This is a genomic window from Profundibacterium mesophilum KAUST100406-0324 (assembly GCF_009835145.1).
GTDB classification, from domain to species: Bacteria; Pseudomonadota; Alphaproteobacteria; order Rhodobacterales; family Rhodobacteraceae; genus Profundibacterium; species Profundibacterium mesophilum.
This window is the reverse complement of record NZ_APKE01000013.1, coordinates 1-81,695: the sequence shown is the minus strand read 5'-3', so window position 1 is coordinate 81,695 and position 81,695 is coordinate 1. Positions and strand designations below refer to the sequence as shown.

At 67.2% G+C, this 81,695-nt stretch carries 71 protein-coding genes, 3 tRNA genes and 1 riboswitch; of the genes, 35 read left to right on the top strand and 39 right to left on the bottom strand.

Features of this window, described 5'->3' with window-relative positions; genetic code table 11:
* Positions 1-403: 403 nt before the first annotated feature.
* The 5 genes from PMES_RS04990 to pdxH form a co-directional block, all read right to left on the bottom strand.
* Positions 404-4,018 (bottom strand): vitamin B12-dependent ribonucleotide reductase, encoded by a 3,615-nt coding sequence (locus PMES_RS04990; RefSeq protein ID WP_159964420.1) that lies wholly within the window; start codon positions 4,016-4,018, stop codon positions 404-406.
* Positions 4,019-4,609: 591 nt separating this feature from the next.
* Positions 4,610-4,686, bottom strand: a tRNA-Pro gene (locus tag PMES_RS04985).
* 40 nt (positions 4,687-4,726) lie between these two features.
* Positions 4,727-5,287 (bottom strand): DUF192 domain-containing protein, encoded by a 561-nt coding sequence (locus PMES_RS04980; protein WP_159964419.1) that lies wholly within the window; start codon positions 5,285-5,287, stop codon positions 4,727-4,729.
* A complete protein-coding gene (locus PMES_RS04975) occupies positions 5,284-5,835 on the bottom strand; it encodes a cold-shock protein (protein ID WP_159964418.1) in 552 nt (183 codons plus the stop codon). Before PMES_RS04975 ends, PMES_RS04980 begins: the two co-directional genes overlap by 4 nt.
* A gap of 124 nt (positions 5,836-5,959) precedes the next feature.
* Positions 5,960-6,565 carry a pyridoxamine 5'-phosphate oxidase gene (gene pdxH, locus PMES_RS04970; protein WP_159964417.1) on the bottom strand — a complete coding sequence of 202 codons (606 nt, stop codon included), beginning with the start codon at positions 6,563-6,565 and terminating at the stop codon, positions 5,960-5,962.
* Positions 6,566-6,662: 97 nt separating this feature from the next.
* On the opposite strand from pdxH, the gene fabI reads away from it, so the two are divergent.
* The 3 genes from fabI to gpt are packed head-to-tail and all read left to right on the top strand — an operon-like array spanning position 6,663 to position 8,622.
* On the top strand, positions 6,663-7,469 hold the full coding sequence (gene fabI, locus PMES_RS04965; RefSeq protein WP_159964416.1) for an enoyl-ACP reductase FabI: 807 nt from the start codon (positions 6,663-6,665) through the stop codon (positions 7,467-7,469).
* 4 nt (positions 7,470-7,473) lie between these two features.
* Complete coding sequence (locus tag PMES_RS04960; protein ID WP_159964415.1) at positions 7,474-8,088, top strand: LysE family translocator; 615 nt, start codon at positions 7,474-7,476, stop codon at positions 8,086-8,088.
* Between the two features lie 12 nt (positions 8,089-8,100).
* Complete coding sequence (gene gpt, locus PMES_RS04955; protein ID WP_159964414.1) at positions 8,101-8,622, top strand: xanthine phosphoribosyltransferase; 522 nt, start codon at positions 8,101-8,103, stop codon at positions 8,620-8,622.
* Between the two features lie 75 nt (positions 8,623-8,697).
* Here gpt and PMES_RS04950 read toward each other — a convergent pair whose 3' ends face one another.
* The 6 genes from PMES_RS04950 to PMES_RS04925 form a co-directional block, all read right to left on the bottom strand.
* Positions 8,698-9,165: a host attachment family protein gene (locus PMES_RS04950; RefSeq protein WP_159964413.1), complete on the bottom strand. Its 468-nt coding sequence runs from the start codon at positions 9,163-9,165 to the stop codon at positions 8,698-8,700.
* Positions 9,165-9,398, bottom strand: a complete 234-nt coding sequence (locus tag PMES_RS04945; protein WP_159964412.1) for a hypothetical protein — start codon at positions 9,396-9,398, stop codon at positions 9,165-9,167. Before PMES_RS04945 ends, PMES_RS04950 begins: the two co-directional genes overlap by 1 nt.
* Before the next feature lie 149 nt (positions 9,399-9,547).
* Positions 9,548-10,147 (bottom strand): superoxide dismutase, encoded by a 600-nt coding sequence (locus tag PMES_RS04940; protein ID WP_159964411.1) that lies wholly within the window; start codon positions 10,145-10,147, stop codon positions 9,548-9,550.
* Between the two features lie 630 nt (positions 10,148-10,777).
* Positions 10,778-12,424: a BCCT family transporter gene (locus PMES_RS04935; RefSeq protein WP_159964410.1), complete on the bottom strand. Its 1,647-nt coding sequence runs from the start codon at positions 12,422-12,424 to the stop codon at positions 10,778-10,780.
* Positions 12,425-12,560: 136 nt separating this feature from the next.
* Positions 12,561-15,071, bottom strand: coding sequence for a CoA transferase (locus PMES_RS04930; RefSeq protein WP_159964409.1), 2,511 nt, complete (start codon positions 15,069-15,071; stop codon positions 12,561-12,563).
* 26 nt (positions 15,072-15,097) lie between these two features.
* Complete coding sequence (locus tag PMES_RS04925) at positions 15,098-16,762, bottom strand: GMC family oxidoreductase (protein ID WP_159964408.1); 1,665 nt, start codon at positions 16,760-16,762, stop codon at positions 15,098-15,100.
* A 168-nt stretch (positions 16,763-16,930) separates the two neighbouring features.
* Between PMES_RS04925 and PMES_RS04920 the strand changes: the two genes are divergently transcribed.
* The gene (locus PMES_RS04920) at positions 16,931-17,839 is read left to right on the top strand and encodes a LysR family transcriptional regulator (protein WP_159964407.1); all 909 of its coding nucleotides are present in this window, start codon (positions 16,931-16,933) and stop codon (positions 17,837-17,839) included.
* A 124-nt stretch (positions 17,840-17,963) separates the two neighbouring features.
* Here PMES_RS04920 and PMES_RS04915 read toward each other — a convergent pair whose 3' ends face one another.
* From PMES_RS04915 to PMES_RS04895, 5 genes are all read right to left on the bottom strand, one after another.
* On the bottom strand, positions 17,964-18,551 hold the full coding sequence (locus tag PMES_RS04915; RefSeq protein WP_236549704.1) for a sarcosine oxidase subunit gamma: 588 nt from the start codon (positions 18,549-18,551) through the stop codon (positions 17,964-17,966).
* Positions 18,544-21,597, bottom strand: coding sequence for a sarcosine oxidase subunit alpha family protein (locus PMES_RS04910; protein ID WP_159964406.1), 3,054 nt, complete (start codon positions 21,595-21,597; stop codon positions 18,544-18,546). The genes PMES_RS04915 and PMES_RS04910 overlap by 8 nt, the downstream gene beginning before the upstream one ends.
* Positions 21,598-21,637: 40 nt before the next feature.
* Positions 21,638-21,967, bottom strand: coding sequence for a sarcosine oxidase subunit delta (locus PMES_RS04905; protein ID WP_159964405.1), 330 nt, complete (start codon positions 21,965-21,967; stop codon positions 21,638-21,640).
* 129 nt (positions 21,968-22,096) lie between these two features.
* On the bottom strand, positions 22,097-22,441 hold the full coding sequence (locus tag PMES_RS04900) for a hypothetical protein (RefSeq protein WP_159964404.1): 345 nt from the start codon (positions 22,439-22,441) through the stop codon (positions 22,097-22,099).
* A gap of 121 nt (positions 22,442-22,562) precedes the next feature.
* Positions 22,563-23,807, bottom strand: coding sequence for a sarcosine oxidase subunit beta family protein (locus PMES_RS04895; protein ID WP_159964403.1), 1,245 nt, complete (start codon positions 23,805-23,807; stop codon positions 22,563-22,565).
* A 229-nt stretch (positions 23,808-24,036) separates the two neighbouring features.
* Between PMES_RS04895 and ccmI the strand changes: the two genes are divergently transcribed.
* Genes ccmI through PMES_RS04880 form a run of 3 tightly spaced genes read left to right on the top strand, consistent with a single transcriptional unit; the run spans position 24,037 to position 25,963 of the window.
* Positions 24,037-25,278 carry a c-type cytochrome biogenesis protein CcmI gene (gene ccmI, locus PMES_RS04890; protein ID WP_159964402.1) on the top strand — a complete coding sequence of 414 codons (1,242 nt, stop codon included), beginning with the start codon at positions 24,037-24,039 and terminating at the stop codon, positions 25,276-25,278.
* On the top strand, positions 25,275-25,748 hold the full coding sequence (gene ruvX, locus PMES_RS04885) for a Holliday junction resolvase RuvX (RefSeq protein ID WP_159964401.1): 474 nt from the start codon (positions 25,275-25,277) through the stop codon (positions 25,746-25,748). Before ccmI ends, ruvX begins: the two co-directional genes overlap by 4 nt.
* Positions 25,748-25,963, top strand: coding sequence for a DUF1289 domain-containing protein (locus tag PMES_RS04880; protein ID WP_159964400.1), 216 nt, complete (start codon positions 25,748-25,750; stop codon positions 25,961-25,963). Before ruvX ends, PMES_RS04880 begins: the two co-directional genes overlap by 1 nt.
* Positions 25,964-25,967: 4 nt before the next feature.
* On the opposite strand, the gene dusA is transcribed toward PMES_RS04880, so the two are convergent.
* From dusA to PMES_RS04865, 3 genes are all read right to left on the bottom strand, one after another.
* Complete coding sequence (gene dusA, locus PMES_RS04875; protein WP_159964399.1) at positions 25,968-27,008, bottom strand: tRNA dihydrouridine(20/20a) synthase DusA; 1,041 nt, start codon at positions 27,006-27,008, stop codon at positions 25,968-25,970.
* A gap of 337 nt (positions 27,009-27,345) precedes the next feature.
* Entirely contained in the window at positions 27,346-28,488 is a 1,143-nt protein-coding gene (locus PMES_RS04870; protein WP_159964398.1) for a hypothetical protein, read from the bottom strand.
* Between the two features lie 362 nt (positions 28,489-28,850).
* Positions 28,851-30,407 (bottom strand): BCCT family transporter, encoded by a 1,557-nt coding sequence (locus PMES_RS04865; RefSeq protein ID WP_159964397.1) that lies wholly within the window; start codon positions 30,405-30,407, stop codon positions 28,851-28,853.
* A gap of 663 nt (positions 30,408-31,070) precedes the next feature.
* On the opposite strand from PMES_RS04865, the gene aroQ reads away from it, so the two are divergent.
* From aroQ to pobA, 6 genes are all read left to right on the top strand, one after another.
* The gene (gene aroQ, locus PMES_RS04860) at positions 31,071-31,511 is read left to right on the top strand and encodes a type II 3-dehydroquinate dehydratase (RefSeq protein WP_159964396.1); all 441 of its coding nucleotides are present in this window, start codon (positions 31,071-31,073) and stop codon (positions 31,509-31,511) included.
* Between the two features lie 66 nt (positions 31,512-31,577).
* Positions 31,578-31,964: a 4-carboxymuconolactone decarboxylase gene (gene pcaC / locus PMES_RS04855; RefSeq protein ID WP_159964395.1), complete on the top strand. Its 387-nt coding sequence runs from the start codon at positions 31,578-31,580 to the stop codon at positions 31,962-31,964.
* 7 nt (positions 31,965-31,971) lie between these two features.
* Complete coding sequence (pcaH, locus tag PMES_RS04850; protein WP_159964426.1) at positions 31,972-32,694, top strand: protocatechuate 3,4-dioxygenase subunit beta; 723 nt, start codon at positions 31,972-31,974, stop codon at positions 32,692-32,694.
* Positions 32,695-32,696: 2 nt separating this feature from the next.
* On the top strand, positions 32,697-33,278 hold the full coding sequence (pcaG, locus tag PMES_RS04845) for a protocatechuate 3,4-dioxygenase subunit alpha (RefSeq protein WP_159964394.1): 582 nt from the start codon (positions 32,697-32,699) through the stop codon (positions 33,276-33,278).
* 9 nt (positions 33,279-33,287) lie between these two features.
* Positions 33,288-34,121, top strand: a complete 834-nt coding sequence (locus tag PMES_RS04840; RefSeq protein WP_159964393.1) for a 3-oxoadipate:acetyl-CoA acetyltransferase — start codon at positions 33,288-33,290, stop codon at positions 34,119-34,121.
* Between the two features lie 50 nt (positions 34,122-34,171).
* Positions 34,172-35,341, top strand: coding sequence for a 4-hydroxybenzoate 3-monooxygenase (gene pobA, locus PMES_RS04835; RefSeq protein WP_159964392.1), 1,170 nt, complete (start codon positions 34,172-34,174; stop codon positions 35,339-35,341).
* A 24-nt stretch (positions 35,342-35,365) separates the two neighbouring features.
* Here pobA and PMES_RS04830 read toward each other — a convergent pair whose 3' ends face one another.
* The gene (locus PMES_RS04830; RefSeq protein WP_236549702.1) at positions 35,366-36,571 is read right to left on the bottom strand and encodes an acyl-CoA dehydrogenase family protein; all 1,206 of its coding nucleotides are present in this window, start codon (positions 36,569-36,571) and stop codon (positions 35,366-35,368) included.
* A 158-nt stretch (positions 36,572-36,729) separates the two neighbouring features.
* Here PMES_RS04830 and PMES_RS04825 point away from each other — a divergent pair, with 158 nt between their 5' ends.
* Positions 36,730-37,236: a MaoC family dehydratase gene (locus PMES_RS04825; protein WP_236549701.1), complete on the top strand. Its 507-nt coding sequence runs from the start codon at positions 36,730-36,732 to the stop codon at positions 37,234-37,236.
* Entirely contained in the window at positions 37,233-38,285 is a 1,053-nt protein-coding gene (locus tag PMES_RS04820) for a CaiB/BaiF CoA transferase family protein (protein ID WP_159964391.1), read from the top strand. Before PMES_RS04825 ends, PMES_RS04820 begins: the two co-directional genes overlap by 4 nt.
* A 4-nt stretch (positions 38,286-38,289) precedes the next feature.
* On the opposite strand, the gene PMES_RS04815 is transcribed toward PMES_RS04820, so the two are convergent.
* The 8 genes from PMES_RS04815 to PMES_RS04780 form a co-directional block, all read right to left on the bottom strand.
* Positions 38,290-39,447, bottom strand: a complete 1,158-nt coding sequence (locus tag PMES_RS04815) for a sensor histidine kinase (RefSeq protein ID WP_159964390.1) — start codon at positions 39,445-39,447, stop codon at positions 38,290-38,292.
* Positions 39,444-40,493 (bottom strand): ATP-binding protein, encoded by a 1,050-nt coding sequence (locus tag PMES_RS04810; RefSeq protein ID WP_159964389.1) that lies wholly within the window; start codon positions 40,491-40,493, stop codon positions 39,444-39,446. The genes PMES_RS04815 and PMES_RS04810 overlap by 4 nt, the downstream gene beginning before the upstream one ends.
* A complete protein-coding gene (locus tag PMES_RS04805) occupies positions 40,472-40,879 on the bottom strand; it encodes an ATP-binding protein (protein ID WP_159964388.1) in 408 nt (135 codons plus the stop codon). Before PMES_RS04805 ends, PMES_RS04810 begins: the two co-directional genes overlap by 22 nt.
* On the bottom strand, positions 40,876-41,238 hold the full coding sequence (locus tag PMES_RS04800) for an STAS domain-containing protein (RefSeq protein WP_159964387.1): 363 nt from the start codon (positions 41,236-41,238) through the stop codon (positions 40,876-40,878). Before PMES_RS04800 ends, PMES_RS04805 begins: the two co-directional genes overlap by 4 nt.
* Positions 41,231-42,115 (bottom strand): STAS domain-containing protein, encoded by an 885-nt coding sequence (locus tag PMES_RS04795; protein WP_159964386.1) that lies wholly within the window; start codon positions 42,113-42,115, stop codon positions 41,231-41,233. The genes PMES_RS04800 and PMES_RS04795 overlap by 8 nt, the downstream gene beginning before the upstream one ends.
* A 222-nt stretch (positions 42,116-42,337) precedes the next feature.
* Positions 42,338-44,602, bottom strand: coding sequence for a xanthine dehydrogenase family protein molybdopterin-binding subunit (locus tag PMES_RS04790; RefSeq protein WP_201288952.1), 2,265 nt, complete (start codon positions 44,600-44,602; stop codon positions 42,338-42,340).
* Entirely contained in the window at positions 44,602-45,600 is a 999-nt protein-coding gene (locus PMES_RS04785) for an FAD binding domain-containing protein (protein ID WP_159964384.1), read from the bottom strand. The genes PMES_RS04790 and PMES_RS04785 overlap by 1 nt, the downstream gene beginning before the upstream one ends.
* A gap of 4 nt (positions 45,601-45,604) precedes the next feature.
* A complete protein-coding gene (locus PMES_RS04780) occupies positions 45,605-46,213 on the bottom strand; it encodes a (2Fe-2S)-binding protein (protein WP_159964383.1) in 609 nt (202 codons plus the stop codon).
* Positions 46,214-46,559: 346 nt separating this feature from the next.
* Here PMES_RS04780 and PMES_RS04775 point away from each other — a divergent pair, with 346 nt between their 5' ends.
* The gene (locus PMES_RS04775) at positions 46,560-47,741 is read left to right on the top strand and encodes an MFS transporter (protein WP_159964382.1); all 1,182 of its coding nucleotides are present in this window, start codon (positions 46,560-46,562) and stop codon (positions 47,739-47,741) included.
* Positions 47,742-47,802: 61 nt separating this feature from the next.
* Here the strand turns inward: PMES_RS04775 and PMES_RS04770 are convergent.
* Positions 47,803-47,878, bottom strand: a tRNA-Ala gene (locus PMES_RS04770).
* 133 nt (positions 47,879-48,011) lie between these two features.
* On the opposite strand from PMES_RS04770, the gene PMES_RS04765 reads away from it, so the two are divergent.
* Positions 48,012-49,283: a DUF2254 domain-containing protein gene (locus PMES_RS04765; protein WP_159964381.1), complete on the top strand. Its 1,272-nt coding sequence runs from the start codon at positions 48,012-48,014 to the stop codon at positions 49,281-49,283.
* A gap of 38 nt (positions 49,284-49,321) precedes the next feature.
* On the opposite strand, the gene gcvP is transcribed toward PMES_RS04765, so the two are convergent.
* The 3 genes from gcvP to gcvT all read right to left on the bottom strand — a co-directional run bounded on the left by gcvP (position 49,322) and on the right by gcvT (position 53,781).
* Entirely contained in the window at positions 49,322-52,171 is a 2,850-nt protein-coding gene (gene gcvP, locus PMES_RS04760; protein WP_159964380.1) for an aminomethyl-transferring glycine dehydrogenase, read from the bottom strand.
* A 101-nt stretch (positions 52,172-52,272) separates the two neighbouring features.
* On the bottom strand, positions 52,273-52,629 hold the full coding sequence (gene gcvH, locus PMES_RS04755; protein ID WP_159964379.1) for a glycine cleavage system protein GcvH: 357 nt from the start codon (positions 52,627-52,629) through the stop codon (positions 52,273-52,275).
* 21 nt (positions 52,630-52,650) lie between these two features.
* On the bottom strand, positions 52,651-53,781 hold the full coding sequence (gcvT, locus tag PMES_RS04750) for a glycine cleavage system aminomethyltransferase GcvT (protein WP_159964378.1): 1,131 nt from the start codon (positions 53,779-53,781) through the stop codon (positions 52,651-52,653).
* Between the two features lie 117 nt (positions 53,782-53,898).
* Positions 53,899-53,998: riboswitch (glycine riboswitch) on the bottom strand.
* Positions 53,999-54,072: 74 nt separating this feature from the next.
* Here gcvT and PMES_RS04745 point away from each other — a divergent pair.
* Positions 54,073-54,672, top strand: coding sequence for a gamma-glutamylcyclotransferase family protein (locus tag PMES_RS04745; protein WP_159964377.1), 600 nt, complete (start codon positions 54,073-54,075; stop codon positions 54,670-54,672).
* On the opposite strand, the gene gltX is transcribed toward PMES_RS04745, so the two are convergent.
* Complete coding sequence (gltX, locus tag PMES_RS04740) at positions 54,669-55,988, bottom strand: glutamate--tRNA ligase (protein WP_159964376.1); 1,320 nt, start codon at positions 55,986-55,988, stop codon at positions 54,669-54,671. The two genes, PMES_RS04745 and gltX, sit on opposite strands and share 4 nt — an antisense overlap.
* A 111-nt stretch (positions 55,989-56,099) precedes the next feature.
* On the opposite strand from gltX, the gene PMES_RS04735 reads away from it, so the two are divergent.
* Both PMES_RS04735 and PMES_RS04730 read left to right on the top strand, forming a co-directional pair.
* The gene (locus tag PMES_RS04735; RefSeq protein WP_159964375.1) at positions 56,100-56,510 is read left to right on the top strand and encodes a metallopeptidase family protein; all 411 of its coding nucleotides are present in this window, start codon (positions 56,100-56,102) and stop codon (positions 56,508-56,510) included.
* A 134-nt stretch (positions 56,511-56,644) separates the two neighbouring features.
* Positions 56,645-57,778, top strand: coding sequence for a sensor histidine kinase (locus PMES_RS04730; RefSeq protein ID WP_159964374.1), 1,134 nt, complete (start codon positions 56,645-56,647; stop codon positions 57,776-57,778).
* Positions 57,779-57,839: 61 nt separating this feature from the next.
* Here the strand turns inward: PMES_RS04730 and PMES_RS04725 are convergent, their stop codons facing one another.
* A complete protein-coding gene (locus tag PMES_RS04725) occupies positions 57,840-59,495 on the bottom strand; it encodes an NAD+ synthase (RefSeq protein ID WP_159964373.1) in 1,656 nt (551 codons plus the stop codon).
* Positions 59,496-59,663: 168 nt separating this feature from the next.
* Between PMES_RS04725 and PMES_RS04720 the strand changes: the two genes are divergently transcribed.
* Together PMES_RS04720 and PMES_RS04715 are read left to right on the top strand one after the other, a co-directional pair.
* Positions 59,664-61,262, top strand: coding sequence for an MORN repeat-containing protein (locus PMES_RS04720; protein ID WP_236549700.1), 1,599 nt, complete (start codon positions 59,664-59,666; stop codon positions 61,260-61,262).
* A complete protein-coding gene (locus tag PMES_RS04715) occupies positions 61,259-61,606 on the top strand; it encodes an antibiotic biosynthesis monooxygenase family protein (RefSeq protein WP_159964372.1) in 348 nt (115 codons plus the stop codon). Before PMES_RS04720 ends, PMES_RS04715 begins: the two co-directional genes overlap by 4 nt.
* 121 nt (positions 61,607-61,727) lie before the next feature.
* Here PMES_RS04715 and PMES_RS04710 read toward each other — a convergent pair whose 3' ends face one another.
* On the bottom strand, positions 61,728-62,417 hold the full coding sequence (locus tag PMES_RS04710; RefSeq protein WP_159964371.1) for an SDR family NAD(P)-dependent oxidoreductase: 690 nt from the start codon (positions 62,415-62,417) through the stop codon (positions 61,728-61,730).
* A gap of 21 nt (positions 62,418-62,438) precedes the next feature.
* Positions 62,439-63,230: an SDR family oxidoreductase gene (locus PMES_RS04705; RefSeq protein WP_236549699.1), complete on the bottom strand. Its 792-nt coding sequence runs from the start codon at positions 63,228-63,230 to the stop codon at positions 62,439-62,441.
* A gap of 319 nt (positions 63,231-63,549) precedes the next feature.
* On the opposite strand from PMES_RS04705, the gene PMES_RS04700 reads away from it, so the two are divergent.
* The 7 genes from PMES_RS04700 (at position 63,550) to PMES_RS04670 (ending at position 71,970) form a co-directional block, all read left to right on the top strand.
* Positions 63,550-65,139: a 2-isopropylmalate synthase gene (locus PMES_RS04700; RefSeq protein ID WP_159964370.1), complete on the top strand. Its 1,590-nt coding sequence runs from the start codon at positions 63,550-63,552 to the stop codon at positions 65,137-65,139.
* 253 nt (positions 65,140-65,392) lie between these two features.
* Positions 65,393-66,430 carry a rod shape-determining protein gene (locus PMES_RS04695; RefSeq protein WP_159964369.1) on the top strand — a complete coding sequence of 346 codons (1,038 nt, stop codon included), beginning with the start codon at positions 65,393-65,395 and terminating at the stop codon, positions 66,428-66,430.
* Positions 66,431-66,475: 45 nt separating this feature from the next.
* The gene (gene mreC / locus PMES_RS04690; protein WP_159964368.1) at positions 66,476-67,414 is read left to right on the top strand and encodes a rod shape-determining protein MreC; all 939 of its coding nucleotides are present in this window, start codon (positions 66,476-66,478) and stop codon (positions 67,412-67,414) included.
* A complete protein-coding gene (locus PMES_RS04685; protein ID WP_159964367.1) occupies positions 67,407-67,946 on the top strand; it encodes a rod shape-determining protein MreD in 540 nt (179 codons plus the stop codon). Before mreC ends, PMES_RS04685 begins: the two co-directional genes overlap by 8 nt.
* Entirely contained in the window at positions 67,943-69,889 is a 1,947-nt protein-coding gene (mrdA, locus tag PMES_RS04680; protein ID WP_159964366.1) for a penicillin-binding protein 2, read from the top strand. Before PMES_RS04685 ends, mrdA begins: the two co-directional genes overlap by 4 nt.
* A 9-nt stretch (positions 69,890-69,898) precedes the next feature.
* Positions 69,899-71,044, top strand: a complete 1,146-nt coding sequence (gene rodA, locus PMES_RS04675; RefSeq protein ID WP_159964365.1) for a rod shape-determining protein RodA — start codon at positions 69,899-69,901, stop codon at positions 71,042-71,044.
* Positions 71,041-71,970, top strand: a complete 930-nt coding sequence (locus tag PMES_RS04670) for a 2-hydroxyacid dehydrogenase (RefSeq protein ID WP_159964364.1) — start codon at positions 71,041-71,043, stop codon at positions 71,968-71,970. Before rodA ends, PMES_RS04670 begins: the two co-directional genes overlap by 4 nt.
* Before the next feature lie 10 nt (positions 71,971-71,980).
* Here PMES_RS04670 and PMES_RS04665 read toward each other — a convergent pair whose 3' ends face one another.
* Entirely contained in the window at positions 71,981-72,742 is a 762-nt protein-coding gene (locus PMES_RS04665) for an SseB family protein (RefSeq protein ID WP_159964421.1), read from the bottom strand.
* Between the two features lie 320 nt (positions 72,743-73,062).
* Between PMES_RS04665 and PMES_RS04660 the strand changes: the two genes are divergently transcribed.
* From PMES_RS04660 to PMES_RS04635, 6 genes are all read left to right on the top strand, one after another.
* Entirely contained in the window at positions 73,063-73,725 is a 663-nt protein-coding gene (locus PMES_RS04660) for a uracil-DNA glycosylase family protein (protein WP_159964363.1), read from the top strand.
* 105 nt (positions 73,726-73,830) lie between these two features.
* Entirely contained in the window at positions 73,831-76,497 is a 2,667-nt protein-coding gene (mprF, locus tag PMES_RS04655) for a bifunctional lysylphosphatidylglycerol flippase/synthetase MprF (RefSeq protein ID WP_159964362.1), read from the top strand.
* A gap of 186 nt (positions 76,498-76,683) precedes the next feature.
* Positions 76,684-77,343: an ABC transporter ATP-binding protein gene (locus PMES_RS04650; protein WP_159964361.1), complete on the top strand. Its 660-nt coding sequence runs from the start codon at positions 76,684-76,686 to the stop codon at positions 77,341-77,343.
* On the top strand, positions 77,321-79,033 hold the full coding sequence (locus PMES_RS04645) for a capsule biosynthesis protein (RefSeq protein ID WP_159964360.1): 1,713 nt from the start codon (positions 77,321-77,323) through the stop codon (positions 79,031-79,033). Before PMES_RS04650 ends, PMES_RS04645 begins: the two co-directional genes overlap by 23 nt.
* Before the next feature lie 7 nt (positions 79,034-79,040).
* A complete protein-coding gene (gene kdsA / locus PMES_RS04640) occupies positions 79,041-79,895 on the top strand; it encodes a 3-deoxy-8-phosphooctulonate synthase (RefSeq protein ID WP_159964359.1) in 855 nt (284 codons plus the stop codon).
* 100 nt (positions 79,896-79,995) lie between these two features.
* Positions 79,996-80,070 (top strand) — tRNA-Gln (locus PMES_RS04635).
* Between the two features lie 1,009 nt (positions 80,071-81,079).
* Here the strand turns inward: PMES_RS04635 and PMES_RS04630 are convergent.
* Together PMES_RS04630 and PMES_RS04625 are read right to left on the bottom strand one after the other, a co-directional pair.
* The gene (locus tag PMES_RS04630) at positions 81,080-81,301 is read right to left on the bottom strand and encodes a hypothetical protein (protein ID WP_159964358.1); all 222 of its coding nucleotides are present in this window, start codon (positions 81,299-81,301) and stop codon (positions 81,080-81,082) included.
* A gap of 9 nt (positions 81,302-81,310) precedes the next feature.
* Positions 81,311-81,695 (bottom strand): hypothetical protein (locus PMES_RS04625; RefSeq protein ID WP_159964357.1); only part of this gene is annotated, 385 nt, incomplete at its 5' end.

Genomic DNA, 81,695 nt, shown 5'->3' with positions numbered 1-81,695 from the left:
CTCTAAAATCAAACAAACGGCTCAATCCAAACTGGCCTACTTTTACGCCGCCCTAATGGACCAATTTTGCACCGCCCTTGACAGTTCGTACCCAGCGCGCTTGCGATCCTCGAGTATTTCGCGCCCTGAAGCCGCATCAAGCAGACCGTCACGGCCTCGGCTTCCCTGAGCGTGGTATGCTCGACTTCTATCGAGTTCATGGCCACACCGGTCAGGGGATGTTGAATAGTCATTCTGATCTATCCTCGTATAGGCGAAATAGATTGCGATATTCGCCGGAAATCGGCGCTTTGGACCTGATTATCGGACCTGCCTCCCCCTTCGTGGAGGACAGAACTTTCCGCGCGGTCCCGCCCGCGGAAACGCGAAGGGCCGGGCATTCGATGCCCGGCCCCTTGCCTGGTCAGCTACAGCCTGAGGTTCCGCCGCAGGTGTTGCACTTCATGCAGGTGCCGTTGCGCACCAGCGTGTAGTTGCCGCACTCGCCGCAGGGATCGCCCTCGTATCCCTGCATCCGCGCCTTGGCCCGCGGATCGATGGCGGCGGTGGCCATCACCGCGGTTTCCCCCTGCTCCATGCGGGAGGTCTGGACCGTGCCGGACACTGCTGCCGTCCCCTGCAGGCGGGTCAGCTCAAGCGGCACGCGGTTGCGCAGGAACCCGCTGGAGGCAACCTGGCGCAGGACGTCGAGCGGCGAGGATGCGGCCGTCTCGGGCCGGTTCGCCGGATCGCGCTTGCCCTCGTCCTCGCCGCGGCCCAGCTCGTCGAAGCTCTGGCCGTCGGGCTTCACATGGGCCAGGTCGGTGCGGTCGAGATAGCTGACCGCCAGTTCGCGGAAGATGTAGTCGAGGATCGATGTCGCGTTCTTGATCGTCTCGTTGCCCTGCACCATGCCGGCCGGCTCGAACCGGGTGAAGGTGAAGGCGTCGACGAATTCCTCGAGCGGCACGCCATATTGCAGGCCCACCGACACGGCGATGGCGAAGTTGTTCATCATCGCCCGGAAGCCCGCGCCTTCCTTGTGCATGTCGATGAAGATCTCGCCGAGCTTGCCGTCACGGTATTCGCCCGTGCGCAGATAGACCTTGTGCCCGCCGACGATCGCCTTTTGCGTGTAGCCGCGGCGCCGTTCGGGCATCTTGGCCCGTTCGGTGCGCAGCACTTCGCGGATGACGACCTTCTCGACGATCTTCTCGGCCAGCACGCGCGCCTTCTCGTGCTGCGAGCCAGTAGCGAGGGTCTCCTCTGCCTCCTGGTCATCCTCGACGAGGGCGGCCGCGAGCGGCTGGCTGAGCTTCGAGCCGTCACGGTAGAGGGCATTCGCCTTGACCCCGAGGCTCCAGCTGAGCTCATAGGCCTTCTGGCAATCCTCGATGGTCGCGTCGTTGGGCATGTTGATCGTCTTGGAGATCGCGCCCGAGATGAAGCTCTGCGCCGCTGCCATCATGTGGATGTGGCTGTCCACCGAGAGGTAACGCTTGCCGGTCTTGCCGCAGGCATTGGCGCAATCGAAGATGTGGTAATGCTCGGCCTTCAGATGCGGCGCGTTCTCGAGGGTCATGGTGCCGCAGACATGGTCGTTCGCCGCGTCGATCTCGGCCCTGCCAAAGCCCAGGTGGCGCAGCAGGTCGAAGGTCGGATCGACCAGCTTCCCTGCCGGGATGCCCAGCGTATCGCGGCAGAACTGCTCGCCCAGCGTCCACTGGTTGAAGACGAAGCGGATATCGAAGGCCGATGGCAGGGCGGCCTCGATCTTCTCTATCTCCGCGGTGCCGAAGCCGTGGCCGACAAGCGCGGTGTGGTTGATGCCGGGCGCATTGCCGAGGGTGCCGTGACCGACCGCGTGGCCCACGATCTCCTCGATCTGCGACGGGGTGTAGCCCAGATTGGCGAGGGCCGCGGGGACCGAACGGTTGATGATCTTGAAATACCCGCCGCCTGCGAGCTTCTTGAATTTCACCAGGGCGAAATCGGGTTCGATCCCCGTGGTGTCGCAATCCATGACGAGGCCGATCGTGCCGGTGGGCGCGATGACGCTGACCTGCGCGTTGCGAAAGCCATGCGCCTCTCCCAGCTCGAGCGCCCGGTCCCAGGCCCGCATCGCGCGCTGCGCGAGGTCGGCATCGGGGCAATTGGCATGATCGAGGGGCACGGGCTTGACGGCGAGGCGGTCATAGCCGGAGGTCTTGCCCTGCGCCGCCTTGCGGTGATTGCGGATCACGCGGAGCATGTGCTGCGCGTTGCGCTCGTAGCCAGAGAACGCCCCCAGCTCGCCGGCGATCTCGGCGGAGGTCGCGTAGGAGACGCCGGTCATCAACGCCGTCAGCGCCGCGCAGAGCGCCCGCCCCTCTTCGCTGTCATAGCCATGACCCATGGTCATCAGAAGCCCGCCGATATTGGCGTAGCCGAGGCCGAGCGTGCGGAAGTCGTAGCTGAGCTGCGCGATCTCCTTCGAGGGAAACTGCGCCATCATCACCGAGATCTCGAGCGTCAGCGTCCAGAGCCGCGTGGCATGCATGTAGTCATCGGCCTGGAACGCCCCGTCCTTGAGGAAGGTCAGCAGGTTCATCGAGGCGAGATTGCAGGCGGTGTCATCGAGGAACATGTATTCCGAGCACGGGTTCGAGCCGCGGATCGCCCCGTCCTCGGGGCAGGTATGCCACGCGTTGACCGTGTCGTGATACTGGATGCCCGGATCGGCGCAGGCCCAGGCCGCGTGCCCGACCTGCTCCCACAGGGCGCGCGCCTTGATGGTCTTGGCCACCGAGCCGTCGGTGCGGCGGATCAGCTCCCAATCGGCATCGTCGCGCACCGCCTGCAGGAAGGCGTCGGTGACGCGGATCGAGTTGTTCGAGTTCTGGCCCGATACCGAGTTGTAGGCCTCGCTGTCCCAATCGGTGTCGTAGGTCGGGAACTCGATGCTGCCATAGCCCTGACGGGCGTAGTCGAGAACACGCTTGATATAGGTCTCGGGGATCGCGACCTTCTTGGCGTCCTTGACGGCCGCCGTCAGCGCATCGTTGACCTTCGGGTCATAGGCATCCTCCGCCCGTCCGTCCCAGGCCTTGATCGCGGCGAAAAGGGCGTTGAGCTTCTGTTCGTGCATCTTGGAGCCGGCCACCACGGAGGCGACCTTCTGCTCCTCGATCACCTTCCAGTTCACGAACTCCTCGATATCGGGGTGATCGGCGTCGCAGATGACCATCTTGGCCGCGCGGCGGGTGGTGCCGCCGGACTTGATCGCCCCGGCCGCCCGGTCGCCGATCTTCAGAAAGCCCATCAAGCCCGATGAGCGCCCGCCGCCCGAAAGCGTCTCCCCTTCCGCGCGCAGCGACGAGAAGTTTGTGCCGGTGCCGGAGCCGTATTTGAAGAGGCGCGCCTCGCGGACCCACAGATCCATGATCCCGCCCTCGTTCACCAGGTCGTCGGAGACGGACTGGATGAAGCAGGCATGGGGCTGCGGATGCTCGTAGGAGGATTTCGAGGCGGTCAGCTTGCCGGTCCTGTGATCGACATAGTGATGGCCCTGCGCCGGACCGTCGATGCCGTAGGCCCAGTGCAGGCCGGTATTGAACCATTGCGGGCTGTTGGGCGCCGCGCGCTGCGTGGCGAGCATGTAGCGCATCTCGTCGAAATAGGCGCGCGCGTCCTCCTCGGTCGTGAAGTAGCCGCCCTTCCAGCCCCAGTAGGCCCAGGCACCTGCGAGACGATCAAAGACCTGCTTGGAGGAGGTCTCCCCGCCCATCTCGCTGCCCTCCTCGGGCACCGAGCGCCACAGGAATTCGGGCACGTCCTTCTCGCGGACCTTCCTGGAGCGAGCGGGCACCCCGGCCTTGCGGAAATACTTCTGGGCGATGACATCGGAGGCCACCTGGCTCCAGCTCGCGGGCACTTCGACCGATTCGTTGCGGAATACGATGGTGCCGTCGGGATTGCGGATCTCGGATACCGTGGTGGTAAAATCGAGATCGGCATACGCGTCGGCGCCGGCCCTGGTGAAGTTACGTTCGATCTTCATGTCTCGCCCCATAATCAATCCGGACCGCACGACATCGCCCCCATGGCAAGACGCAGGCCGGCGGCAGATCATCACCCCGCCGGCAGGCCGCCGCGCCACAGCGTTGCCCCCGCGCGGCCTTCGCAGACCCCGGCATTGCATCGCAGCTCACATGACCTGCCGGCAGATCTCACCACATCTGGTGTGAAGCTCTGCCAACATCCACAATGTGAGGTAACTGCGCGCAACCGGTCAACGCCATTTTCCGGGCCCCGCAGCGCCCCTCCCCCTTGACCGGCAGTTGCCCCGAACCGTTCGCGATTCCCGAACAGGAAGCGGCCGGGAATTGCGACGTGAAAACAGAGCGGTCGCAACCTTTATGCACAGCTGTGGATAACTCTGGGGATGACGGGCATGTATAAAAAAAGCTGTGGAGCGTTTTTCACTGGTGTATAAAATACCACAAATACGCGAACAGAGCGGCAACACGCGACCCTGAGCACAAGATATAGATAGGGGGGAACCGAATCTCGCCCGGTTGCAAGGAGCCGGTCTGCGCATGCCATGGCCGAACCCGGCCCCGGGGACAAAGCGCATCCGGTTCGTGAGAGATGGTCGGGGCGATAGGATTCGAACCTACGACCTACGGTACCCAAAACCGCCGCGCTACCAGGCTGCGCCACGCCCCGACGCGGCCCTCATAACCGCCCGATCACGGCTTGGGAAGGCCTAACGGTCCGCGCAGGGCCAAACCGCCTGTTCCTGCGGCAGGCCGGGATGGCGCAGCTGGGTCCCGGACACGATGCCGAACTCCCGCGCGAGGCCGCCATTGATCTCCAGAACGGCCAGGACCCCCTCGCCGCCATCGATGACGGTCTCGTCGAGCGGGACCGCGTTCTCATGAATGGATGCAACGACGCCATCGGAGCCGAGGAAGATCATGTCGAGCGGTATCAACGTGTTGCGCATCCAGAAGGTCGCGCGCACCGGCTCTTCGTAGATGAAGAGCATGCCGTCGCCGCGCGCCATCTCCGGGCGGTTCATCAGGCCCTGGTTGCGCTCATCGGGCTCATCGGCGATCTCGACGTGGAACCGCGCCTGCCCCCAAGCACCGCGCAGATCGACACGGTCCCGGTCGCAGGACGACGCTTCTTCGCCTGTGGCAGCCTGCCGGGATGCCTGCGACCCACTCTGCGCGGCATCCTTGAGCGCGGTGGCCCCCGGGGTCTCGGCCCAGAGCGGACCCGCCAGACAAAGGCCTGCCGCGATAGCCCCGCGGATGTGGCTCATTCGGCCCATGCGCGATCCGCTGTTTCCGCTACCGCGCCGCATTCCCATGTCGCCACCTCCGTCGCCAGCCTGCCCCTGTCGCCGTCGCTCACCCGCATCGCGACCGCTTCGCCGGCCTGCAGCTCGGCGAGCCCCGAGCGGCGCAGGACCTCGACATGGACGAAGACATCCTCGCTCCGGCCGAAGACATTGGCAAACCCGAATCCCTTCACCTTGTCGAACCACTTCACCCGGGCGGGGTGGAACGGCCCCTCGGCGCGCATGGGAACCTGCGGCGCGTCCGGCTCTGCGCCGGCGGGGGGCGGTCCGGCGGGCGGGACGATCTCGAGCACTTCGAAGGCCTGTATGCCGCGCGGCGTGGTCTGGGTCCGCACCCGGAGCCGCGCGCCTTCGGCGATCGAGCTCTGACCGAAATTGCGCAGCACATTCGCATGCAGCAGGATGTCCGGCCCGCCGGTCTCCGATACTATGAAGCCGAATCCCTTGGACGGATCGAACCATTTGAGATGGCCCTCCACGGCGATCCGCTCGTCCCTCGTATCATCCATACTGGTGTACCGGCCCGATGCGGACCGGCCCTTTCCTTTGGGCGCCCCATCCCCGAACAGGTCCGGCGAGGCTTCGTGTCAAAAGTCTAAACGTGCGAGACGTCTTAAGACATACTCTTTGCCGTCAGGGATATAATCTTTCTTTTTCCCACACGTTAAAAGTGAATCCCTGCGTCCAACGTTCCCGATCATGCAACCTGAAGGCGCCATCGGCCCAGAATTCAAATTCCGTAGGGCGGATCCGGAAGCCGCCCCAAAAGGGCGGACGTGAGGGATTCGCACCGTGCTCGGCCCGCGCGGCTTCGACATCCGCCATCAATTCCTCGCGGCTGCCGAGGGGCCGGGACTGCCTGGACGCCCATGCGCCCAGGCGGCTGTCGAGCGCGCGGGAGGCGTAGTAGGCGTCGGCTGGCGCACCATCTTCGCGCTCGGCGGTGCCGCGCACCCTGACCTGCCGGCGCAGGCTTTTCCAATGCAGCACGAAGGCGATCTTGCCCGACAGGCCGATCTCGCGTGCCTTACGGCTTTCATAATTGGTGTAGAAAACGAAGGCATCGTCCTCGATGCTCTTGAGAAGGACGATCCGGACATTCGGCATCCCGGTCTCGTCGACGGTCGCGACCGCCATCGCGTTGGGGTCATTGAGTTCGCTCTTTTCCGCCTCGGCCATCCAGGCGCGGGTCAAGGCAAAGGGGTCCTTTGCACCGAAGATGCTCTGTCGTGCCGTCATGCCAGTCCCTTTCCGCGCGCCGCAGCAGCCTTGATGCCCGATGGACAATCTCGTAAAGCCTCAGTGATCTACGATAAACAGGGTGCGAGGCGGGCGAATGTCAACGAATCTCATGCACGGAAAGCGCGGGCTCATCATGGGGCTTGCCAATGACAAGTCCATCGCCTGGGGCATTGCAAAGGCCTGCGCCGATGCGGGTGCCGAGCTTGCCTTCTCCTACCAGGGCGACGCGCTGCTCAAGCGGGTCAAGCCCCTCGCCGAGAGCCTCGGCTCCGATTTCGTGCATCCTTGCGATGTGGGCGACGAGGCCTCCTTGGACGCGCTCTTCGCCGAGATCGAGGCGCGCTGGGGCAAGCTCGATTTCGTCGTTCATGCCATCGGCTTTTCGGACAAGAGCGAACTGCGGGGGCGTTACGTCGATACCAGCCCCGCCAATTTCCGCATGAGCATGGACATCTCGGTCTACAGCTTCACGGCCGTGATGCAGCGCGCCGAGAAGCTGATGAGCGATGGCGGCTCGGCCGTGACGCTGACCTATTACGGCGCCGAGAAGGTCATGCCGCATTACAACGTGATGGGCGTGGCCAAGGCCGCCCTCGAGGCCTCCGTTCGGTATCTGGCCGAGGATCTGGGCAAGGATGGCATCCGCGTGAACGCGATCAGTGCCGGCACCATCAAGACGCTGGCAGCTTCAGGCATCGGCGATTTCCGCTACATCATGAAATGGAACGAGTACAACTCCCCCCTGCGCCGCACCGTGACCCAGGAAGAGGTCGGCAAGTCCGCGCTCTATCTGCTGTCCGATCTGGGCAGCGCGGTCACCGGCGAGGTGCTGCATGTCGATGCCGGCTATCACGTCGTCGGGATGAAGGCGCCCGATGCGCCGGACATCACCAAGGGGTGAGAGGGTGAGCCTCGCCGCCTTCTTGTCGATCCTGGCGATCCATTTTCTCGCCGCGATGAGCCCCGGCCCCTCCTTCGTCGTCTCGGTGCGCACCGCGGTGGCCGAAGGGTTCGGGCCGGCCGCCGCTATGGCGATCGGCCTCGGGCTTGGCGCGATGATCTGGGCGGGGGCCGCGATCCTGGGGCTCGCCGTTCTCTTCCAGATCGCGCCCGCCTTGCTCACGGTGATGAAGATCGCCGGTGGGGCATTCCTGATCTGGATCGCCTGGAAGACCTGGCGTCACGCCGCCGATCCCCTGCCGCAGGAGGGCAACGGCGTCCTGCCCCGCTCCATTCCCGCCGGCATCTGGCTGGGACTGAGCACGCAGCTGGCCAATCCCAAGCCCGCGATCTTCTTCGGCGCGGTCTTCATCGGGCTGGTTCCGGCGGATACGCCGCCGTTCGTCATGCTTGCCCTGCTTGCGCTTGTCGGGCTCAACGAAACCTTGTGGTATGTCGGCGTTGCGCGGGTCTTCTCGCTCGGAACGAGCCGCCGCGCCTATGCCACCGTCAAACCCTGGATCGACCGGGCATTCGGAGGGCTGATCGCGGCGCTCGGGCTCAAGATCGCCATCACCTGAGGACACCATGCCATGACCGACCGTCTCCCCCATGAAAAAGGCTTCCATGTCAGCTGGGACCAGATCCACCGGGACAGCCGGGCCCTTGCCTGGCGTCTCGACGGGCTTGGCCCCGAGGGCGAGGCCGGAGAGAAGGGCGGCGGCTGGCGCGCGGTCGTCGCGATCACACGCGGCGGAATGGCACCCGCGATGATCGTCGCGCGCGAGCTCGACATCCGCGCCGTCGACACGATCTCGGTGAAATCCTACGATCATCAGGACCGCTCGGAGGCACGTGTCATCAAGGCGCCGGACAATGACCTGATGGGCGATGGCACCGGCATCCTGGTGATCGACGATCTCGTCGATAGCGGCAAGACGCTGGAGTTGGTGCGGACCCTGTTCCCCAAGGCACATTTCGCCACCGTTTATGCCAAGCCGCAAGGGCGCCCGATGGTCGATACCTATGTCACCGAGGTCAGCCAGGACACCTGGATTTTCTTTCCCTGGGACATGGCGCTGCAATACGCGCCGCCCTATCGCGGAAGAGACTGACCCGGCACGGGCGCGGTCACCGGCCGTGGCATGCATGCGGAAAGGCGCCCGACCTGCTCGCCGGGCGCCAAGGGGTCAGGCAAGCTCGGATACGAGGATCTTCTCGATATCGCCAATGGTGTGATTGGTCAGGGTCTTGGGCACTTCCGCCACGACCTTGTTGCTGACTTCCTTGTGCATCTTTTCGCGGATCTCGCCAAGAACCCCCGGCGCGGCCACGAGGATGATCCGTTCGAACGCACCCTTATGCGCCTGCTTGTAAAGCAGCTCCGCGATGTCATCGGCGAAGCGGTCCTTGGCCAGCTGGTGCCAGTCGGTATCATCGAAGGACGATCGCGGGCCCGATGCCGAGTTGCCCGGACGACCCTCCTGCATCCTGCCGGGACGGTTGGCCGATTGCTCGCCATCGCTGGGATTGTCCTGCTCGTCCTTGCGGCGCACCACGAGGTTCGGATCGTTCGCGTCGGTGGTGTTTTCGAGGATGAGGGCCTTCTCGCCATCGGCGATCAGGACCCAGGTTCCCTTGGTGATCTTCGTACTCATCATGAATCCTCGCCGGTGCCGTGATGCCCGCCCAGATTGCCGGCTCCCTTTTCGTCCGACTTGGTGACCCGGGTGGTGCTTTCGCCCTGCTTTGCGCGGTTTTCCTCGTCTCGCGTGCCGACCTGACGCTCCAGGTTGCCCTGCGCGCGGCCCTGCTGGCCCGGCGTGGCGTCATCGGGGAGGAACTCATCCGTCTCGCGCGTGCCGTCTTTCGACCTTTGGCGTTCTGCCATCTTTCCGCCTCCTGATACGTAGTTTCAATGGAATAACGGATGGCCGCGACAGCGGGTTCCGCATGCGCGAAGGGCCCGTCCATGTCCGGACGGGCCCCATTTTCGCCGAGTGGCAGCGCCGGGCTCGCCCGGCCGGTGCCGCGCATGGATCACATGCGGCTTGCGACGTTTTCCCAGTTCACCAGCTTGTCGAGGAAGTTCGACAGGTAGGCGGGACGCTTGTTGCGAAAATCGATGTAGTAGCTGTGCTCCCACACGTCGCAGCCCAGAAGCGCGGTCTGGCCAAAGCAGAGCGGGTTCACGCCGTTCTCGGTCTTGGTGACCTTCAGGCTGCCATCGCTATCCTTGACGAGCCACGCCCAGCCGGAGCCGAACTGGCCGCCGCCGGCGGCAGAGAATTTCTCCTTGAAATCGTCGACCGATCCGAAGGCTTCCTTCAGCGCGGATTCAAGCTCGGAAGGCATCGCGCCTTGATCGGGGCTCATCATCTCCCAGAACTGGCAGTGGTTCCAGTATTGCGAGACGTTGTTGAAGATGCCGGACTGGGCGACCGCATTCGGATCATAGGTGCCCTTGATGATTTCCTCGGCGCTCTTGCCCGCCCATTCGGTGCCTTCAATGGCCTTGTTGCCATTGTCGACATAAGCCTTGTGGTGAATGTCGTGGTGATATTCCAGCGTCTCGCGGCTCATGCCGAGATCGGCCAGAGCGTCGTGAGAATACGGAAGATCAGGAAGTTCCAATGCCATGTCGTGTCCCTTCGGTTGCATGTCTTATGACGTGAACCTGCGGAATTATCGCGCAGCGTCAACCCGGCAACGGATGGGCGGCGGCGATTGTTCCGGACTGCCGCCGGCGCCCCGGCATTCGCGCCCCGCGCCGTGATCCGGAATGCGCCGTCCACGGCGATGCGACGGAGCGCGGCACCCCAAGGGACACGGCATCGCGGGAAATGAGGCATCCCCGGGCGCGGCCGGCGTCGCCCTCAGCGCGCCTCTGACGCTCTATGCGAGAGATTGCGACCCATGGCGAAAACTTCCCGGACGGGTCTCTTCGATCCACTTCGGGGCGGCTGAAACCCGGGTCCGAGGACGTGGGATCTTGCGAGGATTCCGAAAGCCCCCGCGCCTGGACACCGCCTCGCTCGGAGCACCCTGGCACCCGCAAGGCCACCGATCCGCGGTATTTCTTGGGTCAAAAGAAGGACATGGGTGCCGGAAGCTCGCGTCGACGTTTCTCAAGCGAGCCGGCCCATGCCGGAAGCGGCCGGTCGCTCGTCTGCCGAAGAAGCCGGTGCAGTCATGCGGTGTTGTCCTGCGAAAACATCGCATGACTGAGCTGCCCAAGGCGCGTGGTCTGCGCCTCGGGCGACCTATACGTCAGCTTTCCACGTGAAGGCTTTGCACCCCCCTGCGCTCGCGGATCGCGTCGTTGATGATCGCCTTGACCAGCGCCACGCACATCAGGAACATGACGAGGCTGAACGGGAGCGCACCGATCACCATGGCCGTCTTGATCGCGCCCAATCCGCCGACCAGCAGCAATCCACCGACCACGAGGCTGAGCGCCACGCCCCAGAAGACGATATGGGCCCGGCCCTTCGGGCTCTCCTCACCGGCGGCGTTGATCGTGTTGACGATCAGGATCGCGGAATCGGCCGTGGTCACGAGGTAGGTCAACAGCAGCACGACGACGATGGCCGCCATCACCCAGGCCAACCCGCTGCTCAGCATCAGGTCCAGCATGACGAAAAGCTGGCTTTCCTGTCCCGCGCCCGAGATCGCGTCGCCAGCCTCGCCGTTGAGGGTCATGTCGATGGCGGTGCCGCCGACCAGGGTGAACCAGACAAAGCACATCAGCGACGGCACGATGATCGCGCCGAGAACGTATTCGCGGATGCTGCGCCCGCGCGAAATGCGGGCCAGGAACACACCCACGAAGGGGGCGAAGGCGATCCACCAGGCCCAGTAGAACACCGACCATCCGCCTTGCCACCCGGCCAGCGCGTCGCCCGTCTCGGTTCCGTCCGCTTGCCAGACGGTGAACAGCATCGCGGGCAGGTCCAGCACATAGGCCACCAGCCCCGTGCCCAGCGCATTCAGCCCGAAGAAGGTGGAGCCGAAGATGACGAAGAAGGCCAGCAGGAAGAAGCTGAGCACCATGTTGAGGTTCGACAGCCACTTGATCCCCCTGCCCACGCCCGAGAGCGCCGAGAGGGTGGACGCGCCGAGGATCACCACCAGCGCCAGCACGATGCCCGCAGAACTGGGCTTGCCGTTGTCGAGGATGATCCAGTCGCCGAAGCCCACGCGGTTGAGACCGGCGACGAATTGTTCGACCCCGAAGCCCAGCGTCTGCGCCACGCCGAGGATGGTGGCGACGACGGCCACGACGTCGACCACGTGCCCCACCGGCCCGGAAAGCCGCGCGCCGAACAGCGGCGTGAGCGCCGAGCGCACCGTCAGCGGCAGGTTCCGCCGATAGGAGAAATAGGCGAGCGACAGCCCGACCAGCGCATAACAGGCCCAGGCTGAAAAGCCCCAGTGCAGGAAGGACCAGACATAGGCGGAGGTCACGTTGTCGGCGCCCGATCCGGTTGTCTCGCCCCGGATGACATCGGGGTTGGTGGCGAAGTGATACATTGGCTCGGCCGTGGCGAAGGTCAGCATGCCGATGCCGATGCCCGCGCCGAACATCATGGAAAACCACGAGAACCGTGTAAACTCGGGGCGATCATCCGGCAGGCCCAGTTTCATCCGCCCCGTGGCAGGCACCAGTGCCAGGGTGATGCAAAGGATCAAGAACAGCGCGACGACCCAGACGTACCAGCTGGCAAAGCTGCTGAGCAGCGCGCCGTTCAGCGCGTTCAGTACGGCGGCGGCGTTGTCGGGCACGGTGATGGCCCAAACGATCAGCGCGCTGACGAGTATCTTGGATGGAATGGCGACGCTTTTCGCGAAGCCGGAATAGAAACCGCGATCCGCGGTCTCGATATCCAGTTCCATCAGTGGGGGTTTATTGGCCATGTATCCTCCGTTCTGGCACAGGATGTTCGGGCATCCGCCGCGCATCGCTGCAGGGCGGTGCTTATCCGCACCCTTCGGAAATAGCGATATACCTTAAAGAGGAGGGGCGCTTCGGCGAGCCCCCCGGCAAATACCCCTAGCTGGGCAGGTATTCGACGCTCCAGCTCTCGCTGAGCTGGCCGGATTTCAGCATCCTGTCGATGGCCGCGTCGGAGTAGCCGAGATCGATCAGGATCGCCCGCGTGGAGGTGCCGAACTTCTCGGTGGGCGACAGGGCGTAGACCTTCGCGCGGGCCGGGCGCACGGCATAGGGATCGAGCTGGATGACCTCATGGCCGCTGGGATGGTCGCTGTATTGCGAGAAGGAATAGCTTCCCCGCCCGGTCCCGGGCGTCCCGTCCGGCTCGCGCAGGTTTTCGGACCGCAGCGCGTCAATGTTGTTGCAGATCGCGCAGCCAATATCCGCCGCGCGCAGGCGGGCGATCCATTCCGTTGCCGGGTGCCTCTGGAACGCGCCGGCGAGATAAGCCGCGCGCTCCTCATCGGGCAGATCGGGCAGAACCGACAAATCCTCGACCTCGCGGAACCGTGGCAGGTCCGTCTCATAGGCGCTCAGCAGGATATAGACACCCGATGCGGTGCTGTAGAACCGGCTGAGCGCGTCGTAGCCGTTGACCTCCGGCCCCGACGGCTCGTCGAAAAGCCCGCGCCCCTGGAAATCATAGGCAAAAGGCACCTGCAGCAGGCCGCTATTGGCGCTGAGCGAGGTGCGCCCGCGCCCGATCCGGCCGAAGCGGTATTTCTGGTAGAGCGCCGCCGCCACGGCAAGCGCGCCGCCAAAGCCGCACATGACGTCGATGGTGCCCACATGGGCATGCTCCTCGGGGCTGTCCATCGCCCCGCCGAACCGCAGCATGATGCCGGTGGTCGCCTGCACGAGGTCATCATACCCGATGTAATCGGTCCGGGTGCCGCGCCGCACCCCGCTGAAACAGTCCAGCTTGCAGAAGATCGCTTCGGGGTTCAGCTTGCGCAGGCTCTCGGCATCCAGCCCCATGCGCTTGATCTGGCTGTCCGGCGCGTTCCAGAAGATCACGTCGACGGATTTCACCAGGTCCTCGAAGACCTTGCGCCCATGTTCGGATTTCACATCCGCCAGGATCGACCGTTTGCCCCGCCCCTGGCTCAGACCGTAGATCACGGTGTTCCAGCTGTCGTAGAGTGGCTGGGCCGGATCGATCTTGATCACCTCGGCGCCGAAACGCGCAAGGTAGCTGGCCGAATGGGGGCCGGCGATGACGTTGCACATGTCCAGCACGCGCAAGCCGGACAGCCAGCCCTCCTGTTCTACCCCCTCCCCGGGGTCGGGAATGTCCGTGCGGTGCTTGCGCAAGGCTTTCAGCGCCTCGTCGAACGCCACCCAGCGGCGGGGTTCCGGGGCAAGGGCCTCCTCGCCGCTTTCCTCCATCCAGACGACCGGACCGGGCTGGGTCATCTCGCCATATTCGGGATCCCTGACATCGATCATCAGGCCGGAGGTTTCCGCGTATTCGTCGTTGATCCACTCCTGCAGCCAACGCTGCGGCGCGCCCGGAATGCCCGCGCGGCCGAACATGCGCTTCCATTCATGGGAGGTGCGGGTCATGAAGACCTCCTTCATGCGCGCCGCGATCTTGTCGGCCCAGAATTTCGGCATCGGATAGACACCGAGCGAGGTATCGGAGACCCATTCCGATTGCGGCCTGTAGGTGTCGTCCTCTTCTCGCAGGCCCTCCGCGATCATCTCCTCGTAGAGGCCCAGCACTTGAAGGCAGCGGCGCGCATGGTTCTTGTGGCTTGGGCAGACGACGTAGAACATCCGCCCGTCCTTGCACATGTAGCTGCGGAAGAACGGGTCGAGCAGCTCCTGCAGATCCTCGTAGGGCAGGTTCATCGGCAGGCCCTCGATCCGGCGCCGCTCGATCTCCTGCTCGCGCTGCGTCAGGTAGCGTTCGGGCATGTCCGACACCTTGATGGAGTTGTAGCACAGCCCCTCCATCACCGCGGCTGCCAAAGGCACCTCGATCTGGTCGCCAAGCCCCGTCACCTGCCGCGATTGCAGCGCCAGCACCGTGGCCGAGGCCGCGATCTGCGAGGCATAGGCCGACGAGAGCGGCAGGGGCGAGAATGACGGGTTCAATCCCATCAGCACCCGGTTCAGCCCCATGTCGGTGAAGACGCCCGAACTCGCCGCGACCACGCTTTCGAAGGCGCGCTGCTCGCGGCGCTCCATGTCGTTGGAAGCGAAACCGGGGATCGAGATGGTGATCAGCTCGGGCCGCTCCTCGCGCATGGCGGCAAAGTCGATCCCCAGCGCGGCCAGTTTGCCGGGGCGGAAATTCTCGACGATGATGTCCGCCTCGGCACAAAGGGCGCGGGCCTTTGCAAGCCCGTCCCCGGATTTTAGATCGAGGGTCACGATCGACTTGTTGCGCATGAGCGTCGCATTGGCCGGACTGTCCCACATCGGACCGCCGGGCGGGTCGATATGGATCACCGTGGCGCCAAGATCACCCAGCAGCATCGCAACCGCGGGCCCGGCGATATACTGCCCGAAATCGACCACCTTGACCCCGGTCAAAGGCAGGTTCGAGAACGAATTGCGCATGGTCCCTCCCAAATCGAGCGTTCGTGTCATTGGCCTGCCAGGATCCAGCGTGCCGCTTTCTCCGCGATCATGACCGTCGGGGAATTGGTGTTGCCGCTGGTGATCTCGGGCATGATGCTGGCATCGACGACCCGCAGCCCCTTCACCCCCTTGAGCCGCAGGTGGGGATCAAGAACGGCGCTGTCATCGTCCGCGTGGCCCATCTTCACGGTGCCCACGGGGTGAAAGATCGTGTTGGCGATGTCCCCGGCCAGCTTGGCGAGGTCCTCGTCGCTCTGATATTGGATGCCGGGCTTGTATTCCTCCGGCCGGTAGCCTTCCATCGCTGGCTGCGACATGATCCGGCGGACCTGCCGCAGGCTGTCGGCGGCGACCTTCCTGTCGTCTTCGGTGTCGAGGTAATTGGGCGAGATCATCGGCGCATCGCGGAAATCGGCCGAGCGCAGGCGCACATGGCCCCGGCTGCTGGGGTTCAGGTTGCACACGCTGACCGTCATCGCCGGGAAGGCATGAAGCGGCTCGCCGAACGCGTCGAGGCTGAGCGGCTGGACGTGATATTCGAGATTGGCATGGGGCCGGTCCGGATCGGAGCGCGTGAAGGCGCCGAGCTGGCTGGGCGCCATGCTCATCGGGCCGGACCTCTTGATCGCATATTCCGCGCCGATCATCGCCTTCCCGAAGAGGGTCCCGGCCAGCGCGTTGAGCGTGCGGGTTCCGTTCACCTTGTAGACCGCGCGGATCTGCAAATGGTCCTGCAGGTTCTCGCCAACCGGCGCGTCCTGCAGAACCTCGATGCCATGCGCGCGCAACAACGCCGCCGGCCCGATCCCCGAAAGTTGCAGGATCTGCGGCGAGTTGACCGCACCGGCCGACAGAACCGTCTCGCGCCGGGCGGTCACCATGACGGTCCTGCCCTTGCGGTTGACCTGCGCGCCCGAGCAGCGCCGCGTGCCGTTCGCATCCCGCTCGAATGTCAGCCTCTCGACCTGCGCCTCGGTCCAGATCGTCAGGTTGCGCCGCGCCTTCGCCGGTTTCAGGAAGGCCTTCGACGTGTTCCAGCGCCAACCCGATCGCTGGTTCACGTCGAAATACCCGACGCCCGCATTGTCGCCGGTGTTGAAATCGTCGGTCTTCTCGAAGCCGGCCTCGACGGCGGCGTTGGCGAAACTGTCCAGCACGTCCCAGCGCAGGCGCTGTTTTTCCACGCGCCATTCTCCGGCATGGCCGTGCATGTCCGAGAAACGCTCGTTGTCACCCGTCTTCGGATCGGCCCCGCCATCGAGCTTGTAATGGCTCTCATGCGCCTTGAAATCCTTCAGCGCGCCGTCCCATGACCAGTCCTCCTCCCCGGTGAGCCTGGCCCAGTTGTCGTAATCGCGGGCCTGGCCGCGCATGTAGATCATGCCGTTGATCGACGAGCAGCCGCCCAGCGTCTTGCCCCGTGGATAGCGCAGCATGCGCCCGTTCAGGCCCTTGTCGGCCTCGGTGTTGTACATCCAGTCCGTGCGCGGGTTGCCTATACAGTAGAGGTATCCCACCGGCACGTGGATCCAGGGATAGTTATCCGCCTTTCCCGCCTCCAGCAGCAGGACCCGGTTGGCGGGATCGGCGCTGAGCCTGTTGGCCAGAACGCAGCCGGCGGACCCGCCGCCAATGACGATGAAATCGAACTCTGTCGCGGCGTCGGCCATCTCTCTACTCCGAACTGTCGGACGACGGAGGTGTCACCACGCGGCCCGGATCGTGCCCCGGGTCTTCGGGTCGACGGTCCCTCCCAGCCCATCAACAGCTCCTCGTTAGAGCGGCGCGCGGAACAATCCCAATGACATATATCTCTGAGTGATATTACAATCCGTAATATGCAGAGATTCCCCAGCTTCAGCGGCCTCCTCGCCCTTGTCACCGTCGCGCGGGAGGGCAGCGTCTCACGTGCGGCCGAGGTGCTGAACCTCACGCAACCGGCGATCAGCCACCAGATCCGGCGGCTGAGCGAGGAAACCGATGTAACCTTCTTCAAACGTACGCCGCACGGGCTCGACCTGACGCCGGACGGCAAGGCGCTGTTGCCCAAGGCCGAGGCCGTCCTGGGCGCCATGGTCGAGTTCCGCCAGAGCGCCAGCAGCCGTGTCGGACAGGTTTCCGGCACTCTGCGGATCGGCACGATCGTCGATCCTGAGTTCATCCGCCTCGGCCGCCTGCTGGGCCATCTGGGCGAGGCCCACCCGGGTATCACCACCGAACTGGTTCATGGGGTCAGCGGAGAAATTTTCGAAAAACTGCGCCGCCGTCAGATCGACGCCGGTTTCTACCTGGCGGACCCCTTGGCAGTGGACGGTATCGGCACGGACGACGCCATGCAGGTGCGCGAGCTTGCGACGTTCAACTATCGCATCATCGCGCCCGTCGGCTGGGAGGACCGTGTCGCCCGAGCGGATTGGCAGGATCTGGCATCGCTGCCATGGATCGGTACGACAGCCGCCTCCGTCCATAACCGGCTGCTGCGCCGTATCTTCGCGGAACATGGGTGCACTCAGAACGTCGTCGCCTTGGTGGATCACGAGGCATCGATGCTGGAGATGGTCCGCGCCGGGGTCGGCCTGAGCCTGTGCCGCGAGGCCATCGCCTTGTATCAGCGCCATTCCTTCGGCCTCAGCCTGTGCGAGACCCAGCGGGTGGCGGCCTGCCTCGTGATGCTCTCGTCGGAGGAGCGCAAGTCGGAGCCGACCGTCGCGGCCCTCTTCGAGCAGCTCGCCGTCGTCTGGGGGTAAGGGATCGTGCGGTTCCCGGCGGTTGGGGGCGCGGATCCCCCCCTCTCGCCTCCGCCCGGCCGGGCGCTGCCTCCGCCGGAGGTTCCCCGCCCGCCCCGTGGCCGGCCCTTTGCCTTTGGCGCGATCAGGCCGGCGGCCCGTCCGCCCGCTGGAAATAACCGACCCGCCCCCCCGGCGCCGCGGCCTGCCACAGCAGATCGTGCAGGTAGCCGGCGACGGAGCGAAAACAGATCACCTCCGCGCGCGTGTCGCCGCGCAGCCATAGCGCGGCCGGGATCTGGCCCAGCCGGGTGCGCCTGACCTCCCCATGCGCAAGCCCGCGGGGCGACATGTCCGCCGGTCCGAGCTTGGCGAGAACCTCGCGGTACTCCTCCCCTTCGAGGGTGAAGACCGCACGCGCGTCCGACATGTCGGCGACAAGATGATGCAGACCATCCAGGGCTTCGCCGATGCGGGCCACCAGAGCGCCCGCCCCGTCCCTCTCGCAAAGCAGCAGCAGCTCGTCGGGCGACATCCACAAGGCACCCTTTGCGCCGTCATGCCGCCCCTCGCGGCGGCCAGGCACACCGAGCGGCAGGACATCGCCCAAGGCCGCGGCGATCGTCTCGTCCGCGAGATCGGCGCGCAGCGTCACCATGCCCCGACTCTCGGGGCCCATGATGCGCAGCGCGCCGTTCCGTCCGCCCGCGGCGGGTGTCACGCGTTCAGACATCCTGCTTCGCTCCCTCCTTGTCGTAGAAGACCGGATCGCAAATCCGCGCCGCGATCGGCGGTCCCGAGATCTGCGTGAATTCCACGATTTCTCCCATCCGCTCGGGCCCATGGCGCAGCAGGCCAAGCGCGATGCCGCGTCCCAGCGTCGCGGAGCGATAGCTCGAGGTCACGCGTCCCTGGACCGCCTTCTGACCGGCCGCGTCATGTCCGTCATCAATGGCATAGGCCCCGTCGGGAAGAACCTCGCCCGACAGCGTTTCCAGCCCGACGAGCTTCCAGCGTCCCGGATCGCTCATATGGCTGCGCGAGAGCGCACGCTTGCCGATGAAGTCCTCCTTCTTCTTGGATACCGCCCAATCGAGCCCGAGATCCTGCGGGATGACGGTTCCGTCCGTCTCGTCGCCGATCATGATGAACCCCTTCTCGGCACGCAGGACATGCAGGGCTTCGGTTCCGTAGGGGGTGATCCCGGCCTCGCCGCCCGCCGCCACGAGCTTGTTCCAGAGCGCCGGCCCCTGCCCCGCAGGCACCGCGATCTCGTAGCTCAGCTCGCCGGAGAAGGAGATGCGGAAGACGCGCGCCGCGATACCGCCGAGCGTGCCCTCCATCCAGCCCATGAAAGGCAGGGTTTCGGCGTCCAGCGCCATCCCCCCGAGACGCTCGAGGATCTCGCGCGCCTTCGGCCCGGCAACCGCGATCTGCGCGAATTGCTCGGTCTGGTTCAGGCAATAGACCTTCCAGTCCCACCATTCGGTCTGCAGCCATTCCTCCATATGGGCGTGGATGCGCTCCGCCCCGCCGGTCGTCGTGTGGCACAGGAAACTGTCCTCGCCCAGCCGGGCGACCACGCCGTCATCGATCAGGAACCCGTTCTCGTCGCAGATCAGGCCGTAGCGGCAGCGTCCCGGCTTCAGCGTCGACATCATGTTGGTATAGATCATGTCGAGAAAGCGCGCCGCGTCCGGGCCGCGCACCACGATCTTGCCTAGGGTCGAGGCATCGAGAATCCCGGCGGCAGTGCGCACGGCCGTCACCTCGCGGCTCACCGCTGCCGCGCGTCTCTCGCCGTCGTGCAGGTAGCAATAGGGCCGGCGCCAATGGCCGACCGGCTCCCAATCGGCGCCATGGGCGTCATGCCAGTCGTGCATCGGCGTGCGCCGCACCGGCTGGAACAGCGCGCCGCGCGCCTCTCCCGCGACGGCCCCCATCGAGATCGGGGTATAGGGGGGGCGAAAGGTCGTCGTGCCGACATCGGGGATCGCCGCGCCGCGCGCCTGCGCAAGTATGGCCAGGCCGTTGATGTTGCTCAACTTCCCCTGGTCTGTCGCCATGCCGAGCGTGGTGTAGCGCTTCGCATGCTCGACGCTTTCGAAGCCCTCGCGGGCGGCGAGCTGCACATCGCTGACCTTCACGTCGTTCTGAAAATCGAGGAAAATCTTGGCGCGCAGTTCTGGGCCCGCGGCCTGCGGCACCATCCAGACAGGCTGCAGCATCTCCTCCGGCGCGGAGTGCCCGCGGCTGGCCGTCTCCTCGGCGCCCGTCTCCTTGGGCCCCGTATCCCCGGCCCCTGTATCCTCGGCCCCCGTATCCGTTGCCGCCGCGCATCCGGCCTCGAAGGCGTCCGCGAAGAGCGCGCCGAGCGCGAAATGCCCCCCTGCGGCGCCGGCGCAGCGCACGAAGGCCGTTCCGTCGGCGCCCGTCGGGGCACGGTCCGGATCGGGAAGGAACATCCCCCGCTCCGCATCCCAGGCAAGTTTCCCTCCGCAATGCGACCAAAGATGCACGACCGGGGACCATCCGCCCGACATGCCCACCGCGTCGCAGGCGATCTCCTCGAGAACCGCGCCGCTCCCCTCCGCGCCGCAGACCGCGACCCCGGTCACCCGCTTGCCACCCCGGATGCCGGCAATGCCGCGCCCGGTGATGACGCGCAGCCCCGCCGCGCGGGCTTCTTGCGGCAGGGCGCCATCGGCCGCGCCGCGCAGATCGAGGATCGCGCAAACCGTGAGTCCCGCCCGGTGCAGCGCCAGCGCGCTGCGATAGGCATCGTCGTTGTTGGTGATGATCACGCTGCGATCCCCCGCGGCAACGGCGTGATCCACGAGATAGTCGCGCATCGCGGAGGCGAGCATCACCCCCGGCACGTCATTGCCGGCGAAGGCAAGGGGTCGTTCGATCGCACCGGTGGCGGTGATGATGCGCCTGGCCCTGATCCGCCAGAGCCTGTGACGCGGCGCGCCCTCCTGCGGGGCGTTCGGCCCGGGCATGCAGGTTTCCTGCGCCAGGCAATAGCCGTGATCGTAAATCCCCGCCCCCATGCAGCGCAGGCGCAGATGGACGTTGGGCAGGGCCGCGAGCGCCGCGATCTGCCGCTCCACCCAATCGGCGGGGGCCATGTCGTCGATCGTCCCGCCATCGACCGGGGCCCGTCCGCCCCAATGCGCGCGCTGTTCGATCAGGAGCACCTGCGCACCCCGTGCCGCCGCCGCCCGCGCCGCTTCGATCCCCGCCACACCGCCGCCGATGACCACGACATCGACGGTGACGTTGAAATGCTCATAACGGTCCGCATCCACCCCCTCCGGCGGCCGGCCGAGACCGGCGCTGCGGCGGATGAACGGCTCGTAGACATGTTTCCAGAAGGCGCGCGGCTGCTTGAACATCTTGTAATAGAAGCCGGCGGGCAGGAACGGCGAGAGCGCGGCGTTGACCGCCCCGATGTCATGCTCGAGGCTGGGCCAGTGGTTCTGGCTGATCGCCTGCAGGCCGTCCGACAAAGGCGCGACGCTGGCCTTCACGTTGGGCTCGAAGCGCCGGCCTTCGCCGATGCCCATCAGGGCGTTGGGCTCCTCGGGTCCGCTGGCCACCACGCCGCGCGGGCGGTGATACTTGAACGAGCGCCCCATGAGCATCTGATCGGCCGCCAGCAGCGCCGAGGCCAGCGTGTCACCCTCGTAACCCTCCAGGGCGCGCCCGTTGAAGCTGAACGCGACGCGGCGATCGCGGTCGATCAGGCGCCCCCCGGTCGAAAGCCTGCTGCTCATGCGCGCTCCTTTCGCAAGATGGCCGTGATGCCGCGCAACGTCATTTGAAATCTCTCCACGACCAGCCCGGCCGGGCGGCGCGGATCCGTTCGAGAAGCGCCTCGGGCGGCGCCGTGCAATCGGCCCTATAGGTGCCGAAGATTTCGAGCGTCACGGTGCAGCGGGCCGCGTGAAACCACTTGCCGCAGCCCATCGCGTGGCGCCAGCGCTCGAAATGGACCCCGCGCGGGTTCTCGCGAGAGAAGAGATAGTCCGAGAATGCCTCCTCCGACGCGTGAGGTCCGGCACGGGCGACATGCGCCTCGCCGCCCGGATGAAGCTCGGTCTCGTCGGCGGCGATCCCGCAGGCGGGACAGGTCAGGATCAGCATGCGCACCTCCCTAGTGACAGGCGAAAGGGTCGCGGCAAGCCGAATGCCCCGCATGAAACCATCATGCGGGGCGAAGGCCCGAGGGCTTGGCGCGCTGCCCGAAGGCCGCGCGCGCCGGGATGCCGGCGATCAGTTGGCGGTGGTTTCGGGCTCGACCGGTTCGGCCGGAGCCGCAGGCTCGGCCGGATCGACAGGCTCCAGCACGGGCGTGTCGCTCTCGCTCTCGACCACGGTGCCGCCCTCGGCGCTCGCCTCGGGGGATTCGACCGTGATGTTGGTATCGCTGTCGCCGGTCGCGGTGCCGGTGGAATCGAGATCGGTGCCGCCCAGGAAGAGCCAGGCGATGACGGCCACGGCGACGACGAGGCCGCCGACGATGAACGCCATGGAACTGCCACTGCGCTTCTCGGTGACATGCGTCTCCCGGGACGTGTGGGAGCTATGATTGTTGTGGTTCGTGTTCGGGTCCGACATGGCGCAAACTCCAATGCAAAGATTGGACAGGGAACGATGTCGAATGACATCCGGTTCCTTGCAGCCGCGCCGCGACCGAAGATATGGCCGTTCAGCAACACCTCGCGCGGCCCGGCCGGGGTCAATGGGCCACCCCCGCCGCGACCGACTCGTCGATGAACCGCCCCTCGGCGAAACGCGACAGGGAAAAGGGGTCGGCGAGCGTGCTGGCACCGCGCGCCATCAGCTCGGCCATCGCCCATCCCGAGCCGGGGATCGCCTTGAACCCGCCGGTGCCCCAACCGCAATTGACGAAGCATCCCGCAAGCGGGCTGCGTGACAGGATCGGTGAGCGGTCCCCGGTCATGTCCACGATGCCGCCCCACTGGCGCAGCATGTTCAGCCGCGAGAGCATCGGGAAGGTCTCGATCAGCGCCCTGACCGTTTCCTCGACGTGATGGAAACTGCCGCGCTGGGTGTAGTTGTTGTAGCCGTCCGCGCCGCCACCGATCACCATTTCCCCCTTGTCGGACTGGCTGAGGTAGCCATGGACGGTATTGGCCATGACAACCACGTCCATACAGGGTTTGACCGGCTCCGAGACAAGCGCCTGCAGGGCGACGCTCTCGATCGGAAGTCGGAACCCGGCCATCTGCGAGAGCACGCCCGAATGTCCGGCCGCCACGAGGCCCAGCTTGCCGCAGGCGATCGGCCCGCGGCTCGTCTCGACCCCGGTCACATGGCCCTGCCGGCTCGTGATCCCGGTCACCTCGCATTGCTGGATGATGTCCATTCCCATATCCGAGCAGGCCCGCGCATAGCCCCAGGCGACGGCATCGTGGCGGGCGGTTCCCGCGCGCGGCTGCCACAGGGCGCCGAGCACCGGGTAACGCGGCCCGCGGGTCTCGATGATCGGGCAGAGCTGCTTGACCCGATCGGGGCCGATGAACTCCGTCGCCACCCCCTGGCGCCCGTTCGCGTGGGCCGTGCGCAGGTAGCCGCGCTTCTCGTGCTCGGTCTGGGCGAGCATCATCACGCCGCGCGGGCTGAACATCACGTTGTAGTTCAGATCCTGGCTCATCGTCTCGTAAAGGCTGCGCGATTTCTCGTAGATCGCCGCCGACGCGTCCTGCAGGTAGTTGGAGCGGATGATGGTGGTGTTGCGCCCGGTATTGCCGCCCCCCAGCCAGCCCTTCTCGAGGATGGCGACATTGCGGATCCCGTGATTGCGCCCGAGGTAATAGGCCGTCGCGAGCCCATGCCCCCCGGCCCCCACGATCACCACGTCATAGCGCTTGCGCGGCTCTGGCGAGCGCCAGGCCCGCTGCCACCCGCGGTGGTGGCGCATGGCCTCCCGCGCCACGGCGAAAACGGAATAACGCTGCATCTCGACCTCCCGGCGGACCATGGCAGGGAATCGAGCGATCCCCCCGGCTTCCGTGATAGGCATAGCCCGCCCGCCGGGTCCGCGCGAAGCGGCAATTGCGTGGTCTTTCGCGACATTCACGCAAGGGCTGGCCCCGCTCGCCCGCTTGTGAGCATCGCCCGGCCCGCCCACGCTTTCACCGGAGGGCCGTTCCCGCTAAGACGGGTGCGGAACAGCAAAGGGGCTTGGGATGACATTCTGGCTGGTGGCCTTCGCGATCGCCGCCACCGTGGCGGGCATCGTCACGATGGTGCTTCTTCGAAGCGAGCGGTCGGCATCCGCCGGCGCGCAATCCGTGAGCGTCTATCGCGACCAACTCGAGGAGATCGAGCGCGACCTGGAACGCGGCACCATCGCCGAGACGGAGGCCGCGCGGCTGCGCACCGAGATCTCGCGCCGCCTCATCGAGGCGGACCGGCGGGCGGGAGCGGACCGCACCTCTCCCGCGCCGCGCGCGGCGAGCGCCATCGCCGCGGCGGTCACGGTCCTCGTCATCCTCGCCGGCGGGGGCGCACTCTACCTGTCGACCGGGGCGCCGGGATATCCCGATCTGCCGCTCGCCCATCGCATCGCCCTTGTCGAGCAGGCCCGCACCGAACGCCCGCGTCAGCCCGACGCCGAGGAGGCCGCGCTGTCGAGCCTGCCGCGTGCTCAAGAGGTCGATCCGGCCTTTCTCGAGCTGATGCGCAAGCTGCGCGGAGCCGTTGCGGAGCGTCCCGACGATCAGCAGGGCTATCAGCTTCTGGCCCGCAACGAGGCGCGCCTGGGCAATTTCGGCGCGGCCGCGCAGGCCCAGATGCAGCTCGTTCAACTGCGCGGCGCCGAGGCCAGCGCGACCGAGATCACGCAGGCGGCCGAGTTCCTGATCCTGGCGGCGGGCGGTTATGTCTCGCCGGAGGCCGAGACCGCCCTCGACGCCGCGCTCGCGCGCGATCCGTCGAATGGCCGCGCCCGGTATCTCAAGGGTCTGACCCATGCGCAGGTCGGGCGGCCCGATCTCGCCTTCGGCCTCTGGCGTCAGCTCCTCGAGGACAGCCCGCCCGACGCGCCGTGGCTGCCGCCGATCCGTGAACAGATCGTCGAACTGGCGCAGCTTGCCGGCGTGCGATACGACCCGCCAGAGGGCAGCGCCCTGCCCGGCCCCGATGCCGCGCAGATCGCCGCGGCCGAAGACATGAGCGATGAAGATCGCCAGCAGATGATCCGCTCGATGGTCGCCGGCCTGTCGGACCGTCTTATCACCGAGGGGGGCACGCGCGCCGAATGGGAGCGGCTTTTCGGCGCGCTCTCCGTGCTCGGCGACAGCGCGGGGATCGACGCGGCCTGGGAAGCGGCGCAGTTGAATTTCGCCGGCACGGCCCAAGACCGCGCCGCGGTCGAGGCGGCCGCACGTGCCGCCGGGGCGTCCGGCGCAGGGGCGGATACGCAATGATCCACGACCGGATCGAAGACTTCGCAGCGGCCCTGCCCCCGCGCCGTGCGCTGGCCGGCCTCGACTTGGGAACAGAGACGATCGGGCTGGCGGTATCCGATACGTTCCTGTCGGTCGCAACGCCGCTCATGACCGTCAAACGGCGCAAGTTCACGCTGGATGCGCAGGAGTTGATGACCCAGTTCGAAAGCCGGATGATCGGCGGCGTCGTTCTCGGCCTGCCGCGCAACATGGATGGCAGCGAGGGCCCCCGTGCGCAATCGACGCGCGCCTTCGCCCGCAACCTCGCGGGGATGACCGATCTCGTGATCACCTTCTGGGATGAGCGCCTGTCGACCGTGGCCGCCGAACGGGCCCTTCTCGAGGCCGACACGTCCCGCCGCCGCCGCGCCGAGGTCATCGACCATGTCGCCGCCGCCTATATCCTGCAGGGCGCGCTCGACCGGCTCGCACGGATCGGAGCACAGTGATGAACGACAGACCCCCCATCGAAAGCCCCTGTGTGCAGATTTGCGTGATTCATCCCGCCGAGCGCATCTGCGCGGGTTGTTTGCGCAGTATCGACGAGATTACCCGCTGGAGCGCGATGAGCGACGAGGAGCGCGCGGCCGTCATGGCCGATCTGCCCGGCCGCGCACCGCGCCTCAAACAAAGACGCGGCGGGCGCGCCGGGCGCCTGGGCTGAGCAATCAGGCGGCGCTGCGGGCGCCGGCCTCGCGCACCGCGCCGAGGGCCGAGGCGACGAGATCGGGACCGGCACCGGGGCGATGCGCACCCTCGGACAGTATGCGGCGCCATTCCCGCGCGCCGGGGCGCTGGGCGAAAAGACCGAGCATGTGCCGCGTGACTTGTGCGAGGCGTCCGCCCGCGCTCACATGCGCCTCGATATAGGGCAGCATCCCGATCACCGCGCGCTCGGCCGGATCCTCGCCCTCCATCACCGGCGCCGCGCCGAAGATACGCGCATCGGCCTCGCCCAGAATATCGGCCGGCCGGTGATAGGCCGCACGACCGATCATCACGCCGTCGAGCCCCCGCGCCAGGAACCCCTCGGCGCTCTGCAGATCTTCGATCCCGCCATTGATGCTCACATGCAGATCGGGAAAGGCCGCCTTCATCGCGATCACGAGATCATAGTCGAGTGGTGGCACATCCCTGTTCTGCTTGGGCGACAAACCCTGCAGCCAGGCCTTGCGGGCGTGGATCGTGACACGCCGGATGCCGGCCGCGCGGATCTGTTCGAGAAAGGCCGGCAATATGTCGCGCGGCTCCTGATCGTCGACGCCGATCCGGCATTTCACCGTCACCTCCGAGCCGACGGCGCCGCGCATCGCGGCCACGCAGTCCGCGACAAGCCCGGGCTGCTTCATGAGGACCGCACCGAACGCGCCCGATTGCACCCTGTCCGAGGGGCAGCCGACATTGAGGTTGATCTCGCCGTAGCCTGCCTCTTCTCCGAGCCGTGCCGCCCGCGCCAGCTCGGCCGGCTCCGATCCGCCCAGTTGCAGGGCGGCGGGATGCTCGACCGGGTCATGCTCGAGAAGATGCAGCGCCCCGCCCCGCACCAGCGCGGGCGCGGTCACCATCTCGGTGTAGAGAAGCGCTTCTCGGCTCAGGATCCTGTGCAGCACGCGGCAATGCCGGTCGGTCCAGTCCATCATCGGGGCGACCGAGAGGCGGGCTGCGCGATCGAGGGCACAAACCCCCGGCTTTCCTGGCTCTGTGCTCATGGTGCCCCCGATACCCCTGTTCGCTTTCCCGGGCCTTTTGCCCCCGTTGCCGTGGAGGGTGCAACATGATGTTGCACCGGCGCTGGATGGTGACGCCCCATCGCTCTTCGTTGGAGGCTCCTATGACCCCGCCCCATGCCCGATAGATAGCCCTGCTCTTCCAGTCGTCATTCACGCGCCCTGGACGTACCGACCGCCACCCCCTTCAACCGCGCTCGGACGTCCATTGCTCGAGGCGGCGGCTCACTGGGAGCAATGGCGCCCGGGGCGCTGCATCACTCCGCCATGAGAAAGGGGCGCGCCGATCGCTTTCCTGCTGTTCGGGGTCTCGCACTCATCAGGAGCCGAGACGGCGGGAGATATCGAACATCTCCTCGAACTCCTGAGGATCAAGCTGCTCCAGTTCCGGCAGATCGACCGACATCACGTCCTCGTACTGGCTCGTGGCCTCGGAGATCACCAGCGACAGGCTGGCCGCGGTCTCGAGCGTGATGAGGGTGTTCACCGCGGCATCGGCCCTTTCCCTGGCGAGATCGAGAGCCTCCGCCGTCAGGCCGCGCCGCCGCTCGAGCATTGCTTCATAGCGGTCAATCACGCCGAGGATCCGTTCCTGGATCGCCATGTTATTCTCGTAGGTCTGCCGGACATCCTCTCGGCTGACGGCCTGTGACTGCTGGCGGGTCCGTGCCTGCAGCGCCTCCGTCTCCGCGCGCATCTCCTCGAGCCGTGGCAGCCAATCCCCGTCATAGGCGGCGAGATGCCTTTGCAAAAGACGCGCATGGATAAGGCGCGTTGCCGAGGAGACACCGAGATAGGTGCGGCGCGCATCCGGCCCGATGCCAGCGTCCATGACCTCCGCGAGACGGCGCTCGACGTCTCCAAGCGCCTGAAGGACCACTGTCGATTCGACCATCAGGCCGCCATTCACCGAGTAGAGGATCGCCTTTGCCTGCGCGTCGGTCAGCTTCACACCGTGCAGCTCGCGCATGTCCTTCGCGAACTCCGTCGCGGCAAGATCGCGATCCTCGCCGAGCTGGACAAGGGCCGCGTCGATCTCGGCAAGCTTTCTATTGATGTCCTCGCGGCTGCCGCGTTCATGCTCCCGGCCAAGGATCTTGCCGACCATGCCCACGCCTTCGGATGTCTTGGCCCGCATTTGCTGCAAGAGCAGGTCCGCACGTTCGGTTTCGGCATCTGTCGTCGCGGCGTCGATCTCGCGGATCTGTTCGGCCCAGAGGTCGAAGGTCTCCGGGACGACCAGGCGAAGGGCCTTGTCGAGGACGGCGTCGATATCGGCCTGGTGGTCGGCCTTGTCGCTCTCGAAATACCCGCCTTCGTTCGGAGCCGCGTCGCGGGCCTCGACCTCTTCGCGGATGTCGGACAGCTCGCCTTCGAGAAAATCGATCAGTTCCGCTGCGCTGGCAGAGACCTGCGTGGCCGTCAAGGCGAGGGTGAGGGTGAGGGCAATTCGTAACATCATGAAAAACTGTCCGGGATTGATCTGGGATAAAAACGTCAATCATTGATAAGCCGCTCAGAGCATGGGAGGCAAGCGCCCGGCGCGGCTTTCGCCTTCGCAACTCCGGTCCCTCGGCATGACTGACCCCTGCCGCGCATCGGCGATGACCATGGCCGGTGCGATCGCGAACGAGACGCGCGGGGTCCGTGCGCAGCCTCCTCCGCCGAAGCCGCGCGAGGGCTGGATTGCGGGCGTATGGGAGCCACCTGCTGCATCCCCGGAATGCCGAGCTTCGGTGCGCCGGGCCGCATGGAGGCGGACGTATCGCATCAACGCACCCCGCGCGGACGCCCCTTCTCGGGGGCGGTCCGCGCGGGGCTCGTTCATGCCGACTTGCGGCCCTTCGCCAGCGTGATGCGCAGGGCGTCCCAGAGCGAGGGCAACAGCACCAGCGAGACCGGAACCGCCGTCACCACGATGAAGCTTTGCAGCTTGTCCACGCCGCCCGAGCCCAGAGAGATGAGGATCACGGCCACGAGCCCCATGCCGATGCCCCAGAAGACGCGCACCGGCATCGAGGAGCGGTCCTCGTTCGACATGGCGACGGAGATCACATAGGTCATCGAATCCCCCGTGGTCGCGACGAAGATCGTCGTCAGCAGGAGGAAAAGGAGGGAAATCACGAACCCCATCGGCAGGATCTGCGTGATCGCCATGAGCGCGGCCGGAAGGTCGAATCCCTCGAATGCCTCGGAGACCGATCCGGCCTCGGCAAGCTCGAATGCGATGCCCGACCCGCCGACGATGGTGAACCAGAAGGTGGTGATCACCGGGGCCACGAGCGAGAGCATGATGACGATGGCGCGGATCGACCGCCCCCGCGAGATGCGCGCGATGAACATGGCCATCAAGGGACCGTATCCCATGAACCAGCCCCAGAAGAACACCGTCCACCAGCCCAGCCAGCCGGGATCGCCGAAGACGCCCGCCTCGCCGCGGTAAAGCGCCATGTCGAAGAATTCGGTGATGTAGGTGGCAAAGCCCGCGACGTAGCTCTCGAAGATGAAGGCGGTGGGGCCGAAGACGAGCATGAAGATCAGCAATCCGGCGGCAAGGATGACGTTCACCTTGCTCAGAAGCTGGATGCCGCGTGTCAGGCCGGAGATCGCCGAGAGCGTGTAGATGGCGACGAGGCCTGCGATGACGGCGGCTTGCGTCGCGAAGACGTCGGGAATGCCGAAAAGCTCGTTCAGCCCGTAGCTGACCTGCAGGCCGAGGAAACCGATCGGCCCCACGGTCCCGGCCACGACGGCAATGATGCAGGCCGCATCGGCGATGAGCCCGATCGGCCCGCGGAGGGCGCGATCGCCGAAGACCGGATAGAGCAGCGTGCGCGGGGCCAGCGGCAGGCCCTTCTCGTAATGGTAATGCATCAGCATCACCGTGGTCAGCGCGCCCAGGATCGCCCAGGCGAGAAAGCCCCAATGCATGAAGCTTTGCGCCAGGGCGGGCGCCACGGCTTCCGGCGTTCCCGCCTCGGCGCCGAAGAGCGGCGGCGATGACAGGAAATGCGCCATCGGCTCACCGGCCGCCCAGAAGACGCCGCCCCCCGCCAGCAGGGTGCACATGATCATCGAGCCCCATTGGAACAGGCTGAATTCCGGCGCGGCGATGCCGCCCATGATCGCCCTGCCGCCCGGCAGCACGACGAGCACGAGACCGATCAGGAAGGTCGCCAGGAGCAGGACCTGCCAGTAGAGGCCGAAATACTTGGCCGAAAAGGCGAAGCTTGCATCCACCATCGCCGAGAGCAGGTCGAGATCGATGAGCGCGATCAGGCAGAAAAGCGCGATGAAACCGCCGGTGATCGCGAAGAGCGGTTTGTTGATATGTCCGCTCGGCGGTGTTCGCGCTGCCGAGGGGTTGGGATGGTCCGTCATGTCGTTCTCCGAAAGGTCTTGCCGCTTGATGGGTTTCGCGTGCGGGATCATTCCGCGATGCGCTGAACGGGCCGCACTGTCACATCTCGTGCCGTGTTGAAAGCGCCGCCTGGACATCCCGCGGGAGGGCGTCCCCCCGCGCGGGATGTCCAGGCGGCATCGTCCCCGGCGCAAGGCCAGCATCGGAACCGTGCGGCAGGGATGGCGCTACGCCCGGCCGGTGGCGATCGGCACGGCCCTCCCGCCCGCACCATGTGGACGGTGATCGCCCTTCATGGCCTGCATTTGCGCCCTGCGCTTCGCGCTCGGGCCGCGGGAACATGGCCGGAGCCCGCGACGCGGGCCCCCGCTGCCCGATCATCTTGCAACGGCCGCGCGCCACGCATCTTGCCAGACGGGTCGCTGCGCGCCTTTGCCGCGGCAGAGCACGTCGCCGCGAGCAGCTTCCAAGTGCCCCGCAGACAGGGAAATGCGCTACGGGAATTTTGCAAAGCAGCGCCTTGCAAATCCAGCAAGCTGCAAAATGTCGATCGCCCCGTGCCGCGGGCGCTCGGCACGGGAAGATGGAGCGAGAAGACCGGCGGCTTGCGCGCGCCGGGCGGCGCTGTATGGTCGGGGTTCTCCATGTCACCCGCGCTGCGGGACCAATCCCGAGGCCGCTTCATGTCGCAGCAGATCACCATTCTGAACGGTCCCAATCTCAACCTGCTGGGGCAGCGAGAGCCGGAGATCTATGGGGCGGAGACGCTCGACGATGTCGCCATGCGCTGCGCGGCACTGGGCGAGGAACTGAACCTCGAGACGATCTTGCGGCAATCGAACCACGAGGGCGCGCTGATCGACTGGATCCACGAGGCGCGCCAGACGGCTGCCGGGATCATCATCAATCCCGGTGCCTTCACCCATACATCCATCGCGATCCTCGATGCGCTCAACACCTTCGAGGGTCCGGTCATCGAGGTTCACATCTCGAACGTGCACAGGCGCGAGAGTTTCCGGCACCACTCCTATGTCTCGCTGCGTGCCGATGGCGTGCTGGCGGGGTTCGGGGTCCAGGGCTACGAGCTTGCCCTGCGCCGCATGGCCCATCTTCTGGGGACGTGACATGCCGCCGGGGGCGGAATTGACCGGGGCGGGCGCGTTTGCGCCCTACGAGCGAAGGGGACCGCGATGAGCAGCCGCAAGGAAACGGGAGATGCGGTGCGGCGGGCCGTTCTCGGCGATGCCCATGTCGACCGGGCAAAGGCGGCTGGCACGCAATTCGACGCCGAGTTCCAGGCCCTCGTGACGGAAGGGGCCTGGGGCACCGTCTGGGCCAGCGATGCGATCAGCCGGCGCGAGCGGTCGATGATCACCCTCGGGCTGCTCGCCGCGACCGGGAACTTCGCCGAGATCCCGATGCATATCCGTGCCACGGTCAATACCGGCGCCAGCCGCGATGACATCGCGCAGGTCTTCCAGCATGTCGCGATCTATGCCGGCGTGCCCGCCGCAAACCACGCGATCAAGCTCGCGAAGGAGACTTTCGCGCAGATGGACGCCGCCGATGGGGCGTGATGCGGGGATGCCGCCCAAGGGTCTGCGCCCGCGCGGGGCCGGTCTTCATCCCCCGGCCCTCACCCCCGCCTATCGCAGCAGCATCGCCCGCGCGCCGCATCACCCGCCGATCGCGATCGGCGGCACGGCCGAGAGCCTTCACGGACCGGTCTTCGGCCATGGCGACATTGCCCCGGACGAGGCGAACCTGCTCGCCGGCTACGGAAGCGGCGGCGCACCGATCGGCGAGAGGATCATCGTGCACGGCCGCCTGCTTGACGGAAGCGGCCGGCCGGTTCCGGGCGCGCTCATCGAGATCTGGCAGGCCAATTCCGCCGGGCGCTACAGGCATCCCGGCGACCGTCATGACGCACCCCTCGATCCCGCCTTCTCGGGATGCGGGCGCACCCTCAGCGGCGCCGATGGCAGCTACAGCTTTCGCACCATCAGGCCGGGCGCCTATCCGTGGCCCAATGGGGGGAACGACTGGCGCCCGGCACATATCCATTTTTCGGTCTTCGGGACGGCCTTCGCGCAGCGTCTCGTGACACAGATGTATTTCGAGGGGGATCCGCTGATCCCGCGCTGCCCGATCGTCGCGACCCTGCCCGATCCCGCCGCCGTGACACGCCTCGTCGGCCGGCTCGACATGGATGCCAGCATTCCCTTCGATGCCTTGGCCTACAGGTTCGACATCGTTCTGCGCGGCCACGAAGCCACGCCGTTCGAAACCCGCCCCGAGGGCAATTGAGCATGACCGACGCAAACCGGCCCCTGCCCGAGACGCCTTCGCAGACCGCCGGACCCTATCTCCATATCGGCCTCGCACCGCGCCTGGCGGGGATCGACGGCCCCTGCGCCGCGCTGGGATCGCCTGGCGCCGAGCCCGACCTGCCCGGCCCGCGCATCCGCGTGAGCGGAACCATCACCGACGGCGCAGGCGCGCCGGTGGGCGATGCGCTGCTGGAAGTCTGGCAGGCGGATGCCGATGGCCGCCATGCCGCCGGCGGGTTCCGCGGCTGGTTCCGGGTCGCGCCGGATGCTCGCACGGGAGCGTTCCAGTTCGAGACGCTGCGCCCCGGCGCCGTCGATGCGCCCGGTCTCGCGGGCAGCGCGCCGCATCTGAGCCTCTGGATCATCGCGCGCGGGATCAATACCGGGCTCGCCACGCGGCTCTATTTCGCCGATGCGGCTGAGGCGAATGCCGGTGATCCGGTCCTCGCCCGCGTTCCCCTTGAGCGTCGCGCAAGCCTCATGGCGCGGCCGGGGCCATTCGGCTATCACTTCGACATCCGCCTGCAAGGCCCGGATGAGACCGTCTTTTTCGATTTTTGAGGAGCGCCAATGGGCAAGCCATGCATCATCTGTGTCGCCATCACGGGCTCGGTGCCCGGAAAGGCCGACAATCCCGCCGTGCCCGTGACGATCACCGAGCAGATCGAGAGCACGCAGGCCGCCTTCGAGGCCGGGGCCAGCATCGCCCATTGCCACGTGCGCGACGACGACGCGCGGCCCACCTCCGATCCCGACCGGTTCGCCCGGCTGAAGGAAGGCCTGGAGACGCATTGCCCCGGCATGGTCATCCAGTTCTCCACCGGCGGGCGGTCCGGCTCGGGGCGCGAGCGGGGCGGCATGCTGCCCCTGCGCCCCGACATGGCCTCCCTGACTGTCGGCTCCAACAATTTCCCGACCCGGGTCTACGAGAACAGTCCCGATCTCGTGGACTGGCTCGCCTCCGAGATGATCGCCCACGACGTGCTGCCGGAGATCGAGGCTTTCGACCTCGGCCATATCGTGCAGGCCGCGCGAATGGCGCAGGATGGGCGTCTGCGCCGGCCGCTCTATGTGCAATTCGTCATGGGAGTGCGCAACGCGATGCCGGCGGATGAGCGTATTTTCGATTTCTACATCGAGACGCTCGAACGTCTTGCCCCCGATGCGCTGTGGTGCGCGGCGGGGATCGGACCGGCGCAGATCGTGCTGAACGAATGGGCGATCTCGCGCGGCGGGCATACACGCACCGGGCTCGAGGACAACATCCGCCTCGATCGGGACCGCCTCGCGCCTTCGAACGCGGCGCTGGTCGCCCGCACGGCCGAGATCTGCGAACGCCACGAGCGCCCCGTCGCGACCTGGCGGCAGGCGCGCGACATCCTCGGGCTTCGCGCGCCGCTCTGAGCGGGCGGAATGGCGGCGGCGCAGAACCGGCGGCAATCGAAAGGACGGTCATGGACACTCAGGTGGCGATCATCGGCGGCGGACCCGCCGGGCTCTTGCTGGGGCAGCTCCTGCAGCGCGCGGGGATCGGAACGGTCATCCTCGAGCGGCAAAGCCGCGAGCATGTGCTCGGCCGCATCCGGGCGGGTGTGCTCGAACAGGGGCTGGTCGGCCTCATGCGACAGGCCGGTTGCGGCGCCCGCCTGCAGGCCGAGGGCTTTGCGCATTCGGGCGCCACGATCAGTTACGCAGAGCAGTCCTTCCGCATCGACTTCGAGGCGCTGACGGGAAAACCGGTGATGGTCTACGGGCAGACGGAAGTGACGCGCGATCTCTATGATGCCCGGGACAGGGCCGGCGCGCCCATCCATTTCGGCGTCGGCGACGTGGTGATCGATGGCGCGGACGGGGATGCGCCGACGGTGAGCTTCACCGAAGACGGCACCCAGCGCACCCTGCGCTGCGATTACGTGGCCGGCTGCGACGGGTTTCACGGCGTCTCCCGCCGCACCATTCCGGAGACACAGCGCCGCGAATACGAGAAGGTCTATCCCTTCGGCTGGCTCGGGGTGCTCTCGCGCACGCGGCCGGTGCATCACGAGCTGATCTATGCCAACGCGCCGCGCGGCTTCGCCTTGTGTTCCATGCGCAATGAAGGGCTCAGCCGGTATTACGTGCAATGCCGCCTCGACGACACGCCCGACAGCTGGAGCGATGCCGATTTCTGGGAAGAGCTGAAGCGGCGCATCCCGCCCGAAGCGGCCGAGGCGCTCGTGACCGGCCCCGCGATCGAGAAGTCCATCGCCCCGCTGCGCTCCTTCGTCTGCGAGCCGATGAGCTGGGGCCGTCTGTTCCTGTGCGGCGACGCGGCCCATATCGTTCCGCCCACCGGCGCCAAGGGGCTCAATGCCGCGGCGGCCGATGTCCACTACCTCTCGCGCGCGTTGATCGCGCGCTATGCGCGCGGCGACGAGACCCTCCTGCGGCGCTACTCGGAGGACGCGCTCGCCCGCGTGTGGAAGACCGAGCGCTTCTCGTGGTGGTTCAGCGGTCTCCTGCACCGCTTCCCCGATCAGTCGGGCTTCGAATACAAGATGCAGCTGGCCGAGCTCGACATGCTGCGCACCAGCCGCGCGGCGCAGGCCCTGATGGCGGAGAACTATGTCGGCCTGCCCTATTGATCGGGCCGCGCGGCAAAAAGGCGCTCACAGTCGCTTGGCCACCTCCTCGAGCATGACCTCGCTGGCGCCGCCGCCGATCGACTGCACCCTGGCATCGCGGGCCATCCGTTCGATCACGCTGCCGCGCATGAACCCCATGCCCCCGTGGAACTGCAAACAGTCATACATGACCTCGTTCACCAGCTCGCCCCAATACGCCTTGATCATCGACACCTCGCGCACCACCGGCTCGCCCGCCGCCGCCCGCGCCGCCGTGGCATAAACCATCTGCCGTCCCGCCTCGACGCGCGCGGAGAGCATCGCAAGCCGCTGGCGGATCGCCTGCTTGTCCCACAGGGGCGCTCCGAATGCCGAACGGGTGCGCAGATGCTCGAGGGTGAGATCGAGCGCGGCCTGCGCCTCGCCAAGGCACATCGCTCCCAGCACGAGGCGTTCGTTCTGGAAATTCTTCATGATCTCGTAAAAGCCGCGCCCCTCCTCGCCCAGCACCGACGATACCGGCAGCCGCACCCCGTCGAAGCTCAGCTCGGCAGTGTCCGAACTGCGCCAGCCGTGCTTGTCGAGCGCCTTTGACACGGTGAAGCCGGGCATGCCCTTCTCCAGCAGGAACATGGTCATGCCGCGGCCCGGGGGGGCGTCGGGATCGGTGCGCGCGGCGATGCAGTAAAGATCGGCCAGAACGCCATTGGTGATGAAGGTCTTGGCCCCATCGAGGATGAACCCGTCGCCATCGCGGCGCGCCGTGCTGCGCAGGCCCTTCACGTCGGAGCCGGCGGCGGGCTCGGTTATGCCGACGGCGGTGATGCAGCTTCCGTCGACGATGCCGGGCATGTATCGCGCCCTCTGGGCCGCCGTCCCGGCATTGGTGACATGCACGGAGGCCATGTCCGTATGCACGAGCACGGTGATCGCGACCCCCGAGAAGGTCGATCGGCCCAGCTCCTCGGCGAGGATCACGCTGGCGCGCTCATCCATGCCAGACCCGCCATGCTCCGGCGAGATGCGCATCCCCAGAAAGCCAAGCTCCCCCATCCGGCGCAGAAGGCTGCGCGGCACGGCGCCCTCTTCCTCCCAGCGGGCCGCATGGGGGGTGATCTCCTCTTTGACGAAACGGCGCAGCTGCGCACGCAGCATGTCATGCTCGGGCACGAAGAGCCCCGGCGCCGCGCCGGTGCCGCGCTCCGCGCCCGGCCCCGTTCCACCCTGTCGTCCCATGTCCTGTGCCATCATCCGCCCTCCCCCAAGGACCGCGCCGCCGACCGGACACGGTATCCGCAAGCATGCCCGACGGCGCGCCGCCGCGCCACGTTTTTCCCCCGATCATCCCGGCCCGCCGCGCGTGCCGATATGAACAGGTGACATCGGCGCGCGGGGCGATAGGCTCGACCGTGGAATCGGGCGCACATGCTCCGATCGATCAGGAGGGGAACGGGACGATGGCGGGATTGTGGTTCGAGGAGTTCACCGAGGGAATGGTCATCGAGCACGCCATCACGCGCACCGTGAGCGAGGCGGACAACCTCTTCTTCTGCTCCATGACATACAACCCGCAACCCCTTCATATCGATCGTCATTTTGCCGAAGAGACCGAGTTCGGCAAACCCCTCGTCAACTCCCTCCTGACCCTGGGGATGATGATCGGCCTGTCGGTTCACGAGACGACGCTCGGTACCACGGTGGCCAATCTGGGTATGAGCGACGTGCGCTTTCCCGCGCCGGTCTTTCACGGCGACACGCTGCACGTGCGCAGCACGGTGAAGGGGTGCAGGGCCAGCGGATCGCGCCCGCGCGCCGGCATCGTCGATTTCGTCCACGAAGCCTTCAACCAGAACGGCGTGCTGGTCGCGCGCTGCGACCGCGCCGCGCTGATGCACCGCCGGCCGCCGCAGGCATGAGCGGCACGGGCCCGCTCGACGGGATCGAGGTGCTCGAATTCGATGCCATCGGGCCCGTGCCCTTCTGCGCGATGATGCTGGCCGATCACGGCGCACGGATCACCCGCGTCACCCGGCCCGGCGGACAGCCCGGTGGGATCGATGCCGGGGATGCGGACATGATGCTGCGCGGCCGGGCCCGCGAGGTGCCGCTCGATCTCAAATCCTCCGGCGGGCGCGCGGCGGCATTGGAGCTGGTCGCCGGGGCGGACATCCTTCTCGAGGGGTTCCGTCCGGGCGTCATGGAGCGGCTCGGGCTCGATCCCGCAGCCTGCGCCGCACGCAACCGCGCCATCGTCTATTGCCGCCTTACCGGCTATGGCCAGGACGGGCCCCTTGCCACCCATCCCGGACATGACATCAACTACATCGCCCAGTCCGGCGCCCTGCACGCGATGGGCCGCAGGGACGCGCCACCGCCGCCGCCGCTGTCGCTCGTCGGTGATTTCGGGGGCGGCGGGATGATGGCGGCCTTCGCCGTTCTCGCCGCGCTGCTCGCTGCCCGGACGAGCGGGCGCGGCGCCGTCATCGACGCCGCGATGGCGGATGGCGCGGCGCTTCTCATGGCGCTGAGCTACGGGCTGCGCAATGCCGGTATCGGGAGCGCGGCACGCGAAGCGAACCTGCTGGACGGAGCGGCGCCCTTTTACAGATGCTATGCCACACGCGACGAAAAGTTCATCGCGGCGGGCGCGCTCGAGCCGAAATTCTATGCGGCGATGCGGCGGGCGCTCGGCCTCGATGCGCAGATCTTCGACGCGCAGATGGACCGCGAACGCTGGCCGGAGATGGCGGCGCGGATCGCCCGGATCGTCGCGGCGCGCGACATGGCGGCATGGCGTCCCGCGATCGCCGATCCGGATGCCTGCCTGTCAGAGGTGCTCGACATGGACGCGGCGGCGCGCGGCGGACATCTTCGGGCCCGGGGCATGCTTGGACTGTCCAGGCGGGGGATCGAACTGGGACGCGCGCCGCGCATCGATCCGCTTCCCGGCATGCCGGGTGACTGACCGTTCAGTCGGTCTCGGTCTGCGCCGCCTCGACACCCAGCAGCGCGCGGTCGAAGGTCAGCGTCGTGACAAGGCCGCCATCGTTGCGGTTCTGCAAGGTGCCGCCGTGCTTCTGAACCATGCTGCGTACCATCCGCCACCCCAGTGACATGGCCCGTCCGGGACGTTCCAGGTCCCCCGGCAGCCCGATCCCGTCATCGCGGATCACCAGGATGTAGTCGTTGCCGATCCCGGCAGCCGAGATCGTGATTGTCCCGGCGCTGCGTTCGGTGAAGGCATGTTTGCAGGCATTGGTAATGAGCTCGCCGACGACCAGCGACAAGTCGACCGCGGTGCTGGAGGCAAGACGCACCGGCTCGCCCTCGACAGTGATGACGATGTCGCGCCCGCTGGAGGCGAAGGCGCTGCGCGACTGGGCGGCGACATCGCGCAACAGGCTCAGCAGCTCGACCATGTCGGCGGCGCCCTCGTGCTGCAACTGGTCATGAACTTTCGCGATCGCCGAGACACGCCCCTCGAGGTCGCGCAGGATATCGCGCGATTCCTCGGACTTGGCCGCGTTCCGGCTGAGCCGCATGAGGCTGATGACGAGACTGAGATTGTTCTTGGTGCGATGGTGCATCTCGGCCATCAGCAGGTCGCGCTCCTCGATCGCGTCGAGCAGTTCGCGGTTCTGGCGGCCCAAGACCTCCGACAGGTCATCCTCCTCGGTACTCTGCGCGAGGGCGAGGATCTTCTCGCGGTCCCGGCGCAGATCGCTGACGCCGATCATGCTTCGGAAACAGGCGCTTACACGGGTTCCCTCGACGCCGGTCTGGATGTCGAACTGATCAGCCATTCGGCGCACGCCCTGCAGGCCCAAGCCGAGACCTGGCCGCTTGGCGCCGGACGTTCCCGCGGCGCGGGTGCTGGCCTCGATGCCGCGCCCCTGGTCGACCGCCTCGATGACCAGCAGCACGCGCTTTCCGTCTTCGCGCAGCATCAACGACAGGTGCCCGCCGGGCGCATGGTCGATCATGTTGCGCGCCAGTTCCAGCATCGCGGTCACGACGCGCGTGCCGGCAAAGCCCGAGAAGCCCGTGGCCATCACGATCCGCGACCCGAGGGTCCGCAGACGGACGATGTCGCGCTCGTTCTGAATCCGCAGCCGCGCGATGATCATCGCGCGATCCCCTGCGCGCCGCCCTGTGAGTGCGGCGCATCGGTGATGCGCGCCACGGCGACGCAGGCATCGTCGCGCTCGCGGTAACCATCTCGCTGCAGCACCGCCGCGATGAGCGCTGGCGAGCGTGTCATCAGCGGGGCGAGCTCGGCAGGCTCGCGCCGCAAGGTGGCGATCCCGTCGCTATGCAGCACGACCGTGTCGCCGGGCGCGAGCGCGCAGGTCTCGTTCGACAGCTCGGGCACCCGCCCCCCGATCCGCCCGGCCCGCCCAATGAGCCGCTTGACCTTGCCCGAGCGCGTGATGACCATCGCCGCGATATTGCCCAGCGAGCAGTAGCTCATCCGGTGATCGGCCGCCTCGATACAGGCGACACCGACAACGGCGCCGCGATTGCCGAGCATTTCGCCACCGATGCCCATGATGGCGGATGCGGGCCCGCCCGACTGGCGCCGCAGCGCGTCGATGACCTCGTCGGCGGCAAGCTCGGCCTTGCTGCCATGTCCCAGCCCGTCGACCACGCCCAGATCGAGCGTGCCCTTCCGGTCGCGGCAATACCAACCGTCGCCGCAGCTGGTCTCGGCGGGATGCGGCTGCAGGAAGGCACCGACGGTAACGCCCGCGACGCTGCGGATGCCGGTGCCGAACTCGGCCAGCACGACCGTGCCCTCGCCGCTGCGCGAATGGATGTCGAACCGGTCGCCCAGCCGCGAGATCGCCCCGAGGCCGGAGCCGCCCGTGCCCGAGGAGGACACGCCGTCGCGCAGCGCGTCGGCGATGTCGGAGATGCCCGGACCGGCATCGATCGCGGCCATGCTCAGCCAGTAGCCGTCGGCGCCAAGCACGCCACACATCAAGATCTTGCCGCGTCCGACATGTTTGAGCAGGTTGGTCGCCATCTCTGAGGCGACGATGGCGGCCTTCTCGGCGCGCTCCTCCCCGATCCCGAGCCTTTGGGCGAGGGAGCGCGCGAAGCGGCGCGAGGCCGATACGGCACTCGGGTCGGTGATGTCGAGATGAAACCTCAAAGCCGCGAACTCATCCATATCTCGATCCCGCCTTCGGGACGATTTTCGATCCGGAACCGGTCCACCAGCCGCTTTGCGCCGCCAAGGCCCTTTCCCATGCTCCGGGCAGAGGAATACCCGTCCTTCATTGCGAGATCCATGTCCGGAATGCCCGGGCCCGTATCGGTGCAGCGCACCGTGATCATCTTGTTGGCCTGATCGACGTCGATCTCGATCTGCCCGCCGCCGCCGTGATCGACGGCGTTGCGCACGATCTCGCTGACGGCCGTGATGAAGCGTACCTTGCGCAGGGCGCCGGCCTTCAAACGGTCACAGGCCTTGGCGACCTCGCGGCGCGCAAGGGCAATATCGTGCTCGTCCCGCAAGGCGACTACGACGGATGCCCCTGAGCCGCGCTCCGTCACGCCAGCCCGTCCCTCCGAAGTTCGCGCAGCGCCTGCGTCAGGCTCAGCGCCATTCGGCAGCCCGGCAGGTCCATGTCAAGCTCGACCAGCGTCATCGCCACCGCGGGGCGCATGCCGACCACGTAGGTCCGCGCACCCAGCATTCCCGCCACAGATGAGAGCTGCGCCAGGACGCGGCCGACGAAGGTGTCGACGATCTCGAGGGAGGCGATGTCGATCACCACGCCACGCGCGGCTTCCCCGACGATCCGTTCCGAAAGATTCTCGAGCAGATCGACGATTTCGGTATCGGTTATGTTGTCCGGGATCGTGACCAGCAGAACCTGCTCGACGAGATAGATGGAAATGGTGTCAGCCACGCTGGCTCGCCTCGCCGCGCACGATCTGGAAACCGACCTTGCGGAAGGCTTCCGCGAGGGCCGAACGGATGGTGGGACGTGTCGTCACCTCGCCGACATCGACACCCAGCTCGACCATGGTCTGGGCGATCTTGGGGCTGATGCCGGAGATGATCGCCTCCCCGCCCATCAGGCGGACCGCCGAGGCGGTGCGCAGCAGGTGCTGACCGACCTGCGTATCGACGACCCTGACGCCGGTGATGTCGATGATGACGACCTCGGCGCGGTGCTCGACGATGGCGTTTAGCAGGTTCTCCATCACTTCCTGCGCCCGGGCGCTGTCGAGCGTCCCGATCAGCGGGATCGTCAGGACACGCTCCCAAAGCTGCACCACCGGGGTCGACAGCTCGCGCATCTCGTCGCGCTGGCGTTCGATGATCTCGTCGCGCTCGTCCAGAAGATGCGTCCCGGCATAGGTCGCGCAGGTGTTGAGCAGGCGGTTGATCTTCAACAGCTCGCCGCTGAGCAGTTCTGGCCGGTCCGCAACTTCTTCCGTAAGGCGTGCGGCGAGCGGGTTGGAGAGGGTCTGCACGAAGCGCATCAGCTCGGCAAGGCCCGCGCCCCGCTCGCTCCGTTCGCGCAGGATATCGAGCAGGGCGTCGCGCAGGGGCGCCCATTCCTCGTCGCGCAGATCGCCGCCCGGCTCCTCGGAGGCATCCGCCAAGGCCGCCGTGAGCCCGTCGAGGAACTGTCCCAGCTGGGCGGTCAGTTCCGCGTCGGAGAACAGGTCCGGGCGACGCACGCCTGCTGCCTTCTGCGTCTCCAGCCAGTCGGACAGCAGCTCTGCTCGATCTGCGGTGACGATCTTGAAGATCTCGGCGAAGCGGCTGTTCGGCATATGGCGTCCTCTCCAATGTTTGGCATTCGGTACCATTGCCCCGCCTCGAAGGAAAGCACGTCAGCGCCGAGCGCCACGCGCGGCGGCGACCCAGCACGGTAGGGCAGTATCGCGGGTTCTCGGCCAGTGACAGATGGCACGCTTGGCTCCCTCATTCTGCGCCCCACGCGGCGCGTATGCGGGGTCATGGGCGCCATTCCGCGCCCATGACCCCGCCGGGTGTCAGGCAGACACGATGTCCGAGATGCGCATCGGGATCGCGGTCAGGCGCTTGCCGGTCGCGTGATAGACCGCGTTGCCCACGGCGGCGGCCGTGCCGACGATACCCAGCTCGCCGATGCCCTTGACGCCGAGAGGGTTCACGTAGTCGTCGCGCTCCTCGAGCATTTCGACCCGAAGCTCACGTACGTCGGCATTCACCGGGATGAGATATTCGGCGATATTGGCATTGAGGAAACGTGCCCTCGGCGTATCCACCTCCGTGATCTCGTGCAGCGCCGAGCCGAGCCCCCAGACCATGCCGCCCATCAGCTGGCTATGCGCGGTCTTGCGGTTGAGCCATGTGCCGGCGGCAAAGGCCCCGTGCAGGCGCGGGACGCGGATCTCGTGCGTGTAGCGGTGGACATGCACCTCCGCCATCTGCGCGCCGAAGGCGAACATCGCCATCTCGGGGGTGACCGGACCCGCAACGCCATAGCCGCCATGATAGGTCATGCGCAGCGCCTTGTCGGTCAGGGCCGGGTGGCGGTATTGCCCCTCTGCCTCGATTTCGCCCATCGGCGTGGAGGCCAGCGCCTCGGCAAGGCTCTGGCTCTCGCCGCCGGGACCTTTCAGCACCCCGTTCTCCAGCGTGATCTGCGCGGGATCGAGCCCGGCAAGCGGTCCGTCCTTCTGCGCCGCGACCTTTTCGGCCACGCCGCGCGCGATGTTGGTGCAGGCGATGTGCACGGCCGAGCCCGAGGAGGCCGCCGTGGTCGAGCCACCGGCGATCGGCGCCAGCGGCAGGTCCGCCTCGCCCATCACCACGTCCACCGCCTCGACCGGCAGGCCAAGCTGCGCGGCCGCGATCTGTGCGAAGATCGTGTAGCTTCCGGTGCCCACGTCATGGGCGGCAAGCTCGACATAGGCATGACCGGAGCCCTGCATGCGCACCCGCGCCGAGGAGGGCGACATGTTGGTGGGATAGGTGGCGGTCGCGCAGCCATAACCCACGAGCCAGTCGCCATCCGTCATCGAGCCGACCTCGCGTCCGCGATCGGCCCAGCCGAAGCTGCGCGATACCGCGTCATAGCTCTCCATCAGCGAGCGCGAGGAGAAGGGCACGTCCTTGACCGGGTGTCGGTTCGTGTCGTTCACACGGCGCAGCTCGACCGGGTCCATGCCCAGCTTCCAGGCAAGCTCATCCATCGCGCTCTCGAGGCCGAAGAAGGTCTGCATCTCGTTGGGCGCACGCATGAAGCCGCCCGAGTTGGTGTCCGACCGCGCAAGCCGCTGCTCGGTATGGATGTTCGGGCAGGCATACATGGAGCGCGTCATATGCGTGCCGGGGTTGACCACGTCATCGAAGCGCGAGGTCTGGGCGATCTCGACATGCTCGAACGCGGTCAGCTTGCCATCCGCGTCGGCGCCAAGGCGGAACTTCTGCTCGGTCTCGGGGCGGAAGGTGGCGACCGTGTACATCTGCGGCCGCGTGACGATCAGCCTGACGGGCGCGCCGACGGCCCTAGCCGCCGCGATGGTCAGCATCGCGTAAGGGGTGACCCCTGCCTTCGAGCCGAAGGCGCCGCCGACGAAGGGCGAGAGCACCCGCACGCTGGTCTCCGGCAAGCCGTAGGCCTTCGCGATCCCGCCGCGCAGCGTGCGCACCGATTGCGATGGCATCCAGACGGTGAGCTGCTCGCCGCGCCACTCGGCGGTGGCCGCGAACATCTCCATCGGGTTGTGGTGCTGGAAAGGCGTTCTGTAGGTCGCCTCGACGGTTTGCGCGGCCGCGCCGAGGCCGGCCTCGATATCGCCCTTGGTCAGGGTCATGCCCTCGCTGTCCTCACCGGCGCCGATGATGAAGCTCTCGCCCGGATCCATGTGGATCTGCGCGGCATCCTCCTCGTAGCGCACCGCGATGAGATCGGCGCCGCGGCGCGCGGCCGCGGCGGTCTCGGCCACGACATAAGCGAAGGGCTGGCCCGCATAGCGGATCTCGGTGCCCTCCATCGGCCAGAAGGACGCAGAGCCCGGGCCGCCCGCGTAGAACCCCTTCACGGTCTTGTAGTCGGGCAGCGTCTCATGTGTGAAGACGGCCACGACGCCCGGTTCGGCCTCGGCCCTCGCCGTGTCGATGCCGGCGATCCGGCCCATCGCGACGGCGGTGCATGCCAGCGCGCCGTGGAGCATTCCCGCAGGAATGGAATCGGCGGCATAGCTCGCGGTGCCGGTGACCTTGCGACGGGCATCGACGCGGGTGACTTCGGTGTTGATCGTCTGGGCCATCATTCGCCTCCGATACGGGATTTCACGGTCAGGAGCGCGCCGGCCACGACATCGGCGCCCAGCGGCATCTTGTAGGCAGAGCCCTCGAGCGGCACGGCCTCCTCGAACGCGATGCGGCCCGCCTCGCGCGCGGTCTCCTCGTTGAGCGGGCCGCCCCTGAGGGCATCCTCGGCCGCACGGGCGCGCCAGGGCGTCGCGGCGACCCCGCCAAGGCCGATGCGCACGTCGCGCACCGTGTCCCCATCCATCTCGACACCAACGGCGGCGGAGGCCGCGGCGAAGGCATAACTCTCGCGATCGCGCGCCTTGAGGTAGTGGCTGTTCGCCATCGCCGGAATGCGCGGCAGGGTGATGGCGGTCACGATCTCGCCCGGCTCGAGCACCGTTTCGACATGCGGCGTGTCGCCGGGCAGAAGATGCAGCTCGGCGAAGGGAATGGTGCGCGTGCCGCCCGGCCCCCGCGTCATCACCTGCGCGTCGAAAGCCACGAGGGTTTGCGCGAAATCGCCGGGATACATCGCGACGCAGGCCTCCGATCCGCCAAGGATCGCATGGTGGCTGGTCTTGCCGCCGTCGAGCGCGGCGCAGCCCGAGCCGGGATCGCGCTTGTTGCACTGCGCATAGGCGGTGTCGCGGAAATAGGGGCACCGCGTGCGCTGCAGGATGTTGCCACCAAGCGTCGCCGCGTTGCGCAGCTGAGGGCTCGCGGCTTTCCACAGGGCTTCGGACAGGGCCGGAAAGGCCTCGATCACGGCAGGATCGTCGGCGACCTTCGACATCCTTGCGAGCGCGCCGAATTGCAGCGCATCGGTGCCGACCGCGTGACCTTCGAGATCGCCAAGGCCGGTGATGTCCACGAGGGTCTCGGGCGCAAGAACGCCGATCTTCATCAGGTCGACCATGGTGGTGCCGCCGGCGATGATCTGCGCGCCGTCATTGCCGGCCGCTTCGGTCGCGTCGCCCAGCGAGCGGGGGCGCGTATAGGCAAAGTTCTTCATGGGGTTACCCCTGTTGGCTGTCGCGGACCTGCACGATGGCGGCCACGATGTTGGGATAGGCGCCGCAACGGCAGAGATTTCCGCTCATGTATTCGCGGATTTCCGCCTCATTGCCGGCATGGCCCTCGTCGATACAGGCGATCGCGGAGAGGATCTGTCCGGGCGTGCAATAGCCACATTGGAAAGCGTCGTTCCGGGCGAAGGCGCTCTGCATCGGGTGCAGATCGCCGGACGGATCGGCAAGCCCCTCGACGGTGACGACCTCCCCGCCTTCGGCCATCACCGCAAGCGTGAGGCAGGAATTGACGCGGCTGCCGTTCAGAAGGACGGTGCATGCGCCGCACTGGCCCTGGTTGCAGCCGATCTTGGTGCCGGTCATCCCGAGCGTGTCGCGCAGCGCCTCGACAAGCGTGGTGCGCGGCTCGACCGACATGTTGCGGGTCTTTCCGTTGATCTTGATCTCGATATTGCGCGTGTCGGACGTGGGCTCGGCCGCGGCGGCACGAACCTCGCCGGCGGCAAGGCCGAGGGAGCCGGCAACGACCGAGCTGCCTTGCAGAAAGCCGCGGCGGGAGACGCCGGGCCGGCGCAGATCAGGGGGACGTTTGGACATCGGTGCTCCAGTCTGGATTGTGGAATTGAAAGCGTGCGGGGATTAGAAAGGATCTAAATCAGCCCCGCGGCCCGGCAAGCGGGGCACCAAGCGTTCATGCCCGGCAGGCGCGCAACGACTTGAGCTTTGGCCGCAAAAACTTCGCCAGCGCGCGCTTTCGGTGCACTGCATTCCGCCACGTCATCCAAAACAACCCCGCATGCGCCGAACGCCTCGTGCGTGGGCCTTGCGTAGCCCGGCCACCCCTTCTCGCTTCCTCGCGATGCCGCCGGGCCCGTGGCCAGCCAAATTCGCCCGGAACATTTGACAGCTCCCCGGGCTTTCCGCAGCGATGCGACACCAGGCCATGACATTCTATCAAAGCCTATCGGCCGCCGGTTTCGCAGCGACCGCCATCGGCTATGGACCCGCACGGATGGGGTTCGGCCTTTTCGTGCCGGAATTTCGCGAAACCTTCGAGCTGTCGACCTCCACGATCGGCTTCATCTCCAGCTTGGGCTTCTTCGGCTTTCTGCTGGGGCTTTTGCTCGCGCAGCTGCTTTTGAACCTGCGCGGACCGGAAGCCCCGGTCGTTGTCGGCCTCGCGGCGGCAGCCGCAGGGATGGCGATCATCGCGGCGGCACCCGGCCCCATGATCCTCGCGGGGGGCGTCTTTCTCGCCGCGACGAGCGCCGGTTTCGCATGGACCCCGTTCAATGACGCGGTGCACCGCAAGGTGCGGCAGAGCGACCGCCCCGCCGCCCTTGCCACGGTCAGCACCGGAACGAGCTTCGGCGTCTGCGTGGCGGGGCTCACGGCCCTGGGGCCGCTGGTGGGCGGCATTTCATGGCGCTACTGCTGGGCCGGCTTCGCGGCCGCCGCAGTGCTGGTGCTCATCGGCAATCTGATGAGCCTACGCCAGGTCGAGAAAAGCCCGCATGCCACGCCCCGTGGCGGTTGGCGGCACCTGCGGCACGGGAAGGCCCGCCCCCTCTTTCTCACCGCCTTCGTCTTCGGGACGAGCTCTGCCATCTACATCGCGTTTGCCGCCGATCACGCGCGCGGCACGGGAGGCCCCGAGGGACTTCCTGCCGCAGCCGCTCCCGCGCTGATCTTCGTCAGCTACGGGATCTTCGGGCTGATCGGGCTCGGCGCGGGACGGCTGCGCGCGCGGCTTGGCCTGTCGCGCCTGCTGCGGTTGTCGATGGCCGCCGGCGCATGCTCCGCGCTGCTCATCGCATTCGCGGCTACAAGCTGGGCCGGACTGATCGCTTCGGCGGGTCTACAGGGCATCCATGTGATGGTCACGAGCGCGCTCATCGCCTCCTGGTCGGAGGAGCTTTTCCCGTCCCTGCCCTCGCTGAGCTTCACGGCCGCGCTCTTGGCGATGGCCGCCGGAAGCGTTCTCGGCGCGGCCCTTGGCGGCGTGGCGGCGGATGCTGTCGGACCGGCGATAATGTTCCTCGGCGCGGCGTTGCTGCCGGCGGCGGCGGCGCTCCTGCTGCGCGGCGGCGCCGTGCGGGAGGAGCCGATCGCCAGCGAGGAATGAGCATGCCGGCCACTGGCGGCGGCGCAAAGCACCACTGAAAACGCGAACGGAACATGGCGATTGGTGGAGCCGATCGGGATCGAACCGACGACCTCGTCATTGCGAACGACGCGCTCTCCCAACTGAGCTACGGCCCCACTGCGAAATTAGATGACCCCGCCGGCCATCGGTGTCAAGTCCGCGAACACTCGACGCGGCGCGGCCAGCGGTTAGATTGCATCCCGTCACCGGATTTGAATGCGCCTTCCCCGGCGCGGATTGGACAACGCGATGAAACTCGGCGCGGCCGCACTCTCCAAACGGTTCTATCAACTGCGCGCGCTGACGCGAAAACTTTGGATCAGGGCTGCGCTCATCGCCGGGCTGGCGGTCGTCGCGGCGCTTGTCAGCCGGCCGATAGCCCCCCTCGTGCCGCAATGGATGGCCGAGAAGTTCAGCGCGGGAGACGTGTCGAACATCCTCGAGATCCTCGCCTCCTCGATGCTCGCGGTAACCATCTTCTCGCTCTCGGTCATGGTTTCCGCCCGCCAGTCCGCCTCCTCACAGGTGACGCCGCGCTCGCATCAGGTGCTGATACAGGACACCACGACGCAGACCGTCCTCGCCACGTTCCTCGGCGCCTTCGTCTTCGCCCTTGTCGGCCTGATCGTCCTTGGCACGGGGGTCTATAGCGGACAGTCCCCGACCGTGATCCTCTTCTTCACGCTGCTGGTCATCGGGCTCGTGGTCGTGGCGATCCTGCGCTGGATCGACCACCTGAGCGATCTGGGCAGCGTGGTTGCCACGAGCGGCAAGATCGAGGATGTCGCCCAGCGCGCGATCGACGCCCGCAACAGGTGGCCCTGCCTCGGCGCGCGTCCGCTGTCGCGCGATCTGATCATTCCGGGCGCCGCGCGGGAGCTGCTCGCCTGGGAGACAGGCTACGTGCAGCATATCGACCTGGCCGCGCTCGAGGAATGCTGCAAGGACGGCGGCCTCGTCTACATCCTGCGCAGTCCCGGAACGCTGGCCAGCGAAGGCACGCCGATCCTGCGCTACGCGGGCGAGATGGATGTCGCGCGCCTGCGCCATGCCTTCACGCTCAGCACCCAGCGCAACTTCGACCAGGATCCGCGCTTCGGGGCGATCGTGCTCAGCGAGATCGCCCAGCGCGCCCTGTCGCCGGGGATCAATGATCCGGGAACCGCGATCGACGTGCTCAGCCGGTTGCAACGCGTCCTGCACGGCTTTCGCGCCCAGCAGGGCGACGAGGAGGAAATCCATTTCCCCCATGTCTGGATGGAGCCGGTGAGCGCCGAGGACCTGATGCGCGATGCGATCGATCCCATCGCCCGGGACGGTGCGGGCAATGTCGAGGTGCAGGTCCGCCTGCACAAGATGCTGCGCGAGGTCTCGCGCAATGGCGATGCAGAGATGCGGCGGGCGGCGCAGGCGGCCTCGGCGCGCGCGCTCGGCATGGCATTACCCAAGCAGCTCCTCGACGAGCATTGCGAGCGCCTGCGCGCGCTTGCCCTGACGCAGGAGCCTGCCGAGGCGGCATGAAATGACCGGCGCGCCGTCCGTGCCGCGCCGGCCCCCCGTCACTCCGCCGCGTCGAGATAGTCCTCGAGCGGCGGGCAGGTGCAGACGAGATTGCGGTCGCCGAAGACGTTGTCGACCCGGTTCACCGGGGGCCAGTACTTGTCGACGCGGAACGCGCCCTTGGGATAGCAGCCCGCCTCGCGGCTGTAGGGGCGATCCCAGTCGCCGACCAGGTCCTCGACCGTGTGCGGCGCGTTCTTGAGCGGGTTGTTCGCCCGGTCCGCCTCGCCGGTCTCGATCGCCTCGATCTCCGCGCGGATCGACAGCATCGCGTCGCAGAACCGGTCGAGCTCGGCCTTGGTCTCGCTCTCGGTCGGCTCGACCATCAACGTGCCCGCCACCGGCCAGCTCATCGTCGGCGCATGGAAGCCGTTGTCGATCAGCCGCTTGGCGATGTCGTCCACGGTGACGCCGGCGGATTTCTCGAAAGGCCGGGTGTCGAGGATGCATTCATGCGCCACGCGCCCGCCGCGCCCCTTGAAGAGCACGTCGAACGCCCCTTCGAGCCGCTTGGCGATGTAGTTGGCATTGAGGATCGCGACCTTGGTGGCCTGCGTCAGCCCGGCGCCGCCCATCAGCAGGCAGTAGGCCCAGCTGATCGGCAGGATCGAGGCGCTGCCATAGGGCGCGCCGCTGACCGGACCGGTCTCGCCGCCCGTCTGCGGATGGCCCGGCAGATGGGGCGTCAGGTGCGCCTTGACCCCGATGGGCCCCATGCCCGGACCGCCCCCCCCATGCGGAATGCAGAAGGTCTTGTGCAGGTTCAGGTGGCTGACATCGCCGCCGATATCGCCGGGCTTCGACAGGCCGACCATCGCGTTGAGGTTCGCGCCATCGATATAGACCTGTCCGCCATGGGCGTGGGTGATCTCGCAGACCTCGCGCACCGTCTCCTCGAAGACGCCATGCGTGCTGGGATAGGTGATCATGCAGGCGGCCAGGTCACCGCCGGCGGCCTCGGCCTTGGCGCGGAAGTCATCGACGTCGATATCGCCGTTGGCGGCCGATTTCACGACCACGACCTTCATCCCGCACATCTGCGCCGAGGCGGGGTTGGTGCCATGGGCGCTGACCGGGATGAGGCAGACGCGCCGGTTGGTCTCGCCGCGCGAGGCGTGATAGGCGGCGATGGTCAGAAGGCCGGCATATTCTCCTTGCGCGCCCGAATTGGGCTGCAGGCTCATCGCGTCATAGCCGGTGATCTGGCAGAGCTTCTCGCTCAGATCGTCGAGCATCAGCTTGTATCCCTCGGTCTGCTCGGCAGGCGCGAAGGGGTGGATGTTCGAGAATTCGGGCCAGGTGATCGGCATCATCTCGACGGCGGCGTTGAGCTTCATCGTGCACGAGCCCAGCGGGATCATCGCCCGGTCGAGCGCGAGGTCGCGATCGGCCAGCCTGCGCATGTAGCGCATCATCTCGGTCTCGGCGCGGTTCATGTGGAAGACAGGATGATCGAGATAGCCGCTCTTGCGGTGCAGCACCTCTGGCACCCGGTATTCCTGGCTCTGATCGTCGCGCCGGCCGATGATGCCGAAGGCGCGCCAGAGCCGCTCGACCGTTTCGGGCCGGGTGGTCTCGTCGACGGTGATCGCTATCTCGCTGTGGCCGATGGGGCGCAGGTTGATGCGCTGGCGCGCCGCCTCGTCGAGGATCGCCTGGCGCAATGGCCCGCATTCCACGGTAATGGTGTCGAAGAACGCCTCCGCCCCCACGACGAAGCCCGCCTCCTCGAGCCCGCGCGCCACGCGCACCGCCTTGCGGTGCACCCGCTGGGCGATTGCCTTGAGGCCCTCCGGCCCGTGGAAAACGGCGTAGAACGACGCCATCACGGCCAAGAGCGCCTGCGCCGTGCACACGTTGCTGGTCGCCTTCTCACGGCGGATATGCTGCTCGCGCGTCTGCAGGCTCAGGCGGTAGGCCTTGTTGCCCCGCGCATCGATGCTGACACCGACGATGCGTCCGGGCATGGAGCGCTTGTAGGCATCGCGGCACGCCATGTAAGCGGCGTGCGGCCCGCCATAGCCCATCGGCACGCCGAAGCGCTGGGTGCTGCCGACGGCGATGTCGGCCCCCATCGCGCCAGGCTCCTTGAGAAGTGTGAGCGCCAGCGGATCGGCAATCACGATGCCAAGCGCGCCCGCCTCGTGCAGGGCGGCGATATGCGGCTCGAAATCGGTCAGATGGCCGAGGGTGCCGGGATACTGGAAGACGGCGGCGAAAACGCGCTCGGCCTCCATGTCACCGGGCGCGCCGACGATGACCTCGATATCCAGCGGCGCGCAGCGGGTGCGAATGACCTCGATGTTCTGCGGGTGGCAGTTCTCGTCCACGAAGACGGCACGCGCCTTGGACTTGGCACCGCGCTGGGCCATCGTCACCGCCTCGGCCGCGGCCGTCGCCTCGTCGAGAAGCGACGCGTTGGCCACGTCGAGCCCGGTGAGATCGACGATCATCGTCTGGTAGTTCAGCAATGCCTCGAGACGCCCCTGGCTGATCTCGGGCTGGTAGGGCGTGTAGGCGGTGTACCAAGCCGGGTTCTCGAGGATGTTGCGCTGGATCACCGGCGGCGTGACCGTGCCGTGATAGCCCTGCCCGATCATCGAGCTGAAGACCTGGTTCTTCTTGGCCACCTGACCCATGTACCACAGCAACTCGCGCTCGGATTTGGGCTTGCCGAAATCGAGCGGCTCGGCCTGCCGGATCGCCTGCGGCACAGTCTCGTCGATCAGCGCGTCGAGGCTGTCCACCCCGAGCGTTTCGAACATGCGCTCCATCTCCGAAGGCGAGGGGCCGATATGGCGCCGGTTGGCGAAGTCGTAGGGCAGGTAATCGGTGGGGGTGAAGGGCATCGCGTCTCCTCGGAAGGGGGCCGCGGGCACTCCCTTCTCAGCTTCATCTTCGCAAAAATACCTCCGCCGGAGGCGACCTTGGGACCACCTCCGGCGCGTCGTCAGATGAACTTCTTGTACTCGGCCTCGTCCATCATCTTGTCCATGTCGGACATGTCGGCGAGCTTCATCTTGAAGAACCACCCATCGCCGAGCGGATCCTCGTTGACGAGCGCCGGATTGCCCTCGAGCGCTTCGTTCACCTCGACGATCTCGCCATCGGCGGGCGCCATGATGTCGGAGGCGGCCTTGACGCTCTCGATCACCACGATCTCGTCATCCTTGGCGACGGTCTTGCCCGGCTCGGGCAGTTCGACGAAGACCAGATCGCCCAGCTGCGTCGCGGCATGCTCGGTTATCCCGACGACGACGAGATCGTCCTCGACGCGGAGCCATTCGTGTTCTTCCGTGAATTTCATCAAACCTATCCTCTCGTCCTGTCAGCGTTTGTAACCTGCGGGGCGGAACGGCATCTGCGACACCGTCACCGGAAGCCTGCGCCCGCGCAATTCGGCATAGACCGTCCGTCCCGGCTCGGCCAGATCGCGCGGCAGGTATCCCATCGACATGGGGCGCTCGATCGACGGCCCATAGGCGCCCGAGGTGATCCGTCCGATCGCCGCCTCGCTCGTTTCGGTCTCGAAAAGCGTGGTGCCCGCACGCATCGGCGCGCGCCCCTCCGGCAGAAGGCCGACGCGGCGGCGCGGCGCGCCGTCGCGCAGCTCCCCGAGGATGCGCCCGGCGCCCGGGAACCCGCCTTCGCGTGCGCCGCCCGGCTTGCGCGCTTTCTGCATCGCCCATTCGAGTGCCGCCTCGACGGGGGTCGTGTTCACGTCGAGATCGCTGCCATAGAGACAGAGCCCCGCCTCGAGCCGCAGGCTGTCGCGCGCGCCGAGCCCGATCGGGGCCACGCCCGGACGGGCCAGCAATGCCCGCGCCAGCGCCTCGGCTTGGGCGTTCTCGACCGAGATCTCGTAGCCGTCCTCGCCCGTGTAGCCCGATCGCGACACCCATAGCGTTCCGTAAGGGCTGTCGAGATCGGCCACGTCCATGAAGCGGAGCCCCGCCGCATCGGGACAGATCGCCGCGAAGGCATCCTGCGCGGCCGGCCCCTGCAGTGCCAGGAGCGCGCGGTCCTCGACCGGCTCGACGGCGATGCCGCTCGGCAGCTTCGCCCGCAGATGCGCGATATCGGCGGCCTTGCAGGCCGCGTTCACCACCAGCAGGAGATGGTCCCCCTTGTTCGCGATCATCAGATCGTCGAGGATGCCGCCATCCTCCTGCGTGAAGAGCCCGTAGCGCTGGCGACCCTCGGCCAGGCCCTCGAGGTCGGCCGGAACCAGCGCCTCGAGCGCGCGGGCCGCATCGGCCGCCGCGCCGGTCGCGGCGCGCAGGATCACCTGCCCCATGTGGCTCACGTCGAAAAGGCCCGCCTCGGCGCGGCAATGCAGATGTTCTTTGAGCACGCCGGGCGGATATTGCACCGGCATCTCGTAGCCCGCGAAGGGCACCATCTTGGCTCCAAGCTCCACATGCAGCGCATGCAGCGGCGTTCTCGACAGGTCGGTCATGGTCCCTCCGGCATCAACATGCGGACAGCGTGTGTCCGCCTCGGATGCCCCCTCTGTCCATTCGCCTGAGATCGCTATCCCTTCGGCGGGCGCGTGGCGCCACTCTCCAGAGCTGTGGTCCCCGCGACGGTCCTTTTGCCTGAGAGTTTACCGGGGCGGTTGCTCCTTCGGCCCCGCGCGCGCCATCGGACCGCACGGCTTCTCCCGTCGCTGACCCTCGGAGTTATGCAGAAGCCGCCGCCCTTTCGCAAGCGGCTTGCGCGTTCGCGCCATACCCGCCTAGATCGCCCGATGGACCATCCGTTCTTCTTCGGCTACGGCAGCTTGGTGAACCGCCGCACCCATGGGCACAGCGCCGCGATCACCGCGCGGCTCGACGGCTGGCGGCGCGTCTGGCGCCACACCGATCTGCGCCCCGTGGCCTACCTGACCGCCGTGCCCAGCCCCGGCAGCAGCATCGAGGGACTGATCGCCGCGGTGCCAGGCGCCGATTGGCGGGCGCTCGATCACCGCGAGCGGGCCTATGACCGGGTTCCCGTGACGCAGATCGCGCATGGTGCCGGCCAGCCGCTCGCCGTCGAGCTCTATACCATTCCGCCCGGCAAGCACCGGGCCCCGGACCGTACCCATCCCGTCCTTCTGAGCTATCTCGACGTCGTGGTGCAGGGCTACCTCGCGGAGTTCGGGCCGGAGGGGGCGGCGCGCTTCTTCCGCAGCACCGATGGCTGGGATGCACCCATCCTCGACGACCGCGCGCAACCGCTCTACCCCCGCGCGCAGACGCTCAGCGCCGCCGAGCGCGCCTTCGTCGATGACTGGCTCGACCGGCTCGCGGTCCGGCGGATGGCGCCGGACCCGGACGGCGCGGCGCCCGGTATTTCCGGTGCCTAGATCGCGGGCTTGTGCGAGAGCAGCGGCATCACCTTGGCCATGTCCGGCCCCTGCTCGCGGCCGGTGACGGCCTTGCGCAGCGGCATGAAGAGCTGCTTGCCCTTGCGCCCCGTCGCCTCGCGCGCGGCTTGCGTCCAGGCGGCCCAGGTGCCGTCATCATAGGGCGGCTCGCCAAGAAGCGGCAGCGCCTCGGCCACGAAATCCGCATCCTCCGGCGCAACCGCGGCGGGGGTTCCGTCGCGAAAGAGCGCCCACCAGCCCTCCAGATCGGAAACCTGGCTGATGTTCTCGCGCGTCACGTCCCAGAAGAGTTCCGCCTTCTGCTCCGGCACGCCCAGCCCAAGGATCGTCTCGCGCATCTGCGCGAAGGGGCGCGCGGCGAGCACCCGCGCGCTGAGCGGGCGCAGATCGGCGGGATCGAACTTCGTCGGTGCCGCGCCGAATTGCGAGATGTCGAAACCCTCGATCAGCTCGTCGAGCGAGCTGCGCAGCTCCACGGGCTGCGAGGAGCCGAGTCGCGCCATCAGGCTCAGCAGCGCCATCGGCTCGATCCCATCCTTGCGCAGATCGCGCAGGCTCAGCGTGCCGAGGCGTTTCGAGAGCGCCTCGCCCTGCGGCCCGGTCAGCAGCGAGTGATGCGCGAAGCTGGGCACCGAACCGCCCAGCGCCTCGATGATCTGGATCTGCGTGGCAGTGTTGGTCACATGGTCCGAGCCGCGCACGACATGGGTCACGCCCATCTCGGTATCGTCGACCACGGAGGCGATCGTGTAGAGCACCTGTCCGTCGCCGCGGATCAGGACCGGATCGGAGACCGAGGCCGCGTCGATCGACATCTGGCCCAGGATCCCGTCCTGCCATTCGATCCTTTCGTGATCGAGCTTGAAGCGCCAGTGACCGGAGCGCTCGGCGCGCAGGGCCGCGCGTTCGGCTTCGTCGAGCTTCAGCGCCGCCCGGTCATAGACCGGCGGCCGCCCCATGTTCAGCTGCTTCTTGCGCTTCAGGTCAAGCTCGGTCGGCGTCTCGAACGCCTCGTAGAACCGCCCGGCCTCGCGCAGCCGTTCGGCCGCCGCCTCGTAGCGGCCCAGCCGCTCGGACTGCCGCTCGATCCGGTCCCATGTCAGACCCAGCCATTCGAGATCCTCCTGGATCGCGTCGGCATATTCCTGCGTGGAGCGCTCGGGATCGGTGTCGTCGAGACGCAGGATGAAAGTGCCCCCCGCCTTGCGCGCGATCAGCCAGTTGAACAGCGCGGTGCGCAGGTTGCCGATATGGATGAACCCGGTGGGGGACGGGGCGAAACGCGTGACGGTCATGGAATGTCTCCTGTTGCGCGCCGCTTGTCCCAGAGGCGCGCCCCTTTGTCCAGAATCCACCCGCGCCGATCGCTCTGGCCAGAGGCATGCACCGCGCGCTAGAAGGCGGATATGAGCCCGGACCATCATGACCGCGTGGCGCCCTCCTGCGAGGATATCGCCGCCCTCGCCCGCGCCGCGATCGAGGATCTGCCGGGGCCCTTCGCCAAGGCCGCCCGCGCGGTCGCGCTCAGGATCGAGGATTTCGCCGACGAGCAGATGCTCGCCGAGATGGAGATCGACGACGCGTTCGAGCTGACCGGCCTTTATGACGGGATCCCGCTGACCGAGAAATCGGTGAGCGAGCAGCCCCTGCGGCCGGATGCGATCTGGCTCTTTCGCCGGCCCATACTCGACGAATGGGCCGCACGCGGGGATGTCACGCTCAAGGCGCTCGTCGCGCATGTGCTGGTGCATGAGCTGGCCCATCATTTCGGCTGGAGCGACGCGCAGATCGCCCGCATCGACGAATGGTGGACCTGACGCCGCGCCGGGCGGGGCGCGCCGCTTAACGGTTTGGCCACATCATCGGGCGATGGTGCGCGTGTCGGCGCAAGCGCGCCGCCGCGGCGGGCCGTCCTGCTACGCCCCTCCCCCGGACCGCATGGGAGAAATCGATGCGCGAGATACGCGAACCTGCAGACCGGATGGCCGGGGATGCCGCGGCACTGGATGCCATGCGCGCGGCGCTCGACGCCCTCGCCCCCCCCGCCGCGCTGATCGAGCAGACCGCGCCCGGCGCCTTCAGGGTCCTGCATCTCAACGATGTCTGGCGCCGCATCTGCGGGCGCGAGGCAAGCGAGGTCTGGAACCTTCCGCTCGAGGATGCCTTCGCGCCGCGCCTTGCGGCCGCGCTCGCGATGCAGCTGGGCCGGTGCGCCGCGCAGGGCGGCGTTCATGCCTTCGAGGAGACGATGGCGATCGGCGGGCGCGAATCCTGGTGGAAGGTTCAGCTGCGCGAGATGCCTCGAACGCCAGATAACCGCCCGCGCCTGACGGCCGTATTGGCCGAGCTTACCGATTACCGGCACCGTGCCCTCGGCGATGCCGCCCAGATCAGCCGCCTTGCGGGCCTCAATGCCGAGCTGCGCGATCTGACGGGGCTGGCCGCCCATGATCTGCGCAGCCCGCTCGCCAATATCGTCTCCCTCGCGAGGCTTGCCGAAACGCCGGCGGTCACGGCCCCCGATCCCGCGACGATGCTCGGCCTGTGCGGATCGGCCGCGCGCAAGGGCCTCGACGAGATCGACGCGATCATGGACCGGATCGACGCGCTCGACCTGGGGCAGACGCCCCCGGAGATCGTCGATCTCGATCCCCTGTGCCGCGATCTGCTGCTGCAGCTCGATCCCGGTGGGCGCAGGACCGTCAAATGGCCGACCGCCCGCGTGGAGACCGACCCCGTGCTGCTGCGCCGCGCCCTGCACAACCTGCTCGACAACGCGCTGCGCTTCTCGCGCACGCATGTGCGGATCGCGCTCACCTGCGATCTTTCGAGCCTGCCCCGGCGCATCGAGCTGAGGGTCGAGGATGACGGCCCCGGCTTCGCGCCGGACGATCGGCCCGCGCCGCCGCCCGGCACCGGCGGCGCCGGCGAGCCGGACGAGCAGACGGGTTCGGGGCGCAGGTTCGGCCTCGCGGCCGTGGCGCGGCTGCTGGAGGCGCGCGGCGGCTATCTCGTGATCGAGCCGGCCGCGCCGGGGCGCGGCGGCCGTGTCAGGCTGGGACTGCCGGGAACGCTGCGGCCCTGAGCATGACGGGCGCCGAATTGGCGGCTGGGCGGGCGCGGCGCGGCTCTCCTCGGAGCCTGCCCTAGCTCTCGCGCCAGCGGTTGACGATCGGGTAGCGGCGGTCGAGCCAGAAGGCCCGCGGGGTCAGCCGCGCGCCGGGGGCCGACTGGAACCGCTTGTACTCGCTGCTCAGGATCAGATGCTCGACCTTGCGCAGCATGTCGGGGTCATGGCCCGCTGCGATCAGTTCGGCCACGCTTTCCTCCCGGTCGATCAGCGCCTCGAGCACCGCGTCGAGCACCGCGTAGGGCGGCAGGCTGTCCTCGTCCTTCTGATCGGCACGCAATTCCGCCGAGGGCGGCTTGTCGATGATCGCGGCGGGGATCACCTCGCCCCCCGGGCCCTTCATCCAGTCGCGGTGATTGGCATTGCGCCAGCGGCAGGTCTCGAAGACGCGGGTCTTGTAGAGATCCTTGATCGGGTTGTAGCCCCCCGCCATGTCGCCGTAGATCGTCGCATACCCGACCGCGACCTCGGACTTGTTGCCGGTGGTCAGGAGCATCTCGCCGAACTTGTTGGACAGGGCCATCAGGAGGAGCCCGCGCAGACGGCTTTGCACGTTCTCCTCGGCAAGCCCCTCGGGATGCCCTTCGAAGAGCGGCGCCAGTGCCTCGGTGATCGCCGCGCGCGGCCCCTCGATCGGCAAATTGTCGATATGGCAGCCCAGCGCCCGCGCGGCCTCGGCAGCATGATCGAGCGAACTTTGCGAGGTAAACTCGGATGGCAACATCACGCAGCGTACATTGGACGGTCCCAGCGCATCGGCCGCGATGGCCGCCACGAGCGCGCTGTCCACCCCGCCGGACATTCCCAGCAGAACCCGCTCGAACCCGCTCTTGACACAATAGTCGCGCAGCGCCGTGACCATCACCCGGTAATCCTGCTCCCAGACATCGGGGAAGACCGCCCTCTCGCCCGGCACCGCCTGCCAGCCCTCGGGGCTCTCCTCGAAATCGACATGTGCGACCGTGTCCTCGAAAAGCGGCAGCTGCATGGCGAGGGCGCCGTGCGGGTTGAGCACGAAGCTGCCACCATCGAAGACCTGGTCGTCCTGCCCGCCGGTCATGTTGAGATAGACGAGCGGCAGGCCGGTCTCGACGGTCCGGGCGACCATGTGGCTCATGCGGATGTCGAATTTGCCGCGGAAATATGGCGAGCCGTTGGGCACGAGGAGCATTTGCGCGCCGCTCTCGGCGAGGGTCTCGGCCACGTCCTCGTGCCAGGCATCCTCGCAGATCGGGGTGCCGATGCGCAGCGGGCCGACGCTGTAGGGCCCGCTGAGCGGTCCGGCGGAGAAGATCCGCTTTTCGTCGAAGACATTGTAATTGGGCAGCCAGTGTTTCAGCACACGCGCCTTCACCGCGCCTCCCTCGAGGATCCAGTAGGCGTTGTAAAGCTCGGTTCCGTAGGCGTAAGGCCCCCCGATCCCGATCGCCGGCCCATCGGCGCAATCGCGCGCCAACCGCTCGATGGCATCCATTGCGGCGGTGGTGAAAGCCGGCTTTTGCACCATGTCCTGCACCTGGTAGCCGGTGATGAACATCTCCGGCAGCGCCAGCATGTCGGCACCCGCTTCGCGCGCCGCGCCATGCGCCTCGCGGGCCAGGGCGGCGTTGCCATCAAGGTCGCCGACGGTCGGATTGATCTGGGCGAGGGTCAGTCGGAAACGGGCGGTCATCACGGCTCCTTTGCGGTTGGACCCGGCTTAGCACAAGCCCCGGCGATGAAAAGCGCGCCGCGCCCCGCGCGGGGCGAAAAGCGTTGCGGGCCGCCGGGGCCGTGGTTAGGTTTGCGCTGAACCAGATACCTGTAAAAATACCGCTTTCAAGCGGGATGGGAGCAAGTCGTGCATCAGCCAAGCAACCTGATCGGCGCCGTTGTCGTGGCCAGCCTGGCGGCAGGCAGCGCATTGGCGCAGGCGGAAGGCGAGGTCGTCACCAAGCAATACGAGGATGGCGGCGTCTACGAGGGCACCTTCAAGGACGGCAAGCAGCACGGGCGCGGCACCTACAGACTTCCGAACGGATACGAATATGTCGGCGAGTGGGTGGAAGGCGAGATCCGCGGCACCGGCACGGCCCGCTTTCCCAATGGCTCGATCTACGAGGGGGAGTTCGCGAAGGGCAAGCCCGAGGGGCTGGGCAAGATCACCTTCGCCGATGGCGGCACCTACGAGGGCGACTGGTCCGACGGCAAGATCAATGGCGAGGGCGTCGCGCTCTATGCCAATGGCGTGCGCTACGAGGGCGGCTTTCGCAACGCGTTGCATCACGGGCTGGGCCGGATGGAGAGCCCCGGCGGCTATGTCTATGACGGCGAATGGGTGAACGGCGCCAAGGAGGGCACCGGCACCATCACCTATCCCGACGGCGCGATCTACGAAGGTGCGCTGGTGGATGGCAAGCGTTCGGGGCGCGGCCGGCTCGAGATGCCGGACGGCCTTGTCTACGAGGGCGACTGGTCCGATGGCGAGATCACCGGCACCGGCACCCTGACCCAGCCCAACGGCGATATCTACGAGGGCGCGCTGGAAGCCGGCGAACGCCAGGGCGAGGGACGCGTGACCTATGCCAATGGTGACATCTACGAGGGCGGCTTCGTGGACGATCGCCGCGAGGGCACCGGCACCTTCACCGGAACCGATGGCTACAGCTATACGGGCGATTGGGTGGCCGGCCGCATCGAGGGCACGGGCACCGTCACCTATCCCGACGGCTCGGTCTACGAGGGAACGTTCAAGGACGATCTCGCGGATGGCCGTGGCAAGATCACCTATCCGGACGGCAACACCTACGAGGGCCAGTGGGTGCTCGGGGTGATCGAGGGAGAGGGCCGCGCCACCTATGCCAACGGGATGAGCTACGAGGGCGGGTTCAAGAACGCCCAGAATCACGGCCAGGGCACGATGCGCTATCCCGACGGCTACAGCTATGTCGGGGATTGGCGCGAGGGGCAGCGTCACGGCGAGGGCGTGGCGACCTATGCGGACGGATCGGTCTACGAGGGCGGGTTCGAGAACGGTGTGCGCTCGGGGCGCGGCGAGATCACGATGGCCGATGGCTTCGGCTATGTCGGCGAGTGGCAGGATGGCGAGATCCACGGGCGCGGCGTGGCGACCTATGCCAATGGCGATGTCTATGAGGGGAATTTCGTCGCCGGGAAGCGCCAGGGCGAAGGCACGATCCGCTATGCCAGCGGCGAGGAGGCGTCGGGCGAGTGGAGCGATGGCGCGCTGACCCGTCCGCAGGACGACGCGGATACCGAGGCCGGCGGAAATGCCGGGGAAGCCGATGGCGAAACCGGCGGCGCGGCGGCGAATGGCGGTGATGCCGAGGAAGCCGGAGCGGCGGAGGAGACGGACGCGCCCGGCGTGCTCCTGACGCCGGAGGCGCCCCCGCAAGAGGGCGCGGCGGGGGATGGAACCCCCGAAGGCACCGGGCAGTGATCGCGATCATCTTCGAGGTGGTCCCGGCACCGGGCAAACGCGAGGACTATCTCGATATCGCCGCCGTGATGCGGCCCATGGTCGAGGAGATCGAGGGATTCATCTCCGTCGAGCGCTTCGAGAGCCTGACGACCCCGGGCAAGCTTCTGTCGATCTCCTTCTTCGAGGACGAGGCGGCGGTCGACCACTGGCGTGCGCTCGATGCGCATCGCGGGGCACAAGCGCGCGGGCGCGGCGATGTCTTCGCCGATTACCGACTGCGCGTGGCCCATGTGCTGCGCGATTACGGCAAGAACGACCGGGCGCAGGCTCCGGCCGACAGCCGCGCCGCGCACGAGGGCTGAGCGAAGCGGCCGCCGGGCGGGGGCGGAATATCCCCGCCGCTCCGCCCGTGCGCGCGCCCTTGAGCCTTCGGGCTCCGGGACCCCTTCCAGGCCCATTCGCACCAGAACCGCCCCGGCCTCGCTACCAGGGCACCACTTCACCGCGGTGGTCGAAGAAGCCGCCCGTCTGCTCGGGCCGCAAGCCTGCGCAGACTGCCAGCAGACGGCGCGCGGCCTCCTCGGGAGCGAGCTTGTCGCGGGTGTAATCGGCCGTGAACGATGTCTCGACCGTGCCGGGATGCAGGGCGGCGAGTATCGCGCCGGGGCGCTGGCGGCGCAGCTCGATCGCGGCCCCGCGGATCACCTGGTTCAGGGCCGCCTTGGAGGCCCTGTAGGAATGCCAGCCGCCCAACCTGTTATCCCCGATCGAGCCGACCCGCGCCGAGAGAACACCGATGACGGCGCGCTCGCTTCGCGGGAGCAGCGGCGCGAGGCGTGCCAGCACCAAGGCCGGGCCGACGGCATTGACCGCGAAGAGCGCGGTCATGGCATCGGCGTCGATCGCGCCGAGTGATTTCTCGGGCCGGGCTCCCGTGGCGGCAAGGCGGCCCGTGGCGATGAAGATCGCCGCATATGGCCCCTCCAGCGCATTCAGGTGCCGCGAAACGCTTCGGGGATCGGTGATCTCGAACCCGTCCTCGCGCCGCGAGAGGCGCGTGACCTCGAAGCGGCTTCCCGCGCCCCCGGCGGGATCGGCCAGAGCGTTCGCCAGCGCCGCGCCGATGCCCCCCGAGGCACCGATGACCAGCGCGCGGGGCGCCCCGGCACTCATCCCGAGCCGCCCCGGACCGGATCAATGCGCATAGATCATCTTGCGCGTCATGCCGCCATCGACGGTCAGCTCCTGCCCGGTGACGAACCCGGCCTGCGCCAGGTAAAGCACCGCTTCGGCGACATCCTCGGCGCGCCCGACGCGGCCGACGGGATGCTGTTCATGATCCACGCCCCGCAGATCGCTGTCCCGCGCCGCGATCCAGCCGGGCGCCACCGCGTTGACGCGCACATCCGGTCCCAGGCTGATCGCCATCGCATGGGTCAGCGCCACGAGCCCGCCCTTCGCGGCCGCGTAGGCCTCGCAGTCGGGCTCGGACATCGCCGCGCGGGTGGAGGTGACGTTGACGATTGCCCCGCCTGCACGCCGCAGCGCCCCGGTGCAGGCGCGGCTCATCAGCATCGCGCCGGTCAGGTTCGTGTCGATCCAGCGCTGCCACTGCGCCGCCGGCAGCGTGTCGAGCGGCCCGCTTTGCGGATCGCTGATGCCGGCATTGTTGACCAGCAGATGCAGCGCGCCGTCCCCGGCCGCCTGCGCCACGGCCTGCTCGACCGCGCCCTCGTCGCGGATATCGGCCGTGACCGTATGCATATGCGGATCCGAAGGAAGCTCCGCCAGGGCGGCAGCGTCGCGGTCGAGCGCGGCCACCCGCCATCCATTGGCCAGGAGATGGGCGACGATTCCCCGCCCGATCACACCGGCCGCGCCCGTCACGAGCGCCAGTTTCTTGTCATGTTCCATGACATGCGAGCTAGCGGCCCGCGCGGTGCGGTCAACATGCGCGTCGCGGGCCATGCCGACCCCGTCGACCATGCGTCGCGGGCCGGGTCCGGGATGCGTGGGCGGGAGCGTGGGCGGGATGCGTGGGCGGGGCGGGCTCCGCCTTGGCCTGCCGGCGCAATTTCCGGGCTTTCCTTTTCGCCGATGCCGGGTATCATGCGCTTTATGACCACGCGTTCTCTTCATATCGCCCTCGATGGTCTGCTGCTGCGTCTCGGTCACCTCTGAGCGTGCCTGTCGGCGCGACCGCTCGGAGGGTCACAGCGCCGAACACCCCCCCACCCCGCCGGAACATGCCAGCCGATCGCGCGCAGCGCCGAAGGCCCTGGCAGATGACGAGAAAGACAAGTTCATGACAGACGAGACCGCCCGCCCCGCCGCCACGCAAGACCGCGTCTTCATCTTCGACACCACCTTGCGCGATGGCGAGCAGTCGCCGGGCGCCACGATGAGCCATTCCGAGAAGCTCGAGATCGCCGGGATGCTGGACGAGATGGGTGTCGACATCATCGAGGCAGGCTTTCCGATCGCCAGCCAGGGCGATTTCGAGGCGGTCCGCGACATCGCGAAACTGTCGCGCAACGCCGCGATCTGCGGGCTCTCGCGCGCCAATTTCAAGGACATCGATCGGTGCTGGGAGGCGGTGCGCGAGGCGCGCCATCCGCGCATCCATACATTCATCGGCACCTCGCCGCTCCACCGCGCGATCCCCAATCTCGACCAGGACCAGATGGCCGAGCGGATCCACGAGACCGTGACCCACGCGCGCAACCTGTGCCCCGACGTGCAATGGTCCCCGATGGATGCCACGCGCACCGAATGGGATTATCTCAAGCGCGTGGTCGAGATCGCCATCAAGGCGGGCGCCACCACCATCAACATCCCCGACACCGTGGGCTATACCGCGCCCGCCGAGAGTGCCGAGCTGATCCGCCGCCTCATCGCCGAGGTCGACGGCGCCCCGGATGTCATCTTCGCCACCCATTGCCACAATGACCTCGGCATGGCGACCGCCAACAGCCTCGCGGCCGTGGCGGGCGGCGCCCGGCAGATCGAGTGCACTATCAACGGCCTGGGCGAGCGCGCCGGCAACACCGCGCTCGAGGAGGTCGTGATGGCGCTCAAGGTGCGGGGCGACATCATGCCGTGGAAGACCGGCATCGACACGACCAAGATCATGAACATCTCGCGCCGCGTGGCCACGGTGTCGGGCTTCCCGGTGCAGTTCAACAAGGCGATCGTGGGCAAGAACGCCTTCGCGCACGAGTCGGGCATCCATCAGGACGGAATGCTCAAGAATGCCGAGACCTTCGAGATCATGCGCCCCTCCGATGTCGGGCTCAAGGATACCAGCCTCGTGCTCGGCAAGCATTCGGGACGCGCGGCGTTGCGCAGCAAGCTCTCCGAGCTCGGCTACGCGCTCGAGGACAACCAGCTTTCGGACGTGTTCGTGCGCTTCAAGGCCCTTGCGGACCGCAAGAAGGAGGTTTTCGAGGATGACCTCCACGCCCTCATGCGCGATCAGTCCGCCGCGAGCGAGGACCGGATAAGCCTCGCCTCCCTGCAGGTCGTCTGCGGCACGCAAGCCCCCCGCACGGCCGAGATGACCCTCGTCATCGACGGCGCCCAGAAGCAGATCAAGGCGGAGGGCGACGGCCCGGTCGACGCGGCCTTCAACGCGCTCAAGGCATTGGTGAGCCACGATGCGCAGTTGCAGCTCTACCAGGTGCACGCCGTCACCGAAGGCACGGACGCGCAGGCAACGGTGACCGTCAGGCTCGAGGAGAAGGGCCGCATCGTCACCGGCCAGTCGGCCGATACCGATACCGTGGTCGCATCGGCGCGCGCCTATATCAGCGCGCTGAACCGGCTCCTGGTCAAGCGCGGCACCAGCGCGGAGGATACCGATCGCAAGACGGTCAACTACCACGACGCGGGCTGAGGACGCTCGGTGTCCGCCCGCCCCGCTCGCGGGCGGGTGCACTGCGTCCCTCCCCGCCGGAGGCCACGAAGTTCGGACAATCGCGCCGGCGCGTCTGGACCTTCTCTCGGCGCTCGTGGCAGGATCGCGCCGAGATCGGGGCGCATAGCCCCTTTTTTTCGGCAGGTGGGCTGTGTAGACGGAGGCGGTCCGCACTATCACCCCGGCGGGCAATCGGAAGCTTCACACAAGGCCAGAGGGACGGGCACGGGTAATGAGCAGTTTCACGGGACTCTTTTCCTCTGACATGGCGATCGATCTGGGGACCGCCAATACGCTCGTCTACGTAAAGGGACGCGGCATAATCCTCAACGAGCCCTCGGTGGTCGCCTATCACGTCAAGGACGGCCGCAAGCAGGTTCTTGCCGTGGGCGAGGACGCCAAGCTGATGCTGGGCCGCACCCCGGGCTCGATCATGGCGATCCGGCCCATGCGCGAGGGCGTGATCGCCGATTTCGACGTGGCCGAGGAGATGATCAAGCATTTCATCCGCAAGGTTCACAAGCGCACGACCTTCTCCAAGCCCAAGATCATCGTCTGCGTGCCCCACGGCGCCACACCGGTCGAGAAGCGCGCGATCCGCCAGTCGGTGCTGAGCGCGGGGGCGCGGCGCGCGGGTCTCATCGCCGAGCCGATCGCGGCGGCCATCGGCGCCGGCATGCCGATCACCGATCCCACGGGCAACATGGTCGTCGATATCGGCGGCGGCACGACCGAGGTGGCCGTCCTGTCGCTTGGTGACATCGTCTATGCCCGCTCGGTGCGTGTGGGCGGCGACCGGATGGACGAGGCGATCGTGAGCTACCTTCGCCGTCAACAGAACCTGCTGATCGGGGAGGCAACGGCCGAGCGCATCAAGACCACCATCGGCACCAGCCGGATGCCCGATGACGGGCGCGGTGCCTCGCTGCAGATCCGCGGGCGCGACCTTCTCAACGGCGTGCCGAAGGAGACCGAGATCAACCAGGCGCAGGTCGCCGAGGCCCTTGCCGAGCCCGTGCAGGCGATCTGCGAGGCGGTGATGACCGCGCTCGAGGCGACGCCTCCGGACCTGGCCGCCGATATCGTCGACCGCGGCGTCATGCTGACGGGTGGCGGCGCGCTTCTGGGTGATCTCGATCTTGCGCTGCGCGAGCAGACCGGCCTTGCGGTGTCCGTTGCCGACGAGACGATGAACTGCGTCGCGCTCGGCACCGGCAAGGCGCTCGAATACGAGAAGCAACTGCGTCACGTCATCGACTACGAAAGCTGACGCCACCGCCCCGCGGCATGGCGCGATCCAGACCCGGGAACGGAAATGGCCAGGGAAAAGCGCGAGAGCGACCAGTTCACCCGCCCCGTCAGGCGTATCGTGATCGGTGCCATGGTCATGGCGCTGATCGCCATATTCCTGTTCTGGCGCATCGACAGCCCGCGCGCCGAGCGGATGCGCGCCGCGGTGATCGACCGCGTTGTGCCCTCCTTCGACTGGGCCCTCGTCCCCGTCACCCAGATCGCCGGGATGATCGAGGATTTCCAAAGTTATACCCGCATCTACGAGCAGAACCAGGAGCTGCGCCGCGAGCTTCAGCAGATGAAGGCCTGGAAGGAGGCGGCGCTGCAGCTCGAGCAGCAGAACGCCAAGCTGCTCGATCTCAACAAAGTGCGCCTCGATGCCTCGCTGACCTATATCACCGGGGTCGTGCTCGCCGATAGCGGCTCGCCCTTCCGCCAGTCGGTCCTGATCAATATCGGGGGGCGCGACGGGATCGTGGATGGCTGGGCCACCACCGACGGTCTCGGCCTCGTGGGACGGATCTCGGGCGTCGGCGAGACATCGGCGAGGGTGATCCTGCTGACCGACAGCAACAGCCGCATCCCCGTCGCGATCCAGCCCTCCGGTCAGAGGGCGATCCTGGCGGGAGACAACTCTCCGCTGCCGCCCCTCGATTTCGTCGAGACGCCAGAGGCGATTCGGCCGGGCGACCGCATCGTCTCCTCCGGCGATGGCGGCGTCTTTCCCGCGGGCCTGCTCGTGGGCCAGGTGGTCCAGGGCAAGGGCGGCCAGCTGCGCGCGCGCCTTGCCGCCGATTACGAGCGGCTCGAGTTTCTCAGGGTGTTGCGGGCGCATCCCGGTGAGCGGATCGGCGATCCCGGCGGGCTGGTGATCCCGCCCGCGCAGCTCGAGGGGCCGCCGCCGCCCCCCGCCCTTCCCGGCACCCCTTCGCCGGACGCGCAGGATGCCGGCGATGGTTGATCAGGTCACCTCGCGGCGCTGGCGCTATCACATCGTCTATCTCGCCGTCTGCGCCATCATCATCTTCATCCAGATCCTGCCGTTCCGGATCGCCCCGAACCAATGGCCGGGCCCTGACATCCTGACGCTTCTGGCCTGTGCCTGGGTGCTGCGCCGGCCCGATTACGTCCCGCCGGGCATCATCGCGCTCGCCGCGCTCTGCGCCGACCTTCTCTTCATGCGTCCGCTCGGCCTCTGGGCGGCGATCACCGTGCTCGGGGTTGAATTCCTGCGCAACCGGGCGCATCTTTCGCGCGATCTGCCCTTTCTCGTGGAATGGCTCATGGTCGCCGGCGTCCTTTTCGTGATGACCCTCGCACAGGGCGTCGTCCTGGCGGTCTTTCTCGTCGATCAACCCGCGATCGGCCTCGTCTCGCTGCAACTGGTGATCTCGATGCTCAGCTATCCTCTCGTCGTCGGTGCCACGGCCCACGTCTTCAAGGTGCGCAAGACCGCGCCCGGACAGGTCGACGCGCTCGGGCACCGGCTGTGAAGCGCTCGCCCAAGGACACGGCCGCCTCGAGCCGCAAGATCACCCGGCGCGGCCTCGTGCTCGGCGGGTTGCAGCTGGGCTTCGGCGGCATCCTGACATGGCGGATGCAGCAGATGCAGGTCGAGCAGGCCGACGAGTTCCGCCTGCTGGCCGAGGAGAACCGGATCAACATGCGGCTGATCGCGCCGGCGCGCGGCCTCATCTTCGACCGCAACGGCATTCCGCTCGCCGAGAACGCGCAGAATTACCGCATCGTCATCGTGCGCGAGGACGCCGGCGACGTGGACGAGGTGATCGCGCGGCTCACGTCGCTGATCGACATCGCGCCGGACGAGCTGGAGCGGTCCTTGCGCGAGATGGAACGCCGCTCGCCCTTCGTGCCCGTCACCCTCACCGATCAGCGCAGCTGGGAGGACGTGGCGACGGTGTCGGTCAACGCGCCCGCCCTTCCCGGCATCACGCCCGATGTGGGACTGACGCGCAATTACCCTCTCGACAGCGATTACGCGCATGTCATCGGTTATGTCGGTCCGGTCTCGGACTACGATCTGAGCAAGATCGACGACGACGATCCGCTCCTGCAGATCCCCAAGTTCCAGATTGGCAAGACCGGCGTCGAGGCCAAGTATGAGCGCACCCTGCGCGGCAAGGCGGGCGCCAAGCAGATCGAGGTCAACGCCGCCGGGCGGGTGATGCGCGAGCTGGGCCGCAATCCCGGTGTTCCGGGGGCGAGCATGCAGCTCACGATCGAGAGCCGGCTGCAGAATTTCGTCGATGCGCGCCTGACGCTCGGGTTCAGTGCGGCGGCCGTCGTGATGGACCCGCGCAACGGCGATCTGCTGGCCGTCGGCAATGCGCCCACCTTCGATCCCAACAAGTTCGTGCGCGGCATCTCGACCGCCGATTACGGTGCGCTGACGGGCAACAAGTACCGCCCCCTGTCGAACAAGGCCGTGCAGGGTGCCTATCCTCCCGGCTCGACCTTCAAGATGATGGTCACGCTGGCCGCGCTCGATTCGGGCGAGATCGGCCCCGAGGACACCGTCTACTGCCCGGGTTACACCGCCGTTGGCAACCGGCGCTTCCATTGCTGGAAGCGTGGCGGGCATGGCTATGTCAATCTCGAGAAGAGCCTTCAGCAATCGTGCGACGTCTACTACTACGATCTCGCCCAGCGCGTCGGCATCGACCGGATCGCCGAGACGGCACGCCGTTTCGGCCTTGGCGAGCGGTTCGACCTGCCGATGTCGGCGGTGACCGGGGGGATCATGCCCGACAAGGCCTGGAAGGCCGCCAGCTACGGCAAGAGCTGGCGCGTCGGCGACAGCCTCAACGCGGCGATCGGCCAGGGCTATGTCCTTTCCTCGCCGTTACAGCTCGCCGTGATGACCGCGCGCCTGTCGACCGGGACCGGGGTGATGCCGCGTCTCGTGAAGGCGATCGACGGTGTCGAGATGCCGATCGAGGGGGCGACGCCGCTGGGCTTCAACGAGAATCACCTGCGCATCGTGCGCAAGGGAATGCATTCGGTGTCGAACTCGCGCCGCGGCACCGCCTTCCGGAGCCGGATCGCCGATGACAGCCTGAGCATGGCGGGCAAGACAGGCACGAGCCAGGTCCGCAACATCACCGCCGCCGAGCGCGCCCGCGGCGTCACCAGCAACGCCGATCTTCCCTGGGAGCGGCGCGATCACGCGCTTTTCGTGGGCTATGCCCCCTTCGACAATCCGCGCGTCGCCGTGTCGGTCATCGTCGAGCATGGCGGTGGCGGTTCCTCCGCGGCCGCGCCCGTTGCCCGCGACATCCTGCTCTTCGCGCTCCATGGCAAGCTGCCCCCGCTCGAGAGCTATCCCGAGCGCGATCGCGAGGAGATCGCGGAAATGTTCGCCTCCCTGCCCCTGCGCGAGCAGTTCCGCCCCACCGATACCCGCTCGCGCGCCTGAGGACGGCCCATGAGCTATCTCGAATACAACGTGAAAACGGTCCCCACGGGCCTGTCGAAGATCCTATACCTCAACTGGCCGCTGCTGGTGCTCATTACGGCCATCGCCTCCGTCGGTTTCCTGATGCTCTACTCGGTCGCCGGCGGCTCGCTGAGCCCCTGGGCCGAGCCGCAGATGAAGCGCTTCGCCCTCGGTGTCGCGGTGATGCTAACCATCGCGATGGTGCCGATCTGGTTCTGGCGCAACATGGCCGGGCTCGCCTATGGCGTCTCGCTGGGGCTCTTGCTGCTGGTGGAGTTCTTCGGCACGACCGGAATGGGCGCCCAGCGCTGGATTGATCTGGGCTTCATGCGGCTCCAGCCATCCGAGCTAACCAAGATCACCCTCGTGATGATCCTCGCGGCCTATTACGACTGGCTCGACGTGAAGAAGACCTCGCGCCCCCTCTGGGTCATCATCCCGGTGATCCTCATCATGCTGCCCACCTACCTCGTGCTGCGCCAGCCCGACCTGGGGACCGCGATCCTGCTGGTGACGGGGGGCGGCATCGTGATGTTCCTGGCCGGGGTGAGCTGGTGGTATTTCATCGCGGTGATCGGCGCGGGCGTCGGCCTCGTCAGCGCGGTCTTCACCTCGCGCGGAACCCCGTGGCAGCTGCTCAAGGACTACCAGTACCGTCGGATCGACACTTTCCTCGATCCCTCCAGCGACCCGCTGGGGGCGGGCTATCACATCACGCAGTCCAAGATCGCGCTCGGTTCGGGCGGCTGGACGGGGCGCGGCTACATGCAGGGCACGCAGAGCCGGCTGAACTTCTTGCCCGAGAAGCACACCGATTTCATCTTCACCACCCTTGCCGAGGAGTTCGGCTTCGTCGGCGCCTTCTCCTTGCTTGCCCTTTATGCGCTCATCATCTTCTTTTGCGCCGTCTCCGCGATGCAGAACCGCGACCGCTTCGGCTCCCTGCTGACCCTCGGGGTGGGAACCACCTTCTTCCTCTTCTTCGCCGTCAACATGTCGATGGTCATGGGCCTTGCTCCCGTCGTCGGCGTGCCCCTTCCCCTCGTCAGCTACGGAGGCTCGGCCATGCTCGTGCTGCTGATGGCCTTCGGCTTTGCGCAGTCGGCCCATGTCCACAGGCCGCGCGGCCGATGATCCGCGTTCTCTTCGCCGCGCCCCAAGCTGAGTGGGAGGCCTATCGCGGACCGCTTGCCTGCGCCTTCGAGGCCGAGCAACTGGATGTCGCGCTTGCCTGCGACCATGATCCCGCCGAGGTCGATTACATGATCTATGCGCCGGACGGGCCGGTGCGCGATTTCACCCCCTACACGCGTTGCCGGGCGGTGCTCGGGCTTTGGGCGGGGGTCGAGGGGATCACCGGCAATCCGACCCTGAAAATCCCCCTCGCACGGATGGTCGACGAGGGCCTGACGCAGGGCATGGTCGAATGGGTCTGCGGGCATGTCCTGCGCCACCATCTGGGTCTCGATGCCCATATCAAGGGGCAGGACGGCACCTGGCGCAAGGGCGCGCCGCCGCTTGCCTGGGATCGCCGGGTGAGCATCCTGGGGCTGGGCGTCCTGGGGGCGGCCTGTGCGCGTGCCCTTGCCGGGCTCGGCTTCGACGTCGCCGGGTGGTCGCGGGGGCCCAAGGATCTGGGCGTGATCGGCACGCGGCATGGCGAGGACGGACTCGAGGATGTCCTGCGCCGCGCCGAGATCCTGGTGCTTCTGCTGCCGCTGACGGAGGCGACGCGCGATCTTCTGGATGCGCGCCGTCTTGCCATGCTGCCCAGGGGTGCGGTGCTCGTCAATCCGGGACGTGGGCCGCTGATCGACGATGCGGCCCTTCTCGCGGCGCTCGACGAGGGACGGATCGGCCATGCCACGCTCGATGTCTTTCGCACCGAGCCGCTGCCCGAAGGCGATCCCTATTGGGCGCATCCAAGGGTGACCGTAACGCCGCATATCGCGTCGGAAACCCGGCCGGCAAGCGCCGCGCGGGTGATCGCGCGCAACATCCGCCGGGCCCAGGGCGGCCAGGAGCTGCACCACCTCGTCGATCGCGAAAGCGGGTACTGACCCCGCGCGGCTATCGCAGCCGCGGCGGTTTCTGCGGGTCCATACCGGGCCCGGTCCGCTCGCCGTCGCGCTTCTCGGTGCGCAAGTGAGCCTTCGGCAGGTCGAACCGCAGCCCGGTCCGCGCCAGCCGCGCGGCCACCGGATCGCTCGGCGCGAAGAAGCCGACATCGATCTCGCCCGCATCAAGCCCGGAGAAGACGAGCGCCTCGCGCACCGCGCGCGCCAGGGCCGCTTCCGCCTCGGGGGCGGCGCCGACGAAGGCCAGGAGGTGACCCACCGCGCCGGTCTCGTAGGTGACGCCGCAGAGATAGGCGATCTGCGCAAGACCGCCCGCCCCCGCCAGTTTCGTGTCGAGCGCCTGGAGCAGGATCTGCGGCAGCCCGCCCGGCGCACTGAGCGCCCGGGCCCGCGCCAGGCGCTCCGCCGGTGCCTCGCGCAGCGTCTCGGCCAGCCAGTCGATCGCCTGCGCCGGCAACACCATGGCGGAAGGCGCCACGCCGGGATTGAGCGCGATCCCGAGCCCCTGCCCCTCGAGCATCATCGCCGCCGCGCGCCCCGACAGGGCCGCGTAGGGCGCGGGCGCACCGGTAAAGGCGCCAAGACGCTCCTCCAGATCGAAGACGGGTACGAGGCGGCCCTCGGCCGTGTCGAAGATCTCGGGGTCGATCCGCTCCCCCTCGGATTCGGCGCGCAACAGAACGAAGAGCTCCGCATCTGCGAGACGCGCATAGAAGCGAAGGCGCGCGGCGTCATCCTCCGGCGCGGCCTCCATCAGCGCATGGGCGGCATCGATGGGCGTTTGCGCGCCCGCCTCGGCCCCGGCATGCCCGGCAACGGGCGGATCGCCCGCCGAGGCATCGCCGCTGGGCACGGGTTCGGGATCATGGCCATGGACCTGGCCGGATTGCGAGGCGGCATCCTGGCCGGGACCTTCCGGCGTCTCGTCTGGGGGCGGGATCGCGGACATCGTCATGGCCTTTGCTCGCGGAACATTCGATGCGCTGGTTAGGCGCTTGGCCGTCGCGGTGCAAGCCGCAGCGGACGGGGCGTCCGACCCTTGCCTGTCGCCGGCGCCGCGCCATCTGCACCCCCATGAGCGCCACACCCGCACATCCGCCGAGCACCGTTCCACCCGAACCCGGCCAGCCGGACCCTTCGGGGACCGACGCCGATCTTCCGGCACGTATCGCACGGTGCCGGATCTGCGCCGGGCGGTTCGCGGCCACGGCCACGGCCCATTCGCCCAACCCGGTCGTCTGGTTCCGCCCCGGCGCGCGCATCGTGATTGCCAGCCAGGCGCCTGGCCTGCAGGTGCACAAGGCCAACACGCCTTTCTGGGATCGTTCGGGCACGCGGCTGCGCGAATGGCTCGGGATCGACGAGGCGGTGTTCTACGACCGCGAGCGTGTCTCCATCCTGCCATCGGCGTTCTGTTTTCCCGGCTACAACGCGGCGGGCTCCGATCTTCCCCCGCCGCCCGTCTGCGCCGCGACCTGGCACGCGGACGCGCTTGCCTATATCGGAACGCCGCGGCTGCGGGTTCTGGTGGGCGGATACGCGCACCGGCTGCATCTCGGCCTGCGCCAGCCGGTGACGCGCACGGTGATGAACTGGCGCGAACATGCGCCCGGAACCTTCGTCCTGCCGCATCCCTCCTGGCGCAACAACGCCTGGCTCAAGGCCAATCCGTGGTTCGCCGCCGAACTCCTGCCGGAGCTGCGCCAAGCCGTTCGCCGCGCACTCGAGCCCGACTGACGCCCGAGCGCGGTTGCGTTGCCGCGCCGCCTGACACAGAACGAGGCCACGGAGCGGCGCGATGGCCCGCCCCGCCCTTCGCATCGCAAGACGGACAAGCCCCGCGTGGAACACCATGATCGCCAGCGCCCCCAGAAAACCATCCCGCCGGCACCCGGCATGCCGTCCGCGCAGGGCGAGGCGCGCGGCGGCCAGGAGCCACTCTCGCACCTGGCCCTCCTGCGCAAGCATTCCGCGCTGCTGGCGACCCTCATCCTGTTCCTTGCCGGCGCCTACGCGCTCTACAGGCTGCTCGCGCCCCTCGACATGAAGGCGGTCCTGGCGCAGATCGCCGCCACGCCCGGCCCGACCCTTCTTGCCGCCGGCGCCGCCACGGCCGTCAGCTACGCCGCGTTGATCGGATACGACTGGTCGGCGATGCGCTATCTGGGACGGCGCGTGCCGCTTCCGGGCGTCGCGCTGGGCGGGTTTCTCGGCTACGCCTTCGGCAACACGATCGGGCTGAGCGTCCTGTCGGGCGGGGCGGTGCGTTACCGCATCTACCGCGCGTTGGGGCTCGATGCCTACGACGTGGCCGCCGTCTCGAGCTTCGTGGCCCTCTCCTACGGCTTCGGCGCGACCCTGCTGGGCCTGGGCGCGCTGGCCTGGCAACCGGCCGCGCTCGCGCCGGTCACCGACATGGCGCCGGCCCTGCTGCGGATGGGCGCCCTCGGCGCGGCCCTCGCGATCGGGGGCTTCCTCGTCTGGGTCTCCTTGCGCGGGGGGCGGCTCAGGGCGGGGCAGTTCTCGATGCACGCGCCCAGCCTGCCCGACATGGGACGCGCCGCGGTCTTCACCGCGGTCGACGTTTTCGCAGCGGCGCTCGTGCTGCACCTGCTGCTGCCCGAGGGAAGCCTGTCCTTCGTCAATCTCGTCGCCGTCTTCTCCGTCGCCACGATGGCCGGTGTCGCAAGTCATGTCCCCGGCGGCATCGGCGTCTTCGAAAGCATCATGCTCGCCGCGATGCCCGCCAGCGTTCCGATCAATGACGCGGTCAGTGCCCTGCTGCTCTACAGGCTGATCTATTTCCTCCTGCCTTTTCTCCTGGCCCTCGCGATCCTGTCGATCAGCGAGATCTGGACCGTGTCGGGACGCCGGCTGCCGGCGGTATCGGGCCTCGCGCCCGTGCTGACGGCCGGGCGCGGACTGATCCCCGTGGCGACCGGCGCCCTGGTGCTCAGCTCGGGTCTCTTCATGATGTTCGCCGGCCTTCTGCCCAACCCGCATGCAACCGCCGAGGAGCTGTCGGGCGTGCTGCCCCTCGCGATGGTCGAGGGAGGGCCGATGATCTCCAGCATCGTGGGCTCGATGCTCGTGGTGCTGGCCCCGAGCGTCTTCCGAAGGGCACGCCTGGCCTTCTGGATCGTGCTCGCGGGGCTGGTGCTGTCGATCGTGGTGGCCGCCAGCATGACGCGCGACATCGAGCGCGTGGTGATCCTGTCGGTTATGACGCTCATCCTGCTGCCCTGCCGGCATGAGTTCCACCGCCGTGTCAGGCTCGGTCAGGGTGTCTGGTCGGCGCGCTGGGCGGCGCTCATCGTCTCGATCCTCGTGTCGCTCTTTCTCGTGTGGTATCTCGTGCACCAGAGCGGCGCGGTCCCCTCGTCGGTGATGTGGTGGCAGCTTCTCGACGATCGGCCCTCGGCGGCGGCATGGCGCGGCGCCCTCACGGCGGCGGTGATGCTCAGCGCGGCCCTCGTCTTCTCGGCCCTGCGCACCGCCCGGGCGACGGCCCAGCGCCCCGATCCCGAGGCGATGGCAAGGGCCCGCGCGATCGTCGATGCGCATGGCACGGCGCAGGACATGCTGCTGCTGACCGGCGACAAGACGTTGATGTTCGGCCCCGAGGGGCGCTCGGTGATCTCCTACGGGGTGCGCGGCGCCTCCTGGATCGCGCTGGGCGCGCCGGCGGGCGAGCCCGAGGATTGCATCGACCTCGCCTGGGCCTTCGCCGACGCGGCGCGCGCCGCCGGCGCCCGGCCGGTCTTCTACGAGGCGCCGTCGCGCTTTTCGGACCAGGCGATCGAGATGGGACTGAGCCTGCACAAGATGGGCGAGGAAGCGATCGTCTCGCTGGACGATTTCTCCCTCGATGGCCCGAGCCGCAAGAGGCTGCGCACCAGCTACAACCGCGCGCTGCGCGACGGGCTCTCGCTCGAGATCGCGGCCCCTCCCCATTCGGCGCAGACCCTCGCCCGCCTGCGCGAGATCTCCGATGAGTGGCTTGCCGGGCGCGCGGCGCGGGAGAAGAACTTCTCGATCGGCGCCTTCGCGCCCGCCTACCTGCAACGCACCCGCATCGCGCTCGTTCGCCATGAGGGGCGGATCGTCGCCTTCGCCACCCTGCTCGAGGCGGCCGGCACCCGCAGCGCGGCGGTCGATTTGATGCGTCACTGCGGCGAAGGACCCGGGGCGGTGATGGAGTATCTCTTCACCGCGTTGATGCTGGAGCTCTCGCGCGAGGGCTGCGCGGAGTTCAGCCTCGGAATGGTGCCCTTCGCGGGGATCACGGTGCGCCGCGGGGCCGGGCTCTGGACGCGCTTCGGCGCGCTGGTCTACGCCCATGGCGACCGGTTCTACAATTTCGACGGGCTCAGGCGGTTCAAGGAGAAGTTCGACCCGGTCTGGAAGCCGCGCTACCTGTGCTGCCGCACGGCGCTGCCCCCCGTCGGGCCGCTTGCCGATGCGGCGCGGCTGATCTCGGGATCGGCGCAGGGCCTGATCGGCAAATAGGCCGCGCGATTGTTTCCCATTGGCAACCAATCTTGTGCGAGCATCATATTCTGAACATATTCGGCACGCAGCAGCGATCGCTTCGGCAACGATACGACATAATCGCGCCGGATTGCATGTCTAGAGTGAACGGTGAACCGGACCGCGCCGCGTGTCCCGCCCCCAAGATTCGAGGCCGACGGCCAGATGATCGAGTTCGATGCAGTTTCCAAGTCCTTCTGGACCGGATCCCAGCGCAAGGTGATCCTGGACCGGGCGTCGTTCCGTGTCGAGCTTGGTAATTCCATGGGCATCCTGGCACCGAACGGGACCGGCAAGACGACCCTGATCAACATGATGGCCGGGCTCGAGAAGCCCGACGAGGGAGAGATCAGGCGCACCAGCCGCATCTCCTTTCCGCTCGGCTTCATGGGCGGGGTGGTCAACAAGCTTTCGGCCACCGAGAACACGCGCTTCATCGCGCGGCTCTACGGTCTCGACCCCGACTACCTCGAGGCGTTCTGCCGCTGGCTCTGCGGTCTCGAGGAATATTTCGACATGCCGGTCGGCACTTACTCGGCGGGGATGCGCAGCCGCCTGAGCTTCGCGCTACTGCTGGCGCTGGATTTCGATATCTACCTGATCGATGAGGGCATGCCCTCGACAACCGATGTCGAGTTCAACCGCAAAGCCGGAGAGATCCTGCGCGAGCGGCTCGAGAACTCGACGGTGATCGTGGTTTCGCATCAAGCCGAAACGCTCGAGAAGTTCTGCCGTTCGGCGGCGGTCCTGCTCGATGGGCAACTGCTGATGTTCGACACGCTGGAAGAGGCGAAACAGCTTTATGACTATGAAACCCAGAGCTAGGAAGTTTCGCATCAAGCGCACACCGACCGAGGGTGGCGCGCAGCATGCGGCCGCGCCGGGCAAGGCGGACGAGACCGCGCGCGCGCCGGAGCCTGCCAAGGAACGCCGCCCGGATGTGGATGCGGGGGCGCGGCCGGACACCGCGGCACCAGGCACACCCGTGCCAGGGCGCGAGGCCGCCGAAAGCGCCGCTCCGACCGTTCCGGCGCCCAGCGAGGCGATGCTGCGCGAATCGCAGGTTGCGAGCCCCAAGGCGGTGGCGGACGAGACGGATCTCTCCGCGATTCGCAAGGAAGGGTTGACCGGGCGACAGCTGCGCATGGCGCGCAGGCTTGCCCAGAAGAACGGGATCACCGCGACCTCCGATCTCGACGCCGTGCGCCAGCTCCGCGCCAGGGGGATCGATCCATTCGAGCGCGCGAACATGCTCGAGCTGGTGGTCCCCGAACAGGGCAGCGAGGGCGAGCTGCCGCAACTGCCCCAGACCGTTCCGCAACCCGCCGCCCCTGCCCGCACGGGCACCAAGGACGCCGACCCGGTCAGCCGCAGCCGGCAGATACTCGACATCCAGCGCGACATCGCCCGCCGGCGGCGCCGCAAGCTCGCGCTTCTGGGGGCGCGTCTTGCCTTCTTCGTGATCCTGCCGACCTTCCTTGCCGGGTGGTATTACTACAAGATCGCCACCCCCATGTATGCCACGAAGACGGAATTCGTCATCCAGCAGGCCGAGAACGCCTCCGGCGGCGCGCTTGGCGGGCTCTTCTCGGGCACCGGCTTTGCAACCAGCCAGGACAGCATCGCGGTGCAGAGCTACCTGCAATCGCGCGATGCGATGCTGCGTCTCGACGAGGATCTGGGCTTCAAGACCCATTTCAGCGATACCGCGATCGATCCCATCCAGCGGCTTCCGCAGGATGCCAGCAACGAGAAAACCTACAAGCTTTACAAGGACATGGTGAAGATCGGCTACGATCCCACCGAAGGCATCGTCAAGATGGAGGTGGTCGCCCCCGACCCCGAGCTCAGCGCCGAGTATTCGCGCCGCCTCATCGATTATGCCGAGGAGCGCGTGGACAACCTCACGCAGCGCCTGCGCGCCGACCAGATGTCGGGTGCCCGCGAGAGCTTCGAGGAGGCGGAGGCCAAGATGACCGCCTCGCAGGCGCGTGTCCTGCGCATCCAGGAACAGCTCGGCGTGCTCGATCCCGCCTCCGAAAGCGCCGCCCTGATGAGCCAGATCGGCACCTTCGAGACGCAGCTGCGCCAGAAGCGGCTCGAGCTCGACCAACTTCTGTCGAACCGCAGGCCCAACGAGGCGCGGGTCGACGGCGTGCGCGGCGATATCGAGCGGCTGAACTCGGTCGTTGCCGATCTGCGTGCGCAGATGACCGATGGCAGCGGCAGCGCCTCCTCGCTGGCCGGCGTCTCCTCGCAACTGCGCTTGGCCGAGGTCGATTTGCAGACGCGCACCTTGATGATGCAGCAGGCCCTGCAGCAGCTAGAGACGGCCCGCATCGAGGCCAACAGGCAGGTGCGCTACCTCTCGCTCGGGGTAACGCCGGTGGCGCCGGACGAGGCGACCTATCCGCGCTCCTTCGAGAACACCTTTCTCGCCTTCCTCATCTTCTCGGGGCTTTACCTGATGATCTCCCTCACCGCGTCGATCCTGCGCGAGCAGGTCTCGTCCTGACCGCCCGATGACGATACCTCGCCCCGATCACCGGTTCACCCTCGGCGCGGGGCTTGAAGGCGCCTGCACTTTGGGGCCCCGCGGCCCCCTGACCGTCATCGCCGGCCCGTGCCAGCTTCAATCCGCCGACCATGCCCAGATGATCGCCGGCACGTTGCAGGAGATCTGCGCGTGCAACGGCTTGAACTTCGTGTTCAAGGCCAGTTTCGACAAGGCGAACCGAAGTGCCCATGACGCGGAACGCGGCCCCGGCGCGGCCGCCGGGCTGGGCATCCTGCGCGATCTGCGCAAGGCGCTGGGGGTTCCGGTGACGACCGACCTGCACCTGCCCGAACAGGCCGGCGAGGTTGCCGAGGCGGTCGATCTTCTGCAAATCCCGGCTTTCCTGTCGCGCCAGAGCGATCTGCTGGCGGCGGCGGCGGCGACGGGACGGCCGGTCAACGTGAAGAAGGGCCAGTTCCTCGCGCCTTGGGACATGGAGCAGGTGGTTGGCAAGCTCATGGCCGCCGGCGGGCGGCAGATCGCGCTGACGGAGCGCGGCAGCAGCTTTGGCTACAACCGCCTGGTGGCCGATTTGACCGGCCTGCCGCGGATGGCCGAAACCGGCTGCCCGGTAATCATGGATGCCACCCACGCGGTCCAACTCCCGGGCGGCGCGGGGCATGCGTCGGGGGGACGGAGGGAGGACGCCCCTGCCCTTGCGCGCGCCGCCGTCGCGGTCGGCGTCTCCGGCATCTTTCTCGAGACGCACGAGGATCCCGCCAGCGCCCCATCGGATGGCGCCGTGATGCAAAGCCTTTCCAGCATGCCCGCACTGCTTGAGCAACTTGCCCGGCTGCACCGGCTGGTGTCTTCATTCTGAGCCCGCCGGGAGGACGTGTCGCCCCCGGGAAAAAAGGTCGCGTTTTCTGCGCCGCGGGGCTTGCGATCCTGAACTTCGCTGGGTAAATACCGCGCACCGTTGGGGTGTAGCCAAGTGGTAAGGCATCGGTTTTTGGTACCGTGTATCGTAGGTTCGAATCCTACCACCCCAGCCATCTTTTCCTCATGCGAACGAGAGCTGAGTGAGCGAGGATTGACGGGCTCTCGATGCGGGCCGCGTCCGGGATTCGCCAAGCGGTGCGGTGAACCATGTCACGGACCGCGTCCCATTCGCCGCGCGAGCAGAGAGCCGCGTGACCACGGCGGCATCGGAGCTGAGCATCGGCCGATCATTCTCGCGCGCCCGACCCTTTCCGTTCACCCGGGCTTGAGCCGTGGGAATGTCACCGTTCTCCGGGCACATCCTAGCCCCTTGATTTTCGAAACCGGTTTGTCCACATTCAGGTGGTGCCCGAGACAGCCGTTCCGCCTGCCTCGAGCAGTGAGGATGTGACGCACCTCCGGTGTAGCGTGACAAAAGGTTCTGCAGTAAATTACAAAAGGTTTTGCAGCTGTAGCGTGACAAAAGGTTCTGCAGTAAATTACAAAAGGTTTTGCAGCACCGCGTTTTTGCGAAATCGGCCAGTTTCGGCCTGAAATTCGACCCCGAAACCGAACCCGTTTAAGCACTTCTAAACGCCGGTTTCACGCCCCTCTCAAACCAGCTTGTCCGACCCGGATCGATGAGGCAACAGCGCTGGTGAACGAACCGAGTTCGTTCACTAGAAGATCGGGGGATCTCAGTGCAGGCACGGGCTGCTGAAAGCGCTCAGGCCAATGCGCCACCAGCCGATGTCGTCCTGCCCGGCTGTAGCGTGACAAAAGGTTCTGCAGTAAATTACAAAAGGTTTTGCAGCATTGCACTTTTGCGAAATCGGCTGTAGCGTGACAAAAGGTTCTGCATCGGCCAGTTCTAGCGCAAAATTCGACCCCGAAATCGAGCCCGTTTAAGCTCCTCTAAACGCCGGTTTCACACCCCTCTCAAACCAGCTTGTCCGGCCCTGATCGAAGAGGCAACAGCGCTCGATACGCGCGCCTCGCGCGGGGGCTAGTGAGCGAACCGAGTTCGGTCGCTAGAATGCCCGGGCGCGGGACGGATGCAGCGGAACTGAGTTCCGTTGCATCTCAGTGCAGGCGCGGCGCGCTGAAAGTGCTCAGCCCAATGCGCCACCAGCCGACGCCATCCTGCCCGGCAATGGCGATCACGGCCTCCTCATAGCCGCACTCCTCTCCTTCCTCATCGAGCCAGTCGGTGATCGGAACGATGCGGCCATCGGTGAGCAGGCACTGGCAGAGCTCAGGGTGCAGGGCTTCGACGGTCGGGCTGTCGCGATCAGGCGCCATCACTTGATCTCCTCACGTCAGAATGAACATCTGGCAATCGCCGGGCGGCAGGCTCGTTTCGATGACGTTGAGCGGGCCGGTGATCGCCGCGCTCTGAAGCGCGAGCGTGCTCGCCGTCGCGGCCGTCGAGTTGTGGTCTGCAAAGCCCCCTGTCATCGTCCACTTGGTGCCGGCGGTGAAGCCGGGCGGCACGCGCAGCACCACGGGCGAGACGCCATCCCCCGCCACCCCCCCATTGAGCTCCGCGCTCTCGCCGAACTTGCCGGGGATGCGGCGGTTGATGAGCACGATGCCCAGCTTGGCCCCCTTGCGAAAGAAGTAGCACGCCACCTGCGGCACGCCCGGATAGGTCGCCCCGTCGCTCAGAATGTCCGCCTTCGCCACCTTGAGCGCGCGC

Coding starts and splice junctions, on each gene's coding strand:
- PMES_RS04990 (WP_159964420.1), bottom strand. CDS start 4,018: ATGAAGATCGAACGTAACTTCACCAGGGCCGGCGCCGACGCGTATGCC.
- PMES_RS04980 (WP_159964419.1), bottom strand. CDS start 5,287: ATGAGCCACATCCGCGGGGCTATCGCGGCAGGCCTTTGTCTGGCGGGT.
- PMES_RS04975 (WP_159964418.1), bottom strand. CDS start 5,835: ATGGATGATACGAGGGACGAGCGGATCGCCGTGGAGGGCCATCTCAAA.
- pdxH (WP_159964417.1), bottom strand. CDS start 6,565: ATGACGGCACGACAGAGCATCTTCGGTGCAAAGGACCCCTTTGCCTTG.
- fabI (WP_159964416.1), top strand. CDS start 6,663: ATGTCAACGAATCTCATGCACGGAAAGCGCGGGCTCATCATGGGGCTT.
- gpt (WP_159964414.1), top strand. CDS start 8,101: ATGACCGACCGTCTCCCCCATGAAAAAGGCTTCCATGTCAGCTGGGAC.
- PMES_RS04950 (WP_159964413.1), bottom strand. CDS start 9,165: ATGAGTACGAAGATCACCAAGGGAACCTGGGTCCTGATCGCCGATGGC.
- PMES_RS04945 (WP_159964412.1), bottom strand. CDS start 9,398: ATGGCAGAACGCCAAAGGTCGAAAGACGGCACGCGCGAGACGGATGAG.
- PMES_RS04940 (WP_159964411.1), bottom strand. CDS start 10,147: ATGGCATTGGAACTTCCTGATCTTCCGTATTCTCACGACGCTCTGGCC.
- PMES_RS04935 (WP_159964410.1), bottom strand. CDS start 12,424: ATGGCCAATAAACCCCCACTGATGGAACTGGATATCGAGACCGCGGAT.
- PMES_RS04930 (WP_159964409.1), bottom strand. CDS start 15,071: ATGCGCAATTCGTTCTCGAACCTGCCTTTGACCGGGGTCAAGGTGGTC.
- PMES_RS04925 (WP_159964408.1), bottom strand. CDS start 16,762: ATGGCCGACGCCGCGACAGAGTTCGATTTCATCGTCATTGGCGGCGGG.
- PMES_RS04920 (WP_159964407.1), top strand. CDS start 16,931: ATGCAGAGATTCCCCAGCTTCAGCGGCCTCCTCGCCCTTGTCACCGTC.
- PMES_RS04915 (WP_236549704.1), bottom strand. CDS start 18,551: ATGTCTGAACGCGTGACACCCGCCGCGGGCGGACGGAACGGCGCGCTG.
- PMES_RS04910 (WP_159964406.1), bottom strand. CDS start 21,597: ATGAGCAGCAGGCTTTCGACCGGGGGGCGCCTGATCGACCGCGATCGC.
- PMES_RS04905 (WP_159964405.1), bottom strand. CDS start 21,967: ATGCTGATCCTGACCTGTCCCGCCTGCGGGATCGCCGCCGACGAGACC.
- PMES_RS04900 (WP_159964404.1), bottom strand. CDS start 22,441: ATGTCGGACCCGAACACGAACCACAACAATCATAGCTCCCACACGTCC.
- PMES_RS04895 (WP_159964403.1), bottom strand. CDS start 23,807: ATGCAGCGTTATTCCGTTTTCGCCGTGGCGCGGGAGGCCATGCGCCAC.
- ccmI (WP_159964402.1), top strand. CDS start 24,037: ATGACATTCTGGCTGGTGGCCTTCGCGATCGCCGCCACCGTGGCGGGC.
- ruvX (WP_159964401.1), top strand. CDS start 25,275: ATGATCCACGACCGGATCGAAGACTTCGCAGCGGCCCTGCCCCCGCGC.
- PMES_RS04880 (WP_159964400.1), top strand. CDS start 25,748: ATGAACGACAGACCCCCCATCGAAAGCCCCTGTGTGCAGATTTGCGTG.
- dusA (WP_159964399.1), bottom strand. CDS start 27,008: ATGAGCACAGAGCCAGGAAAGCCGGGGGTTTGTGCCCTCGATCGCGCA.
- PMES_RS04870 (WP_159964398.1), bottom strand. CDS start 28,488: ATGATGTTACGAATTGCCCTCACCCTCACCCTCGCCTTGACGGCCACG.
- PMES_RS04865 (WP_159964397.1), bottom strand. CDS start 30,407: ATGACGGACCATCCCAACCCCTCGGCAGCGCGAACACCGCCGAGCGGA.
- aroQ (WP_159964396.1), top strand. CDS start 31,071: ATGTCGCAGCAGATCACCATTCTGAACGGTCCCAATCTCAACCTGCTG.
- pcaC (WP_159964395.1), top strand. CDS start 31,578: ATGAGCAGCCGCAAGGAAACGGGAGATGCGGTGCGGCGGGCCGTTCTC.
- pcaH (WP_159964426.1), top strand. CDS start 31,972: ATGCCGCCCAAGGGTCTGCGCCCGCGCGGGGCCGGTCTTCATCCCCCG.
- pcaG (WP_159964394.1), top strand. CDS start 32,697: ATGACCGACGCAAACCGGCCCCTGCCCGAGACGCCTTCGCAGACCGCC.
- PMES_RS04840 (WP_159964393.1), top strand. CDS start 33,288: ATGGGCAAGCCATGCATCATCTGTGTCGCCATCACGGGCTCGGTGCCC.
- pobA (WP_159964392.1), top strand. CDS start 34,172: ATGGACACTCAGGTGGCGATCATCGGCGGCGGACCCGCCGGGCTCTTG.
- PMES_RS04830 (WP_236549702.1), bottom strand. CDS start 36,571: ATGATGGCACAGGACATGGGACGACAGGGTGGAACGGGGCCGGGCGCG.
- PMES_RS04820 (WP_159964391.1), top strand. CDS start 37,233: ATGAGCGGCACGGGCCCGCTCGACGGGATCGAGGTGCTCGAATTCGAT.
- PMES_RS04815 (WP_159964390.1), bottom strand. CDS start 39,447: ATGATCATCGCGCGGCTGCGGATTCAGAACGAGCGCGACATCGTCCGT.
- PMES_RS04810 (WP_159964389.1), bottom strand. CDS start 40,493: ATGGATGAGTTCGCGGCTTTGAGGTTTCATCTCGACATCACCGACCCG.
- PMES_RS04795 (WP_159964386.1), bottom strand. CDS start 42,115: ATGCCGAACAGCCGCTTCGCCGAGATCTTCAAGATCGTCACCGCAGAT.
- PMES_RS04790 (WP_201288952.1), bottom strand. CDS start 44,602: ATGGCCCAGACGATCAACACCGAAGTCACCCGCGTCGATGCCCGTCGC.
- PMES_RS04785 (WP_159964384.1), bottom strand. CDS start 45,600: ATGAAGAACTTTGCCTATACGCGCCCCCGCTCGCTGGGCGACGCGACC.
- PMES_RS04780 (WP_159964383.1), bottom strand. CDS start 46,213: ATGTCCAAACGTCCCCCTGATCTGCGCCGGCCCGGCGTCTCCCGCCGC.
- PMES_RS04775 (WP_159964382.1), top strand. CDS start 46,560: ATGACATTCTATCAAAGCCTATCGGCCGCCGGTTTCGCAGCGACCGCC.
- PMES_RS04765 (WP_159964381.1), top strand. CDS start 48,012: ATGAAACTCGGCGCGGCCGCACTCTCCAAACGGTTCTATCAACTGCGC.
- gcvP (WP_159964380.1), bottom strand. CDS start 52,171: ATGCCCTTCACCCCCACCGATTACCTGCCCTACGACTTCGCCAACCGG.
- gcvH (WP_159964379.1), bottom strand. CDS start 52,629: ATGAAATTCACGGAAGAACACGAATGGCTCCGCGTCGAGGACGATCTC.
- gcvT (WP_159964378.1), bottom strand. CDS start 53,781: ATGACCGACCTGTCGAGAACGCCGCTGCATGCGCTGCATGTGGAGCTT.
- PMES_RS04745 (WP_159964377.1), top strand. CDS start 54,073: ATGGACCATCCGTTCTTCTTCGGCTACGGCAGCTTGGTGAACCGCCGC.
- gltX (WP_159964376.1), bottom strand. CDS start 55,988: ATGACCGTCACGCGTTTCGCCCCGTCCCCCACCGGGTTCATCCATATC.
- PMES_RS04735 (WP_159964375.1), top strand. CDS start 56,100: ATGAGCCCGGACCATCATGACCGCGTGGCGCCCTCCTGCGAGGATATC.
- PMES_RS04730 (WP_159964374.1), top strand. CDS start 56,645: ATGCGCGAGATACGCGAACCTGCAGACCGGATGGCCGGGGATGCCGCG.
- PMES_RS04725 (WP_159964373.1), bottom strand. CDS start 59,495: ATGACCGCCCGTTTCCGACTGACCCTCGCCCAGATCAATCCGACCGTC.
- PMES_RS04710 (WP_159964371.1), bottom strand. CDS start 62,417: ATGAGTGCCGGGGCGCCCCGCGCGCTGGTCATCGGTGCCTCGGGGGGC.
- PMES_RS04705 (WP_236549699.1), bottom strand. CDS start 63,230: ATGGTCGACGGGGTCGGCATGGCCCGCGACGCGCATGTTGACCGCACC.
- PMES_RS04700 (WP_159964370.1), top strand. CDS start 63,550: ATGACAGACGAGACCGCCCGCCCCGCCGCCACGCAAGACCGCGTCTTC.
- PMES_RS04695 (WP_159964369.1), top strand. CDS start 65,393: ATGAGCAGTTTCACGGGACTCTTTTCCTCTGACATGGCGATCGATCTG.
- mreC (WP_159964368.1), top strand. CDS start 66,476: ATGGCCAGGGAAAAGCGCGAGAGCGACCAGTTCACCCGCCCCGTCAGG.
- PMES_RS04685 (WP_159964367.1), top strand. CDS start 67,407: ATGGTTGATCAGGTCACCTCGCGGCGCTGGCGCTATCACATCGTCTAT.
- rodA (WP_159964365.1), top strand. CDS start 69,899: ATGAGCTATCTCGAATACAACGTGAAAACGGTCCCCACGGGCCTGTCG.
- PMES_RS04670 (WP_159964364.1), top strand. CDS start 71,041: ATGATCCGCGTTCTCTTCGCCGCGCCCCAAGCTGAGTGGGAGGCCTAT.
- PMES_RS04665 (WP_159964421.1), bottom strand. CDS start 72,742: ATGGAGGCCGCGCCGGAGGATGACGCCGCGCGCCTTCGCTTCTATGCG.
- PMES_RS04660 (WP_159964363.1), top strand. CDS start 73,063: ATGAGCGCCACACCCGCACATCCGCCGAGCACCGTTCCACCCGAACCC.
- PMES_RS04650 (WP_159964361.1), top strand. CDS start 76,684: ATGATCGAGTTCGATGCAGTTTCCAAGTCCTTCTGGACCGGATCCCAG.
- PMES_RS04645 (WP_159964360.1), top strand. CDS start 77,321: ATGACTATGAAACCCAGAGCTAGGAAGTTTCGCATCAAGCGCACACCG.
- kdsA (WP_159964359.1), top strand. CDS start 79,041: ATGACGATACCTCGCCCCGATCACCGGTTCACCCTCGGCGCGGGGCTT.